Source organism: Methylomonas sp. MED-D (assembly GCF_050276835.1).
GTDB lineage: Bacteria > Pseudomonadota > Gammaproteobacteria > Methylococcales > Methylomonadaceae > Methylomonas > Methylomonas koyamae_A.
The window spans coordinates 802,920-917,169 of the sequence record NZ_CP189965.1; the positions used below are offsets into that span (position 1 = coordinate 802,920).

The following is a 114,250-nucleotide window of genomic DNA, read 5'->3' on the forward strand; positions in this document are numbered from 1 at the left end:
TTGCCGGTACGGTTAAAAGGCATAACTTCCGTACTCAGGATGCAACGCACGGTAACTCGCGATCTCACCGCGTACCCGGTTCGAATGGTATGAATCAGACCCCTGGACGGGTTTTCAAGGGCAAGAAAATGTGCGGTCAGATGGGTGCGGTGAAAACCACGGTACAAAACCTGACGGTTCATTCTATTGACTCTGAAAGGGGGTTAATACTCGTTAGAGGCGCTGTACCCGGTGCTAAGGGCGGTGATGTCGTCATCACACCAGCAGTCAAGAAAGGTTAATAAGGTTAATTTATGAGTTTGCAAATACCTGCAATAAACGGTGGAGACGCAGCTCAAGCGCTCGATGTCTCTGAAGCCGTATTCGGTCAAGAATACAACGAGACGCTGGTGCATCAACTGGTAACAAAATACATGGCTGGTGCTAGGGCCGGAACAAAAGCGCAAAAGACTCGCTCGGACGTGAGCGGAGGCTGCGCTAAGCCGTGGCGGCAAAAAGGCACTGGACGTGCACGCGTTGGTAGCACTCGCAGCCCAATTTGGCGGACAGGCGGTGTTACATTTGCCGCCCAGCCCCGTTCGTACGACCAAAAGTTGAACAAGAAAATGTACAAAGTAGGCATACGCTCAATCTTTTCAGAGCTTTTAAGACAGGGGCGTCTTGCGGTTTGCGATGACCTCACTCCTGCCGTGCCAAAGACCAAAGAGTTCCTAAAAAAAATCAGCGGGATCGAGGTCAAACGTCTACTAGTAGTGGCTGAGGATTTGAACGAAAATCTGATTCTTGCTGCCCGGAATATTCCTTATGTCGCAGTTGTAACACCGACCAGCGTCGATCCGGTGTCTTTGGTTTCGGCTGACAAAGTCATTGCCACGGCGGCGGCGTTGAAACAAATTGAGGAGCGATTGGCATGAGTGCTCAAAAAATTAAGTTAGCAAATGTGCTGCAGGCCCCAATCATTTCAGAAAAAAGCACAAACGCTGCGGATCAAAACAACCAGTTCGTCTTTAAGGTTCAAAAAACTGCTAGCAAACTACAAGTAAAGCAGGCGGTCGAGCTCATGTTCAATGTAAAAGTCGAATCAGTTCGGGTTTTGAACGTGAAAGGAAAAATAAAGAGATTTGGACGCAGTATCGGTAAACGCTCTGATTGGAAAAAAGCATATATAAAGCTTGAATCCGGTCATAGCATCGAATTGGCAACGGCATAGTAAGTTTTAATTAGGTTAATTAGGAGCGGTAGAAGAGCATGGCTATTCTGAAATCAAAGCCGACATCTCCAGGTTCTCGGTTTGTAGTGCGTGTACAAAATAATGATTTGCATAAGGGTAAGCCATTTGCGCAACTACTGGACAAAAAAGGGAACACTGGCGGTCGTAACAACATGGGGCGAATCACCACGCGCCACATCGGCGGAGGACACAAAAAGTTCTACCGTATCATAGATTTCAAACGCAACAAGACAGATATTCCGGCTGTTGTTGAACGGATCGAATATGACCCAAATCGGACTGCGAATATCGCGTTGGTGCTATTTAAAGACGGTGAGCGCCGCTATATTATCGCGCCCAAAGGCATTGAGCTGGGTCAAGAAATACTGAGTGCCGAAACAACGCCAGTTAAACCAGGCAATTGCATGCCATTGCGGAACATGCCACTTGGCACGACTTTGCACTGCGTAGAGTTGCGGCCGGGTAAAGGAGCTCAAATCGCCCGGAGCGCCGGAACGTCGGTGCAATTGGTCGCGAAAGACGGCGCCTACGTTACAGTTCGCCTGCGATCCGGTGAGATGCGTAAGGTCTCCGCAGATTGCAAGGGTGTCGTCGGCGAAGTATCTAACTCCGAACATAACTTGATTTCGTTAGGGAAAGCCGGTGCGAAGAGATGGAGAGGTGTTCGCCCGACAGTGCGCGGTGTCGCAATGAACCCGGTCGATCATCCCCATGGTGGCGGTGAAGGGCGCACTTCCGGTGGTAGACACCCGGTATCACCCTGGGGTACCCCTACTAAGGGTTATAAAACGCGCAAAAACAAACGTACTGACAATATGATTGTCAGACGCCGTAAGCAAAAATAAGAGGTATCTGACGTGCCACGTTCAATTAAAAAAGGTCCATTTATCGATCACCACTTGTTGAAGAAAGTAGACGAAGCGGTTCGAACGAATAATAGGAAACCGATTAAAACCTGGTCTAGAAGGTCGATGATTAGTCCTGAGATGTTGGGGCTGACCATAGCGGTTCATAACGGAAAACTACACGTGCCGGTCTTGATTACCGAAAATATGGTTGGTCACAAGTTGGGTGAGTTTTCGCCAACGAGAACCTACAAGGGCCATATTGCTGACAAGAAATCGAGATAAGGAGTGAATGTGGAAGTATCAGCAAAATTGAGTAACGCTCCGCTGTCTGCTCAGAAGGCAAGATTGGTTGGCGATCAGATTCGCGGTTTGCCGGTTGAAAAAGCGCTAAACCTGTTGAATTTCAGCTCAAAGAAAGCCGCCGCAATTGTTAAGAAGGTTTTGGAATCGGCAATTGCGAATGCAGAGCATAACGAAAATGCCGATGTCGACGAGCTGAAAGTATCGACGGTCTTCGTGAATGAAGGCAGGACGTTAAAACGCGTAAGTGCAAGAGCTAAAGGGCGTGCAAACCATATCCTGAAAAGGACTTGCCATATAACCATTAAAGTAGCAGAGAAATAGAGGTAGAAAATGGGACAAAAAGTACATCCCACTGGGATTCGTCTCGGGATTGTAAAAGATTGGACTTCTAGATGGTACGCAAATAGCCAGAACTACCCTGTACTGCTGCTGCAAGATCTTAAGGTTCGCGAATACATAAAACAAAAGCTTGCGCACGCTTCAGTTAGTCGCGTTCAGATAAATCGTCCGGCGAACAACGCGAACATTACTGTGCATACTGCGCGGCCTGGTATTGTTATCGGCAAGAAGGGCGAAGACATCGATATTTTGCGACAAAATATTTCCGCAATGATGGGCGTTCCGGTTCAGTTAAATGTGGAAGAGATTCGGAAACCTGAACTAGATGCTTATTTGGTAGCGGAAAGTATCGCTCAGCAACTCGAAAAACGAATTATGTACCGCCGAGCTATGAAAAGAGCCGTTACGAACACAATGCGTTTAGGTGCCGAGGGTATCAAAATTACAGTCGCTGGACGGTTAAATGGTGCGGAGATCGCTAGAACCGAGTGGTATCGCGAAGGTCGAGTTCCTCTTCATACGTTGCGAGCCGATATTGATTACGGTACCGCCGAGGCGAAAACGACTTACGGCATTATCGGTATAAAAGTCTGGATATTTAAAGGTGAGGTGTTCGATATGGACGCCCATACAGCCTCTTTAAATGCCGAAAATAAGAAGTAGTTGAAGGAGTAAATTAGACATGCTTCAACCGAAAAGAACAAAATTTCGAAAACAACATACCGGCAGAAATAACGGCACAGCCTTGCGGGGTTCGTCTGTTAGCTTTGGCGAATATGGCTTAAAGGCGTTAAGTCGTGGTAGAATGACGGCCCGTCAAATCGAGGCGGCACGTCGGGCGATTAGTCGGCACGTAAAACGTGGAGGAAAGATTTGGATCAGAATCTTTCCCGATAAGCCTATCACCAAAAAGCCATTAGAAGTTCGGATGGGTAAAGGTAAAGGTAGCGTGGAATACTGGGTCGCTCAAATTAAGCCTGGTACCATGCTGTTTGAAATTGAGGGTGTTTCCGAGGAGATGGCTAGGGAAGCATTTCAGCTAGCGGCCGCGAAATTGCCGGTAAAAACTACTTTCTCTGCACGGACAATAATGTAATGAAAGCGTCAGAATTACGAACCAAAACAAAAGACGAACTCCTGACAAATCTACTGGAGCTGTCCAGAGAACAATTCAACCTGCGGATGCAAAAAGGCACTGGTCAACTCTCCAAATCCAGCCAAGTAAGGCAAGTCAGAAGGGACATCGCGCGGATCAATACTATTCTTGGCGAAATGGCGCGGGCTTAAATATGAACGAAAATGTAGATAGCGTACGCAAGGTAACGGGACGCGTCGTGAGCAACAAAATGGATAAAACAGCGTCGGTTCTAGTAGAACGATTGGTTAAGCATCCAGTTTACGGTAAATATATAAAACGCTCGACTAAGTTGCTGGTGCACGACGAAAATAACCTCTGCCAAGAGGGAGACATCGTCGCAATAGCCTCGTGTCGCCCTATTTCAAAGCGGAAATCTTTTACGTTGCTGGAAGTAGTTGAGTCTTCAGGCAAATAATTTAAATAAGTTGGGAATTTAAAAATGATTCAGATGCAAACTAGCCTTGACGTCGCCGATAATAGCGGCGCAAAAAAGGTCATGTGTATCAAAGTTCTAGGCGGGTCTCACCGCCGGTACGCCGGAATTGGCGATATTATAAAGGTGAGTGTAAAAGATGCCATGCCAAGAACTCGCGTAAAAAAGGGCGACGTCTATAACGCGTTGGTTGTGCGCACCAAACGAGGTGTGCGCCGTTCCGATGGCTCTGTCATCCGTTTCGACGGCAACGCTGCGGTCATTTTGAATAACCAACTACAACCGATCGGCACCCGCATCTTTGGACCTGTTACGCGTGAACTTAGGGGTGAAAAGTTTATGAAAATTATTTCATTGGCGCCAGAAGTCCTATAAGCGAGGGTTTACAGATGCAAAAAATTAAACAAGGCGACGAAGTAATTGTCATCGTCGGCAAAGACAAGGGTAAGCTCGGAAAAGTTGCGAAAATCCTGGATAACGAAAAAGTTCTGGTTGATGGGATAAATGTGGTAAAGAAACATCAGCGTGGAAATCCGAATTTGGGCGTTTCCGGCGGAATCGTCGATAAGAATTTGCCGGTCCATATTTCAAATGTAGCCCTTTATAACCCAAAAACAAAGAAAGGCGATCGTGTCGGCTTTAAAGTCCTTGATGATGGAAAGAAAGTCAGATTTTTTAAGTCTACAAACGAGAACGTCGAGCTCTAAGGGTAATTAAAAATGGCTAGATTAGAAAAAAAATACAAAGAGGAAATCGTTCCGGCTTTGGTGAACCAGTTCGGTTACAAAAGCGTTATGCAAGTTCCTAAGTTGACCAAAATCACTCTGAATATGGGCGTTGGCGGCGCCATCGCAGATAAAAAAGTGTTGCAATCCGCTGTAGCAGACATGGAGAAAATTTCAGGTCAAAAAGCCGTAGTTACTTTGGCTCGAAAATCAATCGCTGGGTTCAAAATTAGGGACGATATGCCGATTGGTTGTAAGGTTACATTGCGGGCGGATCGCATGTACGAATTTTTAGATCGCTTGATCACAATATCGATTCCTAGGATTCGCGATTTTCGCGGTATGAGTTCTAAAAGTTTCGACGGGCGTGGAAATTATTCGCTCGGTATTAAAGAGCAAATCATTTTCCCCGAAATCGACTATGACAAGATCGATGCACTTCGCGGTATGGATATTTGCATTACGACAACGGCGCAAACAGATGAAGAAGGCTTGGCGCTGTTGAAACTTTTCAATTTTCCATTCAAAAACTAGAGGCGCAACGATAATGGCTAAAAAATCCATGATAGCGCGCGAATCGAAGCGCGCTGGTTTGATAAAAAAATTCGACACAAAAAGAAAAGAGTTAAAAGAAATTATTCGTTCGCCTGGTTCTTCGTTTGACGAAAAAGAGGCTGCTCAATTACAACTTCAAAAACTACCAAGAGACTCCAGCAAGTCGCGGTTACGCAACCGTTGTAACTTGACCGGTCGTCCGCACGGTTTCTACCGTAAATTCGGACTCGGTCGGAACAAATTAAGGGAAGCCGCCATGCGCGGTGACGTTCCTGGTTTGACTAAAGCAAGCTGGTAAGTCCGGTTATAAAAGAGTTTTTGGAGATTAATTTATGAGCATGACAGATCCAATTGCAGACATGCTGACCAGGATAAGAAATGGTCAAGCGGCTGGCAAAAAAAGCGTCAAAGTACCTTCGTCGAAACTTAAATTGGCAATCGCAAAAGTTTTGAAGGAAGAAGGCTACATTAGCGATTATAAAACCGAGGTTAACGGTACGCATACCGAAATGACCGTTGATTTAAAATATCACAACGGCGTCCCTGTAATCGAAAATGTAAAGCGTATTAGTCGTCCCGGCTTGCGTATCTACCGATCAAAAGACCAATTGCCAAAAGTATTGGGCGGATTGGGCATTGCTATCGTTTCTACATCCAGCGGTGTTATGACTGACAGAGCGGCGCGCGCGATCGGTCACGGCGGCGAAATTATCTGCACCGTTTGCTAATCATTCCGAGGTAAGTTATGTCGCGAGTCGCAAATTCGCCGGTTACCGTCCCAGCCGGTGTAGAAATCAAATTGGACGGAAAAAACATGTTAGTTAAAGGTAAGCTGGGTGAATTAGCCTTTACTTTGAACGATGCTGTTGACTTAGAATTGCAGGATAATCTTATCCGAGTGAAGTGGGATGCCGATTGCAAAGGCGCGAAAGCGCATGCGGGCACGACGAGAGCTTCTATTAGCAATATGGTCGTGGGAGTTTCGGACGGCTTTGTTAAAAAAATGCTTTTAGTTGGTGTTGGTTATCGGGCTCAGGTTAAAGAGAACCTACTAACACTAGCGCTCGGTTATTCCAACCCAGTCGAATATCCGATTCCTGACGGGATTACTATCGAGGCGCCAACTCAAACGGAGCTACTGGTTAAAGGTCGCGATAAACAACGAGTTGGACAAGTCGCTTCTGAAATTAGAGCGTTACGTCCACCGGAGCCCTACAAAGGCAAAGGGGTGAGAATCGCCGATGAATATGTCGCTCGCAAAGAAGCTAAGAAGAAATAGGTGAAGTGATGGATAAAAAATCATCCAGAATGAAAAGAGCGTTGCGCTTACGCTCTAAAATTAAAGCTCTTAACGTTAATAGGCTAACAATACACCGCACTTCTCAGCACATTTATGCGCAAGTCTTGAGTGCGGACGGAAGGTCCACATTAGCCGCCGCTTCTACGGTTCAAGGCGATATTAAGAGCGCGTTATCTAACACGAGCAATATTAAAGCCGCATCTGAAGTCGGTCGCGTAGTCGCTGAAAGAGCGTTGGCTGCTGGTGTCACCGAAGTCGCGTTTGACCGTTCGGGTTTCAAATATCACGGTCGCGTAAAGGCACTTGCTGATGCCGCCCGCGAAGCCGGACTGAAGTTTTAAGGGGTTATCATGGCAACAGCACCATCTCAAGGTAGTACAGACGGATTACAGGAAAAACTCGTATCGGTAAGGCGGGTTGCAAAAGTAGTGAAAGGCGGACGGGTATTCGGCTTTGCAGCGCTGACCGTGGTTGGCGACGGCGATGGCCGTGTTGGCTACGGGGTTTCTAAAGCGCGCGAAGTTCCGGTCGCCATTCAAAAATCGCTGGAGCAAGCCAGAAAGAACATGCGCAAAGTCGCGCTTATTAACGGCACGTTGCAATATTCCGTCATGTCAGATACCGGGGCTGCGAAGGTTTACATGCAACCGGCTTCGGAGGGTACCGGTATTATTGCCGGCGGTGCTATGCGAGCTGTGTTTGAAGTGGTTGGCGTGCACAATGTATTGGCAAAATGCATCGGTACCAGTAACCCGATTAACGTCGTTAGAGCGACTATTAACGGGTTGACCTCGATGAAAGATGCCAAGCAGATCGCCGCTAAGCGTGGCCTATCCGTTGAACAAATAACAGGATAAGTATATGTCTGACAAAGTATTGAGCGTCACGATGACCAAAAGCAAGAACGGTCGCTTGAAAAATCACCAAGAGTGTTTGAAAGGGCTTGGGCTGAGGAAAATTAGGCAGACTGTAAGAGTCATCGATACCCCCGAGAACCGCGGCATGATTAATAAGGTCGCGTATATGGTTAAGGTCGAGGAAGTCTAATGTTTTTAAATACTATCCAAGCATCCGAAGGTGCTAGAAAAAAAGCGAAACGTGTGGGCCGGGGTATCGGCTGTACTGATGGTAAGACTTGCGGAAGAGGGCATAAAGGTCAAAAAGCTCGGGCTGGCGGTTTTCACAAAGTTGGCTTCGAGGGCGGTCAGATGCCGTTGCAGCGTCGTCTGCCTAAAGTCGGATTTACGTCCCACCTTAAGAAATTTACCTCTGAAGTAAGGTTGTCAGAAATCAATTCGCTTACTGATGAGATCGTTGATATTCAGGTCTTAATTGCGAACAACGTTGTCCCCGTTTTCACAAAAAAAGTTAAAGTCGTGAACACTGGCGTTGTTAATCGTGTTTTTACGGTTAAAGGGTTGGCTGTAACGGCGGGTGCGGTATCAACTATCGAAGCTGCTGGCGGCAAAGTAGAGGCGTAAAGTGAGTGCGAAAGGGTTTGATGTGGCAGCCGGCACGTTTCGGTTTGCGGAGTTAAAATCGCGGTTGTTGTTTGTCTTGGGTGCTTTCGTGGTGTATCGCGTAGGTGCTCATATTCCCGTGCCAGGCATCGATCCTAAAGCGCTTGCTACCATGTTTGAGCAGCAATCGGGTTCTATATTGAACATGTTTAACATGTTCTCTGGCGGGGCTTTGATGCGGCTTAGTTTATTCGCCTTAGGGATCATGCCCTACATTTCAGCCTCTATTATTATGCAGCTGATGACAATAGTCATTCCTGCGATGGAGCAGTTAAAGAAAGAGGGTGAATCCGGTCGTCGTAAGATTTCTCAGTATACCCGCTACGGCACGGTAGTGTTGGCTATGTTTCAATCGGTAGGGATTTCTGTCGCGTTACAGAACCAGACGGCAGGCGGTTTGGCTGTCGTTATACAGCCGGGCATCGGGTTCGTCGTGGTAACCACAATTACGCTGGTCACTGGCACGATATTTTTGATGTGGCTAGGCGAGCAAGTAACCGAGCGCGGCATAGGTAATGGCATATCCCTGCTTATATTCGCAGGTATTGTTTCCGGATTGCCGTCGGCTATCGGCGGGACTCTTGAGCTTGCGAGAACTGGCGAAATGAATGGTGCTTTTATCGTGCTGTTGTTCGTACTCGCAATCATAGTTACGGGGATTGTCGTCTTTGTAGAGAGAGGGCAAAGGCGTATCACAATCAACTACCCAAAACGTCAGCAAGGGAATAAGGTTTACGGCGGTCAAAGCTCCTTTCTTCCTCTAAAGTTGAACATGGCCGGGGTGATACCGCCTATCTTCGCGTCCAGCATTATTCTGTTTCCAGCCACTATCGCCGGTTGGTTCGGAAACGTCGATGGATTTGCCTGGTTGCAAGACATTTCTTCGGTGTTGTCTCCAGGACAACCCATTTATGTGCTTTGCTACGCTATTGCTATCGTTTTTTTCTGTTTTTTCTACACAGCGTTGGTATTCAATTCGAAAGAAACAGCTGAGAATCTGAAAAAGTCCGGGGCTTATCTTCCAGGTATCCGGCCAGGCCAGCACACAACGCACTATATCGATAAAGTCATGACCCGGTTGACATTAATCGGAGCGGTTTATATCACTCTAATTTGCTTGTTACCCGAGTTTTTAATTGTATATTGGAATGTTCCTTTTTCCTTTGGCGGTACTTCTTTGCTGATTATCGTCGTGGTTGTGATGGATTTCATATCGCAGATGCAAACGCATTTGATGTCGCAGCAATACGAAGGATTAATGAAAAAAGCCAATTTGAAAAAGTCTTAACTTAATTTAGGAGTCAGCGATGAAAGTGCGCGCCTCAATAAAAACTATCTGTAAAAGTTGTAAAGTGATCAAGAGAAATGGTGTGGTCCGCGTGATTTGCAAGGACGGACGTCATAAACAGCGTCAAGGCTAATTTGTTTTTGTGATTTATTTTTCGGAGTGATATAATCCTCCGTTTAACCTAATAGCACTGTGTTTGGAGTATCTGAATGGCTCGTATTGCCGGTATTAACGTGGCTGACCATAAGCATGCGGAGATCGCGTTAACAGCGATTTATGGGATTGGCAGGCAGACTGCTAGAAACATCTGCGATCAAATCGGGGTGTTGCCAACCGTTAAAATTAAAGACTTGACCGAAGAACAAGTTGAAGCAATCCGGAAAGTCATTTCAGGTATGACTGTAGAAGGCGACTTGCGTCGTGAAGTGTCTATGAATATTAAGCGTTTGATGGATTTGGGCTGCTATCGCGGGATCAGGCATCGGCGTGGGCTGCCTCTCAGAGGGCAGCGAACCAGAACCAATGCCAGGACTCGTAAAGGTCCTAGAAAACCAGTTACCAAGTAAGATTTCCAGAAAGGCAAGTTAGATGGCAACCCAAAATCGAGTAAAAAAGCGTGTTAAGAAAGAAGTCGCTGATGGCATAGCTCATGTCCATGCTTCGTTCAACAACACTATTGTTACTATAACTGATCGCAAAGGCAATGCGCTGTCTTGGGCGACGTCCGGAGGCTCAGGCTTTCGCGGATCCAGAAAGAGTACACCCTTCGCTGCTCAGGTAGCCGCCGAAAAGGCTGGCGCTGTTGCTCAGGAATATGGCATGAAAAACCTCGATGTCATGATTAAGGGGCCCGGACCCGGAAGAGAGTCGGCTGTTCGGTCGCTTAACAGCATGGGTTTTAAAATTTCAAACATCGTGGACGTCACTCCCATTCCTCATAATGGCTGCCGTCCACCAAAAAAACGTCGCGTTTAGGATAGTGGAGTAAACAATGGCAAGATATCTTGGCCCTGCTTGTAAACTGAGCCGTAGGGAAGGTACTGATTTATTTTTGAAAAGTAGAGGTAAATCTCTAGAGGCCAAATGTAAGTTAGATCAACGACCCGGGCAGCATGGCGCTAAACGTACAAGAAACTCCGACTACGCGCTGCAGTTAAGGGCGAAGCAACGGTTGCGCAGAATTTACGGCGTCCTGGAAAAACAATTTAGAAATTACTATAAAGCCGCAGACCAAAAGAAAGGCGCGACTGGTCAGAACTTGCTGAATTTCCTGGAAAGCCGCTTGGATAACGTGGTTTACAGAATGGGTTACGCGGCTACCCGCGCTGAGGCCCGTCAACTGGTATCTCACAAAGCAGTAATTGTGAATGACAAGTTGATCAACATTCCGTCTTTTCAAGTCTCGGTTGGCGACCAAATCAAAATCAGGGAAAAGTCAAAAACTCAGCAACGCATTAAAGATGCGTTGGTCGTCGCTGAACAATACGGGTTCCCGGCTTGGGTAGAAGTGAACGCTAAAGAAATGAGCGGTGTGTTCAAATCCGTACCAGATCGTATCGATTTGGGTTCGGACATCAACGAACAGTTGGTTGTCGAGCTTTACTCCAAGTAAAAAATAAGTCCAGGATTTAATCTATGCAGAGTTCTATTGGCGGCCTTTTAAAACCCAGACTAGTCGAGGTTGTTAACGAAACGGCCAACCACTCAAGAATCGTTATTGAGCCTTTAGAGCGCGGTTTTGGGCATTCTTTGGGTAACGCGTTGCGCCGTGTCATGTTGTCGTCTATACCCGGTTGCGCGGTTACCGAAATCTCGATCGAAGGCGTTTTGCACGAGTTTACTACGCTGGAAGGAGTTCAAGAAGACGTCATCGACATCATTTTGAATTTGAAAAAGCTTGCGGTGGTAGTGCATTCTCGAGACGAAGTCACGTTGACTCTCTCCAAGAAAGGAGTCGGTTCTGTTTCGGCTGGCGACATCGATTTGCCCCATAATGTTGAGATCATAAATCCTGAGCTGGTGATCGCCAATATCACGCAACCGGAATGCGCGCTGAACGTCAAAATTAAGGTTGAGCGTGGTCGCGGTTACGTACCCGCCAGCGTTAGAAAGGAACAAAATGAAGACGCCCCGGTTGGCGTTTTGATGGTCGACTCGTCATTTAGCCCGATTGTTAAGGTTGCATACCACGTCGAGAGTACGCGTGTTGAGCAGCGCACGAACCTGGATCGGTTAGTAATCGAACTGGAAACGAACGGCACAGTTGATCCAGAGCAGGCTATTAAGTTAGCTGCTTCTATTCTCCATGATCAATTGTCGGTTTTTGTTGACTTCGAGAAAGTTAACGAAAGGGTGGAAGAAGAAGTTGTTATCGAAGAAGAAACCTTCGACCCTATCCTATTGCGTCCAGTAGACGATCTGGAGTTGACCGTAAGGTCTGCAAACTGTTTGAAGGCAGAGAATATTTTCTACATCGGGGATCTTATACAGCGCACCGAAGTTGAGCTATTGCGCACCCCTAACTTGGGAAAAAAATCGCTTACCGAAATCAAGGATATCTTGGCCATTAAAGGTCTGTCGCTAGGTATGAGGCTTGAAAACTGGCCGCCAGAGAATTTGGCCGATCAGTCACAATCAGGCATTTGAAATATAAGGCATAAAAATGAGACACCGTAAATCTGGAAGACAGCTTAATAAAAACAGTAGCCACCGTAAAGCCCTATTTAGCAATATGGCCTGTTCGTTGTTTAAGCACGAGTTGATTAAAACTACTTTGCCGAAAGCCAAAGAGTTGCGCATGATTGCTGAACCTCTGATTACCCTTTCGAAAATTGATTCAGTAGCTAAGCGCAGGCAGGCTTTCTCTAAGCTGCGTGACCGTGATGTGGTTACTAAACTGTTTAACGAACTGGGGCCCCGTTATCAATCTAGAAATGGCGGCTATCTGCGCATCATTAAATGCGGGTTTAGGCCCGGGGACGACGCGCCGATGGCTTATGTCGAATTGGTTGATCGGCCTGAGCCGGCTCAGGCGTCCGCTGAGTAAGCTAGTTTCGAAAGGAACAAAAAAGCCGTGTCGGCCCAAGCCGACGCGGCTTTTTTAGTTTTAGGCCTTGCTGGTCTAATCTATTGAGACTCCTGAAGGGGGCGATTGAGGAGTTCAGGTAGCACACGCCAATTTTCCAGTTTCTGTTCGAAGCTCATCGCGGCATTGGCTGGGCTAGTTGAAGGTAAGCGGTAGCGCTTAATTTTTTCGGTAAACGCCTTGCTATAGTAATGCTTGTTGAATATTTTGTCGGCAGTCGCGCCGTTAAATAATATTGCTTCAATTTTGCCGTGGCTTTCGAAGAAGCTATCGAAGTCATTGATTACGACGCTCGTAAAGTCTATATCGGAATCCATGCTGCCGGGGCGGCGGCATCTCTTCATTACATCCCACAATGCGACGCCCGATAGGGTAAGTTTGTTTAATCTTTCGACATAAGCCGAATCGGGATTGATGCTTAGTAGCTTACAAATGATCGGCCAGAATTGATTCCTGGGATGAGCATAATATTGCTGATCTTGCAGAGAGCGAATGCCGGGTATGCTGCCCAGGACAAGTATTCTGGCATTCTTGTCAGCGATAGCTTGGAAGCTCTCGATTATCGTCATTTGATGAAGATTCCCGTAGATATTTATGTTCTAAAAAGATCGTTTATCTGGTTATAGGCTTTAAATGTCATGACTGTGAAGCTGGTTTTAAGCGGTCTGCTTGGCTATCGATATTGCTTATGTCTGGTTCCGGTTCTGCTAGCAATCGATTCTTTGAGGTTTTAGTAGCCAGCGCGTTTGGTTTTAAAGGTCGTCATCCTTGTCGGCGAATTTATCGGATAGCCGCAACAACACCAGTAGCGCGCCCGCGCCACCGTGACTTCTGGGTGCGGAACAGAAAGCTAATACGTCTCGGTGCTGACGTAGCCAAATATTGATGTCGTTTTTTAAAACTGGCAGTTGATCCGGCGAATTGTAGCCTTTGCCGTGAATAATCAATAAGCAGCGACAGCCTTTTTCAACGCAACGGTGTAAAAAGTTCAATAGCTGGCTTTGCGCCGAGCGACTACTTAGGCCGTGCAGATCGATTTCGGCGTCTAGGTCGTAATGCCCCTTACGTAGTTTTTTTAATACGTTCTTTTGTACGCCCGGCACGGCGAATAGCATTTGGTCTTCTTGAAATAAACGGGAAGGTACATCGTCCAACGGTATTTCCAAAGGATCGACAATCTCTGGCAATTTAGGTTTCGGCCTGGGAGGCGGGCTCTTATTGGGTCGTAAAATGACCGTGTCGGCTTTGATTTCTTTGACCTTGCCGACGGCCTCGCGAAAAAGCGTGGTCTCTTCAGGCGTTGTGGTTTTTTTTGTCACGTAAGCTGCTGGATTTGCGGTTTTTTTGCTAACATGCGGCAATTTTAAAGCGTTTTATCGCGACATGCATATTCTGATCAGCAACGACGACGGCTATTTGGCGCAGGGCATCAATACCTTGGCCGCAGCTCTCAGACCATTCGCCAAGGTTTCGGTAGTCGCCCCCGATAAGAACCGTAGCGCCGCCAGTAATTCGTTGACGTTGGATATGCCGCTTAGGGCGACCGTGTGCGAGAACGGTTTCGTTCGGGTTGATGGGACGCCTACCGATTGCGTGCATCTAGCCATTACCGGATTGTTGGCGGATGAACCCGATATGGTCTTCGCCGGCATCAATCACGGTGCAAACCTGGGGGATGACGTGATTTACTCGGGGACAGTCGCCGCCGCTACCGAGGGACGTTTTCTCGGACTGCCGGCGGTGGCTATCTCATTGGTTGGGCACAATGCCAAGCATTTCGATACGGCTGCCCAAGTAGCGGTGACTTTGCTAAACAAAATGCAACTTCGGCCTTTGCCGGAGGACACCTTGTTGAATGTCAACGTGCCCGATTTGCCGCTTTCCGAAATTAAGGGTTTCTTGTGTACGCGGCTTGGGCAGCGGCATAAAGCCGAGGCGGTCATTCGCGGCTCTGACCCGCGGGGCCAAACTATCTATTGGGTGGGGCCGCCTGGCGCCGAGCAGGACGCCGGTCCCGGAACCGACTTTGATGCCATTAAGAATGGCTATGTGTCTGTCACTCCGCTACAGCTGGATTTAACTCGCTACGAGCGTTTGGAGGGACTGCGCGACTGGCTGGCATTGGACGCATAAGTATGAGTCGACGAATACAAGGCATCGGTATGACCTCGCGGCGCACCCGCGAGCGTATGATCTCCCGGCTACGCCAGCAAGGAATTTCCGATAACAAAGTGTTGGCAGTCATGGCCGACACTCCCCGCCATATTTTCGTCGACGAGGCTTTAGAGAGTCGCGCTTACGAAGATACCGCATTGCCGATTGGGCACAATCAAACGATCTCCCAGCCGTACATCGTCGCTAAAATGACTGAGTTACTGCTGCAATCCGCTGTTCCCGCCAAGGTTTTGGAGATCGGTACCGGTTGCGGTTACCAGACGGCTATCCTCGCCAAACTGGTCAGTCAGGTTTACACCGTTGAGCGAATTGCTCCTTTGATGAAAAAAGCACGCGATACCTTATGGGAGTTGAACATCAAGACTGTCGGTTTCAAGCATACCGATGGTGGATGGGGCTGGCCCGAACATGCGCCGTTCGAGGGCATCTTGGCTGCGGCGGCTCCCGCCGAAGTGCCGGAAGCTCTATTGCAACAGTTGGCGGTCGGGGGGGTGCTGGTGATACCGGTCGGTCAAGAGGGGAAGCAGTATTTGCATCGTATTGTGCGTACCGACGAAGGTTATTTGGACGAAGTGATCGAACGCGTCACTTTTGTGCCGTTTCTGTCGGGTGTTACCGGGTAATTCGCGAAAACTTTGCTTGTGGACTCGTGATTCCTGAAGGCGGTAACCATCCGTTGTTACTCGCGAGCAGTTGACGTTGGCAAACTTGATTACAGGTTTCATTGTGCCGGCGCCAATCCTCTTCTTCGGCGAGATTGCCGGCATCTGGCATACAATGGATGCAATTCAATCGTGTCCGTGATTCCGCTTTGAAAAATAATACCCAATATTCGGTCGGTATCGACTTAGGTACTACCCACACCGTGGTTGCTTACGCCGAGGCCGAAGACCCGCACAAGACCATCCGTCTGTTCGAAATACCTCAATTGATTGCGCCAGGTGAAGTCGATTCCAAGCCTTTGTTGCCGTCGGTGCGATATCACCCGGCGTTTGGCGAGCTTAATGCCGATAGCGGTTTTTTAACGGCCCCCGATGGGGCGGTGCTTGGGGAAGCGGCGCGATTGCTCGGTGCCAAGTCTCACGGCCGGCTGGTGACTAGCGCCAAGAGCTGGTTGTCGCATAATGCTGTCGATCCGGCTGCGGCCATTTTGCCGTGGGGTAGCGACGAGTCGGTGTTCAAGGTTTCTCCGGTGGCCGCGAGTGCCAGCTATCTGCAGTATGTTCGTAGCGCATGGGATCAACATTTTCCCCAGGCGCCGTTGTCCAGGCAGAACGTGGTGATCACGGTACCGGCGTCATTCGATGAATCGGCGCGTGCGCTGACCCTGGAGGCCGCCAAGTCCGCCGGCTTGGTGGATGTACGCTTACTGGAAGAGCCTCAGGCGGTTTGTTATGACTGGTTACGTCGGCATGACGGCAAAGTCGCAGTCAGTCTGGCGGGTTGTCGTCTTTTGCTGGTCTGCGACGTCGGTGGAGGCACCACCGACTTGACATTGATTCGTATCGACCACGGTGAAGGCGATCCAAAACTCACTCGGATCGGCGTGGGCGATCACTTGATGCTGGGCGGCGACAACATCGATCTAGCGCTCGCGCGTCTAGCCGAAACACGGTTAACCGGGGGTGATAAGAAGCTGTCGGCGGGTGATTTGTCGCAATTACTCGAACAATGCCGGGTAGCAAAAGAACGTCTGTTGGCGGATGCCGCTCCGGAACAATTCGCCGTCACTTTGCTGGGCAGTGGCTCGAAACTCATAGGCGGAGCTCGAAGCAGTTTTCTTACCCGTGACGAAGTGCGACGCATCGCGCTAGACGGATTCTTCCCACTGTCCGGAATCGAGGAGTTGCCGGACAAAAAACGAAGCGGAATGGTGGAGTTCGGTTTACCGTACGCCCCGGAGCCCGCGATTAGCAAACATATCGCCGCTTTTCTTAAGGCGCATGCCCGAAGCGCGAGAGCAGCGTTGACTGGTACCGGCGAGGGGGCGGAGTTCGCTGGTCCCAGCGAGGTAGTAGACGGCTTGATCGTGCCTGATGCGCTGCTCTTGAATGGTGGTTTATTCCGTAGCCCTGCGCTCGTTACCCGCGCGCTAGAGTTGTTGGGACATTGGCGCCGTGAGCCACCAGTACAATTAGAAAACCTTGATCCGGAATTGGCAGTGGCCTACGGTGCTGTCGCGTATGCGATCGCCCGGCGCGAGCAAAAACTAAAAATCGGCGGTGGCGCGGCCAGGGGCTATTTTTTACTGGTAGACACCGTTAACGATGCGGGAGCTCGATTTACCAAACCTGGCATCTGTATCTTGCCCAAAGGTAGCGAGGAGGGGCGGGAAGTCACATTGACCGCCCGGCAATTTGCGCTACGGATCGGCCAGCCGGTACGTTTCCATCTGATGTCGAATAGCACGGACGCCGATTATCGCCCCGGCGACATCGTCGAACTTGACGATGACCGTTTTCATGGGCTGCCGCCGCTGGCTGTCGCGTTCGCCGGTGATCAACGAGTGGAAGTCGTCGTGCAGTTGGTGGCGACCTACACTGAAGTCGGCACCTTGCGCTTGCAATGCGTGGCGAAGGCGGATTTGAATCAGCGCTGGGATGTGGAGTTTCAAATAAGAAAAACTGCCCCAACGATCGGTGGAGGGGAGTTGCCGAATCAACTACCGCAAGCCCTAGAAAAGATTCAGGCGGTTTTTGGAGCGAAATCCAGGGACGTTGATCCGCAAGCGGTGAAAACCCTACGTGCCGATCTGGAAAAAATCCTGGGCGCGCCCCGAGCCGATTGGCGCACACCATTACTGCGCGAGCTTTTCAATGCGCTGCTGGAGGGTGGAAAATATCGGCGGCGAAGCGAGCAGCATGAACGTTTGTGGTTTAGCTTGGTCGGTTTTTGTCTGCGGCCTGGTTTTGGGTATCCGCTCGATGATTGGCGGGTTGAGCAAATATGGAAGTGGTATGGTGACGGACTCCAGTTTGTCAATGAGAAACAAAATTGGACAGAGTGGTGGACCTTGTGGCGGCGCGTGGCGGGAGGATTGCAGGTCGAGGCTCAGCAGCGCTTGTTCGGCGACGTTGCTAAATTTATAAACCCCGCCACGGCTCGACAAGCGGGCGTCGCCAAACAATTGATGACGCGTGGGTACGAAGATATGGTGCGCTTGGCCGCGGGTCTTGAGCGTTTGCCTGTCGCAGATAAAACTCAGCTTGGTGAATGGCTGTTGAAACGGCTGGAAAAGGCTGGAGAGCCCGAACAAAGTTGGTGGGCGCTTGGCCGGGTTGGCGCGCGCGTCTTGTTTCATGGTAGCAACCACGAGGTAATTCCGTCGGATACCGTGTCGACGTGGTTGCACCGGTTATTGGCGGTAGATTGGAAAAAGCAATCTCAAGCCGGTTTCGCCGCCGCATTACTCGCGCGCCGCTGCGACGATCGTGTCCGCGATATCGACGACCATTTGCGCGCCTTGGTGCAGGACAAACTCAAGCAGGCCAAAGCGCCTGTCTCCTGGCAACAGATAGTTTCCGACTACATACCGCTCGACGAGCAGCAAGAACGGCAAATATTCGGAGAGGCGTTGCCTCCAGGTCTTAAATTGCTTGAAGAGCATTAACCGGGCTGTAGTTAAATTGCGAAGTTGTCAATAGCTGCTTGATGGTTCCCTGTTAGTATTGTCGGCAAAACCACAAATTCACGGCGGATATCTGTCCATTCTTAAAAATTGGGCTAAACTCGACAGCGTTTTATGTCGTCGTAATTCCTAATCCAGTCATGTATGGAGCGAGTAAACCATCTCCAGCTTGACCGGGAGATCGGCACAGGCGGAACGCACAGGGGCTGCAAGCGAGTTTGCCGCTAACGACGAGTATCCGGCAATCGAAAATGGATGGTCGGCGGGAAGGTCAATCATCGGAACAGCCTAGCTTGCATTTAGGCGGCTTTCCAGGAACTCAGTAAAGTAGGTGGGCTATGGCTTCGGTAATTTCATTATTCACCACGGCGCAAATCGCCGGACTAAGCACAGATGCTGTAGCAGCGCTAACCACCGAGGACATGCAGGCTCTGAGTACTGCTCAGATCGTCGCATTTACCACTGTTCAATTTCCGGTATTCAACAGCCTGCAGATTGATGCGTTGAGCACGGCGCAAATCGTCGCCATCGAAACCGCCGATATTGCAGTGATGAGTACGCTAGCCCTATCTTCCGGGCTATCCAGCAGCGACTTCGCCGCGCTGAGCACCCAACAAATCGTCGCGCTGAGCACCGCCCAAGCCTTCGGGTTAAAAACCAGCCAAGTGGCCGCGCTGACCACCCAACAAGTGGCCGCGCTGGAAACCGCCGACCTGGTGGGCCTGGGTACCAGCAATGCCGCATCGCTGACCACCGCCGGCATCGTCGCCCTGACCACCGCCCAAGCGGCGGCGCTGGCCACCGCCCAAATCGCCGGGCTAACCACCCAACAAGTGGCCGCGCTGGAAACCGCCGACCTGGCCGCGCTGAGCACCGCCCAAGCCGCCGCGCTCAAATCCAACCAAGCCGCCGCGCTGACCACCGGCCAAGTTGCCAACCTAATCACCGCCGACCTGGCCGCGCTCAGCACCCTGGCGCTGAGCAGCCTGACCACCGCCGGCATCGTCGCGCTGACCACCGCCCAAGCGGCGGCGTTGACCACCGCCCAAATCGCCGGGCTAACCACCCAACAAGTAGCCGCGCTGGAAACCGCCGACCTGGCCGCGCTAGGCACCGCCCAAGCCGCCGCGCTCAAATCCAACCAAGCGGCCGCGCTGAGCACCGCCCAAGCCGTCAACCTGGAAACCGCCGACCTGGCCGCGCTGACCACGCTGACCCTGAGCGGACTGACCACCGCCAGCACCGCCGCGCTGAGCACCCAACAAATCGTCGCGCTGAGCACCGCCCAAGCCTTCGGGTTAAAAACCAGCCAAGTGGCCGCGCTGACCACCCAACAAGTGGCCGCGCTGGAAACCGCCGACCTGGTGGGCCTGGGTACCAGCAATGCCGCATCGCTGACCACCGCCGGCATCGTCGCCCTGACCACCGCCCAAGCGGCGGCGCTGGCCACCGCCCAAATCGCCGGGCTAACCACCCAACAAGTGGCCGCGCTGGAAACCGCCGACCTGGCCGCGCTGAGCACCGCCCAAGCCGCCGCGCTCAAATCCAACCAAGCCGCCGCGCTGACCACCGGCCAAGTTGCCAACCTAATCACCGCCGACCTGGCCGCGCTCAGCACCCTGGCGCTGAGCAACCTGACCACCGCCGGCATCGTCGCGCTGACCACCGCCCAAGCGGCGGCGTTGACCACCGCCCAAATCGCCGGGCTAACCACCCAACAAGTAGCCGCGCTGGAAACCGCCGACCTGGCCGCGCTAGGCACCGCCCAAGCCGCCGCGCTCAAATCCAACCAAGCGGCCGCGCTGAGCACCGCCCAAGCCGTCAACCTGGAAACCGCCGACCTGGCCGCGCTGACCACGCTGACCCTGAGCGGACTGACCACCGCCAGCACCGCCGCGCTGAGCACCCAACAAATCGTCGCGCTGAGCACCGCCCAAGCCTTCGGGTTAAAAACCAGCCAAGTGGCCGCGCTGACCACCCAACAAGTGGCCGCGCTGGAAACCGCCGACCTGGTGGGCCTGGGTACCAGCAATGCCGCATCGCTGACCACCGCCGGCATCGTCGCCCTGACCACCGCCCAAGCGGCGGCGCTGGCCACCGCCCAAATCGCCGGGCTAACCACCCAACAAGTGGCCGCGCTGGAAACCGCCGACCTGGCCGCGCTGAGCACCGCCCAAGCCGCCGCGCTCAAATCCAACCAAGCCGCCGCGCTGACCACCGGCCAAGTTGCCAACCTAATCACCGCCGACCTGGCCGCGCTCAGCACCCTGGCGCTGAGCAGCCTGACCACCGCCGGCATCGTCGCGCTGACCACCGCCCAAGCGGCGGCGTTGACCACCGCCCAAATCGCCGGGCTAACCACCCAACAAGTAGCCGCGCTGGAAACCGCCGACCTGGCCGCGCTAGGCACCGCCCAAGCCGCCGCGCTCAAATCCAACCAAGCGGCCGCGCTGAGCACCGCCCAAGCCGTCAACCTGGAAACCGCCGACCTGGCCGCGCTGACCACGCTGACCCTGAGCGGACTGACCACCGCCAGCACCGCCGCGCTGAGCACCCAACAAATCGTCGCGCTGAGCACCGCCCAAGCCTTCGGGTTAAAAACCAGCCAAGTGGCCGCGCTGACCACCCAACAAGTGGCCGCGCTGGAAACCGCCGACCTGGTGGGCCTGGGTACCAGCAATGCCGCATCGCTGACCACCGCCGGCATCGTCGCCCTGACCACCGCCCAAGCGGCGGCGCTGGCCACCGCCCAAATCGCCGGGCTAACCACCCAACAAGTGGCCGCGCTGGAAACCGCCGACCTGGCCGCGCTGAGCACCGCCCAAGCCGCCGCGCTCAAATCCAACCAAGCCGCCGCGCTGACCACCGGCCAAGTTGCCAACCTAATCACCGCCGACCTGGCCGCGCTCAGCACCCTGGCGCTGAGCAGCCTGACCACCGCCGGCATCGTCGCGCTGACCACCGCCCAAGCGGCGGCGTTGACCACCGCCCAAATCGCCGGGCTAACCACCCAACAAGTAGCCGCGCTGGAAACCGCCGACCTGGCCGCGCTAGGCACCGCCCAAGCCGCCGCGCTCAAATCCAACCAAGCGGCCGCGCTGAGCACCGCCCAAGCCGTCAACCTGGAAACCGCCGACCTGGCCGCGCTGACCACGCTGACCCTGAGCGGACTGACCACCGCCAGCACCGCCGCGCTGAGCACCCAACAAATCGTCGCGCTGAGCACCGCCCAAGCCTTCGGGTTAAAAACCAGCCAAGTGGCCGCGCTGACCACCCAACAAGTGGCCGCGCTGGAAACCGCCGACCTGGTGGGCCTGGGTACCAGCAATGCCGCATCGCTGACCACCGCCGGCATCGTCGCCCTGACCACCGCCCAAGCGGCGGCGCTGGCCACCGCCCAAATCGCCGGGCTAACCACCCAACAAGTGGCCGCGCTGGAAACCGCCGACCTGGCCGCGCTGAGCACCGCCCAAGCCGCCGCGCTCAAATCCAACCAAGCCGCCGCGCTGACCACCGGCCAAGTTGCCAACCTAATCACCGCCGACCTGGCCGCGCTCAGCACCCTGGCGCTGAGCAACCTGACCACCGCCGGCATCGTCGCGCTGACCACCGCCCAAGCGGCGGCGTTGACCACCGCCCAAATCGCCGGGCTAACCACCCAACAAGTAGCCGCGCTGGAAACCGCCGACCTGGCCGCGCTAGGCACCGCCCAAGCCGCCGCGCTCAAATCCAACCAAGCGGCCGCGCTGAGCACCGCCCAAGCCGTCAACCTGGAAACCGCCGACCTGGCCGCGCTGACCACGCTGACCCTGAGCGGACTGACCACCGCCAGCACCGCCGCGCTGAGCACCCAACAAATCGTCGCGCTGAGCACCGCCCAAGCCTTCGGGTTAAAAACCAGCCAAGTGGCCGCGCTGACCACCCAACAAGTGGCCGCGCTGGAAACCGCCGACCTGGTGGGCCTGGGTACCAGCAATGCCGCATCGCTGACCACCGCCGGCATCGTCGCCCTGACCACCGCCCAAGCGGCGGCGCTGGCCACCGCCCAAATCGCCGGGCTAACCACCCAACAAGTGGCCGCGCTGGAAACCGCCGACCTGGCCGCGCTGAGCACCGCCCAAGCCGCCGCGCTCAAATCCAACCAAGCCGCCGCGCTGACCACCGGCCAAGTTGCCAACCTAATCACCGCCGACCTGGCCGCGCTCAGCACCCTGGCGCTGAGCAACCTGACCACCGCCGGCATCGTCGCGCTGACCACCGCCCAAGCGGCGGCGTTGACCACCGCCCAAATCGCCGGGCTAACCACCCAACAAGTAGCCGCGCTGGAAACCGCCGACCTGGCCGCGCTAGGCACCGCCCAAGCCGCCGCGCTCAAATCCAACCAAGCGGCCGCGCTGAGCACCGCCCAAGCCGTCAACCTGGAAACCGCCGACCTGGCCGCGCTGACCACGCTGACCCTGAGCGGACTGACCACCGCCAGCACCGCCGCGCTGAGCACCCAACAAATCGTCGCGCTGAGCACCGCCCAAGCCTTCGGGTTAAAAACCAGCCAAGTGGCCGCGCTGACCACCCAACAAGTGGCCGCGCTGGAAACCGCCGACCTGGTGGGCCTGGGTACCAGCAATGCCGCATCGCTGACCACCGCCGGCATCGTCGCCCTGACCACCGCCCAAGCGGCGGCGCTGGCCACCGCCCAAATCGCCGGGCTAACCACCCAACAAGTGGCCGCGCTGGAAACCGCCGACCTGGCCGCGCTGAGCACCGCCCAAGCCGCCGCGCTCAAATCCAACCAAGCCGCCGCGCTGACCACCGGCCAAGTTGCCAACCTAATCACCGCCGACCTGGCCGCGCTCAGCACCCTGGCGCTGAGCAACCTGACCACCGCCGGCATCGTCGCGCTGACCACCGCCCAAGCGGCGGCGTTGACCACCGCCCAAATCGCCGGGCTAACCACCCAACAAGTAGCCGCGCTGGAAACCGCCGACCTGGCCGCGCTAGGCACCGCCCAAGCCGCCGCGCTCAAATCCAACCAAGCGGCCGCGCTGAGCACCGCCCAAGCCGTCAACCTGGAAACCGCCGACCTGGCCGCGCTGACCACGCTGACCCTGAGCGGACTGACCACCGCCAGCACCGCCGCGCTGAGCACCCAACAAATCGTCGCGCTGAGCACCGCCCAAGCCTTCGGGTTAAAAACCAGCCAAGTGGCCGCGCTGACCACCCAACAAGTGGCCGCGCTGGAAACCGCCGACCTGGTGGGCCTGGGTACCAGCAATGCCGCATCGCTGACCACCGCCGGCATCGTCGCCCTGACCACCGCCCAAGCGGCGGCGCTGGCCACCGCCCAAATCGCCGGGCTAACCACCCAACAAGTGGCCGCGCTGGAAACCGCCGACCTGGCCGCGCTGAGCACCGCCCAAGCCGCCGCGCTCAAATCCAACCAAGCCGCCGCGCTGACCACCGGCCAAGTTGCCAACCTAATCACCGCCGACCTGGCCGCGCTCAGCACCCTGGCGCTGAGCAGCCTGACCACCGCCGGCATCGTCGCGCTGACCACCGCCCAAGCGGCGGCGTTGACCACCGCCCAAATCGCCGGGCTAACCACCCAACAAGTAGCCGCGCTGGAAACCGCCGACCTGGCCGCGCTAGGCACCGCCCAAGCCGCCGCGCTCAAATCCAACCAAGCGGCCGCGCTGAGCACCGCCCAAGCCGTCAACCTGGAAACCGCCGACCTGGCCGCGCTGACCACGCTGACCCTGAGCGGACTGACCACCGCCAGCACCGCCGCGCTGAGCACCCAACAAATCGTCGCGCTGAGCACCGCCCAAGCCTTCGGGTTAAAAACCAGCCAAGTGGCCGCGCTGACCACCCAACAAGTGGCCGCGCTGGAAACCGCCGACCTGGTGGGCCTGGGTACCAGCAATGCCGCATCGCTGACCACCGCCGGCATCGTCGCCCTGACCACCGCCCAAGCGGCGGCGCTGGCCACCGCCCAAATCGCCGGGCTAACCACCCAACAAGTGGCCGCGCTGGAAACCGCCGACCTGGCCGCGCTGAGCACCGCCCAAGCCGCCGCGCTCAAATCCAACCAAGCCGCCGCGCTGACCACCGGCCAAGTTGCCAACCTAATCACCGCCGACCTGGCCGCGCTCAGCACCCTGGCGCTGAGCAACCTGACCACCGCCGGCATCGTCGCGCTGACCACCGCCCAAGCGGCGGCGTTGACCACCGCCCAAATCGCCGGGCTAACCACCCAACAAGTAGCCGCGCTGGAAACCGCCGACCTGGCCGCGCTAGGCACCGCCCAAGCCGCCGCGCTCAAATCCAACCAAGCGGCCGCGCTGAGCACCGCCCAAGCCGTCAACCTGGAAACCGCCGACCTGGCCGCGCTGACCACGCTGACCCTGAGCGGACTGACCACCGCCAGCACCGCCGCGCTGAGCACCCAACAAATCGTCGCGCTGAGCACCGCCCAAGCCTTCGGGTTAAAAACCAGCCAAGTGGCCGCGCTGACCACCCAACAAGTGGCCGCGCTGGAAACCGCCGACCTGGTGGGCCTGGGTACCAGCAATGCCGCATCGCTGACCACCGCCGGCATCGTCGCCCTGACCACCGCCCAAGCGGCGGCGCTGGCCACCGCCCAAATCGCCGGGCTAACCACCCAACAAGTGGCCGCGCTGGAAACCGCCGACCTGGCCGCGCTGAGCACCGCCCAAGCCGCCGCGCTCAAATCCAACCAAGCCGCCGCGCTGACCACCGGCCAAGTTGCCAACCTAATCACCGCCGACCTGGCCGCGCTCAGCACCCTGGCGCTGAGCAGCCTGACCACCGCCGGCATCGTCGCGCTGACCACCGCCCAAGCGGCGGCGTTGACCACCGCCCAAATCGCCGGGCTAACCACCCAACAAGTAGCCGCGCTGGAAACCGCCGACCTGGCCGCGCTAGGCACCGCCCAAGCCGCCGCGCTCAAATCCAACCAAGCGGCCGCGCTGAGCACCGCCCAAGCCGTCAACCTGGAAACCGCCGACCTGGCCGCGCTGACCACGCTGACCCTGAGCGGACTGACCACCGCCAGCACCGCCGCGCTGAGCACCCAACAAATCGTCGCGCTGAGCACCGCCCAAGCCTTCGGGTTAAAAACCAGCCAAGTGGCCGCGCTGACCACCCAACAAGTGGCCGCGCTGGAAACCGCCGACCTGGTGGGCCTGGGTACCAGCAATGCCGCATCGCTGACCACCGCCGGCATCGTCGCCCTGACCACCGCCCAAGCGGCGGCGCTGGCCACCGCGCAGGTGCGGGCCTTGACTACTACGCAGGTCTCAACTCTGGAAACCGCCGATTTGGCTGCATTTACGACGGCTCAAGTGGTTGCGCTGGCGACCAATCAGATCGTCGCGTTGACGACTGCGCAGGTGGTTAGCATGGAAACGGCGGATGTGGCCGCATTGACCACCAGCCAATTTATTAAGTTGGAGACCGCCGACATTCAGGCGCTGTCTACCGCGCAGATTTTCGGTTTAACCACCGCTCAAGTTTGCGCGATGACCGACGCCCAAGAACTTGCGCTGACAACGGCCCAGTTGAACGCGATGACCACCGCGCAATTGAACGCGTTGTTTACGACACCGTTGGTGCTGGATCTGAATGGCGACGGTATTTCGACTTTAAGTCGAGCAGCCGGCGTGAGCTTCGATATCGACGCCGACGGTAGTCGGGAGACAGTGGGTTGGGTCGGCAGCGGCGACGGTTTGCTTGCGATCGATACCAATCGAGACGGGGTCATCAATGACGGTTCGGAATTGTTTGGGTCCGCGACCCGGCTCGCGGACGGTCAGACCGCCGCCGACGGTTACGCCGCATTGCGAGCCCTTGATAGTAATCAAGACGGTTGGATTAGCGCCGACGATAACGCATTCAAGGAGTTGAAGGTCTGGACCGACAACAATGCGGACGGCTTAAGCCAAGCCGACGAGTTGCATAGCTTGACCGAGCTTGGCATCAGTCGGTTGGGTGTGAACGCCGAGACCACCTCTTCTCTGGATAACGGTAACTGGATAGGCTTGACTTCGAGTTACGAAACCGTCGACGGTGACAACCGCGCGATGGTCGATGTCTGGTTTGCGAAGAACGATCAGGCTAATCCAGAAGCGGATTTGAGAGCCAACGTCAATCGCCTGGCCCAAGCGATTAGCAGCTTTACCGATGCTGACAGCGGTAATGCGTTACCCGTGACACCCGGTTTGCCGAGCGGCTCGGAAAGTGTGGCCGCCAACCCGGCATCGCTTGCGACGCTCGCCCTTGCGGATACCCTCAAGCAATTCGACGCCAATGGCAACCCGCTGGCGTTGGCGGCCACACCGTCGCAGACCGCGCGGACCGGTTTGACGCCGTCGCTGCCAGGTATCGACGACCCTGCCAGCGGCTATCTCGCCAGCAAAGGCAAATAAACGCGTTACCTTCAAACAACAGGCATCGGGAGTTCGCTCCCGATGCCTTTTTTATGTCGTTTGCGTTATTTGGCTGATAGCGGCGGCATTGCAACACCATGATGTCCGGCCGGTTGTGTTTTCCAGTTATCATGCCGGGTTTGGCGTATAGCACTAGCGGGTATCACACTCTACATGGCTGACAAGTTTCAACATTCGGTTATTCAATGTTTGACCGCGATCGCCCAGCATCACGGCATACAGATCAATCCGGAACGGCTGATCGACGAGTATGCACTGGAAGCCAAGGAACCCAATGCGGCGATGTTGCAGCGTATTGCTACCGATATAGGGCTGAAAATCAAGATTGCCCGCTTAAGCTGGCAGACATTACTAGCGCAAACCGGGGTTTTCCCAATCATGGCCAGACTGCGGGACGGCGGCGCCGTGATTGTGGTCGGCATCAAGAAAGAAGCGCCGGAACAGGTGGCGATCCTCGATCCGCTGGCCGGCGACGCGGCCGTGACCTATTTGGACCGCGAGCAATGGTGGGAACGTTGGTCCGGCGAAGTGGTGCTTCTGAAGCGCCACCACGCCCTCGGCGATCCGAATCAGCCGTTTGGTTTGCGCTGGTTCATTCCGGAAATCCTGAAGCAGAAGGCGGCTTTTCGGGACATTGCCGTGGCCGCGTTCGCGATGCATTTTTTAGGGCTGGCCTCCCCGATCTTCTTTCAGTTGGTCATCGATAAAGTGTTGGTTCACCAGAGTCTATCCACGCTCTGGGTCTTGGGCATCGGTGTGATGCTGGCCTTGGTGTTCGATTCGATATTCGGCTACCTTCGCCAGTTGTTGACCTTGGCGGCCACCAACAAAATCGACATGCGCCTGACGCGGCGCGCCTTCGCGCAATTATTGTCGCTACCAATCGATTATTTCGAGACCACGACGGCCGGCGTCATTACGCGCCACATGCACCAATTGGAAGGCATACGCCAATTTTTGACCGGGCGGCTGTTCTTTACCGCACTGGACGTGTTGGCGCTGCTGATATTTCTGCCGATTTTGTTCGCTTATTCGGTCAAGCTGGCGATGATCGTGTTGGGGTTTTCGGTGGTGATCGCGGCGATTATCGCGGTCTTGCTGCCCAGTTACCGGCGCCGGTTGGATGCCTTGTACAGTGCCGAGGGCAAGCGCCAGGCCTTGCTGGTCGAAACCATACACGGCATGCGTACCGTCAAGGCGCTGGCCATCGAACCGATGCAACGGCGGATCTGGGACCAATTTTCCGCGCAGTCCATCACGATGCATTTTCGGGTCGGCAAGTTGTCGATCGCCGGCGGAACCGTCACCGATTTCCTCGGCAAGCTGTTGCCGATCGTCATCATCGTTATCGGTGCTCAAGATGTGTTCGATCAGACCTTGTCGGTCGGCGCCTTGATTGCGTTTCAAATGTTGTCCAGCCGGGTCAGCTCGCCGTTGTTGCAAATCGTCGGCTTGATCAACGAGTATCAACAAACGGCGCTGTCGGTGCGTATGCTCGGCGAGATCATGAACCGCGCTCCGGAAGGCCGGTCCGGCGCCGGCGGTTTGCGGCCGCAATTGGCCGGCGCCATTGCCTTCGACGCGGTGGCGTTTCGTTATCCGGGGTCCAGCGTCGCGGCGCTGGATAGAGCCAGCTTCACGATCCCGGCCGGCAAGGTCATCGGCATTGTCGGCCGGAGCGGCTCCGGTAAAACCACGCTGACCAAACTGATCCAAGGTTTGTATCCGGTGCAGGAAGGCATTATTCGTTTCGATGGCGTGGACATGCGCGAAATCGATTTGTCTCATTTGCGGCGGCAAATCGGCGTGGTGCTGCAGGAGAATTTCTTGTTTCGCGGCAGCGTCCGCGAGAATATTTCGGTTACCCAGCCGGGCGCCAGTTTCGAAGACATCGTCGCTGTAGCGCAGGCCGCCGGCGCCGACGAGTTCATCGAACGCTTGCCGCAAGGCTACGATACCTTGCTGGAAGAAAACGCCGCCAACCTGAGCGGCGGGCAAAAGCAGCGGTTGTCGATCGCCCGCGCCTTGCTGTCGCGGCCGCGAATATTGATCCTCGACGAAGCCGCCAGCGCCCTGGACCCGGAAAGCGAGGCGATCTTTATCCGCAACCTGTCCCGCATCGCCGTCGGCCGCACCGTGATTATGATTTCCCACCGTTTATCGACGCTGGTCAACGCCCACGCGATCTTAGTGATGCAGCAAGGCAAGTTGGTGGACAGCGGTCGCCACCAGGACTTATTAAGCCGCTGCGATACCTATCGGCAATTATGGAACCAACAAACCAGTCATCTGTGAAACCCGGCGTTCCGAATAAGCACGCCACCGACGAACTGGCGGTGGACTTCCTGCCGGATGCCGACGAAATCGAGCGCAGTCCGCTGCCGCGTCAGGCCCGCATCACGCTCTACGTGCTGCTGACCGCCTTGCTGGGCTTTTTGCTGTGGGCGATTTACTCGGACGTCGATCGGGTCGTGGTCGCGCGGGGTCGGCTGGTCACACCGCTGCCCAATATCGTCGTGCAGCCGCTGGAAACCTCGATCATCGCCAGCCTGGACGTGCGGGTCGGCCAAATCGTCCACAAGGGTCAGCAATTGGCGACCCTGGACCCGACCTTTGCCGAAGCCGATCAGGCCCAGTTGCGGATACGTCTGGATAGTTTAAACACCCAAGTGCAACGTCTGAATGCCGAACTGTCCGGGGCCAAGTCGGCCGATGCCGAATCGGACACGGCCGACCGGCAATTGCAGGCGCAACTGGACGCCGAACGCAAAGCCAATTATCAGGCCCAGCAAAAGCAGCTCTCGGAAAAAATTCAACAACTGCATGCCGGGATTACGACTAATCTACGCGATCAGCAAGCGCTATCTGCAAGGGTCAAGCCGCTGCTGGAGATCGAGGAAATGCAGAACAACTTGGTCAACCGCCATTACGGCGCGCGCGTGCAAATGCTGGAAGCCCAGGAGAAGCGCATGGAAGTCGAGCGCGATTTACAGTTGGCAAAGAACCGCGAACAGGAATTGAAGCGGGAGCTGGCCGCGCTGGAGGCCGAAAAGGCGGCCTTCGATAAAGGCTGGCGGCAAAAAACCATGGAAGATTTGCTGGCGACTCAGCGCGAGCGCGACGAGGTTAACGAACAACTGCAAAAAGCCGAAAAACGCCACAAACTGGTCACGTTGGTATCGCCAGCCGAAGCCGTGGTGCTGGATGTCGCGAAATTGTCGCTGAGTTCGGTAGCCAAGGCCGCCGAACCGCTGTTTACGCTGGTGCCGTTGGAAGCCGAATTGGAAGCCGAAGTCGAGATCGATTCGCTGGACGTCGGCTACGTCAAACCGGGCGATCTGGCTAGGCTGAAACTGGACGCCTATCCCTTCCAACTGCACGGTACCTTGGAAGCGACGGTGCGGACGCTGAGCGAGGACGCGTTTCGCCGCGAATCGGCCGGTCCCGGCATGGAGGCCTATTACGCCAGCCGCTTGGCCTTGGGCGACGGGCGGCTAAAGAATCTGCCCGGCCAAGCCAGATTGTTGCCGGGCATGACCTTGACCGCCGAAATCGTGGTCGGCAAGCGTTCGGTGATTTCTTACCTGCTCTGGCCGCTGACCAAGGCGTTGGACGAATCGATACAAGAACCCTGATGGCACACAACACAAGTAATGCAACCATGAAAGCGACGACTTTGGTGGAGGTCATGGCGCAAGCCGACGCGTTGGCGAAAAGCGGCGACAGCGCCGCCGCGATCGCCTGTTATACCGATTGGCTAGCCTCGCCCGGCGCCGAGCCGCAATTGCGCCACCTGGCGCTGTTCAATCTCGGCAGCCTGCTGCGTCCGGCCGGACGCATCGAGCAGGCGATCGCCGTCTATCAAGAGGCCCTGCAACTTAGGCCGGATTTTTATCAGGCGGCAGTGAATTTGGGTTTGACGTTGGAAGCTCAGGGCAATCAGGCCGGGGCAATGGCGATCTGGTTGCAGGCGCTGCAACCGGTCGAGGGGCAGACTTTGTTGTTGAATCACGCCGGCCGTCTGCAAGAGGTCAACCGCAACTTCGACGAAGCCGAAGCCTTGCTCGGGCGCAGCTTGGCGGTCATGCCGGATCAACCCGACGTGATGCAGCATTATCTGCATATTCGCCAGAAAAAATGCCAGTGGCCGGTGTTCGACGGCGTGGCCGGCATCCCGTTACGGACTTTACAACAGAACGTCGGGCCCTTGGGCTTGCTGGCCTCCAGCGACGATCCGGCCCTGCAATTGGCGGCGATCACCGCCTGGGTGGAGCGCAAGGTGCCGCGCAATCTGGCGAGGATGGCGCCGCTCGACGGCTATCGGCACGACAAATTGCGGATAGGCTATTTGTCCTGCGACTTTCGCTGGCACGCGGTCAGCATTTTGACCGCCGAGTTGCTGGAACTGCACGACAGAGAGCGCTTCGAAGTGTACGGCATCGATTTCAGTCCCGAGGACGGCGGCACGATGCGGCAGCGGATGCTGGCGGCTTTTGATAGGCATTTGCCTATCCATGCGCTGTCCGACGAGGAGGCGGCGCAAACGATACGCCGCCACGAAATCGACGTATTGATCGACCTGACCGGCTTGACCGCCGGCGCCCGGCCCGGCATCGTCGCCCACAAGCCGGCACCGGTGCAGATTTCGTATCTGGGTTACGTCGGCAGTTGCGGCATGCCCGAGATCGATTACATCCTGGCCGACCGCTACGTATTTCCGGAAGCGCTGGCCCGCTACTATTTCGAGAAGCCCCTGTATTTGCCGGAGGTTTACCAAGCCAACGACAGCCAGCGCCCGATTGCCGAGACGCCGAGCCGGGCGTCCTGCGGTTTGCCCGACGACGCTTTCGTGTTCTGCTCGTTTAACGGTAGCTACAAGATCAGCGAGCCGGTGTTTACGGTATGGATGAACATCCTGCGGCGGGTGCCGAGCGGTGTGTTGTGGCTGGCGATCGACAACCCGACGGCGCGCGGCAATCTGGCGGCCGAGGCGGTAAAACGCGGAGTCGATCCCGGCCGGCTGGTGTTTGCCGACAAAGCCGCCCCGTCCGAGTATCTGGCCCGCTACCGGGCGGCCGATTTATTGCTGGACACTAATCCCTACAACGCCGGCACTACCGCCAGCGACGCGTTATGGGCCGGTTTGCCGGTGCTGACCTGTTCCGGCAAGACCTTCGCGTCGCGGATGGCCGGCAGCTTGCTGCACGCGGTCGGTCTGCCGGAATTGATTACCACCAGCTGGCTGGATTACGAAAATCTGGCGGTGGGGCTGGCATCGGAGCCGACGGCGTTGCAAACCTATCGACATCGCCTGCACACCCAGGGCCGCAGTTCCGCGCTATTCGACACCCGCCGCTTCGTCAAAAACTTCGAAGCGACGATCGCCGGGTTGTTCGACTAAGGACGGACCGGGCAATCACTGCGGGGCCGGCCGTTGGTTCGAAGGCGGTTCCGCGCGATTTGATTGGCGGTTTTCGACGCTTTCGCCGCTAGCCGAAATTGGCGAATCAACCTAACGATCATGAAAGGGTTCGCCCCAAGGCGTGAGAAAAAGGGCGTGGGAGCGGCTTTAGCGGCGATTGACGGCGTTCCGCCACCGGTATGTCCGTATTTTACCCAACGGATTCTTTTAGGCTTAATGACCTACGACAACCTGCAAATCACTCGGAGAAGCCCATGATAATACCGACCGAAGCCATCGGCAGCATCCCCCGCCCGCCGCAATTGTTGGATGCGCTGAGCGAATTCCGCGCGGGCCGGTTGCCGCGCGAACGGCTGGATGCGTGCTACGACGCGGCGCTGCGAGACACCCTGGAACGCTTCGAGCGGACCGGATCGCCGGTGATTTCCGACGGCGAACAGACCAAATCCAGTTTCGCCACCTATCCGCTGGAAGGGCTGGACAATCTTGCCGCTGACGGGGTGGTTATCCCGTTCGCCGACGGGCATACCCGGCAACTGCCCAGGTTGAATGCCGGGCCGTTCCGCTACGGCGCTTATGCCGGCGATTATGTCCGCGCCGCCAAACGCTATACCGCACGGCCGCTGAAACAGGCCGTCATCTCGGCGTCGGCGCTCAGTCTGCTTTACCCGCAACAGGGCTTGGAAGGCTATACGCGCGAGGCGTTTATCGATGATCTGATCCGGGAAGCCGTGGCGGACATCTGCGGTTGTCTGGCGCAAGGCGCGCAACATGTGCAGATCGATTTTACCGAAGGCCGATTGTCCGTGAAGCTCGATCCGTCCAAACAACTGCTCCGGCAATTCATCGCGCTGAACAACCGGGTATTGGCGCATTTCACGGCGGACGAACGCCAACGGATCGGCGTCCATACCTGTCCGGGCGGCGACCACGACTCCACCCACAGCGCCGACGTTGATTATGCCGAGCTGTTGCCCGAGCTGTTTCAACTTCAGGCCGGCCATTTTTATATGCAACTGGCGAGCGAAAACCGACCGGAACAGGTCTTGGCCGTGGTCCGCGACCATCTCCGGGGCCATCAGCGGGTCTATGTCGGCGTCATCGATGTGCTTGATCCGGCGGTCGAGTCGCCGGAATCGGTCCGCGACCGGATCTTGCAAGCCGCCGAATTTATACCAATCCACCAATTGGGCAGCACCGACGATTGCGGATTTTCGCCGTTCGAGGACGACCGCTCTACCGGGCGAGACACCGCATTCGCCAAAATCGAAGCCAGAGTGATCGGCACGAAGCTGGCCGAGGCCGCGCTGAAATTAGGGTAGGCAGTGGTTGAGGCAAACCATTCCGAAGCCAGCTTGAATCCACGCGATTTCGCGCGGATATTTCAACCGAGCGATCCGTGCTTGTCCTCGCTTTGGTGTCTTAGGCCCACACATCGGCGCTGACGGCCATTTCGCCGGGCGAGGCATTTTTGGGGGATCGCCCTGGTCCGGGTCGCGCCGGGAGCTTGAGCGGCGGAACGTTAATGTTCGCGCGCTTCGCGGCGTTTTTAGTTCAATCCGCCGCGATGTGCCCGACAGGTCCGGCGACTCTGAGCTGAAGACCAGCGCTTCAACAAAATCTCACATCGATTGCCAATCACACTGGACCGTTCCGGTTTAGACCGGGAAGCATTCAAGGTGAACCCGCAGCGGTCAGTGTTGGAAGTGCAGAGTTCTCGACGAAACGGCTAACGACTTCTCGGCAACCTGCAACGTTCTCGGTTGAACATAGACCAGTGTCTGGTTGAGGTAGATCGCTCGATGCCCGCCGAAGAACATTGTCCGATTGGAGTAGATCGCCGAGGTGGCGCAGTGCGGCGTTCCATGGTTATCGTGGAACGCTTCAAAAACTTTCTAGGCCGATTCGCGTTCATCGTAAAACGTTCCGTGTTCCAACAAGCACGTTGCTTATCGAAGCTGGAACGATGCTGTACCAATAGAGAAGCATGCATGTTCAACACAGATCGCTGTGGCTTGCAGCCGGAATCGTCCCCGCTCAATCCGCAACGGTGAGGTTTGAAACCGCTCCGTCGAGTATCCCGGCCGGCCGGCCCGAGGTTTGAGCCGGAACGGGAGGTTTTCGGCCGGCGGGATAGATACATCTGGTAGATTGCTTGGAAGTAATGTCTTTAAGTTAAGCCGTTGGCTGAGCGAAGTCGAAGCAAAATGGCTGGCTTCGACTTCATTCGGCCGGCGGCTTATATGGACTGTAACCGTTGAACTTCAGGGCATTGGGGTGTTCGGCAATCCGGTCGGCTATACGGATCCGACGGGGACTTTCGGGTTGTTCGGGGCGTTTGTTGGCGCAACCTTTGATTTTGGTTTGCAAATGTACAGCAACGGTGGTGATATTGGTGCCGTCAACTGGGGAGATGTCGGTATTTCCGCTGCTTTGGGGGCGACGGGTGGAGGTCTCCTAGGAAAAATTGGCAAGATTACCGATACAATTTGGGATACGAGTAAAGTTGTAAAGGAAACAACCAGAGTCGGGCGGTGGATGTCGCAGGCTGAGCATGATGCCATGAAGGCGTCTGGAAAGGTGCAGGAAAGCTTTTCTGGAACCACCCATGTTGCGGATCCAGAGGATGCTTCGGCTTTTATAAACCAGGCGAAGCCGGGAAGTATGTACGTTGAGTTCAACGTCCCGACGTCATCGTTGAAGGCAACAAATGAAGGTTGGGCTAAAATTATTGGCCCCAACTCTCTAGAGGGGCGGCTTGCGGCTCGAAAAGGAATGTCAATTCCTTAAATGCCCGAAGCAACGGATATCCTACACTCGGCAACTAAACTTCCATGAGAGGAGAGAGCGTGTTGGACACCTTTATCGGCTGGGCAAAGCAAATCACAGATAAGGCTCTCGGCAATGATGTCGAGGCGAGAGTCACAGAAAGCGAAATGTCACACAATCCATCAGCGCGACTCGATATAGATACGCCTACGATGGTGGCTCGGATTACATATTGGGAAAGTGGTGATTTCGACGCAGAGATTATTGAGCTAGAGACGGAGAGGACTATTTTCTCAAGCCATGGAAGTTTACATGAGGGACGGGCGTTCTCGGAACAGTTCGCCGACTTCTTTGAGTCGCTTAGTATCGCTGGGCCGTCCGATTATGCTTAGCGTCGGTTCCGAAGCGGTCGCGTTTAACGCGGGTCACAAATTCCCGAAAGATGCCGCGCCATTACCGGCATCATCTCGCCGGCGATCTGTTTCCCGGTCGTGGCCTTGCGCGTTGGCGGTCGGCTGCGTTGCCGACTTGGCGTCACCGCCGGCAGGGTTCCGGCCTATTTTGAGTAGCCTATGAAAATCGATATTACTTTTTTGAATTACGAGCAGTGCCAGGTCATGTTGTCGGAGACGCCGCGCGACGGCGTGCTGGTGGTTTGCCAGACCGACGCAGCCGGCGCCGAGGTCGTGCTGGGCCGCTTTCCGCTGACCGGCGCGGCCTTGCCGATCGCGATACCGATCGGCACCGAGCGGAGCGAGGAGTTGGAGCGCCTGGTGTTCCACGAATACAACGGCGACACGCAACGGGCGGTCGCGCACCGGTTGAATCTGGCCGCCACGCTGTTAGCCCGGCAAGCCTTGCAAGCCGGGGTTTACCGGGCTAGGCCGAGTACGGTCAAGCGGGTGGCGGCGCTGACGATTGCCTATAACGAGGACTTCGTGCTGCCGAAATGGGTGGATTACTACGGACGCCAGTTCGGTCTGGAAAATCTGTATGTGATCGACGACGGCTCGGACCGCGATCCGCGCACTTATCTGCCGGCGGCCGTCAACGTGATTCGCCAGCCCCGCACCAGTTTCGATTCGTGGCGACTGTCGCGCAGTCTGGGCATTTTCCAACATTTTCTGCTGGAGACTTACGACTTGGTGGTGGTGACCGATTCAGACGAATTCATCGTGCCGACCCGCTCCGCGTATTCGAGTCTGGCCGATTACGTGACCCGCTTGTCCGTCGATACGCCCAGGCGGTTAATCCCGACCGGTTGGGATTTGGTGCATCTGCGTGGTAGCGATGCGGCGATCGATCTATCTCAGCCCATCGTCGGCCAGCGGCGGGCCTTGTTGCGCAACACCGCCTTGGACAAGGTGGCCATCCTCAGCGACCCCGTGTCGTTCACGCCGGGCCAGCACCAATGCTACGAACGCAGCGAAAAAGCCGACGACCTGACGCTGATTCATTTGCGCTATTTCGATTACGAGTTTTCCCGCGAAAAACTCCAGCGCTACCGGACCACGACCTGGGCCGCCAACGATTTATCGGCCGGCCTGTCCTACCATCAACGCCAGGAATTCAGCGCGTTGGAGCAGGAGTTTCAGCGCTTCGAGGACCGTTACCAAGGCGGCGGTCAGGAAACCAACGTACTGAACGACTTCTGGCGGGCGCAGTTGGGGGTGTAGCGGGGAGGGCTTTTTTGAGCAATCAAGACGCTCGGATTCTGCGTTTGAAGAAGGCGGTTGTTGGTAACGCGGACTGCCGCTATCGATCCGTTTTTTACGGTTGCGCTTCGCCAAAGCGGCTTGCTGGGCCGGTCCAACTTCCGCGAACTTGAGGCGGCAAAGCAACCACGGGCGACCTCGCCAAATTAGCCTGTCAGCCGGTCCGGGGCAACAAGACTCGAAAGCAAGTGCCCTTGCCGACCGTGCTTTTCACTTCGATGCGTCCGTTGTGTTTGTTCACGATGCCGTAGGATAAGGAAAGACCCAAGCCGGTGCCCATGCCGACCGACTTGGTGGTAAAGAACGGATCGAAGATTTTTCCAAGCTGATCTGGCTTGATGCCCTTGCCGGTATCCTCCACCTCAACCCAGACACTGTTCTCGTCATAAGCGGTGCGAAGCGTAATTCGGCCGTGATCCTCGATGGCTTGCACCGCATTGATCAGCAGGTTCATGAACACTTGGTTGAGTTGGGACGCGATGCAGTTGATCTCGGGGATTGCGCCGTATTCCTTGACGACCTCGGCTTTGTACTTGATTTCGTTCCATACCACGTTCAGCGTGCTGTCGAGCCCCGCCTCCAGATTCGCCGACTGCTTTTCCAATTCGCCAACGTGAGAGAAATCCTTTAGATCCTTAACGATACGCCGCACTCGCTGCAAACCGTCGAGAGATTCCGCCAGAAGTTCGCCGATGTCTTGGCGCAGATAGCCGATATTGATTTCCTGCTTCAGAAGCGTAATGTCCTGCAAGGCCTCATTCACCAGCTTACCTTCGACGTCTTCGTAAGCCGCCAGCAGTCTGAGCATTCCATCCACATACTCCTGCAAGGTACTCAAGTTGGAGTTGACGAAGCCAATGGGATTATTGATCTCGTGAGCCACGCCGGCCGCGAGCTGACCGATCGAAGCCATTTTTTCGGATTGCAGCAGTTGCATCTGGGTTTCTTCAAGCTGCTTGATCAGGTCCTCTTGACGCGCCTTCTCGGCCAGCAGTTGGGTATTGGCCATTTGCAGCGAGGCGGTGCGCTTTTGAACCTGCTCTTCGAGTTTATCTCGGGAGTCGCGCAACGCTTCCTCGGCGCGTTTGTGTTCGGTGATATCGTTGAAGCCGAAGACGCGACCGATGATGTGTTCGCCAAGATATTGCGGCCGCGATCGGCATTCGAAAACCCGGCCATCCTGGAGACTCAGGATATCTTCGGTTTCCCCGTCCCCAACGAGCTCTTGTAAGCGCACACGAAATGCCTCGGGCTCGACGACCTGCCCGGTAATGAACTCGAGAATATCGGCTTCTTCTGTCTCGAACAGCAAGTCGTCCGAAATGCCCCACATGCTACTGAACTGGCGGTTGATGTTGGCGATCTTGCCGTGCCAATCGATGACCAGTATGCCGTTGCCGGTCGATTCCAGCGTGGCCCTGAGCTGGGACAATAGCTGGGCCAGGGCATCCTCGGCCTTGTGTTCGTTTTGGACATCCCTGGCTTGGATCAGAATCAGCGGACGGCCATCGTGGTGAATGATCTTGACCGATTTGGTCACCGTCAGCAGCGAACCGTCGGCGCATTGATAAAGCCCATCCTGGGTCTCGATATCCTGGTATTGGCCGTTGCGGACGTCTTCCCAATAAAACACGTCCTGCAATGAACTTTCGATATTCGTGATCGCCATGGCCAGCAAATCCAGTTCCGAATAGCCGAGCATTTTCTCTGCCATCTTGTTGGCGACGATGATCCGCAACTCACCGGGTTCAACCAGCAGCATCATATGCTGGCAGTAATCGATCATCAGATGTTCGAGGCTGCTCATCTGGCTTGCTCCTGGCCGGGGCTGCTCGGGTCGAAATAATAATTGACCCGTTTGCGAGGACTGAGGTAGTTGTATATTTCCCTCGGAACCTGCGCAGGTCTGATCGCCTTCGCGATATTCGCATCCGCTTCGCAGGCCATGTCCACCAGGATAGCCTCGTCCCTGGGGATATCCGCGTCGTAAATGAGCACCAGCGGTTTCATCGGCTTGGCGGTATTGACGGTGACGACCATGCCGATCACGCCGTTGGAAAACTGCACGATCGTACCGGGCGGATACACCCCAAGACAACGGATGAAGACCTGGAGCAATTTCTGATCGAATTTGTTGCGCAACTTGGCGAACATCGTCGACAAAGCCTCGTGAGGCGTCAGCGCGTTGTTAATGTTCACCGGGTTGCAAAGTTCATCATAATGGTTGGCAATGACGACGATGCGGGACAGTAAGCCTATCGCTTCGCCCTTGAGTCTGCTCGGGTAGCCGGTCCCATCGAACAATTCGTGATGTTCGCTGATGATGGTCAAGACGGCGGGTGCAAGCCCCAGTCGCTGGCCGATATCCGCGCCATACTGGCAATGCATTTCGAATAAATGCCGCTCGGCCTGATTGAGCGGCTCCTTTTTCATCAGGATCTTGGACGGAATCTCCTTATGACCAATATCGTGAAATAGCGCGCCTATGCCCAAAGTGCCGACCACTTCTTGGGGCAACTCGATGTCGCGCGCCATCATCAGCGACAGCATGGTGACATTCAACGAGTGGTAATACATTTCCTCGGCACCTGCCTTGCCTATCATGACGTGTATGGCGAGTTCCGGCGCGGAAAGCAGGGAGTCGATAATTTGATCCACCAATTGTCCCGCCTTTCGCACGGTCTCCGCCGGCATGGTAAACAGGCTTTTCTCGATGCCGTGTATCGTTTTAGCGGTATCGATAAAGGCATTTTCAATCCGCGCCGCTGCCTCTCGCTGCCGCTGGATGCGTTCTACCAGCGCGACCTTGGCCGCCAACACCGGCGAAATATCAGGCTTGGCCGCTTCCGGTGTTTGCTGTACCTGCTGTGTCTTTTGAGGGAGCGGATTGACATCGCTGAGGGCCGGATCGTAACGAATCGACTTGAGCCCGAGACTCTGGATGGTCTTGATCTGTGCCTCGTTCTTGATCTTGAAATTGCTGAACGAGAACGGGTGATCAAACCACTTGAGATCGAGGTGGATATATAACCCGACCCGGAGCTGATCCATCGTAATATTGAAGTTATCTGGCATCGGTAGCGACAGTCCGATCTACTTGTATCAAATGGAATACCGCGGAATTCGGCGGTCTCGACCGATATTCCGCGCCCGGCCACTCAAGATTTTGCGATCCGTCTTCCGATGGATGTCGGCACCGCCGCAGTGTGATTGAGCGGAAGTCTCTTCCAAATTGACGTGCCGGTGGCGGTTGGTTTCGTCCCGTAAACTTATGTATCGGCGCATTTGCGAAGCCGGCCGCTCATTTTTCCCGAAAACCAATGTGAAACGCTGCCGCAAAGGTTGATTCGAGATTTTCGGTCAAGGTCGTCTGGCGTTCATTCTCCGCCGAATGCCTTCGGATTAGGCCACTAATTTTCAGTGTCTGTCAACGCGCGCTTGCACGCTATCATAACAACTCGAGCAATCACAAGGGAATTGATGGAGCGATAGCGATCGGTCACTAGTTCTATTCGACTTCGTCGGATACTCTGGTGGCCGGCTAGGTGACTGATTGCCTAACGTTCGTGAAAAGATTTTCGCCCCGGAGAATGCAACAAATGGGCGTGGGAGCGGCTTCAGCCGCGATTGAGGGCGTTCCGACACCGGTCTGTCCGCACCGTGATCAACGACTTTGTGCAAGGTCCATCACCGAATACTTGGGTTACCGCCAATTTGCCGCGAAATTCGGATCAGCAATCGCCGTCGGCATTTAGCAAGCCCGGCATCAGACCGTCGACGAAGCTGGCGAAGCGGCGTGATAGCCGCTCGGGAGCCGCCGGCGTTTTATCCTCGAAGACTTCGATCAACTCGATGAACCAGCATACGACGTCGGCGGCAAACACCGGTTGCAAGCTGTAGGGCGGCGCGCAAAATTTCAGGTAGCCGGCCAGCGCTCGCGGGTGCTCTGCGAACAGCATGCGGGCGGCGGCGTGGCTGGATTCGGCACTGACCATCGGTAGAAAGCCGGCGGCGTAGATTTTGGCGAATACCTGTTGGGCGCAGACGGCGCGTTGCAATGGGTCGGCAATCGGCGAGTGGCTGCCGCCCAAGAACAAGGCGCATTGGACCGCGGTACTCAGCGCGGTGAAATACACGAACGAAAACTGCAGACCGACGCCTTTGCAGATCAGTTCGTAGAAGCGTTGGGTGCCGTCGCCGTTTTGCGAGCCGTTCGCCGGATAATGTACCAAGCAGCCCGGCCCTGGCTGGCTGACGAAATCGCCCAAGGCCAACCGATTCAATTCCCACAAGTCTTCGGCCAAGGTCAGGCCGTGCAGCGGCGTCGCGGCCAGGAATTGCAAGGCGTGGTTCAGCGCGCCGCGTCGCGAGGCGTTGTACATCGTCGCGCGGGCCACCTCGGGGCGCCAGGTTGGCAGACGTTCGGCCGGGGTTGCACCCTGCATCGCCGCTTGGCTGACGTTGACCAGCTTGCCGTCGCCGATGTCCACGAAGGTACTGCCGACCTCGGCGCAGCTGAGTTTGGCGTCGCCGCGCAGCAGTTCGAAGGCGTCGGCGTGATAAGTCGGCGACATCCAGTCGTCGTCGGCCATCATCGCGCAATAGGGTAAGTCGCCGCACCACTCGAACAGATAGCTCAAATTGCCTGCGCCGCCGACGTTCTTCTGGTGTGCGATCGCGAAGACATAGGGATTCAGGGCCCGGATGCGTTCCAGAAATTCGCGTTTTTCCGGCGTTTCGCTGTTGTCGGCGACCAGCACCACGGTTTCCTCGTTGGCCGTGCCGACCAGCGAGGCGATCACCGAGCGCGCCATCGGCGTCCAGCGCGCGGTCGGCAATAAAATCGCGGCTTGCGCGGAGGCGGGCAGCGGCGGAAAGTGCCGGTCGCCGGTGGCGATTAACGGAACTTCGTGAGTCATGGCGCGTTCGGTGCGAGGTATCGAACCATGGTTGGTGTCAAGCCGGTACGCGGCGCAGAAAGCCGTCCGGCGAGGCGGTGATGGCGATTTTATGTTCGAGGGTTTTATCAATCTCGAAATTCAGCACCTTGCCGTCGGCGGCTTGGCGGCCTTCGCCGCGCAGCAGGCGCAGATATTCCCAAACCGCGGTTTTCGGGTTGTTGCCCTTGTCCCAGGGACGGTCGCGGCAAAAGCCTTCCGGCAGATCTTCGACGCCGGTATCCCAGACCACGCAGTAGCTGTCTTCCGAGGTCAGCGGCGCGTAGGCTTCCAGTTCGGCCAGCACATGGTCGTGGGTGTGGTTGGAGTCCAGGAAAACCAAGATGCGTTGGGCTTGCGCGGCGCGGGCCTTGACGGTGGCGACGATGTCCGGGGCGATCGACGATCCCTGGAGGGTCTCGATTTTATGCGCCAGCGGATGGGCTTCGATGGCCGCGCGGTTGTGGGGACGGATGTCGATGTCTATGCCCAATACCTTGCGCGGGCTTTGCAGCGGGTCCAAGGCTTGGCCGGCGGCGACCGCGTCGCAATAGTCCAGCAGGGCCAGCATCGATGCGCTCAGCACCAGCGAGCCGCCGTGGGCGATGCCGGTTTCGACGATCAGGTCCGGCTTGACCCGCCAAATCAATTCCTGAATCGCGTAAACGTCCTGCGGCACCTGGATGACCGGCCGGCCTAGCCAGGTAAAGTTCTGGGCGTAATTATGGCGGATGGATTCGCGCACCCAGATGTTGGAAAGTCCGATGAAATCGCGGTCGGTGCCGATCCGGCGAATGTTGTCGGCGACGTAAGTTTCGAATTGCTTGTTGGCGTCCATGAGAGGTTTCGGTGTGGTGGGGGCGAAATCGGGTGGTTATTCTTTCCAGCAATACAGCACGGTTTCCATCAGCAGCGGCGAATGGTGGCGCAACGCGAAGCGATAGCTAGAATCCAGGCTACGCACGTAGGCCGGAATCTCGAAAATATCGCTGGGGAAGTGGTAGACGCTGAGCGCCATTTTGGGGCCGCAGCGGCGGATCGTGGCGGCCGCGCCGCGCAACATTGCTAGTTCCAGGCCTTCCACGTCGGCTTTGATTAAGCTGGCCGGCTGGCCTTGCAGGTAGTCGTCCAGGCTGTAAACCGCGCTAGTCGGCAGATCGTCGCGATCGGCGGCGGCCTCGACCAGATTCAAGCTTTGTGCCGGTCCGCTGACGTTGACGCAAGCCATCCGGCCGCTGGCCTCGGCAACGCCGGCGTTGACCAGCGCGATTTGACCGTCGTCCAATGCCCACTCCGCCGTCAAGCGTTCGGTCCGCCGGCGCAACGCGGCGAATTGCCGCTCGCCCGGCTCGAAGGCGTGAATGCGTTTGAAGGCGCCGTGGCAGGCCCAGATGAACTTCTCGACGGTATCGCCGACGTAGGCGCCGGCATCGATGAAAATGTGGCGGTCGTCGTCGGCAAATCCCGGCAGGCAAAAATATTGATCGGGGGCTTGCACGTCGCGGCAAGGTGCCGGCGAGCCGCTCAGCCAGGCCAACACCACGGCGCCCAAGGTTTGCCGGGATAATTCGTCGGCGAGAAAAGCCTCGTTGATTTCCAGAATGTCTGGATAGCGGCTGACCGCGAAAAACGCATCGAAACTCAGCGCGGTCAGGCCGGTTGCGGTCAATTGCTCGACGACGGCTTTAGCCGCGTGGCGGGCGGCCACCAGCACCCAGCCGGTTTCGGCGACCGAAGGATGCTCCGGCGCTACGACCGGAACGCCGCGTATCGCCGTGTGCCATTTTTCGGGATTGCGGTCCGCCACGCAAACGACCTTGGCGCCCAACCCTTGCAGATACTGGACGGCCCAGGTGCCGACGAATCCGGCGCCGTAGACGACGATGCCCGTCGAAAGCGCTGCCTGAAAGCGGCTAACCAAGGGCTGTTGATCGGTACGGAGATCGGCGGCGCGCGTCCAAAAATCGCTCAATGGCTGCTCCGTTCGTTGGGCAGGGCGTAGATCACCGCGCCGGTGCCGCACCAACTGTGCAGGCGCAGCAAGAACCGGTAATTCGGCAAGGTTTGCATCAGCCACAGCGGCAATTCCCAGAGTCCTTGGACGTTGTGGTAGGACGTGGCGACGACGATAGGCCGATGACTCAACAAGGTCTGCTCGGCGCCCTTCAGCGCGTCGAGCTCGCCGCCTTCCAGATGCAGTTTGATGAAGGTCGGCGTAAACTCCAAATCGTCCAGCGCGACGACCGGCAATTTGCGCTTGCCGAGCGGGGTCAGTTGCGAGGCATAGTCCAAGCCTTCGTAAAACCGCCCCATCCCGGTTCGAGCGGCGATTCCGCAATCCATGACCCGCAACCGGGCATCGTCGCAAAGCCCCAGTTCGTCCATGGTGACTTCGAGTTGCGCGAGGCTGGTTCGGTCAGGCTCGATCAAGCAGAGTTCGGCGAAGCGGCCCTCGGTCAGTTGGCAAAAGCGCCGGGCGACGCCGCCGGTATGGGCGCCCAAATCGATAAAACGCTCCTCGTGGTTTAGGCAGTCCAACACTTCGGGGATAAAGAAGCGGTCGTCGGTCGTGACCGGCGCGGCGGAAAACGTCCATTCCTGGCGCAGCCGCCGCCAGGCGATGAATTGCAGGTGGTGCGCGCGGGACACGGCGTCGTGCCAGCCGTCCAATACCGTTTCGATGCGGTCCAGATCAATGTCGCTGAACGGGTCGGCGAACCAGCCGTTGGAGAGCGGATGGCGATCGCGGTAGGCTTCGGCAATGTCGTAAAACGGCACGGCATCCTGCCAGCCTTGCCGAGTCAAATATTCGGCCACCGGTGTAAAAGGATCGTTGGCGATGCTGATTGCCAGCAAGGTCTTGGTTTTGAGTTTGTTCGGGACGTCCTCGGGCGCGATCAACCGGGTTTGTTCCCAGAACGGGGTGTTTGCCAGCGTGCCGGCGTTGGCGTCGACGACGGTTTGCACGGTGACGTCGATCCGCTTGAAGTAGGCATGGGCCAGTCTGCCTAAATTGCCGGCACCGTACAACGTTACCGGCTTGTCTACTCGGCGAGGGGCTGCGTGACTCGGTACTTGCTGTAACCGGCGCAGCATTCGGCGGGCTTCGGCCGGATCGGGTAGGCGGCTAAATTGCCGGGCGATGGGATGTTGCAAGATCATCGGCTGAACGGATTTGCGATCGGGAACACGACGAATCGGGGCGCTTCAATCGTCCAACAGCGTCCGGATTTGTTCGGCATGGGCGCTGAGATCGACGACGGTTTTGGCGCCGCAGTAATAACAAATTGGTTTCTGGTGCTTGAGATCGCCTCCCAGCATGGTTTTGCGAATGTCGTTGAGCGCGCGGCCTTCCAGTATCTCCCGCAGACTTTGTTGGCTCAGATCGCCGATCGCCAATTCGCCGAAGATGTCTGCGCAACAGGCCGAAATCTTGCCGTCGAATTTGACGTAGGCCATGTAGAACGGCATTTCGCAGGGTGCGTTGGAACCGGCGAAGCCGATTTTTTGGCCGTCGTGGGTGTGGAACACCGGCATGTCTTTCAGATGGACCACCTGCGAATGCTCGCATAAGGTTTTCAGGCCGTCCCAACCTCGCTGGAACAGGCTGTCGGTGATGCCGTACAACTCGGCGTCGGATGAGGCCAGTTTGATGTAAAGCTGGACGGTTTGACGCTGTTCGACGGCTTCGGCCGCCGCGTAAATGTTGCGCATCAACTTGTCGAAGAAGTCCTTACCCTTGATGGTTTGGTATTCCTCGCGGCTGAAGGCATCCAGACTGATGTGGATTTCGTCGACGCCGGAATTCAACAGTTCTTCCAGAATCTCGGGTTTCAGGACGGTGCCGTTGGTGATGATGCGCAGCTTTCCGGCTAGCCCCCGCGACTTGCAGGCGGCCAGCATCGCCGCGATCTTTTTGTTCAGCAGCGGTTCGCCGTAACCGTGAAATTGGATCATCGCCATCTTGTAAGGTAAGGCTTGCAGATCGGTTAGCAGTTTGTCGAACACCGCGTCGCTCATCATGCCCTTGCGGTGATCGGTGTCGTAACGTCCGGAGTGCATGTCGCAGAAGGTGCAACTCAGATTGCATTCCGATGTCGGCTCGACGATCAGACTCAAGATGCGTTTTTCGGCGAGCGCCTTGAGCAGATTGTCGACCCGGGTTGCGGCGATGTCGATGTTTTTGGCTTCTTGTTTGGTGAGCATAAAACTTACGCTAGGGTTTGCCGGGCATTGAGCGGTGCGGAACGGAGCGGCTCGGCGAGCGCCCGGCTCCAGGACCGCAGTCTCGGGTTGTCCGGAAAGTACTTCAAAAAGTGAAACACGCTGCCTTTTGAGCGCTCGAAATCGCCATGCGCCAAGTCCGCGCCGGCGGGGATACTACCGTCGTCGGCATACGGGCCGTTCGGGTTTTGGAAGGCTTTAAACCAGTCGCAGGGGCAGTTACCGAATACGGCGGCGTAAGCAGGTTGGCGTTTTTCGGCGTTCATCAAATCCAGGTAATGCGCATTGAGTCCGGCAGTCATTTCGGCAAAAGTGTAGCGGGTTCTGGCGAATCCGGCGGCCTGCTGGGCCAAGGCCAAGCGTTGTTCGGGTTGGTTAATCAGCCCGGTCAGCGTCTCGGCGAATTCGGCGGGGCCGTTGACGACCAAACCGGTTTGGCCGTGCGTGACGATTCGGCGCTCGGCCGGGTTGTCCAGCACGATAGGCACGACGCCCATCGCCATCGCTTCGACCAGCGCGTTTTCGGCGGTGCCGTAGTGCAGCGGGTTCAGCAGATATACCAGAATATCCAGGTCGGCCAAGGCGGCGAGGATGTCCTCGGAATAACCGGCGAATTCGAATAAATCCGGCCGGCCGACGGCGGCGCACCGCGCTTGCAGTTCGGCGCGGTTGGCGATGTCGCCGAGCAATTTAACGCGTAGGTTGGCCAGCGGCACCGCCGCCAGAAACTCGACGAAGCGCGGATGCAGCTTGGCGAAGTTCAAGGTGCCGACGTAACCCAGACGCGGCGGCCGGCCTTGACGTTGCGGGAGCGGCGGCAAGTCGGCGAGGCCGGCGCTGGAGACCACGCCAAGGCTTTGTCGCTCGGCATCGCTCAAATCGGCGAAGGCAGGGTTATCCAGCGAGCATGCCGAGGTGAACACCCAGCGGTCCGCGATCGCCGCTAAACCGGCCGGGATGAGCGGATTCCCCAGGCCGGAAATATGGCACCAAAACAAGGCCCTGTGCGGCGGGAGCTCGGCTTCGCATAAGCACTTGGGCAACAGCGGATGGTTCCAGAATTCGAATTGCACGATGTCAGCCTCCGCCATCGCAACGCGCAGCCTATCGGGCGACGGACAAACTTCGACCGCGAAATTCGGATCGCCTAGCGAGGTGATGGCTTCGACGAACTGGGTTTTTTCCAACGCTTCCAGGCAAATAAACCGGTGCGACACCCCGGCGTTCTCAGCGGCCGCTTGCCGGGCTAGGCCCGATAGGGCTTTACCGACGCCGCCGCCCAGGTGCGGGGTGATGTGCAGGACCCGGATCATTGATGGTTGGCTGGAAGCCGTCGGTTCAAGCGGTTTCTAGGACGCTGCGTCGCAACAGCTTGGGCAGCAATTGCTCGCGGTAAGGATCGATGTTGTCGGGCAGGCAATGAGTGAGCTGACCGCATTGCGAGCACACCGGGTTTTGCCGGCGCTTGCCTTCCAAATGTTGAATCCGCAAGCGGTTGAAGGCGTCGGAATGCCAGATGTCGCGGATCGATTGTTCTCTGGCGTCGCCGATGATCAACTTGCGGCCCCAGTCCAGAAAGCAGGAGCTGACCAAGCCGTCGGCATTGACCGACATCGAATAAAAAATGTAGGGGCAGGTGTCGGTCGGCGTGATGGGTTGCTGGTAAATGCCTTCGGTAATCTTGAAGCCGGTGCGGGTTTCCACGTCGAATTCCGGCCAGCATGGCGCGAAATTTTCGATAAAAATCCGGTCGCAGTAATCGCCGAAGGTATCGTAGAACTCTTGCTGCTGAGCTTCGGTAATCAACTCTCTGGGAATTTTGATGACGATTTCGCAATCGCCCTTGTGCTCGTACAACCAATGAATGTTATCGACGAAGCGCTGGAACTCGAAGTCGAACTTGGTGAAGCGTTGGTATTGCTCCTCGTTCATACCGTCGACCGAAATATTGATCTTATCCAGGCCGGCTTCGATCAGCGGTCCCATCCGGTCCGGATCGATCAGCGTGCCGTTGGTGGTGGTGTCGATGTAAGGTATCCGGCCGCTTTGCTTGGCATAGGCCACCATCTCGGCCAGGTGTTTGTTCAGCAGCGGCTCACCGTCCTTGTACATCCGCAACACTTTGATGTCTTGCGGGAAGTCCGCCAAGTCGTCGATGATCTTTTTAAACAGCTCCAGCTTCATCGCGCCCTGGTAGCGGCCGGTTTGCTTAATCAGTTCGCGGTCGCCGGTCGGGCAAAACGTACATTGAAAGTTGCAGGAACTGGCCGGATCGACGAACAACACGAACGGCGTTTCCAGCGGAATCACGTCTTGCAGCGGGGTGCGTTCGTCGAGGTTAATGCGAGGTTTGATTTGTGCTTTCATCAAGGTTTTCCTAGGGTTGGCTCCTGCGGTGTCGATAGCGCCCGACGACTCAGTCGAGCGTTCCCAACAACTGGGTCAGTTTGCGCCGATTGCCCCAAAACGCCATCGGTTCGTAATCGGGGTAGGCATGGTAGCCCAGATTCAACGCGATGTCGGCGCCTCGCTTGCGAATATGCCGCTCGACCAGCGTTCTGATCGAAATCGGCGTACCGCTACAGACGTTGTAGACACCGTTGGCGTCCGGGCGTTCGACTAATTGCACCAGGCGGCGGGCCGCGACTTCGATCGGCAGGTAATCGCGGAGCTGTTCTCCGCCGGACATATCGAATGTCGGCCGCCCGTCGGCAATCGCCCGCTCCAATTGCGCCAGCAGGCTGTTGGCGTGCTGGCCTTCGCCGTACAGGTAGAACAGTCTAGCCCATTGCAGCGTGAAGGAATGATGTCGTTGGAGTTGTTGCAGAAATTTTCGCAAACTGTCCTTCGCCAGCGCGTAGGGATTGGCCGGCAGCGTCGGCAAATCTTCGGCCAGGCAGCCGTTTCGCAAGCCGTATTCGAAGCAGGTGCCGGCGACCAATAATTGCCCGACGCCTTGTTCGACCAACGACTTCAGGAAGCGGTAATCGCCGATCAGGTTTTGTTCGAAATGGAACAGCTCGCGGTAATTGGGCAGTCCCGGCCAAGCCAGGTGGATCACCGCGTCAAGTTGTCCCAAGCGGTCCGGCAAGCGGTCGGCGTGTACGTCGCCGCTCAGGAACTCGACTCGGTCGAACCAAACCAAACCTTGCGCCTTGCCGGCGTCGCGAGCCAGCGCGGTGACGCGGTGGCCGCGTTCCAGTAAGTGTGTGACGACGTGGCGGCCGACGAAGCCGCTGGCGCCGGTAACTAAGACTTTCATGGTCGGCTCCGGGCGAGTCTGGGCTGGATTCGCGTCGGCATCTTCGGCCTAAAACACGCTCAATTCCGGCACCGCGACCGCGAATTGCCCGCCCCAGTCGCGGATTTTCCGGTAATCGGCGACGATTTCGGCGCGGATATTCCACGGCAGAATCAGCAGGATGTCCGGCTGGCGCTCCGTCAGCGCGGTCGGCGGCAGAATCGGGATGTGCGAACCGGGTAGGAATTTACCTTGCTTGGACGGCGCGGCATCGCAGACATAGGCCAGCAAATCCGGTTTGACGCCGGCATAGTTCAGCAGGGTGTTGCCCTTGGCCGCCGCGCCGTAGGCGGCGACTCGCCGACCGAGCCGGCGTTGCTCGATCAGAAAGGCCAGCAAATCGTTTTTGATGCGGTCGGCGCGCGGCTGAAACGCCCGGTAAACGGCCAAGTCGGCCAGGCCGAAGTCGCGCTCGTGGGTCAACACCTGGGCGACCGCCGCCGTCGGCTCGCGCCCGTGTTCGGCATGGCAACCGTACACCCGCAGGCTGCCGCCGTGGGTGGCCAGTTCCTCGACATCCCAAATCCGCAAGCCGGCCCGTTCGAAGATGCGGCTGACGGTTTGCAGCGACAGGTAGGAATAGTGTTCGTGGTACACGGTATCGAACTGGGCCGATTCGATCAGCCGCAAAAGGTGCGGAAATTCCAGCGTAATCGTGCCGGCCGGTTTCAACGCCGTTTTGAGGCCGGCGGTAAAGTCGTTGATGTCCGGCACGTGGGCGTAGACATTGTTGCCGACGATCAGATCGGCGCGTCGGCCCTGGTCGGCCAGACGGTGGGCCAGCGCGTCGCCGAAAAACTCGCGCAGAATCGGAATGCCTAGGGCTTCGGCGGCGGCGGCGGTGCTGGCGGTGGGTTCAATGCCCAGGCAGGGAATGCCGGCGGCGACGAAGTTTTTCAGCAAATAACCGTCGTTGGCGGCGACTTCGACGACCAGGCTGTCGGCATCCAACGCCAAGCGCTCGCGGATGGTCTGGCAGTAATCGGCGGCGTGGCGCAGCCAGCTTTGCGACACCGACGAAAAATAGGCGTAGTCGCGATCGAACAATTGCTCGGCCGCCGCGTAATCCTCGGTTTGCACCAGCCAGCATTGTTCGCAGACGTAGAGTTTCAGCGGGTAATACAGTTCGGGCTTGTTCAGGTCGGTGGCATTCAAGTAGGCGTTCGACGGCGGTGCGAAACCCAGGTCTAGGAATACGTGTTCGAGCGGCGCGTGGCAGTGGCGGCAGTTCATAAGGCGATTCCGCGAAAGTCGGGGGGCAGGGCGGGGTGTTGGGCGTCTCTGGCCGATAAGTCACCGATCGGTAAGGGCCAGGCGATTTGCACGGACGGATCGGTCGGCGAGACGCCGGCTTCGGCATCCGGACAGTAGGCGGCGGTATGCAGATACAGCAGTTCGCTGGCGGCTTCCAGCACTTGAAAGCCGTGCGCGCAGCCTTCCGGAATCACCAGCATCCGGGCGTTGTCCGCGCTCAATTCCTCGGCGTGCCATTGTAGGAAGGTCGGCGAATCGGCCCGTAGATCCAGCGCCACGTCCCAGACCCGGCCGCGCAAACAGCGAACGAATTTGGTCTCGGCATGCGGCGGCCGCTGATAGTGCAGGCCGCGCGCCGCGCCGACCGCGCGGGTCAGCGAATGATTGATCTGGACGATGCGGCGCGTGCCGACCGCTTGAGCCAGTTCGTCTTCGCAAAACCAGCGGGCGAACGCGCCGCGCGAGTCTTGAAACGCTGAGGTCTCGACGACGACGACGCCGGCCAGCGGGGTGGGTAAAAGCTTCATGACCGAGCCCAGGCGATGCCCGCTTGCCTCGCCGCTGCCGAATAGTCCTGCAATTGCGCCCGACTGACCGCCGGCTTGGCGGATAGCGGCGCTTGGTACCAAGCTGCCGTGGCGGCCAGCGCGGTATCCAGCGGCCAAACCGGCCGCCAATCGAGTCGGCTTTTGGCCTTGCTGCTGTCCAGATACAGTAGGCCGGCTTCGTGCGGTTGCGGAGCGCTGCCGATTTGCCAGTGCAGTTTCGGCCAATGCCGCTGCAACTCGGTCAATACGTCGGCCACGCTACGGTTGCCTTCGGCGTCCGGGCCGAAGTTCCAGGCGTCGGCGGCATCGCGCCGTTCCTCCAGCAAGTGTTGGCCCAGCAGCAGATAACCGCTCAACGATTCCAACACGTGTTGCCAGGGCCGGGTGGCTTGCGGGGAGCGGATTTCCAGGGTCTCGCCGGCTTCGACGGCGCGGACCAAATCCGGAATCAGCCGGTCTTCCGACCAATCGCCGCCGCCGATCACGTTGCCGGCGCGGGCCGTGGCCAGTAATGGCGTACCGGAGCGTTGAAAAAAAGCATCGCGATAACTGGCCGCCAACAGTTCCACCGCCGCCTTGGAGGCGCTGTAAGGGTCGTGGCCGCCTAGGCTATCGGTTTCCCGGTAGCCCCACGGCCATTCGCGGTTTTGATAGCACTTGTCGGTGGTGACGACGACGACGGCTTTCACCGCCGGCACGTGGCGGCAGGCCTCCAACAGATTGGCGCTGCCGACGACGTTGCTGGTCCAGGTGTCCAGCGGTTGCCGGTAGCCGCGCCGTACCAAGGGTTGCGCGGCCAAATGAAAGACGATGTCGGGTTGGACATCGGCGACGATTTCGGCCACCGCCGCGCTGTCGCGCATATCCTGAAGGTATTCGACCATGTCCAGGCCGAGTAGCTGCCAATGGTTGGGCGCGGTTTCCGGCGGCAAGGCCAGGCCGATCGGCTCGGCGCCCAGTTCCCGCAACCACAGGCTCAGCCAGCTGCCCTTGAAACCAGTGTGGCCTGTAACCAGCACCCGCCGGCCGCGATACTGGCCGTTGAACAAGGTCATGCCCAAACCTTCCAGGGCGGATCGAGGCGCCACAGTTCTTCCAATTGGGTCTTGTCGCGCAAGGTATCCATTGCTTGCCAGAAGCCGGCGTGCTTGTAGGCGCGCAGTTGGTCTCGGGCGGCCAGATCGGCCAGCGGTTGGCCTTCCCAACTGCTTTGATCGCCATCGATTACTTCGAAAATATCCGGCTCCAACACGAAAAAGCCGCCGTTGATCCAGGCCCCGTCGCCGGCCGGCTTTTCCTGAAAGCCCTTGACTGCGGTGTCGGCGATGTCCAGCGCGCCGTAGCGGCCGGGCGGTTGGATCGCGGTGACGGTCGCCCATTTGCCGTGGCGGCGGTGAAAATCAATCAACGCGCCGATGTCCACGTCGGACAATCCGTCGCCGTAGGTAAAACAGAAGGCTTGGCCGTCCAGGTAATCGCGCACCCGTTTCAGGCGGCCGCCGGTCATCGTCGCTTCGCCGGTATCGATCAGCGTGACCCGCCAGGGTTCGGCGTAGCGCTGGTGGACTTCCATCCGGTTGGCGGCCATGTCGAAGGTGACGTTGGACATGTGCAGGAAGTAGTTGGCGAAGTATTCCTTGATCACGTAGCCCTTGTAGCCTAGGCAGATGATGAACTCGTTGATGCCGTAATGCGAAAACAGCTTCATGATGTGCCAGAGTATCGGCCGGCCGCCGATTTCTATCATCGGTTTGGGCTTTAAATGCGATTCCTCGCTGAGCCGCGTGCCGAGGCCGCCGGCCAGTATGACTGCTTTCATAGGAGTTCGATTAAGGCGTTGGCGGGAAGAGATTACTCGCTGCTCCGGCGCCGGCATTGGTCAAACCGGCCGGCGGCTAAACGGCGGCCATGATACCGCAATTGGGAGGGATTCGGGTTATGGCGGCCGGGATGGAGCGTTTCCGGTGGCGGAGCGTTTTGGGATGCCAGGCGCGTCGCCGGATCGGCGCTAAGCGCCGGGCGGGCTCAGTTCCCGAAAGGTCAACACCGCGCCGACCAGTTTGCCGTCGACGTGCATCGGGTGGGCGGAGCATTCCACGGTAAACGTGCTGCCGTCCTTGCGCCGGAACAGGTCGGTGCCGTGGCGAGGCGTGCCGTCGTGGCAGGCGGCGTAAATGCCGCATTGCTCTTCGGCGACCGACGTATCGCCGTGGATCGTGGTACAAGCGTTCTGGCCGAGCAGTTCCTGTTGACTGTAGCCGAGCATCGCCAGGGCCGCCGGATTGACGAAGTGGCACAGACCCTTGCCGTCGACGCCGACGATGCCGTCGCCGGCAGACTCCAGCAACAACCGGAAACGGGCTTCGCTGGCGCGCAACGCCGCTTCGGCTCGCTTGCGTTCGCAGAGCTCGTGGTCCATGCGGGCATTGGCCGCCTCCAGAATCGCGCTTTGCTTTTCCAATTGCTCGGTGCGTTGCGCGACCAGTTCTTCCAGGCGGCGCCGGTAGTAATACAATTCCTGAGCGGTTTCCTTATCGGCGGTTACGTCGATCAACAGACCTTGCAAACACAGCGCGCCGCGCGCTTCGTCGCGCACCACCTTGGCTTCGTCCAAAAACCAGCGCGCTTGACCGTTATCGTTGAGCAAACGGTATTCGCAATGCAGCGGGGTGTAGTGTTCGTAGGTCGCCGAATAGGCTTCGACGACGGCATCGCGGTCTTCGGCATGCACCCGTTTTAAGAAGCCGTCGCTACCTTCCAGCCAGCTGTCCGGCGCGAAACCCAGTTGCCGGATCTGTGGGCTGACGTACAGCAGTTTGCCCGGCGTGTCGAGCGAGGCGATATAGGTGATGGCCGGCATTTGCTCGATCAGGCAGCGGTATTTGGCTTCCGCTTCGCGCAATTGTTCGACGGCTTCGGTTTTATCCAGCAAGGCTTGTTGTTCGCGCATCGCCCGCATCACCACCGCCGGCAGCCATTGCAGCGTTTCGCCGTTGGCGTTGGAGCCTTTCACGACGTAATCGCGGGCGCCCAGTTTTAAGGCGTCCACCGCGATCATCGCGTTGTCGGAGCCGGTCAGCATCACCACCGGCATCGGCAGCTCACCGGATGCTTCGGCCAATTCGGACAGAAACTCGACCCCGCTCAAATCGGGCAAATGGTAGTCGAGCAGGATGCAGTCGATCTTCTCGTCGCGCGCCAGCTTCAAGCCCTGGTTGCCGGTTTCGGCTTCGAACAATACGAACTCGCAGTCGTGGTGTTGGGCTAGCGCTCGCTTGCAAGCCATCCGGTCGATTTGGTCGTCTTCCACCAACAGTAGACGGATGACCGGTTTACCGTTTAAATCGGTCATAGCGGCGACTCGCTGATCGTCCAATAGGCGTCGATGGCGCGTACGATCTCGACGAATTGTTGGTATTCGACCGGCTTGCGCATGTAGCCGGCCACGCCCAACTCGAAACTTTCCACCTTGTCTTCCTGTTCGTCGGAGGTGGTCAACGCGACGACCGGAATGCGTTTGAGTTCGGGCAGCGATTTGACGGCATGCAGAAACTCGATGCCGTTCATCACCGGCATGTTCAAGTCCAGCAGAATCAAACAGGGTTGCTCTTGACTGGCATCCTGAAGGTGCGCCAGAGCTTCCTCGCCGTTTTCGACATGGGTCAGTGGGTTGGAGACATGCAGCTCTTTCAAGGCGCGCTTGACCGTCATCGCGTCCACGCTGTCGTCTTCCACCAGAAGGATGGGATTGCTCTTGATTCTCATGGTTACGGGTTCAATTGGGTTGCGGGTGCTTGTTTGGGTACCGTGAAATAAAAGATACTGCCTTGGCCGGGCTCGGAGTCGAGCCAGACCCGTCCGCCGCTTTGTTCGACGATTTTTTTGACGATGGACAGCCCGACGCCGGTGCTTTCCACCCGGTCGCGCGGGTGAAGGGTTTGGAACAATTGAAAGATGCGTTCGAAGTGGCGCTCGGCGATGCCGGGGCCGTTGTCGGCGACGCTGAATTGCCAAGCGTCCGGCTGTTCGGCGCAGTCGATGGCGATGCGGCCTTCGGGTTTGTCCAGATAACGGATCGCATTGGACAGCAGGTTTTGCAGGACCTGCTGCATGCCGGTGCGTTCGACGGCCAGCGTCGGCAGATCGGCCGCGACCGAGACCGCGATGTGGGACGGCGGGGCCAGCGCATCGATCACCTCGCGCGCCAATTCGTTGAAATCGACGGAGCTGACCGCCTCGTGGATACGGCCGATCCGCGAATAGCGCAGCACGCCGTCTATCAAGCCGTCCAATCGGCGCACCCGCTGAATCAACAGCCGCAAGTGTTCCTGGCCTTCGGCATCCAGGCGTTCGGACTGGTCGGCGGCAATCCAGTCGGCCAGCGAGCCGATCGCGCGCAACGGCGCTTTCAGATCGTGAGAGACCACGTAGGCGAAATTCTTCAATTCCTCATTGACGCTTTCCAGTTCGTGGATCATGCGTAGTTTTTGTTCTTCCAGCTGTTTGCGCGGCGTGATGTCGTACACGGTGGCCAGCACGCGGCCGCTGTCGATCGGGGTGATGCTAATGTCGGTGGCGAATTCGCTGCCGTCCTTGCGCAGTCCGCACAGCGTTAGACCGCTGCCCATTTTGCGGTATTCGGGATGTTCGGCGTAAGCGGCGCGCTTTTCGGCGTGCGCGAGCCGGAAGCGGCGCGGGATCAGGTCTTCGACGGTCAGCCGGGTGAATTCGTCGGTGTCGTAGCCGAACAGGCGCTCCGCCGCCGGATTGGCGAGCAGAATCCGCCCGTCCGTGTCGGCAACCAACATCGCGTCGGCGGCGATCTCCATCAGCCAGCCGGCGTCGTGTCCGTTCAAGATATTTCTAGCGGCAATCATGCGGATGCTCCTCGGTCCTACCGACGGTAAGAGCCAGGATCATACAATAAATTCAGAGAAAATAAGCATTCTCTAAAACTGTCTCCGGCTGGCGCGCGTCTGTCCGGCCGTGTGAAAGAGTGCGCCGGTACTGTCGCGCGTACCGGCGTTGCTGTACTAAAGTAGTGCCGAAACCGTCTATTACAATCCGACCCGATGACATTCGCTTCCCATCCTCTTAAACCCCGCTGCCTGTGCTTGGACATCGAAACCGCCCGCCAGGATAGCTTACATCTGCGCGAAATCGGCGCCGTTCGCCCGGATACCGGCGCGAAACTGCGCATTTCCGGCAAGGCTAAGGACTTGAGCGCGCGGCTGGACGACATCAGTCTAGGCGCGGCGTTTGTGTTGGGGCATAACATCGTCGCCTTCGACCAGCCGGCCTTGGCGCTGTTGCATCCGGGTTTATTCCTGCACAGCTTGCCGCTGGTCGATACCCTGGAACTGTCGTCGCTGGCCTTTCCGCAAAACCCTTACCACCGCCTGATCAAGGATTACAAACTCTGCACGACCACCCGCAACGATCCGGTACGCGATGCCGAACTGGCTTACGAGCTGTTTCTGGAGCAGCGCGAGGCCTTGTTGCAACGCGTCGAGGAACACCCGAACGACATGCTCTGCCTGCATTTTTTGTTGGCGCCGGAAAGCGGGCGCGGCGTTGCCAGTTTCTTCGCGACCTTGCGCAATGCGCTAAGGCCGACCTTGGCGCAAGCCCAGGCGGCCTGGTTGAAAGCGACCTCCGGCAAGGTTTGCATCAACGCCCAACGTCGGATCGCCGAGGACTGTTTCCCCGATCCTGACTGGCACAAGCCCTTGGCCTTCGTGTTGGCCTGGCTGCGAGTGGCCGGCGGCAATTCGGTATTGCCGCCCTGGGTCGGCAGTCAGTTTCCTCGAACCAAAATCCTGATTAGCCAACTGCGCGACGTGCCCTGCGGCGATCCGGCTTGCGCTTGGTGCCGCGAACAGTACGACTTGAAAAAACTGCTGGCGCGCTACTTCGCCGGCATCCCGGATTTTCGCGCCACGCCCACCACCGCCGACGGCCGCTCCTTGCAGCAAACCATCGTCGAGCACGGTTTCGCCGGTCGGCCGATGCTGGCGATTTTGCCGACCGGCGGAGGCAAGTCCTTGTGTTACCAGTTGCCGGCCCTGGCCCGCTATTACCGGAGCGGCAGCCTGACCGTGGTGATTTCGCCGCTGCAATCGTTGATGAAGGATCAGGTCGACAATCTGGAAGCGCGCGGCATCGCCTGCGCCGGCTATTTGAACAGCCTGCTCAACCCGTTGGAGCGGCGGGTCGTGCTCGACAAACTGCGCTTGGGCGATTTGGGATTGATCTTCGTCGCACCCGAGCAATTCCGCAGCAGCGCCTTTGCCAACGCCCTGGCTCACCGCGACGTCGGCGCCTGGGTGTTCGACGAGGCGCATTGTTTGTCCAAATGGGGGCACGACTTCCGCCCGGATTATCTGTACGTGTCGCGCTTCATCAAATCGCGGCAGAAGGATAAACCGTCGCCGGTATTCTGCTTTACCGCCACCGCCAAGCCCGACGTGGTCGCCGACATCGTCGGCCATTTCAAGCAGCGGCTGGACATGGAGTTGGCGGTGCTGAGCGGCGGGGTCAGTCGCGACAACTTGAACTACGAAGTCCACGCGGTGCCGGCCCAGGCCAAATACCCGGCGGTGTTGAGTTTGCTGGAAGCAGCCTTGCGCGGCGACGGCGGCGCCATCGTGTTTTGCGCCCGCCAGAAAACCGTCGAGGAAATGGCCGAGTTCTTGACTCAGGCCGGCCTGGACTGCGGCCACTTCCACGGCGGCATGCCGCCCGAACGCAAGCGGCGGATGCAGGAAGCCTTCATCGCCGGCGAGTTGCGGGTCATCGCCGCGACCAATGCTTTTGGGATGGGCGTGGACAAGGCCGACGTGCGGCTGGTGATTCATCTCGATACCCCCGGCTCGCTGGAAAATTATTTGCAGGAAGCCGGCCGCGCCGGCCGCGATCAGGCGCCGGCGCGCTGCATCTTGCTGTACGACGACGCCGACCTGGACGTGCAGTTTCGCTTGTTGCGTAATTCCAGGCTGACCCAGCAGGACATTTACGCGATTCTCAAAGCCCTGCGCAGCATAGAACGCAAGGACAGGAGCGAGGGCAGCGTAGTCGTCACCAGCGGCGAAATCCTTTTAGAAATCCCCGACAAGCATGGCATCGACCCCGACGCCGCCGATGCCGACACCAAGGTGCGCATCGCCGTGGTCTGGCTGGAAGAGGCGCGGTTGCTGGAGCGCCAGGAAAACCATACCCGGGTGTTTCCAGGCTGTTTGCAAGTCGCGACGCTGGACGAAGCCGGATTATTGTTGAAGCAAAAGCTAGGGCCCAACGCCGATCCCGAACCTTATCTGGCCGTGCTCGCGGAATTGCTGAACGCCGGCGACGACGAAGGCATCAGCACCGACGACCTGATATTGGCCACCGGCCAGCCGGCGCAGGTGGTGCAAAACCTGCTCCGCGATTTGGATCGCTTCAAGCTGGTGTCCAACGACACTGAAATCGGCGTGAGCTTTTACCTCGACCCGGACACCGTCGATAGGCTGGCCGACCTTGTCAAACTGGAGGACGCGCTGGTCAACTGCCTACGCGAAGCCACCCCGGACGCCGATCTGGAACAATGGCAGATGCTGCACATGCGCCGCTTGTGCGACACCTTGCGCCGCAATGCCGGCGTCGAATTGGAACCGGACCGTTTGACCCGCTTGCTGAAAGCCTTTGCCGAAACTTTCGGCGACGACGGCGACAAATCCCGGCGCGGCTTTTTTGCGTTGCGCCCCGGCGGCCCGGACCACCGCTACGTCAAGCTGTTGCGCGACTGGCGGCAAATCGAGCACATCCGCGCCAAGCGCATGCGACTGGCCCAGGCCCTGGTCGGCTATTTCGCCGAACTGCGCCAGGGCAACAACTTGCTGGTGACCTGCAAGCAGGGCGTGTTGGAAGCGGCTTTGCAAAGCGATTTGACCCTGCAGGACCTGGAAATCAGCGACTGGCAACGGGCGCTGGCCGCCGCGTTGCTGTATCTGGACGCCAACGAGGTCTTGCACTTGGCGCGCGGCAAGGCGATTTTCCGTTCGGCGATGCATATTCAACTGAATCCCGAGGCGCGCCGCCGCCAGTTTAAGAATGCCGATTACGCCGAGCTGGCTTTGCATTACAAGGACAAGATCATCCAGGTGCACGTGATGGCCGAATACGCCAAGCTGGCGCTGGGCAAGATCCAGGCGGCGATGAGTTTCATCGTCGATTACTTTGGTATGGAACGGGCCGAATTCGTGCGCCGCTATTTCGCCGGCCGCGAGGACATCCTGGAAATGGCAACCAGCGAGGCCGCCCACCGCCGCATCCTCACCGATCTGAAAAACCCCGAGCAGCAAGCTATCGTCGCCGCGCCGCCGGACGCCAATTTGCTGGTATTGGCCGGACCCGGCGCCGGTAAGACCAAGGTTATCGTCCATCGAGTGGCCTGGTTGCTGCGCGAGGCGCTGGTCGCGCCGGATGCGATCATGGTGCTGACTTACAATCGGGCGGCGGCGGTCGAGATTCGGCGTAGGCTGTGGGCCTTGGCCGGCGCCGATGCCGCCGGCGTTACCGTGCAAACCCTGCACACGCTGGCTCTGCGCCTGACCGGTACCAGTTGCGCGGTGGCCGCCGAGCGCGGCGAAGCGGTGGACTTTAACGCGGTGATCAAAAACGCCGCCGCTAATTTGCGACGCGCCGACGCCGACGAGGAAGCCGGCGCCTCGGTCCGACGCGACCGCCTGCTGGCCGGGCTGCACTACTTGTTGATCGATGAATACCAGGACATCAACGCCGACCACTACGATTTGATCAGCGCCTTGGCCGGCAGGGCCTTGAACGGTGCCGACGACAAACTGGCGCTAATGGCGGTCGGCGACGACGACCAGAACATCTACGCCTTCAACGCCGCCAACGTCCGCTTCATCCGCCAGTTCGAAGCCGACTACCAAGCCAAGGTTTGTTACCTGTTGGAAAACTACCGTTCGACGAAGCAGATCATCGCCTGCGCCAACCAAGTCATTGCCAAGGCCAAGGAACGGATGAAGCGGGAGCAAGCCATCCGCGTCGATCACGCCCGCCGCGACCAACCGGCCGGCGGTGAGTTCGAGGCCTTGGATTCGCTGACATTGGGCCGGGTGCACATACTGAAAACGCCGCCGCCAGCCGGCGCCGAACTGGCGGCGGCCTTGGCCGAATTGCGGCGCCTGAACGGCTTGCAACATCCCGAAGCACCCAGCCACTGGGGCCGCTACGCGGTCATCGCCCGCCATTGGCAGGCCCTGGAACCCTTGGCGGCATTGTGTCGACAACAAGGCATCCCGGCGCGACTGCTACGCGACGAAGATTTGCCGGCCTTGCATGCCACTCGCGAAGGGGCGGCGTTGCTGGCGCTGTTGAGCCGAGTGCGTCGCGGCAAGCCGAGATTGCTGCTGCGCCACGGTGCCCTGTCGCGCTGGTTTCGTCGCCGCTACGGCCAGTCGGTTACCGAGGCTATCAGCCATCCCTACCGGGCGATGCTGGCGCAATTCATTGCCGACTGCGAAATGACCCACACCGAAGACGTACCCTCTTCCCCTGGCGGGTATTGTGTAGGTTGGGCTGAGCAGAGCGAAGCCCAACAAAATCAAAATGTTGGGCTTCATTGCATTTACCCCCAGGGGTACAAGCAGTCCAACCTACCTCTTGCGATAACCTCCGGGAAGGGACTGGGCGAGGGGCGTTTACACCAGCCTAGTCGGCGAAACCGCCCGGGGATGACGGACTCCCGGCTGGTCGCCGCCGACCTGATAGAAGCCCTCTACGAATTCGGCAGTGGCCGCCAAGCCAGTTTCGCTGACGGCCCAAACGCGCCGCTATTGCTGCTGACCGCCCACCGCGCCAAGGGTTTGGAATTCGACCACGTCCTGATCCTGGATGCCGGCGGCTGGCAACAGACCAGCGACGACGAACGCCGCCTGTTCTACGTAGCAATGACCCGCGCCCGCCAAACCTTAACCCTGTGCCAAAGACTAGGCGGACGCCACGCCTTCATCGCCGACTGCGCGCCACTGTGCCTGACCAGCAGCGGCGAATCGGTCAGCGAAATCCCGGAAACCCGGCAACGCCGTTGGCTGGCCGGTCCGGAACAGGTCGTCCTGTCCTGGCCCGGCTACTTCGCCGCCAACCATGCCATCCACCGCGCCATCGCCGCCTTGGACTACGGCGACCCGCTAACCCTGCGCCCACGCGGCGACGGCAAACCCGGCTGGGAACTCGCCAACGGCACCACCGTCAGTCGCATGGCGCAAGCCTTTGTTCCGCCGCAAGGCGCTATCGTCGCGGTTCGCGTTGCCGGGATTTTGGCGAGGCAGGCCAAGCCGGGCGATGCGGAGGGTTTGCGGTGCGAGAGGTGGGAGGTGGTGTTGGCGGAGGTGGAGTATTTGGCTGGGTAATGGGTTGTGCGGCCTGGGTATTTTCGGGATGATATGCAGAAACTATCTAATAACTTGTTAGTCGTCACTTGAAGAGGTGCTATGAACGATAAAACAGCAGAAGAAAAATTGTCTGATCGCGTCATTGACGCCGCACAGAAGAAACGTAAGCGCACCATCAGAAGCTACCCGGCTTGCGCCTTCGAAGAGGCTGTTGACTTTGCAAAGAAAATTCTGGAATTTGGCAGTGGCCAACCAGTTCGTAGGCTTTCTCTATTCGACGAGCTTGGAAAATCTCCTGATAGCAGCACAAGCCGCCAATTAATCGTAAGCGGTCCTTTAACAGCATCTGTATAAACAGCTCGAAAGGAACGAAGATAGTGTCCACTTATAATCAGGTGGACACCTATGAAGGAGCATAACACGCGATTATCGCGGCCATTAATCGTGGGGCACGGGCGAGACGGCCGTTGCCTTTATGATCCGGAAGCCAAGCGGGAGCTAGTGAAAGTTTGCTTGCATTCGGGCACATCGGTTGCCAAGATCGCTCTGCAATACGGTATCAATGCCAATCTGCTGCGCAAGTGGATGGGGCATTACCGAGAAACAGGACATCCGAATCCGAACAGTCCATTAACGTTGCCGGCTTTTGTGCCCGTTCAGTCGCTGAGCGCAGAGAAACCGGCTGAGTCAGCGCTCAGTGCGGAGTTGCCCAACGGCGTTAAACTCGCGTTACAGCCTGTCGCACTGAGCGACCTGCCGGTGATTTTGAAGGCGTTGGCCGAGCTGCCATGTTTCGTTTCGACGCAGGATTGAAGGTCTACCTGCACCGCGAGCCGGTCGACGGCCGCAAGGCCATCAATGGTTTAGCGCTGCTGGTTGAGCAGGCATTAGGCTTGAATCCGTTCGAGCCGGCCATCTACGTGTTCAGCAACCGCCGGCGGGATCGGATCAAACTGCTGTTGTGGGACCGCACCGGTTTTTGGTTGATGCTCAAGCGGCTGGAAGCCGACCGTTTTCACTGGCCGAAAGAGGCAGCAGTTGTGATGTTGACGGTCGAGCAACTCCACTGGTTGTTAGCCGGTATTGACTTGGCCGCGATGCGGCCGCATCCGGCACGAACCTATACCCAAGTGGGCTGAAACGCGGATGTAAAGCCGGTAAAATAACGGCATGACGCCCACCATCACGCTGTCCACCGAAGACTACCAAGCCTTGCTGGCCGAGCAGCAACGGCTGGCGAGTCAACTGCGGTTGGTGACGGTCGAGCGGGATTTATTGAAAGAACGTGTGGATGCCTTTCTGCATAGGCTGTATGCCGCAAAATCCGAGGCGCGGGCCAATCCGGCCCAGCGCGACCTGTTCCTGAACGAAGCCGAAGTGTTGGCGCCGAACGGTGCTCCAATCGCCGAGGAAGCCACGCCCGAAGCGGTCGAGGTGGCCGGTCACCGCCGTAAGAAACGCGGTCGCAAACCGCTCGATCCGCATCTGCCGCGTGAGATCGTGCGCCATGAATTAGCGGAAGCCGAACGCATCTGTGCGCATGACGGTACTCGTCTGGTGGAAATCGGCGCTGAAATCAGCGAGCAGCTCGACATCGTGCCGCAACAGGTGCGAGTCATTCAACATCACCGCGTCAAATATGCCTGCCCGTGCTGCGATGAAAGCATTCGCGTGACGCCGGCACCGGTTCGCATCATCCCCAAAGGCTTACTCACCGAAACGGCATTAGCCTGGGTCGTCACCGCCAAATACCAGGATAGCCTGCCGCTGTATCGGCAAGCCGCGCTGTTGAGCCGTTTCGGCGGCGATCTGTCGCGCAACACGCTGGCGGCTAGCATGGTGCGGGTTGGCGACGCAGTGCAACCCATCATCAACTTGCTGCGCGACCATCTGCTCGATGCCGATCTGATCCTGGGCGACGAAACCGTGGTTCAAGTGCTCAAAGAATCCGGCCGAGCCGCGCAAAGCAAAAGCTATCTGTGGGCACAAATGACCGGCTCCGGACCGCCGATTCGGCTGTTCAGCTACACGCCGGGGCGCGGCGGAACGCATGCGCAGCCGTTGTATGAAGGCATCAAACCCGGCGCGGTACTGATGAGCGACGGCTATGAGGTGTATAACGCCATTGCAGCCAGCCGGGGTGCGATTCACCTCGGCTGTTGGGCGCATGCGCGGCGTTATTTTGTCGAGGCCGAAGCCGCCATTCCTAAAGCCGCGCGCGGCCCGGAGCAACTGGCGACGCAGTTTATCGCGGCGATGGGTGAACTGTACGCGATTGAAACTCAGACGGAAGACCTGAGCGTCGAACAGCGTGGGCAGCGGCGCCAGGAGCAAAGCCGACCGGTTTTGGTCAAAATCGAAGCCCTGCTGCTACAACATCTGCATGCGGTAATCCCCGGTAGTTTGCTGGGCAAGGCTTTGCATTACTTGTCATCGCAGTGGTCCAAACTGATCCGCTTCGTCGACAACGGCGCTTGGCCCATCGACAACAACCTCTGCGAAAACGCCATACGCCCCTTCGTGGTGGGCCGCCGCAATTGGTTGTTTTGCGATACGGTGGCCGGCGCCCGTGCCAGCGCTAATCTTTACTCGTTGATCGAAACCTGCAAGGCCAATAGCGTCGACCTTTACACCTATCTGGTCGATCTGTTCCGAAAGCTTCCCACCGCAAAAACTGTCGAAGAGTTCGAAGCGCTGTTGCCTTGGAATCTCGACGCCCTAACGGACTAATCGTACGCCAACGGTTAAGTCATTGTCCGTTTCAGTTCTAGTGCGTCCTTCAAAGATCGCTTACAATTAATCGTCAACTCGAACAAGTATGGACTGACCGAGGGAAGTTACACTGCTGAGTACATAAAGCTTACCACCGGCGGATTACGTGCCATTGATGAAGAGATTCAGCAACGAGAGCGGGCAAAGGCTCGCGTGCTACTCGCAATAGAGAACATCGAGCCGTTCCAGAATCTCTATGACCGTTTCAAGGGAAATAAGCTTCCGGCGAAGACGGCACTAGTTGATGCGGCGATGGAAACAGGTTTAGAGAAGGAGGCAGCAGAGGAAGCTGTAGACACGTTTATTCTCAATCTTCGTTATGTGGGCCTGCTGCAGATGCTTTCTGGCGCTGAACGCATAGTAACGTTGGAGCACTTGCTCGACAGTCTGCCTTCAAGCTCAGCCCAGCCGCAACGAGCCAGTGAAAATGCTATATCTAGCACTACGTCGCACCAGCCGTCTCCCTTGATGACCGCCGAGCAGGCACGGTTTGAAACGGTCTGTTTCTACGTAACGCCAATCGGCGAGGATGGATCGGAGCATCGAAAGCACTCCGATTTATTCCTTAGCTCTATAGTAGAACCAGCGTTAGAGCAGTTCCACATGAAGGTCATCCGCGCTGACGCAATAGACAAGCCTGGAACGATAACCCGGCAAATCATCGAGTACCTAATTAGGTCGAGACTCGTTATAGCTGACCTATCGTTTCACAATCCAAATGTTTTTTATGAGCTCGCAATTAGGCACGCAGCGCGCCTTCCGGTTGTTCAAATTATTCGCGCCGCCGACAGGATTCCCTTCGATTTAAGTCAAAGTCGCACAATTCGGATAGATACAACAGATATTTATTCACTAGTTCCCCGACTAGAGGTATACAAATCCGAAATTGCTAGTCAAGTGCGACGCGCTCTAGAAGATCCAGACGCAGTTGACAACCCTATTTCTGTTTTCTATCCGAGCTTTAAAGGGGTGGTGTCTGCTTGACCAATATAGCTAACAATAACATTCACTCGGACTGGACCGATGTGCTGAACGGAGCCCCGTAGTTGCGTAGGGTGGGCACGGTTTTTGTGCCCACGCGGATTTAAAACTGGGATGAATATTGTTTCGCTATCGTGAGGCCTAATTTTTAATGTCGGTTCGCGGACTGGCAACCGCGATACTTTTTCTACGAAAACCATCCATGGTTTTCGCCTTTCGGGCCAGCCTATCGGCTGTTCAAATTCGTTCCAGACGAATTTGTGTTTGGCCTCGGTAATTGCTCTTGCATCCTTGCAGCTATGTAGGGTACGCACCGCGTATCTTTTGCGGCGCTAGTGATGAGTAACTCTGACAAGGTACGCGATGCGTACCCTACGGTGGACAATCCAATAATTGACGGAGACATGGCCGATTATCGCCGTTGTTATATGCCGGGTCGGTCGTATTTCTTTACCGTGGTGACCGAACGGCGAGCCGGGATACTGGCGAGCGACACGGCGCGGGATTGCTTGCGCGAGGCGATTCGGCATTGCCGGCTAACCTTGCCGTTTGCCGTCGACGCTCTGGTGATGTCGCCCGACCACATCCACATGATCTGGGTCTTGCCTCCAGGCGACGGCGATTTTTCCAAACGCTGGGGCATTATCTAAAAACACTTCACCCATCAATGGCTGGTGCTCGACGGCACGGAACAAAGCCTGACCGCGTCCCGCTCGCGGAGTTAAACAACATGGGTTTGAAACGGTGGGGCTTGTGGGGGCAATCGGCTTTTGCGACATTATGAAGGCGTCGCTAGGTTCAACTGCTGGGTGCGGAAAACCGCATGTCCGATGGTGTGGGATTGGGAGGAAGACCACCGCAAGCTCGTCGCTCCGAGCTGATCATTGCTTTCGATCAGGAATGTTTGGTGCGCCCGAAGATTGTCCAGGCCAACGGCGCGGTATGCGCCGATTTGGGCCGAGGCGCCTGCGGCGCAGGTGGGCGAAGGAAAAGTTCTAGCATATTTGTTATGCAGACGTCGGCGGCAAATTGTCTTATGATTCTCGCGCTTGGATCAAGCTCCAACTTTCGGCGAGGGTGTCTGATGAATCGAGGTATGGCTTTGAAAATCGGCTTGGTGGTCTTGCTGTCGGGATGTGCTAAACCCGGCTTGCAGACCGGAGGCAGCGGTAATCTGGTGTCCGGATCGGCGGCGGGCGGGACCAGCGTCGATGCGAATAAAACGCTGGAGCGTTGCTCCAGCCCCATGGGGACCTTGGCGGTCAGCGACGGCCGCATCACCGGCGGGCAGGCGGTGACGACGGTCGATCCGTTGATCCGCTTGGCGGTGCAACAATCCAATTGTTTTGTGATTACCGCGATCGGCAACACCGCCACGCGGGCGTTGATTAACGAAATCGTCGGCGAACAGCGCAATTCCGGCGAATACCGGGCCGGATCCAAACAGCATAAAGGTCAGCGGGTCGCCGCCGATTATCTGATGGAACCGCAAGTGATCGTGTTGAACGAATCGACCGAAGGGCATCGGGCGGGCGCCTTTGGCGCCGGCTACCGTCATTACTCGCCGCCGGGGCAAATTTCGTTGGGCGGCATTCTGGCCGACTCGCTGGCCGCCACGTTGGCGGACGCCGCCGACAAACGGACCACCGATGTGACCCTGACCTTGACCGATATTCGCTCGACCGTGCAGATCGGCATCTCGCAAGGCAGCGCCACCGCCAACCGTTTGCAAACCAACGGCTGGGGCGGCTATTTGGGGGACAGCGTTGGCGCGGTGGTCGGCTTGGCGAGCTTCAAAAACACGCCCGAAGGTTTGTCCACGGCGGCGGCGTTTTTGGATGCTTACAATCAACTGGTCGTCGCGGTTAAAAACTACAAGGCGCAGGAAATCAAGGGCGGTGCCGGTACCGGCGGCGTGTTGAATCTTCAATAGCGACGGGGCGGAATGGCTTGGATCGGCTACGCACCGCGTACCGCTCGAAGTCGCGGCTCGCGATTCAGTTCCCGCGCCGGTTTTCCTGAAACGCCAGATACAGGCGCAGATCGAACTCCAGTTGGTGATAGTCCGGTTCCATGTGGCGGCACAGTTGGTAAAAGGCTTTGTTGTGGTCTTTTTCGCGCAAATGGGCCAGCTCATGGACGACGATGGCGCGCAGGAAGGCGGCCGGCGCGGTTTTGAAAACCGCGCCGATGCGGATTTCGGTTTTGGCCTTGAGTTTGCCGCCTTGCACCCTGGCTACGACGCTGTGCAAGCCCAGCGCTTGATGAACGATGTCCAGTTTGTCGTCATAGACGATTTTGCTGAGCGGAGCGGATTGGCGCAAATATTGGCTTTTCAAGTCCGTCACGTAGTGATAAAGCGCCTTGTCGGTCTGGACGTGGTGAGTCCGCGGGTATTTGTCGGCCAGCCAGTCGCCCAGCTTGCCGCTGGTCAGCCATTGTTCGGCGCGCTCGACCAATTCGGCCGGATAACCGTTTAAATATTTGGAAACCGGGGTGTGCATTGGACCGAGAGGCTTATCGGGCCGGAACCGGCGCGGTCTCTGGGGAAACGGCGGCGTCGGCCGGCTTGATTCGGCTGCCCTCGCGTAATTTGTCGCTGCCGCCCGCGACCAGGACATCGCCGGGAGCGAGGCCTTCCAAAACGGCAACGCGGTCGGCGTCGACCGGCCCGGTCTTGATCGGCCGAATCGTGACGGTTCGGTCGGGTTTGACCCAGTAAACGAAATCGCCGTTGGCGCCGTGCTGAATGGCGGCGGCCGGGGCTAGCGTCGCGGCGGGTAGGGTGTCCAGCCGCAGGCGGATATTGACGAACTGGTTGGCGTACAGTCCGCGCTCGGCGTTGTCGAACCAGGCCTTGAGTTTCAGGGTGCCGGTGGCGGTATCGATTTGGTTGTCCACCGCCAGCAATTTGCCGTCGGCCAATTTGCGCAGGCCGGAGCGGTCGAAGGCTTCCACCGTCAGACTGCGTTCGCTACGCCAGCGGCGCATCACCGCCGGCACCTGATCCTCGGGTAGCGTGAACAGCACGGTGATCGGTTGAATTTGGGTGATAACGGCCAGACCGGTCGTGTCGCCGGCGCGGACGATGTTGCCTTTATCCACCAGCCGCAGGCCGATTTGACCGGCGATTGGCGCGACGATGCGGGTGTAGTCGAGTTGGAGCTTGGCGTTGTTGACTTGCGCTCGGTCCATTTCGACGGTGCCCCGGTATTGGCGTACCAGTGCCTCCTGGGTGGCGGTTTGCTGGGCGGCGATTGAATCCTGTGCCAGCAGGGTACGATAGCGCTGCAAATCCTGCTCGGCATTGCTCAACAGTGCTTCATCCCGCATCAGTTGGCCCTCGGCCTGGTGCAATTGCACCTGATAAGGGCGGGGATCGATCTCGGCCAGCAGTTCGCCGGCTTGTACGGTTTGGCCCTCCCGGAAGGCTACCTTGAACAGTTCGCCGTCCACTCGGCTTTTGATCGTCACGGTTTGTAGCGGGGTGACGGTGCCCAGGCCGTGCAGATAAATCGGCAGGTCGCCTTGGTTGACGGTGGCGGTGGTGACGCTGGCCGCTGGTGCGTCCCTAGCGCCGGTCGAGCCGGGTCGCTCGCTAGGCTCTTCGGTGGCGTGCAGGCGCCAGTAAGCGTAGCCGGCGGTCAGCGCGAACAGCAACGCGGCGGTCGGCCAACCTGACCGGCTGGCGGCGCGGGTTTCGGGAGGTCGTGGATTGTCCATGCGGGCTTACCGTGGTGTCCTTGTCGGCGGGGCGGAGTGGCCCGGCGACTTCGAGGCGTTGTCATAAAAAAGGCATCCGGTGGATGCCTTTTCCAAACCTCGGGCCGGCCGCGCCTTAATCGTAGTGATAGTGTTTGCGTAGCGGTTTGACTACTTCCCAATGACTGTCCAAACCGGCTTGAAAGATCACCAGATCGCCGGGGACGATGCGCACCGCTTCGCCGCCGGTCGGCGTGACCAAGATTTCGCCGTCCAGGACGTAGGCGGTTTCGGTTTCGTCGAAATCGATCGTGAATTTGGACACTTCTTTTTCCCAGATCGGCCATTCGGAGACGCCCAATTCCTGTAAACGCTCCTCGCTGGGATTGTGTTCGATAATAATCTGACTCATGACTTCCTTTCGGGTTCGGGTGGTAAGAGGGTTTGATTCTACCATTGTCGGCGGCGCGGGGCCACGCGGCCGCGTGCTAGAATGGCTCGGTAATTTTAGTCAAGCGGGGCCGGGCGTCACAGTTCGAGTCCGGCACATTTCGGGCGGGGGCCGATTTTGAAGACTCTACAACACGTCAATATGCACGAGGCGATCGCCGCGTTGAGCGGCGCTCTGGACCTGGTGGGCGTCGACGAAGTCCGCCACGGTAAAAGGGTGGCCATGATCGCGCGCGGCGTTGCCGATCGTCTGGGTTGGTCGGCCACCGATCGGATGGCGATGTTGCATGCCGGCATGTTGCACGATTGCGGCGTGTCGCGGATTCACGAGCACCGTCAGTTGACCGAGACGCTGGAATGGGACGGCGCGGAAGATCATTGCATCCGCGGCGCCGAGTATTTGGCGGCCTGCCGGCCGGTTGCCCATCTGGCCGACGACATTCGCTATCACCACACCCGTTGGCGGACCTTGCTGGAATTGCCGCTGGCGCCGGACTTGCGCTTGCGGACCAATTTGCTGTTTCTGGCCGATCGTATTGATGTGCTGCAGGCGCCGTTCTTGAATAGCGAGCATATTCTGAACGAATTTTCGAATATCATCGCCCGGATTCGCGGTTTGGCCGGCTTGCTGTTTTGCCCGGAATTGGTCGAGGCGTTCGCCGAGTTGGCGGAGGTCGAGGCGTTCTGGCTGGCGATGGAGCCGGAATACCTCGACGAGGACTTGCGCGTGATTGGCGCCGGTTTGGAACCGGTGTTGCTGGACATGGCCGAGCTTAAAGATTTGGCGACTTTGTTTTCCCGCGTGGTCGACGCCAAGACCCCATTTACCGACGAGCATTCGCAGCGGGTGGCGTTGATAGCCCGCGAATTGGGCGCCGATTTCGGATTATCCGGTTGCCATCTGGAGCAGATTGAAATCGCCGGCTTGCTGCACGACATCGGCAAACTGCGCGTGTCCGAGGACATCATCAATAAGCCGGGAGGCTTGACGCCGTCCGAACGGGCGACGATGCACCGGCACAGTTACGATACCTTCAGGATTTTACTGCGGGTGTTCGCCGATTCCAAAATCCCGATTTGGGCCGGCTATCACCATGAAACCCTGGTGGGAGACGGTTATCCGTTCCGTAGTCAGCCCAAGGAATTGGATTTGGAATGCCGGATCATCGCGGTGGCCGATATTTTTCAGGCATTGATTCAGGTACGGCCTTACCGTCCCAGCGTGACGGCGGAAGAAGCTTTGGCTGATTTGCGCCGGCGCGTCGCGGAAGGCAAGCTGGACCCGGACGTAGTCGGCAAGTTGGCGGCGCGCGCGGAGGCTTACTATCAATTGGCGAGTGCCTGACGCTAGACTGTCGGCGACCGACTCTGTCTTGACCAAGGTTCTGGTACTCGCTCGGCAGCGGAGACCGCTCGAAAAGGCAGGATTTGTAGGGAGAAGGGCGTTTGTCGTTCGCGGCGTTCGTCGGAAAGACCAAAACTCTTCCGGTGCCGGAGAGCCTTCCAGCACGGCTAAATCCCGGCCTACGCCACCGGCTTTCATTTTTCGTGGGGATGCAGGGGGAGGGACCGTTAGGTTAGCGCCGGTCGCGGCGGCGGTCCTCGCCGTCTTCGCGCGGCGATTCGTTAATGGCTTGTAGCGGATCGAAGCCCAGTGCGTCGGGCGGTCGGCGCCTGTCCAGCAATTGTCGGCGATCGTTCGGAGACGGCCGGTGCGGGTAAACCCGAATGCCGGTTATCGTTTGCAAGTTGCGCAATTGTGGATTGGGATTCAGATAGTCCGCCAGCCAGACCGCGAACAGACCCGCCCCCACGCTGGCGGCCAACGCGATCGCGGCGGCCAGCCAATAATCCGGTCGAATCGGTTCGGTCGGCAGGGTTGCCCAATCGATCACGCTCAATTGCGGATGGGTCTGGCGCTGTTTGACTTCGATGTCCGCCAAGCGCTGCTTGGTGTCTTGCTGCAGTTTTTCCAGGCCTTCCAGTTCTTGCAGCATCGCTTGGTATTTTTCGAATTGTCCAGTGTATTCGGCGGCTTTTTGCTTGTGTTGAGCCAGTTGCTTTTGCAAATCCGCGACGGTGCGTCGGGCGGCCACGTAGGCGGTGTTTGCTTCCTGCAACATGAAATCGGTGCCGCTATGCTCTTTTTCGCTGATCTTGGCATCGAGTTCGCTCAACTGCTGTTTGACGATTTTCATGGTCGGATGAAAATCGATGTAATGCTCGGTGTAGCGGCCGCGCAGGTTTTCCAGTTTGTCGCGCAAGCGCTCCGCGGTTTCTTGCAGAACCGCCAAACTGCGGCTGTCTTGGTTCGGAATTACCGGCCGACCTTCTTCGATCGCGGCGCGGATCGCTCCGACTTTCGCTTTCGCCTTGGCTTCTTCTTCCAGCGCGTTATTCAGGGAGGCGTTGAGACCCTGCAGGCGGGCGTGGGCTTGGTTGTCGCTACTATCTTGGGACAGAATATTGTGGGTTAGTCGGAACTGATCCAATTCGCGGCGTTTTGCCGACAACAATAGTCCCACCCGATCCAGTTCGCCGTCCAGGGTCGCCGTGGATTGGGCGGTGACTTGGCGAATGTAGTCTTCGCGGAGTTGTCGATAAGTTTCTATCCAGGCGTTCAGAATCACCTGCAGTTTTCCAGGGTCGTAGCCTTCGGCGTGTAATTTAATCAGATTGCTGTCGGCCACCGGCGTGGCGCCCAGCATCTTATGCAGATCCGCGACGTCTGTCGGCGCGGACCGCTCGCTGAGACGCGCGGCGGTTTTTTCGAGGATGTCCTGGCCGAGCAAGACCTGGGCCTGGATGCCGGTCTGTTGCGGATCGGCCTCGGCCGGCGCTTGGTCGACCTGGGCGGATTCGCTGGTCAATACCGAAGCCTCGCTACGGTATATGGCCGGTTGCATAAAAATCAGAATTTGAGAAATCGTAAACAACGGCAGGAAGGCCAGCAAAAACAAGCTGATGCGCTGCGGAATTCTTAATGGCGGTGTTGGGTACGCGTTAGCGTATTGTCGGAACGATTTGAGAAACATCGCTGTGTTCTCCTCATGTCGGCACAAATTACGGTGGTTCTTGCGGCCGGCGCATGTGCCGGACCGTGCGGTGGAGCTGGGCCGAAGCAAGGCGCCGGAAGATCGCCGGCGTGGCTGGAAAGGGCAGGGAGGTCCGCCGAGGTACGCAGTGTAACGCAATCGGCGGCGAGTGTAATCGGGTTTTCCAGGTTGTCGGGCGACGTGCGTCGGCTATAGTCCTATTCATGTATTGCGATGGGCGTTTGCGAGCCGCCGGGAATAGCGGTGGATGGGGAAAGGGGAGAAGCGTTGGCTCGCCCACGGTGCGCCGCGATGTGAGCGGTCTTGGAATAGCACGGCGGTGGATTCGCAAAATGTGCGAGACAAATCAATATTTTGTGGCATCCAAGCGTGTTAGGCCGGTCGATCTATTGCACAATGCCGGCTCGATTTTGGTGGGGTCTATGTCTGCGAATAAAGCTGGAATAATCAGAATGCATGTTTACGAACTCAGAGTCGGAATGTGCGTATGCGAGTTGGAAGCACCGAAAGGCGAAAATCCGTTTATGCTGGATCGCATTGTCATCGAAAGCCATGCGGATATTCAGGCCATACAGGCGGTTTGCGATTACGTTTATATCGACGTCAAGTTTCAAAAAGACCATACCGGAGCCATTCCGACTCGCTCGACCGAGGCGCGCAAACAGCTCAGTTTTGCGCGTTCTTTCGAACAGACCGCCGTCACCTTTCAGCGCGTCGGCAATTTGATTAAGACCGTGCTGGACGATATTCGCTTCGGTAATCAATTCAATACCGAGGCAGTCAAGCAAGCGGTTGCCGAATGTGTCGACCAAGTGCTGGAACATCCCGAAACCATGTTATTGCTGACCCAGTTGAAGGACCAGGATCAATACACCGCTCAACACTGTATGAATGTGTGCATTTTGGCGATCCTGCTCGGCAGGGAATTGAAGTATTCGGTCGAAGACCTCAACAAGATCGGCTTTTGCGGGTTGATGCACGACGTCGGCAAAATGAAGGTGCCGTTGGAGATTTTGAACAAGCCCGGCAAGCTCGACAAGTTCGAACTGGACATCATGCGCAATCACACGGTCTACGGCCGCAACGTGTTGATGTCGGCCAGAGGGGCATTCCCCGGCGCGGTCGATGTCGCGCACAACCACCATGAACAACTAAACGGCGGCGGTTACCCGCGCGGCTTGGATAAATCGGCGTTGTCCGATTTCACCAAAATGGTTGCCGTCGTCGATACCTACGACGCGATGACCAGCGACCGGGTTTATCAGCACGGCCAACCGCATTTGATTGCGTTGGGCACGCTGGTCAAGGGGATGAGCCAACGTTACGAAGCCCATTACGTCACGCATTTCATTAACTGTATCGGCTTTTATCCGCAGGGCAATGCCGTCGAATTGAGTAGCGGCGAAATCGGCATCGTGGTCGAACAAAACAAGGTCGATCGTTTGAAACCAAAGATATTGATCGTCAAGGATAGCCAGCGTAGCGACATCGAGCCCCGGTTGCTGGACTTGGCCAAACCGGTGGCCGATCCACAGGGAAACCGCTATGCCGTCAAGCAAGTGGTGCGAGCCAAGGATTATCGGTTGGATTTGAACGAATATTACCGGGATGGCTTGTTCGTCAAGGACTACGCCATAGTCGGAGCCTAGGGGCGCGGCGGACGGCTGGCATGATAAAAAAAATTAACGCCGAGCAGCTGGAGATCGGGATGTATATCGTCGATACCGATCGAAAATGGCTGGATTTGCCGTTTTTTCGAACCCGCTTTGCCGTGACCTCGGCCAAACAAGTCGCGACCTTGCGCGAGTATTGCCGGTTTGTGTGCATTGACACCGCCAAAGGCAAGGATATTAGCGATTCGCCGCCGGCCGGCGCGATTCCCTCGAGCGCGGATCTGGATACGACGACTTGGGAAGGCTGTTACGCGGCGGTTCGCCTCGGCTACGCCGACGTTTTGCGGCGCGCGGCGGCGGAAAATACGCTGGATTTTGCGACGGTTGATAAGCTGGCGGCGGAGCTGGAGCAGGGGATTTCGCCGGACTCCGGGCGGGTTTGGGGAGGCTTGATGCGCGACACCCAACCGGACCCGGCCGCGAAAGCGGTCAATGCCGCCGCGTTGGCGTTGGTTTGGGGGCTGGCGACAGGACTGTCGGCCGAGGCCTTAAGACACTTGGGCAGCGGCGCGCTGTTGCTCGACATTGGCCTACAACGTTTGCCGGACGCGATACGAGCGGCCGAGCGGCCCTTGGATGCCGGCGAAACGGCTTTGTTTTGGCAACATCCGCAATGCGGACGCGATATGTTGCTGGCGGCTTCCGACGTACCGGCCGAGGTATTGGACATCGTGCTAAATCATCATGAACGAGCGGACGGCAGCGGCTATCCGCGCGGACTCGGTGGGGGAGATTTGAGCAGAGCGGGGCAAATCGCGGCGATGGCCGCCGAGTGCGAGGATTTGTGCTGGGAACACGCCGGTCGCCCGGCGATGAGCGGTTTACAAGCCTTGGCAAGCATTTATAACGCCGGAGCGCGGCTATTCGACGGCGATTTGACGGCCGATTTCGTGCGGGCGCTAGGCGTTTGGCCGCCGGGTTGTTTGGTCGAACTGGCCGGCGGCGAGTTGGCCGTGGTTGGAGACATTCCGGCATCCGAATTCGGCGCGCTTAGCCTAAGGCCGGTCACCAATTCGGCGAAGGAGCTGCTTGATTTTGCCGCCGATCCCGATCGCACGGTGAGGGTATCGGCGATTGAAATCGTCCGCATACTGTCGCTGGCGGACCCGATTGCCCGGTTTGTCCGCTATTACCTGCGGCAATGCGGGGGCCATTAAAGCCGCCGGCGAAACTTAGCCCGGTTGGCTTTTTGCGCGGGCCGGCAGCAAGCTTCTCGCCAACGCCACGACACTGTCGGCCTTGATTTGATTGATCGAGAAATCCAGCTTGTTCAGTTTGAAGGGGTCGACGACGGACGGCGACTTCAACACCTTGTTGATGGCCGTTTGGTAAACCCGGCTGACCGGCGTCGGTCCGAACAGCGTAATCGATGGCCGGTTCAAACCCCAGGCCATGTGGGTCGGTCCGGTGTCGTTGCCGATCAACAGGTCGCAACGGGCAATCGCGGCCTTTAGGTCGTTAAAACTCAGTTTCGGCAGCGGCCGCGCCAGACTGCGTTCGGCCAGCCATTGCGCCATCCAGTGTTCTTGCTGGCTGCCCCAGCAAATCAGCATATTGGCTTCCAGGCCGAAAATGACCCGCAGGTACTGCTCCAGCGGATAATTGCGGCTGGGCCAGGTCGAGCCGATCACCAAAATGACGTTGGGCTGGTCCGGCACGAAGTACTCGTTCAACTCGGCGGTCGGCGGCGTGAAGTACAGAAAGGGTTGCTTGGCTAAAATCCGGTCGGGGCCGATGTCCAGACCCAGCGGTTGGGTCAGCACCGCGACGTTGCGGTCTATCGTGTTGGCATCGTAGGGAAACGCCACGGTTTCCCGATAAAACCAGGCCGCGAATGTCTCCCGGATCGAATCGCGGTCGAATCCGACGCAATTGGCCGACAACAGGCGCGCGACCAGCGCCGATTTGATCAGCCCCTGGGCGTCGATGACCAGATCGTAATTCGCGGCGGCATAGCCGCGCACCTTGGCAATTTCGCTAAAAATCGCGGCTTTGTTCGATTTCAGCGCTTTCAGATTGACGGTCAGGACTCGGTTGACGTGCGGATTGTGCTCGATGACGCCGGCAAAGCCAGCCTCGACGATCCAGTCGATTTCGCTATCCGGTAGCGCTTCCTTGATAAATTGCAGCGCGACCATCGCATGGACGATGTCGCCCAGAGCGGACAGTTTGACGATGGCGATTTTCATCCGCTCAGGGGGCGAGTAGCGCCAATACTCGCTCCGGCGCGATGTCGGCCAGACAGCGGGTGTGACCGAGTGGGCAGTCGCGCTGGAAACACGGCGAGCAATCCAGGCCCAGGGTCAGAATTCGCGCGTTGGGGTGTAAAGGCGGCGTGAATCCCGGATCGGACGAGCCGTACAGCGCGACGACCGGCTTGTTCAGGGCGGCGACGACGTGCATCAAGCCCGAGTCGTTGCTGACGACCGCATTGGCCAGCGACAGTAAATCGACCGCTTCGGCCAGCGCGGTTGCACCGGCGAAATTGCGGCAAACCCTGCCGGTCAGATCGTTGATGGCGTTAGCCACTTCGCGGTCCTTATCCGATCCGAACAGCCATACCTGCCAACCCTCCGCGTGTTTGGCCTTGGCGACGGCGGCGAAATGCTCGGCCGGCCAGCGTTTGGCCGGACCGTATTCGGCACCGGGGCAGAGTGCCAAGATTTTAGTGTCGGCCGCGATTCCAAATCGGTCCGCGACACGTTGCCGTTGTTCGGCGGTTATCGCCAATTTCGGAAACGCATAGGCCGGCGGTTGTTCGGCGTCGGCCGGCAGGCCCAGCGCGACGAAGCGTTGCACCGTCATCGTCAAGCGGCGCTCATTCAGCCGGCGAGCGTCGTTCAGCAAGCCCCAGCGCAGTTCGCCGAGATAGCCGGTGCGTTGGGGAATACCGGCGAAAAACGGTATAAAAGCCGACTTCCACGAGTTAGGCAGGACGATGGCCCGGTCATAACGCCCGCGAATTGACCGGCCCAGTCTAAAACGCGCGCTCAGCCCGAACTCGCCGTGCCCCAACGGCATCGCGATGCCGTCGCGCACTTCCGGCATCCGCGCCAACAGAGGCAGCGACCAGGCCGGCGCCAGGACGTCGATGTGACACTCGGGGTGTTGTTGCTGGAGGGCGATGAACAGGCTTTGCGCCATCACCATGTCGCCGACCCAGGACGGGCCGACGACCAGGATGCGATGCGGGGAAGGCACGTCGGCTTAGGACACCAAGCTCAACCACTCCTTGCGGTCGGCGCGGCGGCCGTGAACGTAATCGAAGTACAAGGCTTGCAGTTTTTCGGTGACAGGTCCCCGGCTGCCGGAACCGATGTCGCGGTTGTCGTACTGGCGGATCGGCGTGACTTCGGCGGCGGAGCCGGTAAAGAAGGCTTCGTCGGCCACGTAAACTTCGTCGCGGGTAATGCGTTTTTCGATGACTTCGTAGCCTTGCTCGCGAGCGATGGTGATCAAGGTGTCGCGGGTGATACCTTCCAACGCCGAGGTGGTTTCCGGGGTGTACAGCTTGCCGTTGCGGACGATGAACAGGTTTTCGCCGCTGCCTTCGGCGCAGAAGCCTTCGTGGTCCAGCAACAGCGCTTCGTCGTAACCGGTGGACAGCGCTTCCTGCAAGGCCAGGATGGAATTAATGTAATTGCCGTTGGCCTTGGCCTTGCACATGGTGCTGTTGACGTGATTGCGGGTATAGGACGACGTGCGGATGCGGATGCCTTTTTCCATGTTTTCCGCGCCCAGGTAGGCGCCCCAAGTCCAGGCCGCGATCATCACATGAACTTTCAGATTGTCGGCGCGCAAGCCCATGCCTTCGGAGCCGAAAAACACCATGCTGCGGATGTAGGCGCTGTCCAGATTATTTTTGGCGACCGCGTCCTTGTGGGCCTGATTGATCTCGTCCTTCGAATACGGCATTTTCATGTTCATGATATGCGCGGAACGGTACAGACGGTCGGTATGCTCGGCCAGTTTGAAAATCGCGGTGCCGGCGTCGGTTTTGTAAGCGCGCAGGCCTTCGAACACGCCGCAGCCGTAATGCAGGGTATGAGTCAGTACATGCACTTTCGCATCGCGCCAAGCGACCCATTGGCCGTCTAGCCATATCCAACCGTCTCTGTCATCCATCGTTGTCATCGTCTGAACCTGCTGTGTTGTTGAGTTAGCGCGCCGCTACGGCGAGAATCGGGCGCAAATTGTACTATAAACCCGACAATCGCGGCACTGGTCGGGCACGCCGGGCGGTTTTCGCCAACCGGGCCATTCTCCAGCGCCGCGTTTACCAAAATTTACCTTTCCAGGCATGGTTTTACGCGCCTTGCCGGTTAAAATTCAGCCACGGTCGCTCCGTAGCGGATATTCAGGGGGCGGCGTTTGCGATCGACTTTAACCATCAGGAGGAAGCATGTGCAGTGAAAGGAAATGGGCCGGAGTTGCCGCCGGTTTGATGCTGGCGGTCGGTCAGGCCGACGCCGCATCGTTTCAGATCAATTTGAACTTTAGCGGCTTGACCAGCGAACAGGAAAGCTATTTCCAAGACGCCGCCGGTTTTTGGGAATCCATTATCACCGGCTACGGTAGCGCGGTAACTGATCAACGCATCAACGGCGTCACGATCAGCGCCTCGGCGGCGGCCATCGACGGTAGCGGCGGAACCCTCGGCTCGGCCGGACCTACCCAGACCTGGCAAAGCAGTCGTTACAACACCGGCGGCTACTCGCTTACCCGGCTCGGCGACATGAAATTCGATACCGCCGACATCGCCAATATGATCAGCAACGGCACGTTCTTATCGGTGATCGAGCACGAAATGGCTCACGTGCTGGGCTTTGGTACCTTGTGGGAAGCCAATGGCTTATATACCAGCGGCAGCGGCCAGTACACCGGCGAATACGGTGTCGCGGCCTACCGTAGCGAATTCGGTCAAGCCGGCGCGACTTACGTGCCGGTGGAACAGGGCGGCGGCAGCGGTACCGCCGACGGCCATTGGAACGAGGTCGACAAAGGTGCCGCCAATACCGGCATCGTCGATACCGAAGGCCACGACATGCGTTACGAACTGATGACCGGCTGGCTGAATGCGCCTGCCTTTTTGAGTAATACCACGATACAGTCGTTCCGCGACCTGGGTTATTCCGTGGTCGCGCCGGTGCCGCTGCCGGCTTCGCTATGGATGTTCGCGGGCGCGCTGCTGGGATTCGTCGGATTGCCCGGCCGACGCCGGTCGGCTTGATGGCGGGCGCGGGTAGCGGTCGGCATCGGCGCGCATCCGGCTGCTCGGCCCGCCGATGGTGGCGGGCGTTTCCGGCGCGGGTCTGGCTGGTATTGGGTCTGGCGCTGTCGGGGCCGGCCGGCGCCGGCGGATACGGCTTGCCGGCCGACGCCGACGCGGTGATATTGCGTTTCGATATGGCCGGCGGAATGCAGTCCCGGCCGGCCGACTCGCCGTTACTGACGTTGACGGCCGGCGGCCGCTTGACCGGGTCCGCCGCCTGGTTCGGCGACGGCGCGGATCGCAGCCGCCAACTGGCGCCGGCCGAACTGCGAGCCTTGTTGACGTATCTGCTGGCCGACCAGCGCTTGCCCGATCTTGCCGCCGCCTCGATCGCCGAACGGATACGGGCCTTGCGGGCCGCCGACGGGCGTTTATTCAATATCGCCGACGCGCCAACCACGCGCATCGAGCTGGCGTTACCGGAACACCGGCACAGCGTCGAATTTTACGCGGTCGATGCCGCCGCCCGCCAATTTCCGGAGATCGCCGAGTTACAGCGCTTGCAGGCGATCCAAAACCGCTTGCGCGACATGCTGGACAGTCTGCGTTAAAGCTCGGCCAACACCGCCAGCGCTTCCTGGATGTTGCTGACCGCGTGTATCTCCAGGTTCTTGATCGGGTCCTTGGGTTTGTTGCTCTTAGGAATAATCGCCTTTTTGAAGCCGTGCTTGGCCGCCTCGTTGAGCCGGGCATGGCCGTTGGCGACCGGACGGATCTCGCCGTTCAAGCCCACCTCGCCGAAAAACACCGTATCGTAGGGAATGATGCGGTCTCTTAGGCTGGATACCACCCCGACCAGGATCGCCAGATCGGTGCTGGTTTCGGATACCTTGATGCCGCCGACCACGTTGGCGTAAATCTCGTCGTTGCCGGTGAAGATGCCGCCGTGGCGCGACAGCACCGCCAACAGCATCGCCAGCCGGTTTTGATCCAAACCCACCGCCAAGCGGCGCGGATTGCCGTACTGGCTTTCGGTGACCAAGGCCTGAATTTCCACCAGCAACGGCCGGGTGCCTTCCCACAATACCGTCACCACGCTGCCCGGCGACGGCTTTTCGGCGCGCGATAAAAACATCGCCGACGGGTTTTTCACTTCCTTCAAGCCGCTGCTTTCCATCGCGAAAAAACCCAGTTCGCCGACGCTGCCGAAACGGTTCTTGTCGGCGCGCAACACTCTAAAGCGCGAATCGTCGGTGCTCGACAACACCACCTGGGCATCGACGATATGGCTCAAGGTCATCGGCCCGGCCAGAGACTGGTCCTTGGTCACGTGGCCGACCATGAAAAACGACACGCCGCTGCGTTTGGCGTATTGAGTCAGGTAGCTGGCCGATTCGCGCACCTGCGACACCGAGCCCGGCGCGGAATCGGAATCGGCGGTGTACATGACCTGAATCGAATCGATGATGACCACCTTGGGCTGTTCTTCGTCCAGCACTTGGCAAATCTGCTGCACCGAGGTTTCGGCCAGCATCTTGATGCCGGCCGTGTTCAATTGCAGGCGATGAGCGCGCTCGGCGATCTGCTGCAACGATTCCTCGCCGGACACGTACAACACCGGTAAATGCCGGGCGATATGGGCGATGGCCTGCAGCAAAATCGTGCTCTTGCCGGCCCCCGGCGCGCCGCCGATCAACACCACGCTACCGGTGACGATGCCGCCGCCCAGCACCCGGTCGAACTCGGCCAGGCCGCTGGAAATCCGCTCGGCCTGCGCCAGATTGACCTCGGACAGCAAACGCACCTCGCTGCGCGCCCCGGCGTAACCGGATTTATCGCGGGCGGTCTTGCCACTACCCAACTGCACCTCCTTGATGCTGTTCCACGCCCCGCATTGATTGCATTGCCCGGACCATCCCGGATAATCGGCGCCGCACTCGGTGCAGACGTAGGCGGATTTGGTTTTTTTAGCCATAGCGATAAAGGTTTAACGATTTAGCCACAAGCCAGCCAAGTCATAGCCGAGTTGTTGGTGGTGTTTAATAGCGAGCGGATACATGCGTCGGCCGGTACAATTTGCTGTTGATGTCTTGCAAATTGGCGAGAAAGTGATCGGCAAAACCTACAGAGCGGTTCAAACGGATGCCGAATTTGCCCGAGCTTGTTTGATTTGCTTCAAGGCTTCGCGGGCATCCTGGTGGCACCCCGCCGCTACATCGGCCAATCCGCGTTCGATTTCATGCAGTAACAATAAGTGGATATGCGCCCGTTCCAGGCGATGGTAACGATCCAAGCGTTCCGCGCCGATCAACGCCGCCGCGCCTTCGCCATTTTTTTCCTTACCGGTTTGCGCCTCGCTCGCCAAAGCGGATAACTGGGTCCGGGCTTCGGAAAACGGCACTATGTCGGTGACGGCAATACTCATGGCGGCTCCTGATTCGTTGGCGCAAAATTTCGTTCAATATTATGAGCCTTAGACTGAGTTGCATAGCGAAACTTTCCGGTTTAGCTCATCGTCTGCGGCCTATCTTTAACGCGCTGGCTTGACCACAGATTTGGCTCTGCAGCGATTGGCTCTGAACCAGAGCTTACGAGTGATTAATTCTGTCTTGTCAGATTCTCGGTAGTGCTCGTCATTTCGGCAGGGATAGCCGAAATCCAGACCCCACGGACGGATCGAAGCTTGCCATCCAGGCACTGGATGCCCGCATCCCGGCGGGCATGACAGCGTTGCTTAAATCTGACAAAGTAGAATTAATGGCCGGGCTTTTTAAATCTGTTTCTATCGAGCCGTTGCGGACTATGGCTCGATCTGATTCAATGGCAACAGTCTGGCCGTTACCGGTCATTATTTCTCCGCCGAAGGATATACAGAAAGGAAGATCACATGCAGATCAATAAGTTATCGTGGCAAAGGTCATTTTTCGGCAGATATACGGAAACAATCTAATTCCTTGTTAGGCGTCATAGGAATGTAGAACGGCAATACCGGAGCGAATTTATTTATGAAAGAATCAGACAAACTATTTATAGGTTTAGTGAGGGCTGGGGCGCTCATAGGGCTTACCGTTATACTAAATGAACATGGGATTCCACATGGGGATAAAGCTGCTGAGGTTTTGTTCAAACTGCTTGAGCTGTTTGGCATAACTGGAGTATTTGAGCTTTGGTATTATAAGCGCATGCAAAGCCGATAAGTAATCGCTCAGTTTTCTGGTCTGCGTTGCAGTGTAGTTTATGTCATCAGGCCTAACATGGCGCTCAACCGGAGCGCGGTTATAATGCGGTTTTGTTTTTTCAGCTTTCCGGGCCGCGCCCGGTTAGCTCTACGTTAGGCACCAAATTACGCATGAAAAATATTTACGAACTGATAGAACTAATAAGCACGCGTACTGCAATGTATACGGGAGAGTGCAAGTTATCTAATGTTCGTTCATTTTTGGATGGGTATACCTTTGCGGTTGAGAATGAAACAACCCTAATAGATTTTCTGAGCAATTTTCAGGGGTTTCATGACTGGGTTGCAAAGAAATTCGGCTTTTATGAATCTACTGCTGGTTGGCAAAACATGATCCTAGCAATCGAAATAGGTTTATCGCCAACAAATATCAAATGGGAAGGATATTCGTGTAATGTTACAGAAGAGCAGCATAGGTCATCTGTTATTAGATTTTTTGAATTGGTAAAGGAGTACAAAAATGCCTAACGATTGCGTCAACGTGACCGGTTTTCCGCTAACGCTCCAAACCGGCCCGTTACGCTGGCGTTAGCCGGCGATACTCACGATGCACACGTTACCGCACACAATTTTCCCGGACGAAAGATGTCACGAGCACGGCATCATTGACACATTGCCGTGTCCATGGCCCGAATGCCGGAATGGGGTCGAAGAAGATCAGTTTCAGGTGCTGTCACTCATGGAGGGCGAGCCACCTGATATCTACACGCGCCGGAGGTGGGTCGCCACATCTGGCACACCCTATTTCTCTTGGGACAACAATAGATTTCCAAACTGGTTCTCAGCACCGAAGACGTTCTGGAACGAAGCGAGAAGAAATCACTTGGTGCGAACCAAGACACCAGATCTCATTTACCACTACACATCACTCGATGGCTTCGTGGGTATAGTCGAAAGCGGAACTATTTGGCTCAGTGATTACGCATACCTGAATGACACCAGAGAACTGGCACACGGTGCGGAGTTGGTTCTCGACGTTATTGAAGAAATAACGAAAACTGAGACTGCCGAAGGTGTTCTTGGGCTACTTCAGACGTGGGGAAAGGACATCCAACAAAGTACGCACAGAATTTGCGTTGCTTCATTTTCTGCTGATGGTGACAGCTTGAGTCAATGGCGCTCCTATGGCCCGGTTGCAGTTGGCTTTGAGCCACGCAACTTGTCCTTGCATGCCTATCGCGCTCATCTTGGCCCTGTCGAATACGATCGGGAGCGCCAGCGTAGTCTTGTATCAACCTACCTAAACCACTTGTGCCAAGCATACGCCGTTGATATGGAGGCGAGTCGTCTGGATAGAATTCCAGACGTATATCACAAGGTTGATCGCCTTCTCGAACTGATTGCCTTCTTCAAAGACCCAGCCTTCCTGGTGGAAAACGAATACAGACTTGCCTATATTGAGTATCCCAGCCTCATTGAGGCATTTGAAATCGCCCCGACGCCAAAACACTTCCGCACTACGCGCACAAGACTTTTGCCGTATGCGGCCGCCAATGAGCTTGCTCCAACACTCTCCAATCAACCGCCACTGAAGCTTAGTCAAGTAATCCTTGGTCCCGACAGTGACATGCTGCTAGAACGTGGAATCCGAGAATTTCTTGCGACAAAGCAGCTTTCTGACGTTGAAGTTAAGCGATCAATAGTGCCCTACAGAACATAGCCTTGAGAATGTCAGCGTCCGACCATACATCGCCGGCTAACCCATCGTTCCAGGGGACGCTGCGCGATAAAGCTGCGCAGCGCCCCTGAGCTCAGACATTATGCGTCCCGAAATTCAGCAACTCATTGATCTCGGACCATTGCCACCCGAGGCTGAGGCTTCGTTGGAGTATCTGCGCGAGGCAGAAGGTTTGCTTCGAGCCATCGAGAAACCGTTGTCGGATGAAGAAGCAAGAAACCTTATTTCACTTTTTGGTCCGCCCGACAGCTGTTACGGTTTTGCGTGGTCACTCCTTCATCTGATTGAGACCGCGCCAAGTTGGCCAATGGCTGATTGCCTTGAAAATCCAAAAAATGAATGGGTGTCCTCTCTCAGAGATCGTGCGGTTCGTGGAGGTTTTTTGTGACAGCTTTAATGCTAACTGTCGCTTCAGAGCATAACGATTGCGTCAACGTGACCGGTTTTCCGCTAGCGCTCCAAACCGGCCCGTTACACTGGCGTTAGGTACTCGTCATATGCCAATCTGCACGAAATGCGGCGGATCGAGGTTCAACAGTTGGAATCGCTGTATGGACTGTAGAAACGCAAGAGCCAAACTACGCGCCCAAAGGATCAAGGAAAACGGAGGGAGCCATACCAAACGCGAATGGAGCGCTCTGCTTGCAAGATCGCCAACATGTGCCGAGTGCGACAGGGAATGGTCAGCTATTCCCCCAAGGCCAGACTCGCGTTACAAGAACGTCTGGACAAAGGGGCACAAGCACGCGGTCTATCACGGCGGCACTGACGACATCTCGAATATTCAGGCTGAGTGCTATGAATGCAACTTCAAGAAGAATGCTGGCCGCCTCAAAAGAACCTAACAAGTCCGTCAACGGGACGCCAAAATGCTGCGCATTTTGGTTCCCTTCGCTGCACTCCGGCGCCCGTTACGTCCAACGTTATGCCGCTTGATACTTTCACTCCCGGTTGGAAGCCCGTGCATGTCGGCGTTGAAGGCGACGGCGTGTCCATACTTGGGCTCAAGCTCTGGAAATTCAAATGGCAAAGCGTCGGTCAAGAACCTATCGTGGTTCCACATCCGAGTTATCTCCACGAACGCCACCAAGCGTGGGTTTATGAAGTCGAGACTTCCAGCAAGGTCGTCCGGTTTGCGGCGGGCGAACTCTCCAATGGTGTCTGGGGCTTTTATGTTCCTACCTAGTGCGTAGGTTGGGTTATCGAAGCGTAACCCAACACGTCGGTGCTGTTGTTCGACCGCAACGGCAGAGCATACTGGAACAGTGCGTAGGTTGGGTTAGCGCGTAGGTTGGGTTAGCGAAGCGTAACCCAACGTGTCGGCGTTCAATGGACCGGCAACCGCGAACCTTCGCTCCTAAAACTATCCCTGGTTTTAACCCTGTGGGCCAGTCAGGCGGCTATCGAATCCGTTTTTTAGGTAAGGCATTGATTTTATCCCCCTCACCCTGCCCTCTCCCGCAAGGAGAGGGTTCTGTTTCGACTTTTACGACACCCTCCGAAGCGAGGCGGTTCGATTTCGACGGATTCTCGCTCGATAACAAGCGATTGATCTTCCGACATCGGTGGGCTGCTCGGCGCTTAACAGCGCATGCGGATGCCAACGGGTTTTGGCCGCGCATGCGCCGGGAGAATTCACACTTGCGGGGCAGGATATGCGCTCAAAATTCGCGGCGTTCGCGCCGCCGTTTCCGCCGACCGCACGTAAAACTCATTCCACCGTACAGACTATCGTCCCGACCGCGTTCCATCGAGATTCGACCGCACCTTCGTAACCGCCGAACGGACGGCCGAGAGTGTCGAAGGTACGTTCGGGTGTCGCGGCGGTACGTTCGAAGCGTTGGAGCGTGCCTTCCGGTGATTTTTATGTGTGGTCGGCGTCTTTTAAAACGCGGCCGCGGCCGTTGGAAGCGCGGGCGAAGCCGGCGGCAGGCTGAAAAAAGCCTGCGGCCATGCGATCGGGGCGTTTTAATATCGAAAATTTGCCGGCCGGCGCGTACCGGCCGAGCGATGGCCTGAATTTGCTGTGAACGTCGGTGGGCGAAGTCTGACGCCACGGACGGATTTAAGCCTACCATCCACGGCACTGGATGCCCGCTTCCCGGCGGGCATGACGGTTTTGAACAACGCTGACAAATAAGAACTAGCGGAGCGAATCCGGACTCAACAGATGGATTTAAGCCTACCCTTCATGGCACTGGATGCCCATTTCCCGGCGGGCATGATGGTCTTGAACAACGCTGACAACTAAGCACTATCGGCGGGTTTCAAGCGCGGCGGATTTAAGGTGTTCGAATCAGACCGATGATCTATGATTAGGGACTCTTACAACCAATCAGAGGGGGCCGGGATGTCGACCACACCGCATCCGGACAATGCCGCTCCTTTCCAGGCCGCCGTGTTGGCGGCATTGGCCAAGCAATATTGCGTGTTGGATGCCGACGCCAAGGTCGTGCATGTCAGCGAAGCCTGGTTGGCGTTCGATCAGGCGCACGCCAACGCCAAGCCGGCTCTGCGACTCGGCCAACACTATCCGGACCTGCTCGCCGCCGGCCTGACCAACGACAGGGGCGGCCAGGCGTTTTACGACGGCATCTTGGCGGTGTTGAACGGTTCGCGGCCGGAATTTTCGTTGGAGTACGCGTTTCGTACCGCCACCGGCCAACTGTGGTTTACCGGAAGAGTCGCGCGTTTCGCCGAGCCGGCCTTGGGCGCGGTCATCGTCATCCACGAAAACATTTCCGAATACCAACACCTGGAGAACCGGTTTCGGCAGGCGGTGGAAGCGGCGCCGAACGCGATCGTGATGGTCAACGAATCCGGTTGCATCGTCATGGTCAACGCCCAGACCGAACTGTCGTTCGGATACACCCGCGCCGAACTGATAGGCCGGGCCGTGGAAATGTTGGTGCCCGAGCGGTTTCGCGGCGGCCATGCCGACTTCCGGCGCGCCTACTTCGCCGATCCGGTGTCGCGGCCGATGGGCGCCGGCCGCGATTTATACGGGCGGCGCAAGGATGGCAGCGAATTTCCGGTCGAGATCGGCTTGGGCCTGATCGACAGCCACGACGAAACCCTGGTGTTGAGTTCCATCGTCGACATCACCGCCCGCAAACGCCTGGAACATCGATTTCGGCAGGCGGTCGAATCCGCGCCTAATGCCATCGTCATGGTCAACGAGTCCGGCACGATTTTGATGGTCAACGCGCAAACCGAGACCTCGTTCGGTTACTCGCGCACCGAGTTGCTGGGGCAGCCGGTCGAGCTACTGGTCCCGGAACGCTTTCGCGGCGGACACGTCGCCGCTCGCCAGGCCTATCTGGCCGATCCGGTATCGCGGCCGATGGGCGAGGGCCGGGATTTGTTCGGCTTGCGCAAGGATGGCAGTGAATTTCCGGTCGAAATCGGCCTGGGGCTGATCGACGACGAGAACGGCACCATCGTCCTCAGCTCCATCGTCGATATTACCGAGCGCAAAAACGCCCACGACCGCTTGCGCCAAGCGCTGACCGAAAAAGAGGTGTTGTTGAAGGAGGTCTACCACCGGGTCAAGAACAACCTGCAGGTGGTTTCCAGCCTGATCAATCTGCAAGCCGCCAGCGTGACCAACGCGGAAACCGCCGACCTGCTCCAGCAAAGCGCCGATCGGATCAAGGCCATGGCGCTACTGCACGAGAAGCTGTATCAATCGAAGGACTTGGCGAAAATCGATTTCAACGAATACATTCGCAGCCTGGTCGATCACTTGTTATTCGGTTACGGCGCGCATGCGGGCAACATCGCGATCGAAATGGCCATCGACAATGTATTTCTCGGCGTGGATACCGCGATTCCCTGCGGCCTGATCATCAACGAATTGCTGTCCAACGCGCTCAAGCACGCGTTTCCCGGCCATCGCGCCGGCCAAGTTCGCATCGCTTTCAGCCTGCGGCTGGGCGAATACTGCCTGACGATCGCCGACGACGGCGTCGGTCTTCCCGAGGCGCTGGACTTTAAAAACACCGGCTCGCTGGGCTTGCAATTGGTGGATACCTTGACCCATCAATTGCTCGGCGGGATGGACTTGAACCGGACCGCGGGCACGGCGTTCACGCTGCGTTTTCCGGAAAATCCGCAATAACCCGATAACGAGGGGGCGACGATGCAAGCCAGCAAAATCCTGATTGTCGAAGACGAAGGCATCATCGCGATGGATATCCGCAGACAGTTGGAAGGTTTCGGTTACCAGGTGGTGGCGACCGCGTTTTCCGGCGGCCAGGCCATCACGTTGGCCAACCAGCATAAGCCGGACTTGGTGATGATGGACATCGTGTTGAAGGGCGAGATGGACGGCATTAGCGCCGCGCAAGCCATTGTCGAATCGTTGCGGATTCCGGTGATTTTTCTGACGGCTTACAGCGATTCCGCGACATTGGCGCGGGCGAAAGCCACCGGCGCCTACGGCTATTTGGTCAAGCCGTTCCGGCCGGACGAACTGCATGCTTCCATCGAAGTGGCTTTGTACAAGCACCAATTGGAACGCAAACTTAAGGAGAGCGAGCAGTGGTTCGGTAAAACCCTACGCTGCATTAGCGATGCCGTCATCGCCACCGATACCGACAGTAGGGTCCGGTTTATGAACCCGGTGGCGGAGGACGCGACCGGCCAAAGTTTGGAGCAGGCCAAGGGGCGCCGAATCGAGGAGCTGATGACACTGGTTTCCGAAGCGGACCGGGGCGTGCTTGAAAATCCGATTATAAGCACCCTGAAAAGTCTGGAGGTCACAGCGCTGGAGCGCGCCACGATACTGGTCAATCCGCAGGGAACCGAGTTTCCGGTGGACGACGGCGCCGCGCCCATCATCGACGACGACGGCACCTTGTTCGGCGCGGTGATGGTGTTTCGCGACATCACCGCCCGCCGGGAAATGGAAAATTTACTGCGGGAAAGCGAAGAGCGCTTTCACAGCTCGTTCGAGATGGCCGCGATCGGCATGGCCTTGGTGGCGTTGGACGGCGCTTTTCTGCAAGTCAACAACGCGTTGTGCGACACCTTCGGTTACGGCCGGGCGGAGTTGTTGAGCGGCAGTCTGCGGATGTTGCTGCCGGAAGGCGAGCATCCTTTGCTCGATCAATGCTTGCATCAATTGTTGGCCGACGAACGGCCCACTTTTCAAATCGAATTGCAATGCTTGCACAAAACCGCCGGCAAGCGGGTTTGGACGCTGTTGAGCGCTTCGCTGGTGCGCGGTCCGGACGGCGTGCCGCAATATTTCATCGTGCAGGTCCAGAATATCAGCAACCGCAAATACGCCGAACAGCAACTGATTTACTTGGCCAATCACGATCCGCTGACCGGGCTGCTCAATCGCGATCAATTTCATGCCCGGCTCACTCAAGCGCTGTCGGCCGCGCGCCGGCACGGCAGCAAGCTGGCTTTGATGTTTCTGGATTTGGATCGCTTCAAATTGATTAACGACACCTTGGGCCACCGCTTGGGCGACTTGTTGCTGCAAGCGACCAGCGATCGCTTGAAAAGTACCGTGCGCGGCAACGACGTACTGGCCCGCTTGGGCGGCGACGAATTTATCGTATTGCTGAACGACATCACTCACAGCGACGACGTGGCGCGCATCGCCCAGAAGACCATCGATATCCTCACTCAACCGTTTACGTTGGAAGGCAACGATCTGGTGGTCACCGCCAGCGTCGGCATCAGCGTGTTTCCCGACGACGGTAAAGACAGCCACACCCTGCTGATGAACGCCGACACCGCGATGTATCTGGCCAAGGAGCGCGGCAAGAACAACTATCAATTTTATACGCTGGCGATGACGGAGCGCTCGCTGGAACGGATGACCGTCGAACGCGGCTTGCGGCGCGCGCTGGCCGAGCGGGAATTGCGCCTGCACTTTCAAGTGCAGATAGACAGCGTCAGCGGTCTGGCGACCGGCGCGGAAGCCTTGGTACGTTGGCAGCACCCGGAATGGGGATTGGTTTATCCGGACCGCTTTATTACCGTCGCCGAGGAAACCGGGCTGATCGTGCAAGTCGGGGCTTGGGTATTGCGCGAAGCCTGTTTGCAGGCCAAGGCTTGGATCGAAAACGGCGGACCGTTCGCCAGCGTGGCGGTCAATGTCTCGGCGCGCCAGTTTTTGGAAGCGAATTTGTTTCAAACGGTGAGGGATATTCTGAGCGAAACCGGTCTGAATCCTAACGCGCTGGAATTGGAAATCACCGAGTCGGCGGTGATGCAAAACCCGGAAAGCACGTTGCAGGTACTGCGCCAGTTCCAGGCCTTGGGCGTGCGGCTGAGCATAGACGATTTCGGTACCGGTTATTCCAATCTGACCTATCTGTACCGGTTTCCGGTGCAGAGCGTCAAAATCGATCGCTCCTTCGTCATCGGTCTGGCCGAAGACGGTAGCAGCAAAACCCTGGTCAGGGCGATCGTCGCGCTGGCCCACGAGTTAAGGCTGTCGGTGGTGGTCGAGGGCGTGGAGACCGCCGAGCAACTGGCCTTTTTAACGGCGCAAGGCTGCGATTCGCTACAAGGCTATCTGTTCAGCCGGCCGGTCAGCGCCGAACAATTCTCGCAGGCCTTTATCGGCGCCGGGCTAAGGAGCCACTTGCCTTAAGCCGTAATGTCGTTAGGTTAAGGTTTGACCGTTCGCCCTGAGCCTGTCGAAGGGTGAATGGTTAAGCCGTTCATGGTTCGACAGGGCTCTCCTGAGCGCAGTCGTAGGGCTCACCACGAACGACTCGACTTAACCTAAAAAGAGCAGTTTGGCGATGAAAAATCCCGTTCGTCCTGAGCTTGTCGAAGGGCGCGCGGGACTTTTCATTCACCCGTTTGGTGAGTGTATTGCGAGCCGTCCATGCTTCGACATTGCTCAGCACGAACGGCCCGCAATACACGCCAACTGCCCTTTTTAGGCTTAACGATCATGAAACCGCTGCATCGCCCAGCAAATGAAAGGTAGTGGCGTAGGGGTGGCTTTAGCCGCGATTGAAGGCGCTCTGCCACCGAATTGGGTGGCGGCGTCCGGCGACTTTCAGAGTAACGGCATTGCCGTGAGCCGGGATAGGCGGTCGCCGTGTCCGATCCAGCCCACGACGTCGATAGGCAAAGTCGAATCGATACGACAAGATTTTCCGAGCGGAAGGCGGTGTGTTAACGTGGCCGTTTTTACCGGAAACCATCACTCGTTATGACATCATCCTTCAAGCTTGCTCTCGCCGCTTTCCTGCTGCCCGCCGCCGCGCTTGCCGCGACGCCTGCCGGGCAGGACCGCTTGCATATTTTTAACGACATGCCGACCAAGGCCGGCGATGCACTGTTTTCGTATACGGCGGAATGGCGTATCGACGACGGCGAACTTTATCGCGCCACCGGACTGAGCTTTTTGAATCCGGCCAAGTTCGAAGGCGCGGCGCCGACCGCGGTGACCAAAAAGCTGCTGACCGCGATCAAGGACGGCATGATACAGCTCGATCCCAATTGGCGCGGGATGACCGTCAATCAGCCGGAGGGGCAGCCTGAATTGGCGATTGCCAATCGAGCCGGCTATGCGCTGACCAATATCATCGTCAGGGATTACACCAACCAAAAAATGCGTTATGCCTTGGGTGACCGGGCGTTCGGCGCCGCCGGCGTCCGGGTGGCGGTCGATCTGGTGTACGCGGCCGACGTTGAGTATTTGGAGGGTTTTACCTCCAAGAAGAACCAAAGCGGTTCGCACGGCGAAATCGAAATCGCGATCGACGGCCAACGGCCGGTGACGATCAAGACCGACGGCAAGACCACGTCGGAATTGGAGCAAGAACTGGCCCGGCAATTGGCCGGCAGTCAGCTCGGCGTCACGCCGCTGTTTCCGCACATCGTCAACAAGGATACCCGCAACAACAAACCTTTCGACGGTAGCGAGCTGCAATGGACCAATCTCGGCGCCAAGGCGATCGCCATCAACGTTACCGATCCGCAACTTGGCGTGTTGGTCAAATTCAAATACCCGAACGATACCGCCGGCGGCGCGGTGGCCGATTCCGGCCTGATCCTGCCCTTGCTCGGCGCGGCGGCGGTTGGGGTGGTTGGATTTTTGGCATACCGCCGTCTCCGCTCGGCGTGATTCGGCGGCGGATTTAGTCGGCAAACTTTAATCCGGTTTTCACCGTTTTTTAATTCTCTCTCCAGAAGGTCTTCATGCGGATTGCGTATTCTGTTTCACGTGCGTTACCGGGCCAGGCTGCGTCGCCGGCGGCTTGGGTTGGTAACGCACAAGACAGGATGTGGGTCGCACAAGGACGTGATTTTAATTTTTGGAGACAGTATGGTCAGATTCGGGACCGTTGTTTTGATCGGCTGGCTACTGGCCACCGATACCCCCCAGGCCAATAACCGGCTACCGACCGACCAAATTCATCATTTTCAGATTTCGGATAGGCTGTTCGACCAGTACGATTTCGAGCGGTGGGGTTTATTAGCCGAAAGCGGTGCCGCCTTGCAACGGCCGGCTACTCCCAGCGCGGTTGGCGCGCGGCGCTTGGAGCTTGCCCATCCGAGCGGCGTTTCGTCCGGAGTCTATCGGTTTCAGGGCGAACGTTTGACGAATGCCGATCTTGGCGGCGAAAGCGCCGCGCAAATCTGGCTGGATAATGTGTTTTTGTTGGCGCTAACCGACGGGCCTCGCCGTAAAGTGCCGGCGGCGGACGTCGCGCCTATTCCGGATGTTGGCGGCGTTTCGGTGCCATTGCCGGCGGCGGCGTGGACGATGTGTTCCGCCGTGATGGGGCTGCTGTACGCCGGACGGCGCAAGCCGGTTTAACGCTTTTTCTTCTCTTCCGTCCCCGCTCCGGGCGGACGGCCGCGAGTCGTCCCATGCGCCCGCGTCCCCGGTTCGGTGCTTGCTTGGCAAGCACCGGCTTCGGGTGCTATTCGGTCAAACGCTGGCTGATGCGCTGATACGCCGCTTTCAATTCCTCTCCGACCACTTGTGCCTTGGCAATGTAGTCTTCGGATGTTTCTATCGACTCGTCGGCGATTTCGGAGGCCTTGGACTTGAACTGCTGCCAAAGTTGTTCGGCTTCGGCGAATTCGTCCTTGGCATCCATAGAGGCCAGATGCAGTTTAAGTTGTAAGCTCTCCCGTTCCGTATTGAGTTTTTCCAGCAAATGATCGAAATCTTGGCTTAATGACATGGTCTATCTCCCGTTTGGTTGAGACCGTGCGACCGCCAATTAGCGGGAAAGTTTAACCGTTAAGCCGGTTCGCTGGCTTGGAACGAAAGCGCGGCCGGTAGGGCTCGGCTTGATCGAGATCAAACCGTCCGGCGCGGCGTTGGGGTTAAATGTACTCGGAAAGTTCGCCAACGCGGCCGGCCGAGTCGTTGTCGATTCGGTCGGGTCTCGCCAGCGGTGCGCCGATTCCGCATCTTTTGGAGATAGGGGAGGACAAATGGATAACGACCTACTGATCGATCAAGCCCGCCGTCTGTATGCCCGATTGGCGGTATCGCAAGTTTGGCTACCTTACCCGCAAACCGGCGGCGCGTTGCGGCGTTTCGAGCAGGCGACGGAGCGCGCCTACGGGCGCTATCTGCGTCGCTTGAACCGTTGCGCCTGCTGCCATCGCCAGCGTGGCTGCGAGTGCATCCGCCTAGCCGGGCATAAACGCATACCCTGTTTGCGTCGGCCTGCGGTCGCAAAGTCTCGGGCCGAGCAGAGCTGGCGGGATTACCGTTTAGCCGGCTGAGCCCGAATCCGCCGGTTTTCAGGCGGGGAGCTTCACTCTAGCGTCTCCTCTTCACGGCATCCGGGCTATCCTAAAATCGCCCACACCCTGGCGGCCGTCCCGCGCTAAAATCCCCGCCCAGGTTTGGCATGGGGCCAGGCCGACTGCTATCGCCACCATCATGCTCAATTTCAAAAACATCGCGATCCGCCGCGGCAACCGCTTGTTGTTCAGCGGCGCGTCCTTCACGATACACAAGGGCCAAAAGATCGGTCTGACTGGCGCCAACGGCGCCGGCAAATCCAGCTTGTTCGCACTGCTGCGCAACGAACTTCACGCCGACGAGGGCGAATTTTCGATGCCGCCGAATCTGGAGATTGCCCACGTCGCTCAGGAGACCCCGGCTCTGCCCAGTTCGGCGATCGATTACGTGTTGGACGGCGACCGCGAACTGCGCGCCTTGCAGCAACAATTGGCGGCGGCCGAGGCCGATCACGACGGCATCAAGTTGGCCGAATTGCACGTCGCGCTGGACCACGTCGGCGGCTACACCGCCCAGGCCCGCGCGTCGCGCTTGCTGAACGGTCTGGGATTCAGCACCGAACAGGAAAGCCGGCCGGTCAGTTCGTTCTCCGGCGGTTGGCGCATGCGCTTGAATCTGGCTCAAGCCTTGATGTGCCGGTCCGACGTGTTGCTGCTCGACGAGCCGACCAACCACCTGGACTTGGACGCGGTGATGTATTTGCAGGACTGGCTGGTCAAATATCCCGGCACCTTGCTGTTGATTTCGCACGACCGCGATTTTCTCGACACCATCACCGACCACATCGTCCATATCGAGCAAAACCAGGCTGAGATCTACACCGGCAACTATTCGGCGTTCGAACGCATGCGCGCCGAAAAACTGGCCCAGCAACAATCGGCTTACGAAAAGCAGCAGCGTGAAATCGCGCACATGCAAAGCTTCGTCGATCGCTTCAAGGCCCAGGCGACCAAAGCCCGTCAGGCGCAGAGCCGGATCAAGGCCCTGGAACGCATGGAATTGATCGCCCAGGCCCACGTCGATTCGCCGTTCGGTTTCAGCTTTCCGCCGCCGAAAAAAATGCCCAATCCGCTGCTGCAACTGGAACACGCGGACATAGGCTACGGCGACAAAGTCATCGTCAAAAACGCCAGCCTGACCATTACGCCCGGCGATCGCATTGGCTTGCTGGGACCCAACGGCGCCGGCAAGTCTAGTCTGATCAAGGTGCTATCCGGACAAATGCCGGCCTTGAGCGGCAAGTTGCGGAACGCTCAGGACTTGAACATCGGCTACTTCGCCCAGCATCAACTGGAGTTGCTGCGGCTGGAGGAAAGCCCGCTGTGGCATTTGCAACAGCTCGACAAGCAAGCCACCGAGAAGGACTTGCGCAATTTTCTGGGCGGTTTCGATTTTCGCGGCGACAAGGTCAACGATCCGGTCGAGCCGTTCTCCGGCGGCGAAAAAGCCCGGCTGGTGCTGGCGATGCTGGTTTATCAAAATCCGAACCTGCTGTTGCTCGACGAGCCGACCAACCATCTGGATTTGGAGATGCGGCATGCCTTGAGCGTGGCCTTGCAGGAATACCAAGGCGCGTTGCTGGTGGTGTCGCACGATCGGCATTTGCTGCGCTCGGTCACCGATACCTTGTTGCTGGTGGCCGGCGGGCAAGTCCAGCCCTTCGACGGCGATCTGGACGATTACAAGCAATGGTTGGCCGAACAAAAAAAGGCCGGCGACGAACCGGCCGGAGCGGTGGAAGCGGCGAGCGGCGTGTCCCGTAAGGATCAACGCAAACAGGATGCCGAACGCCGCCAGCGTTTGAAACCGTTGCTGGACGCGGTCAAGAAAGCCGAGGCGGCGGTCGAGAAGTTTCACCAGCAGCAGCGCGAGCTGGAGGAACAACTGGCCGATCCGGCTATCTACAGCGACGACAACAAGGAAAGGCTCAAGCAGTTGTTGGCTCAAAAGGCGAACGTCGATAGCGCGCTGGAACAGGCCGAACTGGACTGGCTGACCGCCGAGGAAACTCTGGCGCAGGCCGAATAATCGGGGTTGGCCGATCCGGACGCTGCCGCCCACGTCCGGGCGGCGATTTGACAGACCGCCGATGTCCCGGCAGTTTAGCTTGCCAAGCCGGCGCGAGCCGGCACCTACTCATTTCAGCGGAGCCATCATGTACCAACTAGTGCTGTTGTTTTTCGAGATCTGCATGCTACGCAAGGGGCCGCAAGACGTGCCGGCGTCGCGCTGGCTAACCCGGCTGGCCTTCCTGCCTTACGCGCTGATCAATCTGTTGATTTTGCTGATCGGTAGCAGCTTCGCCGGCGCCCTGCTGCAGTTATTGCTGCAAACCGCGTTGATCGTTGGGTTTACCTATCCGTTGCTGTATTTTTCCGGCAATCCGAACCGCTTTCCACAAACCCTGACGGCGTTGCTGGGCTGCGATGCAATGATCACCTTCTTCGCGATTCCGGCGATGGCCAGTTTGGAAACCCAGGCCAACCAACTCGCCTATATCGCGATGTTGTTGCTGATGGCCTGGCACTGGCTGATCAACGGCAACATCTATCGCCACGCGCTGGACAAGCCGTTGCCGTTCGGGTTGGCGTTGGCGCTTTTGTATATACTGATTTCGTCGCAAGCGATGTCCTTGCTGTTTCCCGAACTTCCCACCGCAGAATAAGAGAGAGCCATGGCCATTTACCAACATATATTACTGGCGGTCGATTTTTTCGAGGCCAACGATCAAGTCGTCTATAAAGCCAGCCAGATTGCCGAGCAGAACAATGCCAAGCTCAGCTTGGTTCACGTCGTCGACAATTTGCCGATTTCCGATCCGGCCGCCGATGCGATCATCCCGTTCGATGTCGAATTGACCCAAGAGCTGATGGATACCTGCAAACAGCGCTTGATTAAACTCGGCGAGGAGTTGCGGGTGCCGGTCGAACGCCAATACCTGGAAATGGGTAGCCCGAAAATGGAAATCGTCCGGATTGCCGAGGAAAACCAGGCCGACTTGATCGTGGTCGGCTCGCATGGCCGGCACGGTTTGGCTTTGCTGCTCGGCTCCACCGCCAACGGCGTGTTGCACCACGCCAAATGCGACGTACTGGCGGTCAGGCTGGCGGATGATTGAATTGGTGCTGGGCGGGGCGCGTTCAGGCAAGAGTCGCTATGCCGAAACGCGGGCCGCCGAATCGGGCTTGCCGGTGGTCTACGTGGCTACCGCCGAAGCCGGCGACGCCGAGATGCGCGAGCGCATCGCCCGCCATCGTCTAGATCGTCCCGCCGGCTGGGTGACCGTCGAGGAGCCGCTGGATCTGGCCGGTACGCTACGGGCCGCCGCCGCCGATCGCTGCATTCTGGTCGATTGCCTGACGCTGTGGCTCAGCAATGCCTTGTTCGATAGGAACGGCAATTTGCGGGCGGATCACTACTACCGCCACCGCGACGCGCTGTGCGAGACCTTGAGCTCGGTGCGGCGACGGGTGGTGATGGTCAGCAACGAAGTCGGTTACGGCGTGGTCGCCGCCGATCCGGCCACCCGCCGTTTCGTGGACGAGGCCGGTTTTTTGCATCAACGGCTGGCCGAAATCTGCGACCGGGTGACGTTGGTGGCGGCCGGTTTGCCGCTGGTTCTGAAATCGGCGTGAGCATGGATTGGATATTTCAAGCGCCGGCCCAGCCGGACCGGCGGCTGTTCGAGATCGCCGCCGCTCGGCAAACGCAATTGACCAAACCGCCCGGATCGTTGGGTGTTCTGGAGGAAAGCGCCGTGCGCTTGGCGGCTTTGCAGCGCCGGGAGCGGCCGAGCGTCGAACGGGTCTGGGTCAGTGTGTTCGCCGCCGATCACGGCATCGCCGATGCGGGCGTGTCGGCCTTTCCGCAAGTGGTCACCCAGGAAATGGTCAAGAATTTCGCGGCCGGCGGCGCCGCGGTCAACGTGTTGGCTCGCGCCCTCGGCGCGGACTTCGAAGTCGTCGATGTCGGTCTGGTGGCGCCGGTGGACGTGCCGGGCGTCGTCAATTGCCGCGCGGGTTCCGGTACGGCCAGCTTTTTGACGGCGCCGGCAATGCGTGCCGAGCAACTTGCGGTCGCGTTGTCCGCCGGCCGGGACGCGGTGGCGCGAGCGCTGGCCGCCGGCGCCGAATTGTTCGTCGGCGGCGAAATGGGTATCGCCAATACCGCCAGTGCCAGTGCCTTGGCCGCCGCCCGGCTGGGTTTGCCGGCCGCCGATTTAACCGGCGCCGGTACCGGTCTGAGCCCTGGGCAGATCGACAGGAAGGCGGCGGTCATCGAGCAGGCCTTGGCCTTTCACCGCGAGGCCTTGAACTCGCCGCTAGCGATGTTGCAAATCCTGGGCGGTTTCGAAATCGCCGCGCTGACCGGTGCCTATCTGGCCGCGGCCCAGCAGGGTTTGCCGGTCGTCGTCGACGGCTTCATTAGCGGGGTGGCGGCTTTGCTGGCCGCCGCGCTATGTCCGGGCTGCGCCGATTGGTTGTTCTTCGGTCACCGTTCGGCCGAAAAAGGTCACGTTCTGGTGTTGGAAGCGCTACACGCCAGGCCCTTGCTGGCGTTGGATTTGCGGCTGGGCGAAGCCAGCGGGGCGTTGATGGCGATACCGGTGTTGCAAATGGCTTGCCGCTTGCACAACGAGATGGCGACCTTCGCCCAGGCCGGCGTCAGTACCGCTTGATGCCGGCGGAACGCCAGCCGTGGCGGCCGGGCGGCGTTTCCCGTATCATGAGCGGCCGAAAACGCCAGGGCTGATCCGGCGTTTTCGGCTACCGGGTCGGACTCCGACCTGCTTCATAAGAATAAACCCGCCCGAGAGCCCGATGCGGCGTATTCGAGGCGGCGAGAACCGGGTTAACGACATGCTAGGACATATAGAGAGTTACGACGCCGATTGCCAAACCGGCGTTATCAAAGCCAAAGACCAATTTTACGAGTTTCATATCGAGCAATGGCAATCCGACGCGCCGCCCAAGTCCGGCGACGACGTGGATTTCGATTTCGAGGACGACAAAGTCACCGAAGTCAGTCTGGTCGGTGCCTATCTGATGGAATCCCAACCGGTGAAAAGCCGGATAGTGGCCGGTTTGTTGGGTATCTCGCTGGGCGCGGTCGGTTTGCACCGCCTCTATTTGGGCTTTTACACGATAGGCATCGTACAGATTCTGGTGACCTTGGCGACCGGCGGTTACGGCGTGATGTGGGGCTTCATCGAGGGCGTGCTGATCCTGACCGGACATATTTTCAAAGACGCCAAGGGCAGGCACCTGAAATAACCGTGCGAGCGTTCTGGCTGGCCTGGCAATTTCTGACCCGGTTTCCGGTCCCGGCGGTTGGGTTCGACGGACCGACGGCCGGCCGATCCTTGCTTTGCTATCCGTTGGTCGGTTTGCTGCTCGGCGGCTTGTTGAGCGGGTTGGCGGCCTGGTTGACCGGAACGCCGGCCTACTTGCTGGCGGGCATCTTGTTGACGGCTTGGGTACTGGCGACCGGCGCGCTGCATTTGGACGGTTTGGCCGATTGCGCGGATGCCTGGGTCGGCGGCCACGGCGACCGCGAACGCAGTTTGCGCATTATGAAAGATCCGGCCGCCGGGCCGGTGGCGGTCTGTTTGCTGGTGTTAATCCTGTTGCTGAAATGGGCGGCGCTGACGGCGCTGTTGGAACGGCATGATCCGTCACCGCTATGGACCGCGCCGTTGCTGGGGCGCACGGCGATTTTGCTGCTCATGTTGACCGCCGACTACGTCAGCCCAGCCGGGTTGGCGGCGACCTGGCTGGCGCATGCCGATTTCCGGGCGATGCGCTGGACCGTCGGCGCGGCGCTGTTGTTGGCGTTGGGCCTGTCGGGCTGGCTGCCGCTGCTCGCGGCCGGTCTGGTGCTGTGGTGGCTGCGGCGCGCGGCGCTGGCCCGTTTGGGCGGCGTGACCGGCGACGTGTACGGCGCCGCCGTCGAATTGGTCGAAACGACGGTATTGCTGGCGGTGGCCTTGTGAATCGGCCCGTGCCGATTAGTGAATCCGGCGAAACCGGCGCGGCTTCGGCTTTCAGTGCGGCCGAAATTGCCGGCGTTTACCGGGTGATCGCCGAGCGTCGCGATATGCGCCATTTTCTGTCCGATCCGGTCGATCCGGCCTTACTGGCCCGCTTGCTGCAAGCCGCGCATCAAGCCGGTAGCGTCGGTCTGATGCAACCCTGGCGCTTTATTCGCATCACCGATTCCACATTGCGGCAGCGCGTTCACGCCTTGGTCGAACAGGAACGCATCGCCACCGCCGAGGCGCTAGCCGAACGCCGCGACGAATTCATGCGCCTGAAGGTGGAGGGCATACTCGAATGCGGCGAATTGTTGGTGGTGGCCTTGCCGGATCGGCGCGAGCGGCATATCTTCGGCCGGCGCACCCTGCCGGAAATGGATGTGGCGTCGGCGGCCTGCGCGATACAAAACCTGTGGTTGGCGGCCCGCGCCGAAGGTCTCGGCATGGGCTGGGTGTCGCTATTCGATCCGGCGGCGTTGGCGGCCTTGCTGAATATGCCGGCCGGCGCCAAGCCGATCGCGATTTTGTGTTTGGGCCACGTCGCCGAGTTTTACCCCAAGCCGATGTTGGAACTGGAAAACTGGGCGACGCCGCAAGCCTTGTCGGCGTTGGTCTGGGAAAACGCTTGGCAAGATGATCCCTAAAGCCTTGATGGTGCAAGGCACCACTTCCGATGCCGGCAAGAGCACGTTGGTGACGGCGCTGTGCCGTTACTACCGGCGCCAGGGCGTGGCGGTGGCGCCGTTCAAGCCGCAAAATATGGCCTTGAACAGCGCGGTGACGGTGGACGGCGGCGAAATCGGCCGCGCCCAGGCGGTGCAGGCCGCCGCGTGTGGCTTGCCGCCGCATAGCGACATGAATCCGGTGCTGCTGAAGCCCCATTCCGATACCGGCGCTCAGGTCATTATTCACGGCCGGGTACTAGCCAACCAGTCTGCCGCGCAATATCACGATTACAAGACGGTGGCGATGCAGGCGGTGTTGGCCTCCTGGCGGCGCCTGACCGGGCAATATCAAGCGGTGATCGTCGAAGGTGCCGGCAGTCCGGCCGAAATCAATTTGCGGGCCGGCGATATCGCCAATATGGGTTTCGCCGAAGCGGTCAATTGCCCGGTCATCTTGATCGCCGACATCGATCGCGGCGGGGTGTTCGCCCACATTGTCGGTACCTTGGCGCTGTTGAGCGAAAGTGAGCGGCGGCGAGTGATCGGCTTCGTGATCAACCGGTTTCGCGGCGACATCGGGCTGCTGCAACCCGGCTTGGACTGGCTGGAAGCCGAAACCGGCAAGCCGGTACTGGCGGTGTTGCCGTATTTGTCCGATCTGTTCCTGGAGGCCGAGGACGCCTTGTCCAGCCGGCATGGCTGCGGCGACGGCGCACGGCCGTTCGACATCGTCGTGCCGCATCTGCCCAGCTTCAGCAACCATACCGACTTCGATCCGTTACAACTGCATCCCGGCGTGCGGGTGCGTTTCGCCAAATCGCCCGAGCAGATTGGTGGTGCCGATCTGCTGGTGCTGCCGGGCAGTAAGGCGGTGCGCCGCGACTTGGCGCGTTTGCGGGCGATGGGCTGGGATACCTTCATCCAACGCCATTTGCGCTATGGCGGCAAACTGCTGGGTATTTGCGGCGGCTTTCAAATGCTGGGCCGGGCAATACACGACCCGCGCGGCATTGAGGGCGAGCCGGGTAGCGTGGCCGGTCTGGGCCTGTTGGACATCGAGACCGAGCTGGCGCCGGACAAATGCCTGCGCCAAACCGGCGGCCGACTGGCCGGCACAGAAACAGCCGTGGCGGGCTATGAAATTCATATGGGCGTCAGTCGCGGACCGGGCTTGGCGCACCCGCTGTTGGAATTGGCGGCCGGTCCGGACGGCGCCGTGTCGGCCGACGGCCAGGTGGCCGGTACTTATTTGCACGGCTTGTTCGATTTGCCGGCGGCGGCCGATGCCTTACTCGCCTGGGCCGGTTACGCCGACGCCGGCGCGGTGGATTTGGCGGCCTTGCGCGAGGCGGGTATCGACAGCCTGGCCGACTGTCTGGCCGAGCATTTCGATTTCGCCAAACTGACCGAGGGATTGCGCGAGTTTGGTTGAGTCCGCTTAGATGTAAAGCTCCAGTTGTTCCAAGAGCTGGATGATATCCAGGTTGGCGTTCAACAAACGTTGGTAGGTCTCGCCGGTCAGCGCGGGCCGTCCCTGTTGGTGTTCTCGCAACACTTGTTCGGCCAGCAAGGTTTGACGGGCTTGGGCTTGTGCCAGTTTGCCCAGCAAACGGCGGTCGGCGCTGGTTTCCAGTTCCAAGCGTTCCAGCCATTTGTTCATGTGCGATTTTTTCTGGATCAAGGTCGGCCAATAGCCGCCGTTGTCGGCCGGCGCGCGCAGATAGGCTTCCAGACGGCGCAACCAATATTGTTGCTGCAATTTCAGCAGCGACAACTGGACGCGGCTGGGATGCAACGGGTTCCGCGCGCTAGCGGTCCAGGCCGGGTAGTTGCGGTAATCGCGGATCCAGTCGGCCAGTGCCGTGGCCGGCATGGGGCGGGCGATGCCGAAGCCTTGGGCCAAATGGCAGCCTAGATGGATCAGAAACACGCCGTGTTCAATGTCTTCGACGCCCTCGGCGACTACGTCGCGCTTGAAGGCTCTGGCCAAGGCGATCACGCTTTCGACGATCGATAAGTCGTCCGGGTCGTCGATCATGCCGCGCACAAAGCTTTGGTCGATCTTGACCGCGCTAATGGTTAAGTGCCGCAGATGGGTCAGCGACGAATAACCGGTACCGAAGTCGTCCAGCACGCAGGGGATGCCCAGTTCGTGATAGCACTGCTTCAAGACTTCGCCGACCGAGATCAGGTCGTCGAGCACGCTGCTTTCCAACACTTCCAGTTCCAATTGCCGCGAAGAAATACCCGGATGGGCCGCCAGCAATTGCTCCAACTCCGGCACGAATCGCGGCCATTGCAAATGGCGCGGCGAGACGTTGACGCTGATCTGCAGTTTGAGACCGGTATCTTGCCAGCGCTGCAATTCGGCGAAGGCGCTTCTTATTACCCAGTTGCTGATGTTGATTTCCAACTGATGGCCTTCGACGATGGGCAGGAATTCAGCCGGTGCCAGCAAGCCCCGCTCCGGATGTTGCCAGCGGATTAGCGTTTCGGCGCCGACCACTTCGCCGCTAGCCAGATTGACTTTGGGTTGGTAATACAGCCGGAACTGACCTTGTTCGAGCGCGGCGCCGATTTCCCGCAACGCCAGTTCCAGCCGATTCGGCGGCGCCGACTTCCGCTCCGGCAACTCGGCAAGTTCGTCGTAGAGGCGGTAGCAGTTGCGGCCGGCCAGTTTAGCCTGATACATCGCGTGATCGGCGTGGCGCAGCAGAAGGTCGGGTTCTTCGCGGTCGAGCGGATAGATCGTTACGCCGCTGCTGGCGGCGATCCGGACCGGACCGGCCGCCAGCTCGAAGGGTTCCGCGATGGCTTGATGGATGCGTTTTAACGTATCTTCGCATTGCGATACCGATTGCAGGTTTTCGAACAGCAGCGCGAATTCGTCGCCGCCCAATCGGCACACGGTGTCGCCCTCGCGCAGATTTTGACGGATGCGCTTGGCGACTTGCACCAGCAATTGATCGCCGGCCTCGTGGCCGTAGCCGTCGTTGACCTGTTTGAAGCCGTCCAGATCCAGGTAACAGACCGCCAGTAAGCATTCCGAGCGCTTGCTGTGGGCGATCGCCTGAGCAAAGCGGTCGCCGAACAGCGCCCGGTTGGGTAGCTGGGTCAGAACGTCGTAGTGAGCCAATACTTCCAATGCTTGTTGCTGGCGCTTGGTATCGGTAATGTCGGAAAACAGGCCGATGTAATGGACGATCTTGCCGGCATCGTCGCGCAACGCCGAAATCGTCAGTAGCTCGGCGTAGCAGTCGCCGTTTTTGCGCCGGTTCCAGATTTCGCCCTGCCAATGGCCGTTGTCGGTCAACGCCTGCCACATCTCGGCGAAAAACTCGTCGGGCTGCTTGTCTGACTTCAGCAGGCGCGGGTTGAGGCCGAGCACTTCGGCGCGGTCGTAGCCGGTGATGGCGGTGAACGCGGCGTTGACATCGATAATATTGGCTTCGGTATCGGTGATGACGATACCTTCGTGCGCGTCGGAAAACACCCGTGCCCACAGCCGCTGCTTTTCCTCGGCCGCCTTGCGTTCGCTGATGTCGTGGACGATGCCGCGCATCCGTAGCGGTTTGCCCTCGCTGTCGCGTTCGGCCTGGCCGACCGAGCGCATCCAGCGTTTTTGACCGTCGGCGTCCACGATTCGGTACTCGACATCGTATTTCGCGCCGGTTTCCAGGTGAGCGCGGGTCGCGGCCAGCACCGCCGGCCGGTCCTCGACATGCACCGCCGCCAAGAAATCGCCCCAACTGTGTTGCGCGGTTTTCGGAAAGCCCAGGCTGCCGGTGACGATCTCGGACCAAAACTGCTGGCCGGTCAGCAACTCCGCTTCCCAGATGCCGATGCCGCCGTAGATCTGGCTCATCCGGAAACGTTCCTCGCTCTGCGTCAGCGCCAGTTCGGTTTGTTTGCGCTCGGTGATGTCCTGGACCAGTACTACGAAACGGTCGGTGTCGGCCTTGTAGCTGTCGATCGCGTACCAGCGGCCGATTTCCTCGACGCGGTTTTCGAAATGGCGCGGTTCGCCGCTGGTTTCCAGGTCGTCGAAGCTGGCGATCCACGGGCAGTGGGTGTCCGGCAGCAGTTGCCGGACGGTTTTGTTCAGCCATTCTTGCCGGGCGATGCCGGTCATGCGTTCGAAGGCCGGGTTGATGTCGAGATAGCGGTAATCGACGATCTTGCCGGCGGCATCGCGAATCACTTGGTGCAGCGCGAATCCGAGCGACATGTTGGTGTAGAGCAGCGCCAATTCGGCTTGGCTGCGCTTGCGAGCCTTGACCTCGCGGTTCAGCCGATACAGCCAATAACCGACCAGGGCAAAGGTCAGGATGGCCGGCAAGCCCCATTTGAACAGAGTTTCCGGGCGGATGCCTTGCTCGATTTTCAGGCCCAGCCAGCGGTTGACGATGGCGTCGTGTTCGGCGTGGCTGATGGTGGTCAAGGCTTTTTCCAGAGCCGACAGCAATTCCGGGTTGGTCTTGCTTACCGCCATTCGGCTTTCGCTCAGGTAGCCGGCTTGGCCGGCGATGCGCAAATTCAGCAGGCCGGCGCGGCCGAGAGCGTGGCTGGCCGAGGCGGCGTCGCCGATATACACGTCGGCCTTGCCTTCCGCGACCAGGTTCAGCGCTTCGCCGACCGACGCGGCTTCCAGTTGCTGCAGCGTCGGGTGGTCGCGACGCAGCAATTCCTGGACGAAATAGCCTTTTTCGACGGCGACGCGTTGGCCCGCCAGCATTTGTAACGACCCAATGTAGCCGCTGCTTTCCGGCGCGATGATGACGGTCGGCGTCGAAATATAGGCTTGGGTAAAACTCAGGTAGTGCTCGCGTTCGGGGGTTTTGACCGCGGCGGCGATCATGTCCAATTCGCCGCGTTGCGCCATTTCCAGGGTTTCGTGCCAGGTTTTGTCGCGAACCGGTACGAATTCGACATTCAGCAGGCGGCTCACCAGACGAAGGAAATCCGGCGCGATGCCGATGTATTGGCCTTGGGCGTCTATCGACTCGTAAGGGGCAAAGTTAGGGTCTATCCCCAGCCGGATCTGGCGATGGGTCTGCAACCATTGACGTTCTTCGGCGGAAAGTTGCGGCCCGCTGGATTGGTTGCCGCCGCCGTATACAAAACCGTCCAATTGGGCGTCGTTTAGCGGCTTGGCCAGATTCAGGCTGGCGTAGATTTCGGCGACGCGCCGCAGCCGGCCGGTTTCTATCTGGCCGAGCGGGATCTTGTCCGGTAGGATCAGCTTGCGGGTTTCGGTGGCTTCGAAGCGCAGTTGCGCTTCGCTCAAGTCGTTGCGGTATTTCGAGCGGATCAGCCGGATGATTTCGTCCGGATGATCCAAGGCGTATTGCCAACCTTTCAGGCTGGCGCGGCGAAAGCGTTCGGCACGACCGGGGTGGCGCGCCAATTCGGTTTGGCTGGTGAACAGTAGGTCGCCGTAGAAATCGACGCCGTAGTTTTGCGGATTGATGATGTTGAAGCTGATGCCGGCTTTCTGCAGGGTGTAAGGGCGATCGGTGATATAGCCGGACATCACGTCGACCCGGTCCTGGATCAAATCCGCGTCGTCGAAGCTTTCCGGGACTTTGACGTAATGGCTCTCGTTGAGATTGGCTTCCGACAGCAGCGCCCGCACCGGCGCGTTGTTTTCGCCGACCACGTCGTACATGATGCGCTTGCCAGCCATCTCGTAAGGGCTGATGATGCCGGACGCTTGCTTGCTGAACAGCACCAGCGCATCGTGCTGAAAGATGGCGGCCAGGGCGACGATGGGCTTGCCGTTGGCATAGTCGGCGACGATGCCGGAGTCGCCGATACCGTAATCGGCCGCGCCGTCGGCGACTTGCCGAATGTAATCCTGGTTTGGCGAGCGTTCGCGAACTTCGACCTGCAAGCCTTCCTCGGCGTAATAGCCTTGTTCCACCGCCGCGTAATAGCCGGCGAATTGGAACTGGTGGAACCATTTGAGTTGCAGAACGACGTTTTCCGGCGGCGGGTCGGCGGCAGCGACCAAGTAAGGAAGCAGCAGAACGAAGACTGCCGCCAGCCGGGAACGGGTGAGTATCATGATTGCCGCTACGCGCTTCTGAAAAACTTAGCCCATTCTACATGCTCAGGCTTTGCTTTCAGCCGGATTTAGCGGGTTTGGTTGTTGGCGTCCGCAAACAGCGACTGGTATTTGGTTTTGCCGCCGGCTTGCCGGCCTTGCTCGGCTTGGGTCAGGGCCGATTTGGCGGCGTCGCGCAAGCGCAGGTCCGCCAACGAGGGCTGCTTGCGCAGTGGTGCCTGAATCGCTTTTTGCAGAAAGCTTACTGCTTCGGCGGTACGGTCTTGGTCGAGCAGGTAATCGGCGTAAAAATAATTGGCATCAATGCCGTTAGGGTTGATGCTCAGGCTGGTTTTCAACATTTGCTCGGCTTTCTGGTTGTCGCCGAACGATACCGGCCAGCCGGGTACCATGTAATACAAGGTGCCGAGCGTGACGTAAGCGGCGCCGTCCAGCGCGTTGGGGTTCATGCGAATCGCTTCTTCGAGTAACGCCTTAGCCGAATCCAGCGTGGACAGCGCTGTCAGCGAGGATTGAAAGGCCGCGTTGGTGACCATGATCGTGGCTTGCCAAATCTTGGGTTCGGCGGCATTCGGATAGCGCGCCGCCAATTCGGCGGCTTGCGCTAGCAACAGCGGATATTCCAGTTTCTGACGGTCTTCGTCGTGCTGGTAATACGCGTTGGCCCAATTGCTTTCCAGGGTGGCGATCACGCTGGAAAGCTCCGAAGCGGACGCGGCGGAGGAAAAAAGTATCAAAAAAACAACAATAGTAGCTTTAACCATACATTGACTATAGTGCATTTCAAACACCATTTCAATGTGTTGGTTAAATTATTGTTATTTATCCCAATCCTTGAACGGTTTTTGCGACAAATTGTTGTTGTAATAGCGCAAATCATCGGTGACTTCCTGGCCTAGCCACGCCGGTTTTTCAAAGGATTCGCCAATTTGCGACAGCTCGATTTCGGCGACGATCAGCCCTTGGTTGTCGCCGATGAATTCGTCGATTTCCCACAGGTGCGGATTACGGCGCACGAAATGGCGGGTTTTCTCGACTAACGGTTTGTGGCACAACTCATCCAATAGCGTGTTGGCGTCGGCCAGCGGAATTTCGTATTCGAATTCGTGGCGATGGGTGCCTATCGTCGCGCTTTTGATGTTTAGCCAGGCTTGAGTGTCCGAGACGCGTACCCGCACCGAACTGAGCGGACTGCCGCTCAAATAGCCTTGCCGGTAGGACACCGAATGCTCGACTTCCGCTCGCCAATCGTCGTTCGCCAACAAAAATTTATGCTCAATCTCAAGCGCCATGCCTATTCCCCTGCGATTAGATGGTGATCTGTGATAATTCTTTATTATAATGCTGGGTAATTAGGCGAAGGTACTTCCGGAGCCTAATAAGTTGCTGCTGTTCAATCACTCTGGAGAAAGAAGATGGCTTTTGAATTACCTGCATTACCGTACGCAAAAGACGCTTTGGCGCCGCATATTTCCGTGGAAACCATCGAGTATCACTACGGCAAACACCACCAAACCTACGTGACCAATCTGAACAATCTGGTACCCGGCACCGAGTTCGAAGGTCTGACGCTGGAAGAAATCGTCAAAAAATCCTCCGGCGGCATCTTCAACAATGCGGCCCAAATTTGGAATCACACCTTCTATTGGAACAGCCTGTCGCCGAACGGCGGCGGCGCGCCGACCGGCGGTTTGGCCAACGCGATCGACCGCACCTTCGGTTCGTTCGACAAATTCAAGGAAGAGTTCACCAAATGCGCGGTGACCACCTTCGGTTCCGGCTGGGCTTGGTTGGTGAAAAACGCCAACGGTAGTTTGGAGCTGGTCAGCACCAGTAACGCCGGTTGCCCGTTGACCGCAGGTCAAACTCCCATTCTGACCTGCGACGTTTGGGAACACGCTTATTACATCGACTTCCGCAACCTGCGTCCTAAATACCTGGAAGCGTTCTGGGCCTTGGTCAACTGGGAATTCGCCAGCGCCAACTACGACGCATAATCGCTAAACGCGGGGCGGGCGGTGTCCTCACAGGCCGGCTCGCTCCGCTCCTTTTTTGCCCTCCGCCGCTATTGCCGCAAATAAGCCGTCGGTTCTATCCGCCACCGGCCCGGCATTTCAAAACTTAATATCCGCCGGTTACAACTCGGCTTCGCCAAATCGTAGTCGCGCGGTTTGATAAAACGCCGTTGTCTGGCATCGAATATGGTCCTGACCTTGGGATGCAGCAAGTCTTCGCGATGTTGCTCGACTACCACGGCCAACTCGTCGCTCTCCAATTTGACCAGGGTGCCCACCGGGTAGATGCCGACCGTGCGGATGAACTGGTGCACCAAACGGGTATTGAAATGGCTGCCGCCGCCCTCCAGCAAGGTTTTCAGCACGGCGGTCGGTTCGGTACCGTTGTGGTAGACCCGGTTCGAAGTCAAAGCGTCGTATACGTCGACGATGGCCGCCATCTGACCGAAGCGGCTGATTTGCTCGCCGATCAAGCCCAGCGGGTAGCCGCTGCCGTCGTAACGTTCGTGGTGTTCGGCCGCGACGCTGATCGATATCGGCGAGATGCCGAAAGTGTTTTCCAATAGACCGCGGCCGGCCTCGACATGGCCCTTGACGATTTCGAATTCGGCGCTCGTCAATTTGCCGGCTTTGTTCAGTAGCTCCTGTGGAATCCGCATCTTGCCGATGTCGTGTAACAGTCCGCCCATGCCTGCCAATTCGATTTCGGCCCGCTCGATGTTCAGCGCCCGGCAAAAACTGATGAGCAATGTGCCGACCGCGACCGAATGTTGGAACGTGTATTGATCGGCGCGCTTCAAGCGCAACAAGCTGACCAAGGCATCCGGATTGCGGAAAATCGACTCGGTAATCGCCGTGACCACTGGGCGGGCTTGTTCCAGCGCCACCTGCTTGCCCAATCGGCAATCCTGTAACATGTCGCGCACTATGGAATGGGCTTCGTGGTAGACGTGGCGGGCTTGGCGCAGTTCTTCCGCGATCGGCACCGCCGCCACGATAGGCTCGATAGCGGCGCTGCGATGGATTTCGCTGGTCTGAGCCGGCGTGAATTGGTTCGAGTCGCCACTTGGCGCCAAGTCGTCGCCTTTGTCGGTGTCGATGTATACGTAACGCAAGCCCAAATCGGCGATTTTTTCGACATCTTGCGCCGACGCCAGCTTAAACCGGTTGCGCAAGAACGGATGCTCGGACCAGTCGCGGTTCAAATCGTGGACGTACATGCCAGGCCGCAGATCGCCGACCTCGATTTTTTTAATCACTGGGCTTAAGCTCCTGTCCGATGGGCGAAGGCCCAATCCAGGCGCCCGCGCGATCGCCTAGTTTGCGGTGTATTCGGCTTGGCCGTCAACCCGGAAAACCGGCCGAAGTGTCCGGGGACGACGGCGGGCGCCGCGTCTGCCCGCCGTCCCTTTCGGCGCTATAAAACCGTACGTTCCAACAACCAGTAAGCGCCCATCATGCACACCGCCGCCGAACAGCTTTTCAAAAATCTGTCGGCGATCGCGATTTGATTATTCAACCACCAGATGATCGGTAACACGATCGCGGCGACCGCGATCTGGCCGGTCTCGATGCCTAGGTTGAACGACAGCAGCGGCAACAAGATGCCGGTATCGCTGCTGGAAATCTCCATTTCCCGCAACACGCTGGCAAAACCGAAGCCGTGAACGAGGCCGAAGCCGAAAGTGAGCCATTCGCGGCCCTTGGGATGGTCGCCGCGTATCAGATTCTCGGCGCTGACATAAATAATCGTCGCGGCGATGAAGGGTTCGACGAAGCTGCTCGGCAGCTCGACCAAGTTCAAGCCGGCCAGCGCTAACGTGATCGAATGGGCGATCGTGAAGAAGGTGATGATTTTCAGCGCCGGCCAGAAATTGTGGGTGACCGCCAGCAATGCAAACAAAAACAGCAAGTGATCATAACCGGTCAGAATGTGTTCGACGCCCAGCTTAAAAAAGTCGGCGAAGGCCGTCAGCCAAGCGCCACCGCCGGCTTGCGCCGCGCCGGCCGTCAACTCGACGCTCAGGCTGGCGTCGTTTTTACCCAACATTTTTTCCGCCAAGGTTTTGCCGTTGCCGTCCTTGACCGTCAGGTATTGCTGATGACCGTCCGGCAGCGAAGCCAGAAACGCGGATTGCAGCGTCAGTCGGCCCGAGCTTAGCGGTCCGAAATGGAACTCGACGTGGGCGTTGTTTTGCTCGTCGTAATCGACCCGGCCCGGTTCGCTGGGCGCCAGCACGGCATTGCCGTCCAGAAGTCGAAATTGATCGGCCAATAATTTGGCGACGGCGGGTTTGGCCGCCTCGCGCTCGGCGTCGCTGACTTCGGCGTCCAGATCGCTGTCCATCGGCGAGAAGGCCTCGATGTCTTGTAGCGCGAACGTCACCTTGGCGATGACGCCGTCGGGTTTGACCACGACGTCGACCGAACTTAAACCCGGCGGGTGGGCGGCAACCCAGGCGGATTGCGTCAACAGCCAGCAGACTAGTAGGGTGCGAATCAGCCATGCCGGCTGAAAACATAGGTTTAGCTGACGCATCGCGTTAATTCTCCTGGCCTTCGGATGGCGGGCTCGGTTTGCGCTTGCGTAGAAAAAACCACACGCCAAATCCGGCCAACAATAATCCGCCAACGCTGCCGCCGATCAGCACCAGCGGCGGTTGGGCGCCGGCCGGCGCCACGCCGACTTCCAGCGGCACCCGAAATTTGTCGTCTTCCTCGATCGCATCGCCGATTAAAAAGTACAGCACGTAGTCGCCGGTTTTATCGACATCGGCCTGTGCCTCGACGGCGCCGCGCGGATAGAGTTTGGCCGGAAACTCGGCGACGGTACGGATCTCGCGGATATCGTTCGGCGGCTGTTGGCCGGTCTTTTCGACTTCAACCAGTTTCACGCCGATCGGGGTAGCGCGGATGTCGCGGTCGATCAAATCGGCGGTGAAAAACATCTTGCCGGCGCGGGGGATTTGCTGACAAAACGGCACGAAGGCGGCTTTGGCGTCGGCGGCGTTATCGGTTTTTTCCGGCTGGATATAAGCACTGAAATGCACCGCGTAAAAGTCGTTGGCGATGATGCAATCCAGATCGGGGCGATTGCCCAAGGCGTTGGATTGTTTGGCGCCGAAGCCGAGTTTATCGCAGCCGCTCAATAGCGGCAGCGCGGCCAGCAGCGCGGCTGTCAAGGAAAAGGAAAAACGGGTCATGGGCTTGCCTGGGAATTATGGTTTCACGGTGAAATCGAATTTGCCGGTGACGATGTGCGTATCTTCCGACACCACCCGATAGCGGACCGTGTACTTGCCCGGCGCCAAGTTGGCGACCGTGGCGTGAATATGGGAGCCGTCGGTCAGGCTTTGTTCGACGTCGTGATTATCGACGCGCTTGCCGGCGGCGTCGATGACCGCCAAGGCTTTGTATTCGCTACGGACCGGATCGTTGAACCACAAATCCACTTGTTTCGGCGCTTCCTTGACTTCCTCGTCCTTGGCCGGTTGCGACTTCACCAGGATGGCGTGCGCGAGCGCCGACAACGGGCTCAACAGTGCCGTCGCCACCAGGCCGGCCTTTATTATTGTTGTAATGTGCGACTTGGGCATGACTACCTCTCGAATGACAAAAATCTAATGAATCAACGCGGCCCGCCATTGTTTGGCGGAACCCGGTTGTTGCTCGTACCACAATGCCAGCCAGCCCTGGCCGGTTGCGACGATGCGCGGAAAACCGGCCGAGGCGGCCGGCGCCGACAGCAAGCGGCCCGGCGTCCAACTCGTGCCGTGGTCGGCGGACTCGGCCAGATACACTTTCGAGCCCGCCGGTCCCAGCGCGTCCCAAACCGCGAGCAAGCGCTCCGCGCCGGCGGCCAGATCGGCGTGGAACGGACTCATGCCGTTGCCCAGCCGATGCGGCGCGCTCCAGCTCGCGCCGCCGTCGGCCGACTGCAAATGATACAGGCCGATCTGTTGGTCCGCGCCGGTCCACACCAGCGCGTGCCGGCTGGCGTCGTCGGCGTAGGCCAGGCTGCCGCCGTTGTGCGGACAGCCGTCGAATTTCCAGCCGAAGCCGCCGACCGCGGCACTGCGTTGCCAGCTGATGCCGGCATCGGTGGATTGCGCCAGCGCCATGTCGCGCGGCTCCATGTCGCGGTACAGAATGTCGATCTTGCCGTCCGGCGCCGCCGCGATCCGGTTCCAGCAACACGAACAACTGCTGTCGTCCACGCTTTGCGCGGCTTGCCAATGCAAGCCGGTGTCGTCGGAGCGGGCGTAGCGCACGCCCTGATAACCGTTCTCGTCGCGGTCGTCCAGCCAGACCAGATGAAAACGGCCGGCCGCGTCGGCCGCCAGATCGTGGTGGGATTGGTCGACGTCGCTGCCGGTCGGGTTGGCGCCGGCTTGCCAGCTTTGGCCGCCGTCGGCCGAACGTGCCACGAACAGCGGGCCCATGCCTGGAATCTCGCCGCTGACTTGCCAAACCAGAACTACATTGTCGCCGCTGGCGGCCACTTGAATATCGTTGCCGGTTTTCGATTCCACCGGCCGCTGAAATTGCCCGGCCAGCGCCACCGGCGCCGACCAATGCCGGCCGCCGTCTTCCGAATGCAGATAACCGATGTAGGGCTGGCGCGGATCGCCGCCGTCGGCGATAAACGCCGCATGCACTTTAGCGCCGTTGGCCTGCACGTCGAAACTCCGCAGTCCCTGCAAGCCCAATGCCGCGAAATCGACGATTTGCACCGGTTCCGGCGCCGTGCCTATCACGTTCGCGACACCGCCGGCATCGCGCTCGGATGCGTTGTCGCAGGCCGTCAAGACGGCGGCGCTCATCAGGGCGGCGGTGCGGAACAATCGGCCGAGCGGCATCGGTGGTACTTCCGGAAATGGAATGGGGCGCTGATTAGACCACATTGGCGGGCAAAGCTGAATATCCGAAGAGCGGGGATGGGGTCGAGCGGCGCTTTTGTGGGTTTCGACCGAGACAATGTCCACCGAGGAAGGGATAGCCGGCCAATCGTCTTTTAGACTGTACAACCGGGGAAGTTTTCGCATGACTTCGCTGCAGCACTAGCGGGATAGAGGAGGCCGGTCTGACGATGATTCGGTTTGCCGCGAAATCCGGACGCAGCAGCATATCGCGCTTCCAAGCCGCTCGACGCGGGGCAGGCTGGTCATTTTAAAAACGATCCGACCGCATGGCCAGTCACTTTTTTGAAACTGCCGACTTCCCCGCCCGCGCTTCTACTAAGGTAGAAACTATTGCCTAGAATCACGCCTACCGATCTCGCCGTTTCGGTAAGCGACATCCATACAAAACGAATCTCGATATGCGGTGTCGACAATTTTTTAGAAATGTTTTAATA

110 protein-coding genes (1 of these 110 running past the window's edge) are annotated in these 114,250 nt (G+C 58.1%); 72 read left to right on the forward strand and 38 right to left on the reverse strand.

The annotated features are described in order from the left end of the window. From rplC to rplQ, 27 genes are all read left to right on the forward strand, one after another. Positions 1–281, forward strand: partial view of a 50S ribosomal protein L3 gene (rplC, locus tag ACQE3E_RS03520; protein ID WP_064027404.1) — the end only. 361 nt of this gene lie to the left of the window's left edge; only the last 281 of its 642 coding nucleotides appear in the window; the start codon falls outside the window, past its left edge; its stop codon occupies positions 279–281. A gap of 12 nt (positions 282–293) precedes the next feature. After that, the gene (gene rplD / locus ACQE3E_RS03525; protein WP_071158636.1) at positions 294–914 is read left to right on the forward strand and encodes a 50S ribosomal protein L4; all 621 of its coding nucleotides are present in this window, start codon (positions 294–296) and stop codon (positions 912–914) included. Beyond that, complete coding sequence (rplW, locus tag ACQE3E_RS03530; protein WP_064027399.1) at positions 911–1,210, forward strand: 50S ribosomal protein L23; 300 nt, start codon at positions 911–913, stop codon at positions 1,208–1,210. Before rplD ends, rplW begins: the two co-directional genes overlap by 4 nt. Before the next feature lie 38 nt (positions 1,211–1,248). Beyond that, the gene (gene rplB / locus ACQE3E_RS03535; protein WP_064027397.1) at positions 1,249–2,076 is read left to right on the forward strand and encodes a 50S ribosomal protein L2; all 828 of its coding nucleotides are present in this window, start codon (positions 1,249–1,251) and stop codon (positions 2,074–2,076) included. A 12-nt stretch (positions 2,077–2,088) separates the two neighbouring features. Then, entirely contained in the window at positions 2,089–2,361 is a 273-nt protein-coding gene (gene rpsS, locus ACQE3E_RS03540; RefSeq protein ID WP_064027395.1) for a 30S ribosomal protein S19, read from the forward strand. Positions 2,362–2,370: 9 nt separating this feature from the next. Next, positions 2,371–2,703, forward strand: coding sequence for a 50S ribosomal protein L22 (gene rplV, locus ACQE3E_RS03545; RefSeq protein WP_071158639.1), 333 nt, complete (start codon positions 2,371–2,373; stop codon positions 2,701–2,703). A 9-nt stretch (positions 2,704–2,712) separates the two neighbouring features. Beyond that, positions 2,713–3,384: a 30S ribosomal protein S3 gene (gene rpsC, locus ACQE3E_RS03550; protein ID WP_071158634.1), complete on the forward strand. Its 672-nt coding sequence runs from the start codon at positions 2,713–2,715 to the stop codon at positions 3,382–3,384. A gap of 19 nt (positions 3,385–3,403) precedes the next feature. After that, positions 3,404–3,817: a 50S ribosomal protein L16 gene (gene rplP / locus ACQE3E_RS03555; protein ID WP_064028927.1), complete on the forward strand. Its 414-nt coding sequence runs from the start codon at positions 3,404–3,406 to the stop codon at positions 3,815–3,817. Further along, positions 3,817–4,008 (forward strand): 50S ribosomal protein L29, encoded by a 192-nt coding sequence (rpmC, locus tag ACQE3E_RS03560; RefSeq protein WP_064028925.1) that lies wholly within the window; start codon positions 3,817–3,819, stop codon positions 4,006–4,008. The genes rplP and rpmC overlap by 1 nt, the downstream gene beginning before the upstream one ends. Before the next feature lie 2 nt (positions 4,009–4,010). Further along, positions 4,011–4,274: a 30S ribosomal protein S17 gene (gene rpsQ / locus ACQE3E_RS03565; protein ID WP_064028923.1), complete on the forward strand. Its 264-nt coding sequence runs from the start codon at positions 4,011–4,013 to the stop codon at positions 4,272–4,274. Positions 4,275–4,298: 24 nt separating this feature from the next. Further along, entirely contained in the window at positions 4,299–4,667 is a 369-nt protein-coding gene (gene rplN, locus ACQE3E_RS03570) for a 50S ribosomal protein L14 (protein ID WP_064028920.1), read from the forward strand. Positions 4,668–4,681: 14 nt separating this feature from the next. Next, positions 4,682–4,999 carry a 50S ribosomal protein L24 gene (rplX, locus tag ACQE3E_RS03575; protein ID WP_064028918.1) on the forward strand — a complete coding sequence of 106 codons (318 nt, stop codon included), beginning with the start codon at positions 4,682–4,684 and terminating at the stop codon, positions 4,997–4,999. A gap of 12 nt (positions 5,000–5,011) precedes the next feature. Further along, complete coding sequence (rplE, locus tag ACQE3E_RS03580; RefSeq protein ID WP_064028916.1) at positions 5,012–5,551, forward strand: 50S ribosomal protein L5; 540 nt, start codon at positions 5,012–5,014, stop codon at positions 5,549–5,551. Between the two features lie 13 nt (positions 5,552–5,564). Continuing rightward, positions 5,565–5,870, forward strand: coding sequence for a 30S ribosomal protein S14 (gene rpsN / locus ACQE3E_RS03585; RefSeq protein ID WP_064028913.1), 306 nt, complete (start codon positions 5,565–5,567; stop codon positions 5,868–5,870). 34 nt (positions 5,871–5,904) lie between these two features. Then, positions 5,905–6,300: a 30S ribosomal protein S8 gene (gene rpsH / locus ACQE3E_RS03590; RefSeq protein ID WP_064028911.1), complete on the forward strand. Its 396-nt coding sequence runs from the start codon at positions 5,905–5,907 to the stop codon at positions 6,298–6,300. A gap of 17 nt (positions 6,301–6,317) precedes the next feature. After that, positions 6,318–6,851, forward strand: a complete 534-nt coding sequence (gene rplF / locus ACQE3E_RS03595) for a 50S ribosomal protein L6 (protein WP_064028908.1) — start codon at positions 6,318–6,320, stop codon at positions 6,849–6,851. Between the two features lie 8 nt (positions 6,852–6,859). Continuing rightward, positions 6,860–7,213 carry a 50S ribosomal protein L18 gene (gene rplR / locus ACQE3E_RS03600; protein WP_313729058.1) on the forward strand — a complete coding sequence of 118 codons (354 nt, stop codon included), beginning with the start codon at positions 6,860–6,862 and terminating at the stop codon, positions 7,211–7,213. Positions 7,214–7,222: 9 nt separating this feature from the next. Further along, on the forward strand, positions 7,223–7,729 hold the full coding sequence (rpsE, locus tag ACQE3E_RS03605) for a 30S ribosomal protein S5 (protein WP_313729057.1): 507 nt from the start codon (positions 7,223–7,225) through the stop codon (positions 7,727–7,729). A gap of 4 nt (positions 7,730–7,733) precedes the next feature. Continuing rightward, positions 7,734–7,919 carry a 50S ribosomal protein L30 gene (gene rpmD, locus ACQE3E_RS03610; protein WP_064028900.1) on the forward strand — a complete coding sequence of 62 codons (186 nt, stop codon included), beginning with the start codon at positions 7,734–7,736 and terminating at the stop codon, positions 7,917–7,919. Continuing rightward, the gene (gene rplO, locus ACQE3E_RS03615) at positions 7,919–8,353 is read left to right on the forward strand and encodes a 50S ribosomal protein L15 (RefSeq protein WP_281022276.1); all 435 of its coding nucleotides are present in this window, start codon (positions 7,919–7,921) and stop codon (positions 8,351–8,353) included. The genes rpmD and rplO overlap by 1 nt, the downstream gene beginning before the upstream one ends. A 1-nt stretch (position 8,354) precedes the next feature. Beyond that, a complete protein-coding gene (gene secY / locus ACQE3E_RS03620; RefSeq protein WP_175463714.1) occupies positions 8,355–9,680 on the forward strand; it encodes a preprotein translocase subunit SecY in 1,326 nt (441 codons plus the stop codon). Positions 9,681–9,699: 19 nt separating this feature from the next. Then, complete coding sequence (rpmJ, locus tag ACQE3E_RS03625) at positions 9,700–9,813, forward strand: 50S ribosomal protein L36 (protein ID WP_082885534.1); 114 nt, start codon at positions 9,700–9,702, stop codon at positions 9,811–9,813. A 76-nt stretch (positions 9,814–9,889) separates the two neighbouring features. Beyond that, positions 9,890–10,246: a 30S ribosomal protein S13 gene (rpsM, locus tag ACQE3E_RS03630; protein ID WP_064028896.1), complete on the forward strand. Its 357-nt coding sequence runs from the start codon at positions 9,890–9,892 to the stop codon at positions 10,244–10,246. 22 nt (positions 10,247–10,268) lie between these two features. Beyond that, positions 10,269–10,655, forward strand: coding sequence for a 30S ribosomal protein S11 (rpsK, locus tag ACQE3E_RS03635; protein WP_064028894.1), 387 nt, complete (start codon positions 10,269–10,271; stop codon positions 10,653–10,655). Between the two features lie 16 nt (positions 10,656–10,671). Further along, on the forward strand, positions 10,672–11,292 hold the full coding sequence (rpsD, locus tag ACQE3E_RS03640; protein ID WP_064028892.1) for a 30S ribosomal protein S4: 621 nt from the start codon (positions 10,672–10,674) through the stop codon (positions 11,290–11,292). A 23-nt stretch (positions 11,293–11,315) separates the two neighbouring features. Next, positions 11,316–12,326 (forward strand): DNA-directed RNA polymerase subunit alpha, encoded by a 1,011-nt coding sequence (locus ACQE3E_RS03645; RefSeq protein ID WP_064028889.1) that lies wholly within the window; start codon positions 11,316–11,318, stop codon positions 12,324–12,326. 16 nt (positions 12,327–12,342) lie between these two features. Further along, on the forward strand, positions 12,343–12,726 hold the full coding sequence (gene rplQ, locus ACQE3E_RS03650) for a 50S ribosomal protein L17 (protein WP_064028887.1): 384 nt from the start codon (positions 12,343–12,345) through the stop codon (positions 12,724–12,726). Between the two features lie 80 nt (positions 12,727–12,806). Here the strand turns inward: rplQ and ACQE3E_RS03655 are convergent, their stop codons facing one another. Continuing rightward, a complete protein-coding gene (locus tag ACQE3E_RS03655) occupies positions 12,807–13,334 on the reverse strand; it encodes a DNA-deoxyinosine glycosylase (RefSeq protein WP_313729056.1) in 528 nt (175 codons plus the stop codon). 183 nt (positions 13,335–13,517) lie between these two features. Then, positions 13,518–14,084, reverse strand: coding sequence for a Smr/MutS family protein (locus ACQE3E_RS03660; RefSeq protein WP_064028936.1), 567 nt, complete (start codon positions 14,082–14,084; stop codon positions 13,518–13,520). Positions 14,085–14,148: 64 nt separating this feature from the next. Between ACQE3E_RS03660 and surE the strand changes: the two genes are divergently transcribed. The 11 genes from surE to ACQE3E_RS03715 all read left to right on the forward strand — a co-directional run bounded on the left by surE (position 14,149) and on the right by ACQE3E_RS03715 (position 36,900). Next, on the forward strand, positions 14,149–14,898 hold the full coding sequence (gene surE, locus ACQE3E_RS03665; RefSeq protein ID WP_427501228.1) for a 5'/3'-nucleotidase SurE: 750 nt from the start codon (positions 14,149–14,151) through the stop codon (positions 14,896–14,898). 2 nt (positions 14,899–14,900) lie between these two features. Further along, positions 14,901–15,563 carry a protein-L-isoaspartate(D-aspartate) O-methyltransferase gene (locus ACQE3E_RS03670; RefSeq protein WP_071158624.1) on the forward strand — a complete coding sequence of 221 codons (663 nt, stop codon included), beginning with the start codon at positions 14,901–14,903 and terminating at the stop codon, positions 15,561–15,563. A gap of 158 nt (positions 15,564–15,721) precedes the next feature. Next, a complete protein-coding gene (locus ACQE3E_RS03675; RefSeq protein WP_427501229.1) occupies positions 15,722–18,550 on the forward strand; it encodes an Hsp70 family protein in 2,829 nt (942 codons plus the stop codon). 356 nt (positions 18,551–18,906) lie between these two features. Then, complete coding sequence (locus ACQE3E_RS03680) at positions 18,907–27,012, forward strand: hypothetical protein (protein ID WP_427501230.1); 8,106 nt, start codon at positions 18,907–18,909, stop codon at positions 27,010–27,012. 174 nt (positions 27,013–27,186) lie between these two features. After that, positions 27,187–29,328, forward strand: a complete 2,142-nt coding sequence (locus ACQE3E_RS03685) for a peptidase domain-containing ABC transporter (RefSeq protein ID WP_427501231.1) — start codon at positions 27,187–27,189, stop codon at positions 29,326–29,328. After that, on the forward strand, positions 29,325–30,668 hold the full coding sequence (locus ACQE3E_RS03690; RefSeq protein WP_313729049.1) for an HlyD family type I secretion periplasmic adaptor subunit: 1,344 nt from the start codon (positions 29,325–29,327) through the stop codon (positions 30,666–30,668). The genes ACQE3E_RS03685 and ACQE3E_RS03690 overlap by 4 nt, the downstream gene beginning before the upstream one ends. 26 nt (positions 30,669–30,694) lie before the next feature. Next, the gene (locus ACQE3E_RS03695; protein WP_313729048.1) at positions 30,695–32,434 is read left to right on the forward strand and encodes a tetratricopeptide repeat protein; all 1,740 of its coding nucleotides are present in this window, start codon (positions 30,695–30,697) and stop codon (positions 32,432–32,434) included. Positions 32,435–32,709: 275 nt separating this feature from the next. Next, a complete protein-coding gene (locus ACQE3E_RS03700; protein ID WP_313729047.1) occupies positions 32,710–33,777 on the forward strand; it encodes a cobalamin-independent methionine synthase II family protein in 1,068 nt (355 codons plus the stop codon). Positions 33,778–34,606: 829 nt separating this feature from the next. Then, the gene (locus ACQE3E_RS03705) at positions 34,607–35,245 is read left to right on the forward strand and encodes a hypothetical protein (protein ID WP_139306215.1); all 639 of its coding nucleotides are present in this window, start codon (positions 34,607–34,609) and stop codon (positions 35,243–35,245) included. Between the two features lie 59 nt (positions 35,246–35,304). Next, complete coding sequence (locus ACQE3E_RS03710; RefSeq protein WP_313729046.1) at positions 35,305–35,616, forward strand: immunity protein TriTu family protein; 312 nt, start codon at positions 35,305–35,307, stop codon at positions 35,614–35,616. Between the two features lie 180 nt (positions 35,617–35,796). Further along, the gene (locus tag ACQE3E_RS03715) at positions 35,797–36,900 is read left to right on the forward strand and encodes a glycosyltransferase family 2 protein (protein WP_313729045.1); all 1,104 of its coding nucleotides are present in this window, start codon (positions 35,797–35,799) and stop codon (positions 36,898–36,900) included. 193 nt (positions 36,901–37,093) lie between these two features. On the opposite strand, the gene ACQE3E_RS03720 is transcribed toward ACQE3E_RS03715, so the two are convergent. The 17 genes from ACQE3E_RS03720 to ACQE3E_RS03800 form a co-directional block, all read right to left on the reverse strand. Beyond that, the gene (locus ACQE3E_RS03720; protein ID WP_313729044.1) at positions 37,094–38,746 is read right to left on the reverse strand and encodes an ATP-binding protein; all 1,653 of its coding nucleotides are present in this window, start codon (positions 38,744–38,746) and stop codon (positions 37,094–37,096) included. Next, complete coding sequence (locus ACQE3E_RS03725; RefSeq protein WP_313729043.1) at positions 38,743–40,014, reverse strand: HD-GYP domain-containing protein; 1,272 nt, start codon at positions 40,012–40,014, stop codon at positions 38,743–38,745. The genes ACQE3E_RS03720 and ACQE3E_RS03725 overlap by 4 nt, the downstream gene beginning before the upstream one ends. A gap of 656 nt (positions 40,015–40,670) precedes the next feature. Further along, positions 40,671–41,858: a glycosyltransferase gene (locus ACQE3E_RS03730; protein ID WP_427501232.1), complete on the reverse strand. Its 1,188-nt coding sequence runs from the start codon at positions 41,856–41,858 to the stop codon at positions 40,671–40,673. 37 nt (positions 41,859–41,895) lie between these two features. After that, a complete protein-coding gene (locus ACQE3E_RS03735) occupies positions 41,896–42,714 on the reverse strand; it encodes a cephalosporin hydroxylase family protein (protein WP_071157772.1) in 819 nt (272 codons plus the stop codon). 36 nt (positions 42,715–42,750) lie between these two features. Next, complete coding sequence (locus ACQE3E_RS03740) at positions 42,751–43,848, reverse strand: FkbM family methyltransferase (RefSeq protein ID WP_313729041.1); 1,098 nt, start codon at positions 43,846–43,848, stop codon at positions 42,751–42,753. Next, positions 43,845–45,032, reverse strand: a complete 1,188-nt coding sequence (locus tag ACQE3E_RS03745; RefSeq protein ID WP_313729040.1) for an FkbM family methyltransferase — start codon at positions 45,030–45,032, stop codon at positions 43,845–43,847. The genes ACQE3E_RS03740 and ACQE3E_RS03745 overlap by 4 nt, the downstream gene beginning before the upstream one ends. Positions 45,033–45,083: 51 nt before the next feature. Continuing rightward, positions 45,084–46,082, reverse strand: coding sequence for a radical SAM/SPASM domain-containing protein (locus tag ACQE3E_RS03750; RefSeq protein ID WP_313729039.1), 999 nt, complete (start codon positions 46,080–46,082; stop codon positions 45,084–45,086). 5 nt (positions 46,083–46,087) lie between these two features. Beyond that, the gene (locus ACQE3E_RS03755) at positions 46,088–47,413 is read right to left on the reverse strand and encodes a glycosyltransferase family 4 protein (RefSeq protein WP_313729038.1); all 1,326 of its coding nucleotides are present in this window, start codon (positions 47,411–47,413) and stop codon (positions 46,088–46,090) included. Positions 47,414–47,438: 25 nt separating this feature from the next. Further along, entirely contained in the window at positions 47,439–48,467 is a 1,029-nt protein-coding gene (locus tag ACQE3E_RS03760) for a radical SAM protein (RefSeq protein WP_313729037.1), read from the reverse strand. A gap of 49 nt (positions 48,468–48,516) precedes the next feature. After that, positions 48,517–49,362, reverse strand: a complete 846-nt coding sequence (locus ACQE3E_RS03765) for an NAD-dependent epimerase/dehydratase family protein (RefSeq protein ID WP_313729036.1) — start codon at positions 49,360–49,362, stop codon at positions 48,517–48,519. Between the two features lie 48 nt (positions 49,363–49,410). Continuing rightward, positions 49,411–50,634 (reverse strand): class I SAM-dependent methyltransferase, encoded by a 1,224-nt coding sequence (locus ACQE3E_RS03770; protein ID WP_313729035.1) that lies wholly within the window; start codon positions 50,632–50,634, stop codon positions 49,411–49,413. After that, entirely contained in the window at positions 50,631–51,182 is a 552-nt protein-coding gene (gene rfbC, locus ACQE3E_RS03775) for a dTDP-4-dehydrorhamnose 3,5-epimerase (RefSeq protein WP_313729034.1), read from the reverse strand. Before rfbC ends, ACQE3E_RS03770 begins: the two co-directional genes overlap by 4 nt. Then, on the reverse strand, positions 51,179–52,291 hold the full coding sequence (rfbG, locus tag ACQE3E_RS03780; protein ID WP_313729033.1) for a CDP-glucose 4,6-dehydratase: 1,113 nt from the start codon (positions 52,289–52,291) through the stop codon (positions 51,179–51,181). Before rfbG ends, rfbC begins: the two co-directional genes overlap by 4 nt. Continuing rightward, positions 52,255–53,022, reverse strand: a complete 768-nt coding sequence (rfbF, locus tag ACQE3E_RS03785) for a glucose-1-phosphate cytidylyltransferase (RefSeq protein WP_313729032.1) — start codon at positions 53,020–53,022, stop codon at positions 52,255–52,257. The genes rfbG and rfbF overlap by 37 nt, the downstream gene beginning before the upstream one ends. 189 nt (positions 53,023–53,211) lie before the next feature. Beyond that, positions 53,212–54,555, reverse strand: a complete 1,344-nt coding sequence (locus ACQE3E_RS03790; RefSeq protein ID WP_064028825.1) for a PAS domain S-box protein — start codon at positions 54,553–54,555, stop codon at positions 53,212–53,214. Further along, positions 54,552–54,968, reverse strand: coding sequence for a response regulator (locus tag ACQE3E_RS03795; protein WP_064028823.1), 417 nt, complete (start codon positions 54,966–54,968; stop codon positions 54,552–54,554). The genes ACQE3E_RS03790 and ACQE3E_RS03795 overlap by 4 nt, the downstream gene beginning before the upstream one ends. A gap of 2 nt (positions 54,969–54,970) precedes the next feature. Beyond that, positions 54,971–56,080, reverse strand: coding sequence for a sensor histidine kinase (locus ACQE3E_RS03800; RefSeq protein ID WP_313729031.1), 1,110 nt, complete (start codon positions 56,078–56,080; stop codon positions 54,971–54,973). Between the two features lie 195 nt (positions 56,081–56,275). On the opposite strand from ACQE3E_RS03800, the gene ACQE3E_RS03805 reads away from it, so the two are divergent. From ACQE3E_RS03805 to ACQE3E_RS03840, 8 genes are all read left to right on the forward strand, one after another. Further along, positions 56,276–61,618 carry a RecQ family ATP-dependent DNA helicase gene (locus ACQE3E_RS03805; protein ID WP_313729030.1) on the forward strand — a complete coding sequence of 1,781 codons (5,343 nt, stop codon included), beginning with the start codon at positions 56,276–56,278 and terminating at the stop codon, positions 61,616–61,618. An 81-nt stretch (positions 61,619–61,699) separates the two neighbouring features. Next, entirely contained in the window at positions 61,700–61,954 is a 255-nt protein-coding gene (locus ACQE3E_RS03810; RefSeq protein WP_313729029.1) for a hypothetical protein, read from the forward strand. 51 nt (positions 61,955–62,005) lie between these two features. Next, a complete protein-coding gene (locus ACQE3E_RS03815; RefSeq protein ID WP_231883784.1) occupies positions 62,006–62,413 on the forward strand; it encodes a transposase in 408 nt (135 codons plus the stop codon). Further along, positions 62,389–62,739, forward strand: coding sequence for an IS66 family insertion sequence element accessory protein TnpB (gene tnpB / locus ACQE3E_RS03820; RefSeq protein WP_313727828.1), 351 nt, complete (start codon positions 62,389–62,391; stop codon positions 62,737–62,739). The genes ACQE3E_RS03815 and tnpB overlap by 25 nt, the downstream gene beginning before the upstream one ends. A 31-nt stretch (positions 62,740–62,770) precedes the next feature. Then, positions 62,771–64,330, forward strand: coding sequence for an IS66 family transposase (gene tnpC, locus ACQE3E_RS03825; protein WP_313729028.1), 1,560 nt, complete (start codon positions 62,771–62,773; stop codon positions 64,328–64,330). A 195-nt stretch (positions 64,331–64,525) separates the two neighbouring features. Continuing rightward, complete coding sequence (locus ACQE3E_RS03830; RefSeq protein ID WP_313729027.1) at positions 64,526–65,356, forward strand: hypothetical protein; 831 nt, start codon at positions 64,526–64,528, stop codon at positions 65,354–65,356. 335 nt (positions 65,357–65,691) lie between these two features. Further along, entirely contained in the window at positions 65,692–66,003 is a 312-nt protein-coding gene (locus ACQE3E_RS03835; RefSeq protein ID WP_313729026.1) for a transposase, read from the forward strand. 446 nt (positions 66,004–66,449) lie between these two features. Next, positions 66,450–67,286 carry a hypothetical protein gene (locus ACQE3E_RS03840; RefSeq protein WP_313729025.1) on the forward strand — a complete coding sequence of 279 codons (837 nt, stop codon included), beginning with the start codon at positions 66,450–66,452 and terminating at the stop codon, positions 67,284–67,286. A 64-nt stretch (positions 67,287–67,350) separates the two neighbouring features. Here the strand turns inward: ACQE3E_RS03840 and ACQE3E_RS03845 are convergent, their stop codons facing one another. The 3 genes from ACQE3E_RS03845 to ACQE3E_RS03855 form a co-directional block, all read right to left on the reverse strand. Beyond that, complete coding sequence (locus ACQE3E_RS03845; RefSeq protein WP_313729023.1) at positions 67,351–67,857, reverse strand: M48 metallopeptidase family protein; 507 nt, start codon at positions 67,855–67,857, stop codon at positions 67,351–67,353. Between the two features lie 13 nt (positions 67,858–67,870). After that, a complete protein-coding gene (locus ACQE3E_RS03850; protein WP_313729021.1) occupies positions 67,871–69,076 on the reverse strand; it encodes an MdtA/MuxA family multidrug efflux RND transporter periplasmic adaptor subunit in 1,206 nt (401 codons plus the stop codon). A 115-nt stretch (positions 69,077–69,191) separates the two neighbouring features. Next, complete coding sequence (locus ACQE3E_RS03855) at positions 69,192–69,467, reverse strand: cupin domain-containing protein (protein ID WP_064028806.1); 276 nt, start codon at positions 69,465–69,467, stop codon at positions 69,192–69,194. A gap of 156 nt (positions 69,468–69,623) precedes the next feature. Between ACQE3E_RS03855 and ACQE3E_RS03860 the strand changes: the two genes are divergently transcribed. After that, a complete protein-coding gene (locus tag ACQE3E_RS03860; RefSeq protein WP_231883661.1) occupies positions 69,624–70,850 on the forward strand; it encodes an HD-GYP domain-containing protein in 1,227 nt (408 codons plus the stop codon). Between the two features lie 232 nt (positions 70,851–71,082). On the opposite strand, the gene ACQE3E_RS03865 is transcribed toward ACQE3E_RS03860, so the two are convergent. After that, the gene (locus ACQE3E_RS03865) at positions 71,083–72,540 is read right to left on the reverse strand and encodes a GumC family protein (protein ID WP_064028801.1); all 1,458 of its coding nucleotides are present in this window, start codon (positions 72,538–72,540) and stop codon (positions 71,083–71,085) included. Positions 72,541–73,013: 473 nt separating this feature from the next. Between ACQE3E_RS03865 and ACQE3E_RS03870 the strand changes: the two genes are divergently transcribed. Then, positions 73,014–74,210, forward strand: coding sequence for an HD-GYP domain-containing protein (locus ACQE3E_RS03870; protein WP_313729019.1), 1,197 nt, complete (start codon positions 73,014–73,016; stop codon positions 74,208–74,210). A gap of 20 nt (positions 74,211–74,230) precedes the next feature. After that, positions 74,231–75,391, forward strand: a complete 1,161-nt coding sequence (locus tag ACQE3E_RS03875; RefSeq protein WP_313729018.1) for an HD-GYP domain-containing protein — start codon at positions 74,231–74,233, stop codon at positions 75,389–75,391. Between the two features lie 15 nt (positions 75,392–75,406). Here ACQE3E_RS03875 and waaC read toward each other — a convergent pair whose 3' ends face one another. From waaC to ACQE3E_RS03890, 3 genes are read right to left on the reverse strand one after another with little or no spacing between them, the layout of a single operon-like run. Beyond that, entirely contained in the window at positions 75,407–76,423 is a 1,017-nt protein-coding gene (gene waaC, locus ACQE3E_RS03880) for a lipopolysaccharide heptosyltransferase I (RefSeq protein WP_313729017.1), read from the reverse strand. 4 nt (positions 76,424–76,427) lie between these two features. Continuing rightward, the gene (gene waaF, locus ACQE3E_RS03885) at positions 76,428–77,384 is read right to left on the reverse strand and encodes a lipopolysaccharide heptosyltransferase II (RefSeq protein ID WP_409521101.1); all 957 of its coding nucleotides are present in this window, start codon (positions 77,382–77,384) and stop codon (positions 76,428–76,430) included. 57 nt (positions 77,385–77,441) lie between these two features. Next, a complete protein-coding gene (locus ACQE3E_RS03890) occupies positions 77,442–78,368 on the reverse strand; it encodes a branched-chain amino acid transaminase (protein ID WP_281022319.1) in 927 nt (308 codons plus the stop codon). A 268-nt stretch (positions 78,369–78,636) separates the two neighbouring features. Here ACQE3E_RS03890 and ACQE3E_RS03895 point away from each other — a divergent pair, with 268 nt between their 5' ends. Beyond that, positions 78,637–79,464 (forward strand): leishmanolysin-related zinc metalloendopeptidase, encoded by an 828-nt coding sequence (locus ACQE3E_RS03895; RefSeq protein WP_427501233.1) that lies wholly within the window; start codon positions 78,637–78,639, stop codon positions 79,462–79,464. Further along, positions 79,464–80,057 carry a hypothetical protein gene (locus ACQE3E_RS03900; protein WP_427501234.1) on the forward strand — a complete coding sequence of 198 codons (594 nt, stop codon included), beginning with the start codon at positions 79,464–79,466 and terminating at the stop codon, positions 80,055–80,057. Before ACQE3E_RS03895 ends, ACQE3E_RS03900 begins: the two co-directional genes overlap by 1 nt. On the opposite strand, the gene radA is transcribed toward ACQE3E_RS03900, so the two are convergent. From radA to ACQE3E_RS03915, 3 genes are all read right to left on the reverse strand, one after another. After that, a complete protein-coding gene (gene radA, locus ACQE3E_RS03905) occupies positions 80,054–81,421 on the reverse strand; it encodes a DNA repair protein RadA (protein ID WP_427501235.1) in 1,368 nt (455 codons plus the stop codon). The genes ACQE3E_RS03900 and radA overlap by 4 nt on opposite strands. Positions 81,422–81,580: 159 nt before the next feature. Beyond that, positions 81,581–81,871 (reverse strand): hypothetical protein, encoded by a 291-nt coding sequence (locus ACQE3E_RS03910; RefSeq protein ID WP_427501236.1) that lies wholly within the window; start codon positions 81,869–81,871, stop codon positions 81,581–81,583. 208 nt (positions 81,872–82,079) lie between these two features. After that, on the reverse strand, positions 82,080–82,295 hold the full coding sequence (locus ACQE3E_RS03915; protein ID WP_427501237.1) for a hypothetical protein: 216 nt from the start codon (positions 82,293–82,295) through the stop codon (positions 82,080–82,082). A 156-nt stretch (positions 82,296–82,451) separates the two neighbouring features. Here ACQE3E_RS03915 and ACQE3E_RS03920 point away from each other — a divergent pair, with 156 nt between their 5' ends. From ACQE3E_RS03920 to ACQE3E_RS03965, 10 genes are all read left to right on the forward strand, one after another. After that, positions 82,452–82,643 carry a hypothetical protein gene (locus ACQE3E_RS03920; RefSeq protein ID WP_313729011.1) on the forward strand — a complete coding sequence of 64 codons (192 nt, stop codon included), beginning with the start codon at positions 82,452–82,454 and terminating at the stop codon, positions 82,641–82,643. Positions 82,644–82,795: 152 nt separating this feature from the next. Further along, positions 82,796–83,152: a hypothetical protein gene (locus tag ACQE3E_RS03925; RefSeq protein WP_064022071.1), complete on the forward strand. Its 357-nt coding sequence runs from the start codon at positions 82,796–82,798 to the stop codon at positions 83,150–83,152. A 79-nt stretch (positions 83,153–83,231) separates the two neighbouring features. Next, positions 83,232–84,344 (forward strand): DUF2971 domain-containing protein, encoded by a 1,113-nt coding sequence (locus ACQE3E_RS03930; protein ID WP_313729008.1) that lies wholly within the window; start codon positions 83,232–83,234, stop codon positions 84,342–84,344. Between the two features lie 100 nt (positions 84,345–84,444). Then, positions 84,445–84,750: a hypothetical protein gene (locus ACQE3E_RS03935; RefSeq protein ID WP_313729007.1), complete on the forward strand. Its 306-nt coding sequence runs from the start codon at positions 84,445–84,447 to the stop codon at positions 84,748–84,750. A gap of 163 nt (positions 84,751–84,913) precedes the next feature. Further along, complete coding sequence (locus ACQE3E_RS03940; protein ID WP_427501238.1) at positions 84,914–85,207, forward strand: HNH endonuclease; 294 nt, start codon at positions 84,914–84,916, stop codon at positions 85,205–85,207. Then, positions 85,165–85,548 (forward strand): hypothetical protein, encoded by a 384-nt coding sequence (locus ACQE3E_RS03945; protein ID WP_313729006.1) that lies wholly within the window; start codon positions 85,165–85,167, stop codon positions 85,546–85,548. The genes ACQE3E_RS03940 and ACQE3E_RS03945 overlap by 43 nt, the downstream gene beginning before the upstream one ends. A 1,164-nt stretch (positions 85,549–86,712) precedes the next feature. Then, positions 86,713–88,482, forward strand: coding sequence for a PAS domain S-box protein (locus ACQE3E_RS03950; RefSeq protein WP_427501239.1), 1,770 nt, complete (start codon positions 86,713–86,715; stop codon positions 88,480–88,482). Positions 88,483–88,503: 21 nt separating this feature from the next. Next, positions 88,504–90,978 carry a two-component system response regulator gene (locus ACQE3E_RS03955; RefSeq protein ID WP_427501240.1) on the forward strand — a complete coding sequence of 825 codons (2,475 nt, stop codon included), beginning with the start codon at positions 88,504–88,506 and terminating at the stop codon, positions 90,976–90,978. Positions 90,979–91,551: 573 nt separating this feature from the next. Continuing rightward, positions 91,552–92,469, forward strand: coding sequence for a hypothetical protein (locus ACQE3E_RS03960; protein ID WP_281022329.1), 918 nt, complete (start codon positions 91,552–91,554; stop codon positions 92,467–92,469). A gap of 201 nt (positions 92,470–92,670) precedes the next feature. Next, positions 92,671–93,165 carry a hypothetical protein gene (locus ACQE3E_RS03965; RefSeq protein ID WP_427501241.1) on the forward strand — a complete coding sequence of 165 codons (495 nt, stop codon included), beginning with the start codon at positions 92,671–92,673 and terminating at the stop codon, positions 93,163–93,165. A 106-nt stretch (positions 93,166–93,271) separates the two neighbouring features. Here ACQE3E_RS03965 and ACQE3E_RS03970 read toward each other — a convergent pair whose 3' ends face one another. Next, positions 93,272–93,538: a hypothetical protein gene (locus ACQE3E_RS03970; RefSeq protein ID WP_064025542.1), complete on the reverse strand. Its 267-nt coding sequence runs from the start codon at positions 93,536–93,538 to the stop codon at positions 93,272–93,274. Positions 93,539–93,794: 256 nt separating this feature from the next. On the opposite strand from ACQE3E_RS03970, the gene ACQE3E_RS03975 reads away from it, so the two are divergent. The 10 genes from ACQE3E_RS03975 (at position 93,795) to ACQE3E_RS04020 (ending at position 102,244) form a co-directional block, all read left to right on the forward strand. Further along, positions 93,795–94,091 (forward strand): hypothetical protein, encoded by a 297-nt coding sequence (locus ACQE3E_RS03975; protein ID WP_427501242.1) that lies wholly within the window; start codon positions 93,795–93,797, stop codon positions 94,089–94,091. A gap of 160 nt (positions 94,092–94,251) precedes the next feature. Next, positions 94,252–96,141: an ATP-binding cassette domain-containing protein gene (locus ACQE3E_RS03980; RefSeq protein ID WP_071159337.1), complete on the forward strand. Its 1,890-nt coding sequence runs from the start codon at positions 94,252–94,254 to the stop codon at positions 96,139–96,141. A gap of 127 nt (positions 96,142–96,268) precedes the next feature. Then, positions 96,269–96,778, forward strand: coding sequence for a hypothetical protein (locus ACQE3E_RS03985; protein ID WP_064025557.1), 510 nt, complete (start codon positions 96,269–96,271; stop codon positions 96,776–96,778). Positions 96,779–96,787: 9 nt separating this feature from the next. Continuing rightward, positions 96,788–97,231, forward strand: coding sequence for a universal stress protein (locus ACQE3E_RS03990; RefSeq protein ID WP_427501243.1), 444 nt, complete (start codon positions 96,788–96,790; stop codon positions 97,229–97,231). After that, positions 97,224–97,748, forward strand: a complete 525-nt coding sequence (gene cobU / locus ACQE3E_RS03995) for a bifunctional adenosylcobinamide kinase/adenosylcobinamide-phosphate guanylyltransferase (RefSeq protein ID WP_427501244.1) — start codon at positions 97,224–97,226, stop codon at positions 97,746–97,748. The genes ACQE3E_RS03990 and cobU overlap by 8 nt, the downstream gene beginning before the upstream one ends. A gap of 2 nt (positions 97,749–97,750) precedes the next feature. Further along, positions 97,751–98,791, forward strand: a complete 1,041-nt coding sequence (gene cobT, locus ACQE3E_RS04000; protein WP_427501245.1) for a nicotinate-nucleotide--dimethylbenzimidazole phosphoribosyltransferase — start codon at positions 97,751–97,753, stop codon at positions 98,789–98,791. Positions 98,792–98,933: 142 nt separating this feature from the next. After that, positions 98,934–99,386 carry a TM2 domain-containing protein gene (locus tag ACQE3E_RS04005; RefSeq protein WP_313728999.1) on the forward strand — a complete coding sequence of 151 codons (453 nt, stop codon included), beginning with the start codon at positions 98,934–98,936 and terminating at the stop codon, positions 99,384–99,386. Positions 99,387–99,388: 2 nt separating this feature from the next. Beyond that, on the forward strand, positions 99,389–100,105 hold the full coding sequence (locus ACQE3E_RS04010; protein ID WP_313728998.1) for an adenosylcobinamide-GDP ribazoletransferase: 717 nt from the start codon (positions 99,389–99,391) through the stop codon (positions 100,103–100,105). Further along, positions 100,102–100,791 carry a 5,6-dimethylbenzimidazole synthase gene (gene bluB / locus ACQE3E_RS04015; RefSeq protein ID WP_427501246.1) on the forward strand — a complete coding sequence of 230 codons (690 nt, stop codon included), beginning with the start codon at positions 100,102–100,104 and terminating at the stop codon, positions 100,789–100,791. Before ACQE3E_RS04010 ends, bluB begins: the two co-directional genes overlap by 4 nt. After that, positions 100,781–102,244, forward strand: coding sequence for a cobyric acid synthase (locus tag ACQE3E_RS04020; RefSeq protein ID WP_427501247.1), 1,464 nt, complete (start codon positions 100,781–100,783; stop codon positions 102,242–102,244). The genes bluB and ACQE3E_RS04020 overlap by 11 nt, the downstream gene beginning before the upstream one ends. A gap of 6 nt (positions 102,245–102,250) precedes the next feature. Here the strand turns inward: ACQE3E_RS04020 and ACQE3E_RS04025 are convergent, their stop codons facing one another. The 3 genes from ACQE3E_RS04025 to ACQE3E_RS04035 all read right to left on the reverse strand — a co-directional run bounded on the left by ACQE3E_RS04025 (position 102,251) and on the right by ACQE3E_RS04035 (position 108,171). Continuing rightward, positions 102,251–106,879, reverse strand: coding sequence for an EAL domain-containing protein (locus ACQE3E_RS04025; RefSeq protein WP_427501248.1), 4,629 nt, complete (start codon positions 106,877–106,879; stop codon positions 102,251–102,253). 68 nt (positions 106,880–106,947) lie between these two features. Beyond that, entirely contained in the window at positions 106,948–107,571 is a 624-nt protein-coding gene (locus ACQE3E_RS04030; RefSeq protein WP_313728994.1) for a tetratricopeptide repeat protein, read from the reverse strand. A 126-nt stretch (positions 107,572–107,697) separates the two neighbouring features. Then, complete coding sequence (locus ACQE3E_RS04035) at positions 107,698–108,171, reverse strand: CYTH domain-containing protein (protein ID WP_071158679.1); 474 nt, start codon at positions 108,169–108,171, stop codon at positions 107,698–107,700. 123 nt (positions 108,172–108,294) lie between these two features. Between ACQE3E_RS04035 and sodB the strand changes: the two genes are divergently transcribed. Beyond that, positions 108,295–108,876 carry a superoxide dismutase [Fe] gene (gene sodB, locus ACQE3E_RS04040; protein WP_064025524.1) on the forward strand — a complete coding sequence of 194 codons (582 nt, stop codon included), beginning with the start codon at positions 108,295–108,297 and terminating at the stop codon, positions 108,874–108,876. Positions 108,877–108,944: 68 nt separating this feature from the next. Here sodB and ACQE3E_RS04045 read toward each other — a convergent pair whose 3' ends face one another. The 5 genes from ACQE3E_RS04045 to ACQE3E_RS04065 form a co-directional block, all read right to left on the reverse strand. Next, on the reverse strand, positions 108,945–110,153 hold the full coding sequence (locus ACQE3E_RS04045; RefSeq protein ID WP_071158681.1) for an HD-GYP domain-containing protein: 1,209 nt from the start codon (positions 110,151–110,153) through the stop codon (positions 108,945–108,947). 158 nt (positions 110,154–110,311) lie between these two features. Next, positions 110,312–111,433, reverse strand: coding sequence for a HupE/UreJ family protein (locus tag ACQE3E_RS04050; RefSeq protein WP_313728993.1), 1,122 nt, complete (start codon positions 111,431–111,433; stop codon positions 110,312–110,314). Positions 111,434–111,437: 4 nt separating this feature from the next. Next, the gene (locus ACQE3E_RS04055; protein WP_064025519.1) at positions 111,438–112,097 is read right to left on the reverse strand and encodes a hypothetical protein; all 660 of its coding nucleotides are present in this window, start codon (positions 112,095–112,097) and stop codon (positions 111,438–111,440) included. A gap of 15 nt (positions 112,098–112,112) precedes the next feature. Continuing rightward, a complete protein-coding gene (locus ACQE3E_RS04060; protein WP_168031311.1) occupies positions 112,113–112,490 on the reverse strand; it encodes a copper resistance CopC family protein in 378 nt (125 codons plus the stop codon). Between the two features lie 24 nt (positions 112,491–112,514). Beyond that, complete coding sequence (locus tag ACQE3E_RS04065) at positions 112,515–113,753, reverse strand: sialidase family protein (protein WP_427501249.1); 1,239 nt, start codon at positions 113,751–113,753, stop codon at positions 112,515–112,517. Between the last annotated feature and the right edge of the window lie 497 nt (positions 113,754–114,250).

What these genes read in the sequence shown, in the direction of transcription:
- ACQE3E_RS03940 (WP_427501238.1), top strand. Translation starts at nt 84,914, where the DNA reads ATGGACTGTAGAAACGCAAGAGCCAAACTACGCGCCCAAAGGATCAAG.
- ACQE3E_RS03700 (WP_313729047.1), top strand. Translation starts at nt 32,710, where the DNA reads ATGATAATACCGACCGAAGCCATCGGCAGCATCCCCCGCCCGCCGCAA.
- ACQE3E_RS03985 (WP_064025557.1), top strand. Translation starts at nt 96,269, where the DNA reads ATGTACCAACTAGTGCTGTTGTTTTTCGAGATCTGCATGCTACGCAAG.
- tnpB (WP_313727828.1), top strand. Translation starts at nt 62,389, where the DNA reads ATGTTTCGTTTCGACGCAGGATTGAAGGTCTACCTGCACCGCGAGCCG.
- rplP (WP_064028927.1), top strand. Translation starts at nt 3,404, where the DNA reads ATGCTTCAACCGAAAAGAACAAAATTTCGAAAACAACATACCGGCAGA.
- ACQE3E_RS03790 (WP_064028825.1), bottom strand. Translation starts at nt 54,555, where the DNA reads ATGACCGATTTAAACGGTAAACCGGTCATCCGTCTACTGTTGGTGGAA.
- ACQE3E_RS03685 (WP_427501231.1), top strand. Translation starts at nt 27,187, where the DNA reads ATGGCTGACAAGTTTCAACATTCGGTTATTCAATGTTTGACCGCGATC.
- sodB (WP_064025524.1), top strand. Translation starts at nt 108,295, where the DNA reads ATGGCTTTTGAATTACCTGCATTACCGTACGCAAAAGACGCTTTGGCG.
- ACQE3E_RS03950 (WP_427501239.1), top strand. Translation starts at nt 86,713, where the DNA reads ATGTCGACCACACCGCATCCGGACAATGCCGCTCCTTTCCAGGCCGCC.
- ACQE3E_RS03675 (WP_427501229.1), top strand. Translation starts at nt 15,722, where the DNA reads ATGCAATTCAATCGTGTCCGTGATTCCGCTTTGAAAAATAATACCCAA.
- ACQE3E_RS03810 (WP_313729029.1), top strand. Translation starts at nt 61,700, where the DNA reads ATGAACGATAAAACAGCAGAAGAAAAATTGTCTGATCGCGTCATTGAC.
- waaC (WP_313729017.1), bottom strand. Translation starts at nt 76,423, where the DNA reads ATGAAAATCGCCATCGTCAAACTGTCCGCTCTGGGCGACATCGTCCAT.
- radA (WP_427501235.1), bottom strand. Translation starts at nt 81,421, where the DNA reads ATGGCTAAAAAAACCAAATCCGCCTACGTCTGCACCGAGTGCGGCGCC.
- surE (WP_427501228.1), top strand. Translation starts at nt 14,149, where the DNA reads ATGCATATTCTGATCAGCAACGACGACGGCTATTTGGCGCAGGGCATC.
- ACQE3E_RS03945 (WP_313729006.1), top strand. Translation starts at nt 85,165, where the DNA reads ATGCAACTTCAAGAAGAATGCTGGCCGCCTCAAAAGAACCTAACAAGT.
- ACQE3E_RS03730 (WP_427501232.1), bottom strand. Translation starts at nt 41,858, where the DNA reads ATGACTCACGAAGTTCCGTTAATCGCCACCGGCGACCGGCACTTTCCG.
- ACQE3E_RS03965 (WP_427501241.1), top strand. Translation starts at nt 92,671, where the DNA reads ATGGTCAGATTCGGGACCGTTGTTTTGATCGGCTGGCTACTGGCCACC.
- ACQE3E_RS03855 (WP_064028806.1), bottom strand. Translation starts at nt 69,467, where the DNA reads ATGAGTCAGATTATTATCGAACACAATCCCAGCGAGGAGCGTTTACAG.
- ACQE3E_RS03875 (WP_313729018.1), top strand. Translation starts at nt 74,231, where the DNA reads ATGATAAAAAAAATTAACGCCGAGCAGCTGGAGATCGGGATGTATATC.
- rplB (WP_064027397.1), top strand. Translation starts at nt 1,249, where the DNA reads ATGGCTATTCTGAAATCAAAGCCGACATCTCCAGGTTCTCGGTTTGTA.
- ACQE3E_RS03890 (WP_281022319.1), bottom strand. Translation starts at nt 78,368, where the DNA reads ATGACAACGATGGATGACAGAGACGGTTGGATATGGCTAGACGGCCAA.
- rplN (WP_064028920.1), top strand. Translation starts at nt 4,299, where the DNA reads ATGATTCAGATGCAAACTAGCCTTGACGTCGCCGATAATAGCGGCGCA.
- rfbF (WP_313729032.1), bottom strand. Translation starts at nt 53,022, where the DNA reads ATGAAAGCAGTCATACTGGCCGGCGGCCTCGGCACGCGGCTCAGCGAG.
- ACQE3E_RS03895 (WP_427501233.1), top strand. Translation starts at nt 78,637, where the DNA reads ATGTGCAGTGAAAGGAAATGGGCCGGAGTTGCCGCCGGTTTGATGCTG.
- ACQE3E_RS03990 (WP_427501243.1), top strand. Translation starts at nt 96,788, where the DNA reads ATGGCCATTTACCAACATATATTACTGGCGGTCGATTTTTTCGAGGCC.
- ACQE3E_RS03750 (WP_313729039.1), bottom strand. Translation starts at nt 46,082, where the DNA reads ATGCTCACCAAACAAGAAGCCAAAAACATCGACATCGCCGCAACCCGG.
- ACQE3E_RS03850 (WP_313729021.1), bottom strand. Translation starts at nt 69,076, where the DNA reads ATGGACAATCCACGACCTCCCGAAACCCGCGCCGCCAGCCGGTCAGGT.
- cobU (WP_427501244.1), top strand. Translation starts at nt 97,224, where the DNA reads ATGATTGAATTGGTGCTGGGCGGGGCGCGTTCAGGCAAGAGTCGCTAT.
- rpsN (WP_064028913.1), top strand. Translation starts at nt 5,565, where the DNA reads ATGGCTAAAAAATCCATGATAGCGCGCGAATCGAAGCGCGCTGGTTTG.
- ACQE3E_RS04060 (WP_168031311.1), bottom strand. Translation starts at nt 112,490, where the DNA reads ATGCCCAAGTCGCACATTACAACAATAATAAAGGCCGGCCTGGTGGCG.
- ACQE3E_RS03975 (WP_427501242.1), top strand. Translation starts at nt 93,795, where the DNA reads ATGGATAACGACCTACTGATCGATCAAGCCCGCCGTCTGTATGCCCGA.
- rplW (WP_064027399.1), top strand. Translation starts at nt 911, where the DNA reads ATGAGTGCTCAAAAAATTAAGTTAGCAAATGTGCTGCAGGCCCCAATC.
- ACQE3E_RS03840 (WP_313729025.1), top strand. Translation starts at nt 66,450, where the DNA reads ATGGCTTTGAAAATCGGCTTGGTGGTCTTGCTGTCGGGATGTGCTAAA.
- ACQE3E_RS03805 (WP_313729030.1), top strand. Translation starts at nt 56,276, where the DNA reads ATGACATTCGCTTCCCATCCTCTTAAACCCCGCTGCCTGTGCTTGGAC.
- ACQE3E_RS03915 (WP_427501237.1), bottom strand. Translation starts at nt 82,295, where the DNA reads ATGACCGGTAACGGCCAGACTGTTGCCATTGAATCAGATCGAGCCATA.
- ACQE3E_RS03955 (WP_427501240.1), top strand. Translation starts at nt 88,504, where the DNA reads ATGCAAGCCAGCAAAATCCTGATTGTCGAAGACGAAGGCATCATCGCG.
- rpmC (WP_064028925.1), top strand. Translation starts at nt 3,817, where the DNA reads ATGAAAGCGTCAGAATTACGAACCAAAACAAAAGACGAACTCCTGACA.
- ACQE3E_RS04065 (WP_427501249.1), bottom strand. Translation starts at nt 113,753, where the DNA reads ATGCCGCTCGGCCGATTGTTCCGCACCGCCGCCCTGATGAGCGCCGCC.
- ACQE3E_RS03970 (WP_064025542.1), bottom strand. Translation starts at nt 93,538, where the DNA reads ATGTCATTAAGCCAAGATTTCGATCATTTGCTGGAAAAACTCAATACG.
- rpsM (WP_064028896.1), top strand. Translation starts at nt 9,890, where the DNA reads ATGGCTCGTATTGCCGGTATTAACGTGGCTGACCATAAGCATGCGGAG.
- rpsH (WP_064028911.1), top strand. Translation starts at nt 5,905, where the DNA reads ATGAGCATGACAGATCCAATTGCAGACATGCTGACCAGGATAAGAAAT.
- ACQE3E_RS03920 (WP_313729011.1), top strand. Translation starts at nt 82,452, where the DNA reads ATGAAAGAATCAGACAAACTATTTATAGGTTTAGTGAGGGCTGGGGCG.
- rpsQ (WP_064028923.1), top strand. Translation starts at nt 4,011, where the DNA reads ATGAACGAAAATGTAGATAGCGTACGCAAGGTAACGGGACGCGTCGTG.
- ACQE3E_RS03910 (WP_427501236.1), bottom strand. Translation starts at nt 81,871, where the DNA reads ATGAGTATTGCCGTCACCGACATAGTGCCGTTTTCCGAAGCCCGGACC.
- rpsC (WP_071158634.1), top strand. Translation starts at nt 2,713, where the DNA reads ATGGGACAAAAAGTACATCCCACTGGGATTCGTCTCGGGATTGTAAAA.
- rplQ (WP_064028887.1), top strand. Translation starts at nt 12,343, where the DNA reads ATGAGACACCGTAAATCTGGAAGACAGCTTAATAAAAACAGTAGCCAC.
- cobT (WP_427501245.1), top strand. Translation starts at nt 97,751, where the DNA reads ATGGATTGGATATTTCAAGCGCCGGCCCAGCCGGACCGGCGGCTGTTC.
- ACQE3E_RS03835 (WP_313729026.1), top strand. Translation starts at nt 65,692, where the DNA reads ATGAGTAACTCTGACAAGGTACGCGATGCGTACCCTACGGTGGACAAT.
- rfbC (WP_313729034.1), bottom strand. Translation starts at nt 51,182, where the DNA reads ATGAAGCTTTTACCCACCCCGCTGGCCGGCGTCGTCGTCGTCGAGACC.
- tnpC (WP_313729028.1), top strand. Translation starts at nt 62,771, where the DNA reads ATGACGCCCACCATCACGCTGTCCACCGAAGACTACCAAGCCTTGCTG.
- ACQE3E_RS03720 (WP_313729044.1), bottom strand. Translation starts at nt 38,746, where the DNA reads ATGAGCAGCCTCGAACATCTGATGATCGATTACTGCCAGCATATGATG.
- ACQE3E_RS03670 (WP_071158624.1), top strand. Translation starts at nt 14,901, where the DNA reads ATGAGTCGACGAATACAAGGCATCGGTATGACCTCGCGGCGCACCCGC.
- ACQE3E_RS03770 (WP_313729035.1), bottom strand. Translation starts at nt 50,634, where the DNA reads ATGAACTGCCGCCACTGCCACGCGCCGCTCGAACACGTATTCCTAGAC.
- waaF (WP_409521101.1), bottom strand. Translation starts at nt 77,384, where the DNA reads ATGGTGATGGCGCAAAGCCTGTTCATCGCCCTCCAGCAACAACACCCC.
- ACQE3E_RS04050 (WP_313728993.1), bottom strand. Translation starts at nt 111,433, where the DNA reads ATGCGTCAGCTAAACCTATGTTTTCAGCCGGCATGGCTGATTCGCACC.
- rplR (WP_313729058.1), top strand. Translation starts at nt 6,860, where the DNA reads ATGGATAAAAAATCATCCAGAATGAAAAGAGCGTTGCGCTTACGCTCT.
- ACQE3E_RS03795 (WP_064028823.1), bottom strand. Translation starts at nt 54,968, where the DNA reads ATGAGAATCAAGAGCAATCCCATCCTTCTGGTGGAAGACGACAGCGTG.
- ACQE3E_RS03680 (WP_427501230.1), top strand. Translation starts at nt 18,907, where the DNA reads ATGGCTTCGGTAATTTCATTATTCACCACGGCGCAAATCGCCGGACTA.
- ACQE3E_RS03655 (WP_313729056.1), bottom strand. Translation starts at nt 13,334, where the DNA reads ATGACGATAATCGAGAGCTTCCAAGCTATCGCTGACAAGAATGCCAGA.
- ACQE3E_RS03715 (WP_313729045.1), top strand. Translation starts at nt 35,797, where the DNA reads ATGAAAATCGATATTACTTTTTTGAATTACGAGCAGTGCCAGGTCATG.
- ACQE3E_RS03960 (WP_281022329.1), top strand. Translation starts at nt 91,552, where the DNA reads ATGACATCATCCTTCAAGCTTGCTCTCGCCGCTTTCCTGCTGCCCGCC.
- ACQE3E_RS03935 (WP_313729007.1), top strand. Translation starts at nt 84,445, where the DNA reads ATGCGTCCCGAAATTCAGCAACTCATTGATCTCGGACCATTGCCACCC.
- ACQE3E_RS03760 (WP_313729037.1), bottom strand. Translation starts at nt 48,467, where the DNA reads ATGAAAGCACAAATCAAACCTCGCATTAACCTCGACGAACGCACCCCG.
- rplF (WP_064028908.1), top strand. Translation starts at nt 6,318, where the DNA reads ATGTCGCGAGTCGCAAATTCGCCGGTTACCGTCCCAGCCGGTGTAGAA.
- ACQE3E_RS03845 (WP_313729023.1), bottom strand. Translation starts at nt 67,857, where the DNA reads ATGCACACCCCGGTTTCCAAATATTTAAACGGTTATCCGGCCGAATTG.
- rplE (WP_064028916.1), top strand. Translation starts at nt 5,012, where the DNA reads ATGGCTAGATTAGAAAAAAAATACAAAGAGGAAATCGTTCCGGCTTTG.
- ACQE3E_RS03765 (WP_313729036.1), bottom strand. Translation starts at nt 49,362, where the DNA reads ATGAAAGTCTTAGTTACCGGCGCCAGCGGCTTCGTCGGCCGCCACGTC.
- ACQE3E_RS03865 (WP_064028801.1), bottom strand. Translation starts at nt 72,540, where the DNA reads ATGTTTCTCAAATCGTTCCGACAATACGCTAACGCGTACCCAACACCG.
- ACQE3E_RS04005 (WP_313728999.1), top strand. Translation starts at nt 98,934, where the DNA reads ATGCGGCGTATTCGAGGCGGCGAGAACCGGGTTAACGACATGCTAGGA.
- ACQE3E_RS03695 (WP_313729048.1), top strand. Translation starts at nt 30,695, where the DNA reads ATGAAAGCGACGACTTTGGTGGAGGTCATGGCGCAAGCCGACGCGTTG.
- ACQE3E_RS03870 (WP_313729019.1), top strand. Translation starts at nt 73,014, where the DNA reads ATGCATGTTTACGAACTCAGAGTCGGAATGTGCGTATGCGAGTTGGAA.
- ACQE3E_RS04025 (WP_427501248.1), bottom strand. Translation starts at nt 106,879, where the DNA reads ATGATACTCACCCGTTCCCGGCTGGCGGCAGTCTTCGTTCTGCTGCTT.
- ACQE3E_RS04020 (WP_427501247.1), top strand. Translation starts at nt 100,781, where the DNA reads ATGATCCCTAAAGCCTTGATGGTGCAAGGCACCACTTCCGATGCCGGC.
- ACQE3E_RS03735 (WP_071157772.1), bottom strand. Translation starts at nt 42,714, where the DNA reads ATGGACGCCAACAAGCAATTCGAAACTTACGTCGCCGACAACATTCGC.
- rpsD (WP_064028892.1), top strand. Translation starts at nt 10,672, where the DNA reads ATGGCAAGATATCTTGGCCCTGCTTGTAAACTGAGCCGTAGGGAAGGT.
- ACQE3E_RS03925 (WP_064022071.1), top strand. Translation starts at nt 82,796, where the DNA reads ATGAAAAATATTTACGAACTGATAGAACTAATAAGCACGCGTACTGCA.
- rplX (WP_064028918.1), top strand. Translation starts at nt 4,682, where the DNA reads ATGCAAAAAATTAAACAAGGCGACGAAGTAATTGTCATCGTCGGCAAA.
- ACQE3E_RS04035 (WP_071158679.1), bottom strand. Translation starts at nt 108,171, where the DNA reads ATGGCGCTTGAGATTGAGCATAAATTTTTGTTGGCGAACGACGATTGG.
- rplD (WP_071158636.1), top strand. Translation starts at nt 294, where the DNA reads ATGAGTTTGCAAATACCTGCAATAAACGGTGGAGACGCAGCTCAAGCG.
- ACQE3E_RS03815 (WP_231883784.1), top strand. Translation starts at nt 62,006, where the DNA reads ATGAAGGAGCATAACACGCGATTATCGCGGCCATTAATCGTGGGGCAC.
- ACQE3E_RS03645 (WP_064028889.1), top strand. Translation starts at nt 11,316, where the DNA reads ATGCAGAGTTCTATTGGCGGCCTTTTAAAACCCAGACTAGTCGAGGTT.
- ACQE3E_RS03755 (WP_313729038.1), bottom strand. Translation starts at nt 47,413, where the DNA reads ATGATCCGGGTCCTGCACATCACCCCGCACCTGGGCGGCGGCGTCGGT.
- rpsK (WP_064028894.1), top strand. Translation starts at nt 10,269, where the DNA reads ATGGCAACCCAAAATCGAGTAAAAAAGCGTGTTAAGAAAGAAGTCGCT.
- ACQE3E_RS03900 (WP_427501234.1), top strand. Translation starts at nt 79,464, where the DNA reads ATGGCGGGCGCGGGTAGCGGTCGGCATCGGCGCGCATCCGGCTGCTCG.
- ACQE3E_RS03980 (WP_071159337.1), top strand. Translation starts at nt 94,252, where the DNA reads ATGCTCAATTTCAAAAACATCGCGATCCGCCGCGGCAACCGCTTGTTG.
- rplO (WP_281022276.1), top strand. Translation starts at nt 7,919, where the DNA reads ATGTTTTTAAATACTATCCAAGCATCCGAAGGTGCTAGAAAAAAAGCG.
- ACQE3E_RS03800 (WP_313729031.1), bottom strand. Translation starts at nt 56,080, where the DNA reads ATGATTGCCGCTAGAAATATCTTGAACGGACACGACGCCGGCTGGCTG.
- rpmD (WP_064028900.1), top strand. Translation starts at nt 7,734, where the DNA reads ATGTCTGACAAAGTATTGAGCGTCACGATGACCAAAAGCAAGAACGGT.
- ACQE3E_RS04055 (WP_064025519.1), bottom strand. Translation starts at nt 112,097, where the DNA reads ATGACCCGTTTTTCCTTTTCCTTGACAGCCGCGCTGCTGGCCGCGCTG.
- rpsE (WP_313729057.1), top strand. Translation starts at nt 7,223, where the DNA reads ATGGCAACAGCACCATCTCAAGGTAGTACAGACGGATTACAGGAAAAA.
- rpmJ (WP_082885534.1), top strand. Translation starts at nt 9,700, where the DNA reads ATGAAAGTGCGCGCCTCAATAAAAACTATCTGTAAAAGTTGTAAAGTG.
- ACQE3E_RS03725 (WP_313729043.1), bottom strand. Translation starts at nt 40,014, where the DNA reads ATGCCAGATAACTTCAATATTACGATGGATCAGCTCCGGGTCGGGTTA.
- ACQE3E_RS03930 (WP_313729008.1), top strand. Translation starts at nt 83,232, where the DNA reads ATGCACACGTTACCGCACACAATTTTCCCGGACGAAAGATGTCACGAG.